Source organism: Ornithinimicrobium flavum, assembly GCF_004526345.1.
Classification (GTDB): Bacteria; Actinomycetota; Actinomycetes; order Actinomycetales; family Dermatophilaceae; genus Ornithinicoccus; species Ornithinicoccus flavus.
The window spans coordinates 55322-168396 of the sequence record NZ_CP038213.1; the positions used below are offsets into that span (position 1 = coordinate 55322).

Annotated in this window: 105 protein-coding genes and 2 pseudogenes (2 of these 107 running past the window's edge); 60 read left to right on the forward strand and 47 right to left on the reverse strand. The window is 72.1% G+C overall.

Features of this window, described 5'->3' with window-relative positions; genetic code table 11:
* Positions 1 to 567 carry the 3' portion of a polyprenyl synthetase family protein gene (locus E3Z34_RS18380; RefSeq protein ID WP_238695270.1) on the forward strand. Its footprint begins 321 nt before the window's first position, so only the last 567 of its 888 coding nucleotides appear in the window; its start codon lies off the left edge, out of view; its stop codon occupies positions 565 to 567.
* A 20-nt stretch (positions 568 to 587) separates the two neighbouring features.
* On the opposite strand, the gene E3Z34_RS00290 is transcribed toward E3Z34_RS18380, so the two are convergent.
* Entirely contained in the window at positions 588 to 1718 is a 1131-nt protein-coding gene (locus tag E3Z34_RS00290) for a lycopene cyclase family protein (RefSeq protein WP_134771988.1), read from the reverse strand.
* Positions 1719 to 1759: 41 nt separating this feature from the next.
* Between E3Z34_RS00290 and E3Z34_RS17530 the strand changes: the two genes are divergently transcribed.
* Both E3Z34_RS17530 and E3Z34_RS17535 read left to right on the forward strand, forming a co-directional pair.
* The gene (locus E3Z34_RS17530; RefSeq protein ID WP_158288546.1) at positions 1760 to 2185 is read left to right on the forward strand and encodes a hypothetical protein; all 426 of its coding nucleotides are present in this window, start codon (positions 1760 to 1762) and stop codon (positions 2183 to 2185) included.
* 32 nt (positions 2186 to 2217) lie between these two features.
* Complete coding sequence (locus E3Z34_RS17535; protein ID WP_158288547.1) at positions 2218 to 2877, forward strand: helix-turn-helix transcriptional regulator; 660 nt, start codon at positions 2218 to 2220, stop codon at positions 2875 to 2877.
* Between the two features lie 42 nt (positions 2878 to 2919).
* On the opposite strand, the gene fdxA is transcribed toward E3Z34_RS17535, so the two are convergent.
* Complete coding sequence (fdxA, locus tag E3Z34_RS00300) at positions 2920 to 3267, reverse strand: ferredoxin (protein WP_134771990.1); 348 nt, start codon at positions 3265 to 3267, stop codon at positions 2920 to 2922.
* A gap of 59 nt (positions 3268 to 3326) precedes the next feature.
* Between fdxA and E3Z34_RS00305 the strand changes: the two genes are divergently transcribed.
* Positions 3327 to 4157 carry a hypothetical protein gene (locus E3Z34_RS00305; RefSeq protein WP_134771991.1) on the forward strand — a complete coding sequence of 277 codons (831 nt, stop codon included), beginning with the start codon at positions 3327 to 3329 and terminating at the stop codon, positions 4155 to 4157.
* Between the two features lie 20 nt (positions 4158 to 4177).
* Here the strand turns inward: E3Z34_RS00305 and E3Z34_RS00310 are convergent, their stop codons facing one another.
* The 8 genes and pseudogenes from E3Z34_RS00310 to E3Z34_RS00345 all read right to left on the reverse strand — a co-directional run bounded on the left by E3Z34_RS00310 (position 4178) and on the right by E3Z34_RS00345 (position 11012).
* Positions 4178 to 5002 (reverse strand): SAM-dependent methyltransferase, encoded by an 825-nt coding sequence (locus tag E3Z34_RS00310; RefSeq protein WP_338043819.1) that lies wholly within the window; start codon positions 5000 to 5002, stop codon positions 4178 to 4180.
* Between the two features lie 84 nt (positions 5003 to 5086).
* A pseudogene (locus E3Z34_RS18385) lies at positions 5087 to 5592 on the reverse strand (PIG-L deacetylase family protein); the annotation flags it as partial.
* Positions 5589 to 6689, reverse strand: coding sequence for a hypothetical protein (locus E3Z34_RS00320; RefSeq protein WP_238695271.1), 1101 nt, complete (start codon positions 6687 to 6689; stop codon positions 5589 to 5591). The gene E3Z34_RS00320 and the pseudogene E3Z34_RS18385, both read right to left, overlap by 4 nt.
* Complete coding sequence (locus tag E3Z34_RS00325; RefSeq protein WP_134771993.1) at positions 6686 to 6871, reverse strand: DUF2867 domain-containing protein; 186 nt, start codon at positions 6869 to 6871, stop codon at positions 6686 to 6688. Before E3Z34_RS00325 ends, E3Z34_RS00320 begins: the two co-directional genes overlap by 4 nt.
* A 49-nt stretch (positions 6872 to 6920) precedes the next feature.
* Positions 6921 to 7187 carry a DUF2867 domain-containing protein gene (locus E3Z34_RS00330; protein WP_134771994.1) on the reverse strand — a complete coding sequence of 89 codons (267 nt, stop codon included), beginning with the start codon at positions 7185 to 7187 and terminating at the stop codon, positions 6921 to 6923.
* Positions 7184 to 8488 carry a cytochrome P450 gene (locus E3Z34_RS00335; protein ID WP_134771995.1) on the reverse strand — a complete coding sequence of 435 codons (1305 nt, stop codon included), beginning with the start codon at positions 8486 to 8488 and terminating at the stop codon, positions 7184 to 7186. The genes E3Z34_RS00330 and E3Z34_RS00335 overlap by 4 nt, the downstream gene beginning before the upstream one ends.
* Positions 8485 to 10233 carry an FAD-dependent oxidoreductase gene (locus tag E3Z34_RS00340; RefSeq protein ID WP_134771996.1) on the reverse strand — a complete coding sequence of 583 codons (1749 nt, stop codon included), beginning with the start codon at positions 10231 to 10233 and terminating at the stop codon, positions 8485 to 8487. Before E3Z34_RS00340 ends, E3Z34_RS00335 begins: the two co-directional genes overlap by 4 nt.
* Complete coding sequence (locus E3Z34_RS00345) at positions 10230 to 11012, reverse strand: methyltransferase domain-containing protein (RefSeq protein WP_134771997.1); 783 nt, start codon at positions 11010 to 11012, stop codon at positions 10230 to 10232. Before E3Z34_RS00345 ends, E3Z34_RS00340 begins: the two co-directional genes overlap by 4 nt.
* Positions 11013 to 11109: 97 nt before the next feature.
* On the opposite strand from E3Z34_RS00345, the gene E3Z34_RS00350 reads away from it, so the two are divergent.
* The 3 genes from E3Z34_RS00350 to E3Z34_RS00360 are packed head-to-tail and all read left to right on the forward strand — an operon-like array spanning position 11110 to position 14373.
* Positions 11110 to 12054: an ABC transporter ATP-binding protein gene (locus E3Z34_RS00350; protein ID WP_134771998.1), complete on the forward strand. Its 945-nt coding sequence runs from the start codon at positions 11110 to 11112 to the stop codon at positions 12052 to 12054.
* A 1-nt stretch (position 12055) separates the two neighbouring features.
* Positions 12056 to 13234, forward strand: a complete 1179-nt coding sequence (locus E3Z34_RS00355; protein WP_134771999.1) for an ABC transporter permease — start codon at positions 12056 to 12058, stop codon at positions 13232 to 13234.
* The gene (locus tag E3Z34_RS00360; RefSeq protein WP_134772000.1) at positions 13231 to 14373 is read left to right on the forward strand and encodes an ABC transporter permease; all 1143 of its coding nucleotides are present in this window, start codon (positions 13231 to 13233) and stop codon (positions 14371 to 14373) included. The genes E3Z34_RS00355 and E3Z34_RS00360 overlap by 4 nt, the downstream gene beginning before the upstream one ends.
* Positions 14374 to 14586: 213 nt before the next feature.
* Here E3Z34_RS00360 and E3Z34_RS00365 read toward each other — a convergent pair whose 3' ends face one another.
* Positions 14587 to 15198 (reverse strand): TetR/AcrR family transcriptional regulator, encoded by a 612-nt coding sequence (locus tag E3Z34_RS00365; RefSeq protein ID WP_134772001.1) that lies wholly within the window; start codon positions 15196 to 15198, stop codon positions 14587 to 14589.
* A gap of 208 nt (positions 15199 to 15406) precedes the next feature.
* Here E3Z34_RS00365 and E3Z34_RS00370 point away from each other — a divergent pair, with 208 nt between their 5' ends.
* Both E3Z34_RS00370 and E3Z34_RS00375 read left to right on the forward strand, forming a co-directional pair.
* Positions 15407 to 15754: a hypothetical protein gene (locus E3Z34_RS00370; protein ID WP_134772002.1), complete on the forward strand. Its 348-nt coding sequence runs from the start codon at positions 15407 to 15409 to the stop codon at positions 15752 to 15754.
* A gap of 79 nt (positions 15755 to 15833) precedes the next feature.
* Positions 15834 to 16763 (forward strand): aminoglycoside phosphotransferase family protein, encoded by a 930-nt coding sequence (locus E3Z34_RS00375; RefSeq protein ID WP_134772003.1) that lies wholly within the window; start codon positions 15834 to 15836, stop codon positions 16761 to 16763.
* Between the two features lie 132 nt (positions 16764 to 16895).
* On the opposite strand, the gene E3Z34_RS00380 is transcribed toward E3Z34_RS00375, so the two are convergent.
* Positions 16896 to 18227 (reverse strand): HNH endonuclease signature motif containing protein, encoded by a 1332-nt coding sequence (locus tag E3Z34_RS00380; protein WP_158288550.1) that lies wholly within the window; start codon positions 18225 to 18227, stop codon positions 16896 to 16898.
* A gap of 118 nt (positions 18228 to 18345) precedes the next feature.
* On the opposite strand from E3Z34_RS00380, the gene E3Z34_RS00385 reads away from it, so the two are divergent.
* A complete protein-coding gene (locus E3Z34_RS00385) occupies positions 18346 to 19149 on the forward strand; it encodes a class I SAM-dependent methyltransferase (RefSeq protein ID WP_158288551.1) in 804 nt (267 codons plus the stop codon).
* A gap of 54 nt (positions 19150 to 19203) precedes the next feature.
* On the opposite strand, the gene E3Z34_RS00390 is transcribed toward E3Z34_RS00385, so the two are convergent.
* Both E3Z34_RS00390 and E3Z34_RS00395 read right to left on the reverse strand, forming a co-directional pair.
* Positions 19204 to 21231: an ABC transporter ATP-binding protein gene (locus tag E3Z34_RS00390; RefSeq protein ID WP_134772006.1), complete on the reverse strand. Its 2028-nt coding sequence runs from the start codon at positions 21229 to 21231 to the stop codon at positions 19204 to 19206.
* Complete coding sequence (locus tag E3Z34_RS00395; RefSeq protein ID WP_134772007.1) at positions 21231 to 22976, reverse strand: ABC transporter ATP-binding protein; 1746 nt, start codon at positions 22974 to 22976, stop codon at positions 21231 to 21233. The genes E3Z34_RS00390 and E3Z34_RS00395 overlap by 1 nt, the downstream gene beginning before the upstream one ends.
* Positions 22977 to 24048: 1072 nt before the next feature.
* On the opposite strand from E3Z34_RS00395, the gene E3Z34_RS00405 reads away from it, so the two are divergent.
* The 3 genes from E3Z34_RS00405 (at position 24049) to E3Z34_RS00415 (ending at position 26894) form a co-directional block, all read left to right on the forward strand.
* On the forward strand, positions 24049 to 25107 hold the full coding sequence (locus E3Z34_RS00405; protein ID WP_134772008.1) for a S8 family serine peptidase: 1059 nt from the start codon (positions 24049 to 24051) through the stop codon (positions 25105 to 25107).
* Between the two features lie 95 nt (positions 25108 to 25202).
* Complete coding sequence (locus E3Z34_RS00410) at positions 25203 to 25526, forward strand: hypothetical protein (RefSeq protein ID WP_158288552.1); 324 nt, start codon at positions 25203 to 25205, stop codon at positions 25524 to 25526.
* A 609-nt stretch (positions 25527 to 26135) separates the two neighbouring features.
* Complete coding sequence (locus tag E3Z34_RS00415) at positions 26136 to 26894, forward strand: cell wall-binding repeat-containing protein (RefSeq protein WP_134772010.1); 759 nt, start codon at positions 26136 to 26138, stop codon at positions 26892 to 26894.
* A 183-nt stretch (positions 26895 to 27077) separates the two neighbouring features.
* Here E3Z34_RS00415 and E3Z34_RS00420 read toward each other — a convergent pair whose 3' ends face one another.
* Positions 27078 to 27833 carry a DUF305 domain-containing protein gene (locus tag E3Z34_RS00420; protein ID WP_134772011.1) on the reverse strand — a complete coding sequence of 252 codons (756 nt, stop codon included), beginning with the start codon at positions 27831 to 27833 and terminating at the stop codon, positions 27078 to 27080.
* Between the two features lie 208 nt (positions 27834 to 28041).
* Between E3Z34_RS00420 and E3Z34_RS00425 the strand changes: the two genes are divergently transcribed.
* Positions 28042 to 29484 carry an LVIVD repeat-containing protein gene (locus tag E3Z34_RS00425; RefSeq protein WP_238695273.1) on the forward strand — a complete coding sequence of 481 codons (1443 nt, stop codon included), beginning with the start codon at positions 28042 to 28044 and terminating at the stop codon, positions 29482 to 29484.
* 102 nt (positions 29485 to 29586) lie between these two features.
* On the opposite strand, the gene E3Z34_RS00430 is transcribed toward E3Z34_RS00425, so the two are convergent.
* The 4 genes from E3Z34_RS00430 to E3Z34_RS00445 all read right to left on the reverse strand — a co-directional run bounded on the left by E3Z34_RS00430 (position 29587) and on the right by E3Z34_RS00445 (position 33521).
* Positions 29587 to 30669, reverse strand: a complete 1083-nt coding sequence (locus E3Z34_RS00430) for an ArsA family ATPase (RefSeq protein WP_202976990.1) — start codon at positions 30667 to 30669, stop codon at positions 29587 to 29589.
* A 46-nt stretch (positions 30670 to 30715) separates the two neighbouring features.
* Positions 30716 to 30991, reverse strand: coding sequence for a cory-CC-star protein (locus tag E3Z34_RS00435; RefSeq protein WP_134772012.1), 276 nt, complete (start codon positions 30989 to 30991; stop codon positions 30716 to 30718).
* Positions 30992 to 31060: 69 nt separating this feature from the next.
* Positions 31061 to 32851, reverse strand: a complete 1791-nt coding sequence (locus tag E3Z34_RS00440) for a carbon starvation CstA family protein (protein ID WP_134772013.1) — start codon at positions 32849 to 32851, stop codon at positions 31061 to 31063.
* Between the two features lie 400 nt (positions 32852 to 33251).
* Positions 33252 to 33521, reverse strand: coding sequence for a hypothetical protein (locus tag E3Z34_RS00445; RefSeq protein ID WP_134772014.1), 270 nt, complete (start codon positions 33519 to 33521; stop codon positions 33252 to 33254).
* Between the two features lie 292 nt (positions 33522 to 33813).
* Here E3Z34_RS00445 and E3Z34_RS00450 point away from each other — a divergent pair, with 292 nt between their 5' ends.
* The 5 genes from E3Z34_RS00450 to E3Z34_RS00470 all read left to right on the forward strand — a co-directional run bounded on the left by E3Z34_RS00450 (position 33814) and on the right by E3Z34_RS00470 (position 40319).
* A complete protein-coding gene (locus E3Z34_RS00450) occupies positions 33814 to 34671 on the forward strand; it encodes a LamB/YcsF family protein (RefSeq protein ID WP_134772015.1) in 858 nt (285 codons plus the stop codon).
* Positions 34668 to 35414 carry a 5-oxoprolinase subunit B family protein gene (locus E3Z34_RS00455; RefSeq protein WP_134772016.1) on the forward strand — a complete coding sequence of 249 codons (747 nt, stop codon included), beginning with the start codon at positions 34668 to 34670 and terminating at the stop codon, positions 35412 to 35414. Before E3Z34_RS00450 ends, E3Z34_RS00455 begins: the two co-directional genes overlap by 4 nt.
* A 28-nt stretch (positions 35415 to 35442) precedes the next feature.
* Complete coding sequence (locus E3Z34_RS00460) at positions 35443 to 36390, forward strand: 5-oxoprolinase subunit C family protein (RefSeq protein WP_134772017.1); 948 nt, start codon at positions 35443 to 35445, stop codon at positions 36388 to 36390.
* A gap of 301 nt (positions 36391 to 36691) precedes the next feature.
* Positions 36692 to 38551, forward strand: coding sequence for a cell wall-binding repeat-containing protein (locus E3Z34_RS00465; RefSeq protein WP_134772018.1), 1860 nt, complete (start codon positions 36692 to 36694; stop codon positions 38549 to 38551).
* A 235-nt stretch (positions 38552 to 38786) separates the two neighbouring features.
* A complete protein-coding gene (locus tag E3Z34_RS00470) occupies positions 38787 to 40319 on the forward strand; it encodes an ATP-dependent DNA ligase (protein WP_134772019.1) in 1533 nt (510 codons plus the stop codon).
* Between the two features lie 33 nt (positions 40320 to 40352).
* Here E3Z34_RS00470 and E3Z34_RS00475 read toward each other — a convergent pair whose 3' ends face one another.
* Genes E3Z34_RS00475 through E3Z34_RS00490 form a run of 4 tightly spaced genes read right to left on the reverse strand, consistent with a single transcriptional unit; the run spans position 40353 to position 43607 of the window.
* Positions 40353 to 41153: a hypothetical protein gene (locus tag E3Z34_RS00475; RefSeq protein ID WP_134772020.1), complete on the reverse strand. Its 801-nt coding sequence runs from the start codon at positions 41151 to 41153 to the stop codon at positions 40353 to 40355.
* Positions 41150 to 41968: a hypothetical protein gene (locus tag E3Z34_RS00480; protein ID WP_134772021.1), complete on the reverse strand. Its 819-nt coding sequence runs from the start codon at positions 41966 to 41968 to the stop codon at positions 41150 to 41152. Before E3Z34_RS00480 ends, E3Z34_RS00475 begins: the two co-directional genes overlap by 4 nt.
* Positions 41965 to 43332 (reverse strand): hypothetical protein, encoded by a 1368-nt coding sequence (locus tag E3Z34_RS00485; RefSeq protein ID WP_134772022.1) that lies wholly within the window; start codon positions 43330 to 43332, stop codon positions 41965 to 41967. Before E3Z34_RS00485 ends, E3Z34_RS00480 begins: the two co-directional genes overlap by 4 nt.
* Complete coding sequence (locus E3Z34_RS00490; protein ID WP_134772023.1) at positions 43329 to 43607, reverse strand: hypothetical protein; 279 nt, start codon at positions 43605 to 43607, stop codon at positions 43329 to 43331. The genes E3Z34_RS00485 and E3Z34_RS00490 overlap by 4 nt, the downstream gene beginning before the upstream one ends.
* 139 nt (positions 43608 to 43746) lie before the next feature.
* Between E3Z34_RS00490 and E3Z34_RS00495 the strand changes: the two genes are divergently transcribed.
* Positions 43747 to 45249: a long-chain-fatty-acid--CoA ligase gene (locus tag E3Z34_RS00495; RefSeq protein ID WP_134772024.1), complete on the forward strand. Its 1503-nt coding sequence runs from the start codon at positions 43747 to 43749 to the stop codon at positions 45247 to 45249.
* Positions 45250 to 45595: 346 nt separating this feature from the next.
* On the opposite strand, the gene E3Z34_RS00500 is transcribed toward E3Z34_RS00495, so the two are convergent.
* The 9 genes from E3Z34_RS00500 to E3Z34_RS00540 all read right to left on the reverse strand — a co-directional run bounded on the left by E3Z34_RS00500 (position 45596) and on the right by E3Z34_RS00540 (position 53707).
* Positions 45596 to 46666 carry a type IV toxin-antitoxin system AbiEi family antitoxin domain-containing protein gene (locus tag E3Z34_RS00500; RefSeq protein ID WP_134772025.1) on the reverse strand — a complete coding sequence of 357 codons (1071 nt, stop codon included), beginning with the start codon at positions 46664 to 46666 and terminating at the stop codon, positions 45596 to 45598.
* 322 nt (positions 46667 to 46988) lie between these two features.
* On the reverse strand, positions 46989 to 47480 hold the full coding sequence (locus tag E3Z34_RS00505; RefSeq protein ID WP_134772026.1) for a hypothetical protein: 492 nt from the start codon (positions 47478 to 47480) through the stop codon (positions 46989 to 46991).
* Positions 47477 to 49402, reverse strand: coding sequence for an alpha/beta hydrolase (locus E3Z34_RS00510; protein ID WP_134772027.1), 1926 nt, complete (start codon positions 49400 to 49402; stop codon positions 47477 to 47479). The genes E3Z34_RS00505 and E3Z34_RS00510 overlap by 4 nt, the downstream gene beginning before the upstream one ends.
* Positions 49399 to 49680, reverse strand: coding sequence for a hypothetical protein (locus E3Z34_RS00515; RefSeq protein WP_134772028.1), 282 nt, complete (start codon positions 49678 to 49680; stop codon positions 49399 to 49401). Before E3Z34_RS00515 ends, E3Z34_RS00510 begins: the two co-directional genes overlap by 4 nt.
* Complete coding sequence (locus tag E3Z34_RS00520; protein ID WP_134772029.1) at positions 49680 to 49943, reverse strand: hypothetical protein; 264 nt, start codon at positions 49941 to 49943, stop codon at positions 49680 to 49682. Before E3Z34_RS00520 ends, E3Z34_RS00515 begins: the two co-directional genes overlap by 1 nt.
* Before the next feature lie 81 nt (positions 49944 to 50024).
* Positions 50025 to 51284: an NAD(P)/FAD-dependent oxidoreductase gene (locus E3Z34_RS00525; RefSeq protein WP_134772030.1), complete on the reverse strand. Its 1260-nt coding sequence runs from the start codon at positions 51282 to 51284 to the stop codon at positions 50025 to 50027.
* 45 nt (positions 51285 to 51329) lie between these two features.
* Positions 51330 to 51896, reverse strand: coding sequence for an arsenate reductase/protein-tyrosine-phosphatase family protein (locus E3Z34_RS00530; protein WP_134772031.1), 567 nt, complete (start codon positions 51894 to 51896; stop codon positions 51330 to 51332).
* 50 nt (positions 51897 to 51946) lie between these two features.
* Positions 51947 to 53116: a hypothetical protein gene (locus E3Z34_RS00535; protein WP_134772032.1), complete on the reverse strand. Its 1170-nt coding sequence runs from the start codon at positions 53114 to 53116 to the stop codon at positions 51947 to 51949.
* A gap of 213 nt (positions 53117 to 53329) precedes the next feature.
* Complete coding sequence (locus tag E3Z34_RS00540; protein ID WP_134772033.1) at positions 53330 to 53707, reverse strand: phosphomannose isomerase type II C-terminal cupin domain; 378 nt, start codon at positions 53705 to 53707, stop codon at positions 53330 to 53332.
* Positions 53708 to 53914: 207 nt separating this feature from the next.
* Here E3Z34_RS00540 and E3Z34_RS00545 point away from each other — a divergent pair, with 207 nt between their 5' ends.
* Positions 53915 to 54772, forward strand: a complete 858-nt coding sequence (locus E3Z34_RS00545) for a nucleotidyltransferase family protein (protein ID WP_134772034.1) — start codon at positions 53915 to 53917, stop codon at positions 54770 to 54772.
* A complete protein-coding gene (locus E3Z34_RS00550; protein WP_134772035.1) occupies positions 54757 to 55041 on the forward strand; it encodes a hypothetical protein in 285 nt (94 codons plus the stop codon). Before E3Z34_RS00545 ends, E3Z34_RS00550 begins: the two co-directional genes overlap by 16 nt.
* Positions 55042 to 55078: 37 nt before the next feature.
* Here the strand turns inward: E3Z34_RS00550 and E3Z34_RS00555 are convergent, their stop codons facing one another.
* A complete protein-coding gene (locus E3Z34_RS00555) occupies positions 55079 to 56704 on the reverse strand; it encodes a tyrosine-protein kinase domain-containing protein (RefSeq protein WP_134772036.1) in 1626 nt (541 codons plus the stop codon).
* A 145-nt stretch (positions 56705 to 56849) separates the two neighbouring features.
* Between E3Z34_RS00555 and E3Z34_RS00560 the strand changes: the two genes are divergently transcribed.
* The 13 genes from E3Z34_RS00560 to E3Z34_RS00620 all read left to right on the forward strand — a co-directional run bounded on the left by E3Z34_RS00560 (position 56850) and on the right by E3Z34_RS00620 (position 72979).
* Entirely contained in the window at positions 56850 to 57998 is a 1149-nt protein-coding gene (locus E3Z34_RS00560) for a glycosyltransferase (RefSeq protein ID WP_134772037.1), read from the forward strand.
* Positions 57999 to 58049: 51 nt separating this feature from the next.
* A complete protein-coding gene (locus E3Z34_RS00565) occupies positions 58050 to 60056 on the forward strand; it encodes a glycosyltransferase (RefSeq protein ID WP_134772038.1) in 2007 nt (668 codons plus the stop codon).
* 38 nt (positions 60057 to 60094) lie between these two features.
* On the forward strand, positions 60095 to 61366 hold the full coding sequence (locus E3Z34_RS00570) for an O-antigen ligase family protein (RefSeq protein WP_158288553.1): 1272 nt from the start codon (positions 60095 to 60097) through the stop codon (positions 61364 to 61366).
* Positions 61363 to 62370 (forward strand): glycosyltransferase family 4 protein, encoded by a 1008-nt coding sequence (locus E3Z34_RS00575; RefSeq protein ID WP_134772040.1) that lies wholly within the window; start codon positions 61363 to 61365, stop codon positions 62368 to 62370. Before E3Z34_RS00570 ends, E3Z34_RS00575 begins: the two co-directional genes overlap by 4 nt.
* On the forward strand, positions 62367 to 63500 hold the full coding sequence (locus E3Z34_RS00580) for a glycosyltransferase (protein WP_134772041.1): 1134 nt from the start codon (positions 62367 to 62369) through the stop codon (positions 63498 to 63500). Before E3Z34_RS00575 ends, E3Z34_RS00580 begins: the two co-directional genes overlap by 4 nt.
* 95 nt (positions 63501 to 63595) lie before the next feature.
* Positions 63596 to 64537 carry a glycosyltransferase gene (locus E3Z34_RS00585; RefSeq protein WP_158288554.1) on the forward strand — a complete coding sequence of 314 codons (942 nt, stop codon included), beginning with the start codon at positions 63596 to 63598 and terminating at the stop codon, positions 64535 to 64537.
* A 1051-nt stretch (positions 64538 to 65588) separates the two neighbouring features.
* Positions 65589 to 66479: a core-2/I-branching beta-1,6-N-acetylglucosaminyltransferase family protein gene (locus tag E3Z34_RS00590; RefSeq protein WP_158288555.1), complete on the forward strand. Its 891-nt coding sequence runs from the start codon at positions 65589 to 65591 to the stop codon at positions 66477 to 66479.
* Between the two features lie 131 nt (positions 66480 to 66610).
* Positions 66611 to 67390, forward strand: a complete 780-nt coding sequence (locus tag E3Z34_RS00595; RefSeq protein WP_238695536.1) for a polysaccharide pyruvyl transferase family protein — start codon at positions 66611 to 66613, stop codon at positions 67388 to 67390.
* On the forward strand, positions 67375 to 68442 hold the full coding sequence (locus tag E3Z34_RS00600; protein WP_134772045.1) for a glycosyltransferase family 2 protein: 1068 nt from the start codon (positions 67375 to 67377) through the stop codon (positions 68440 to 68442). Before E3Z34_RS00595 ends, E3Z34_RS00600 begins: the two co-directional genes overlap by 16 nt.
* Positions 68443 to 68522: 80 nt before the next feature.
* Positions 68523 to 69425 carry a hypothetical protein gene (locus tag E3Z34_RS00605; protein ID WP_134772046.1) on the forward strand — a complete coding sequence of 301 codons (903 nt, stop codon included), beginning with the start codon at positions 68523 to 68525 and terminating at the stop codon, positions 69423 to 69425.
* 116 nt (positions 69426 to 69541) lie between these two features.
* Positions 69542 to 71005, forward strand: coding sequence for a lipopolysaccharide biosynthesis protein (locus tag E3Z34_RS00610; protein ID WP_158288557.1), 1464 nt, complete (start codon positions 69542 to 69544; stop codon positions 71003 to 71005).
* A gap of 50 nt (positions 71006 to 71055) precedes the next feature.
* Complete coding sequence (locus tag E3Z34_RS00615; protein WP_134772048.1) at positions 71056 to 71580, forward strand: hypothetical protein; 525 nt, start codon at positions 71056 to 71058, stop codon at positions 71578 to 71580.
* Between the two features lie 64 nt (positions 71581 to 71644).
* Complete coding sequence (locus E3Z34_RS00620; RefSeq protein ID WP_194092415.1) at positions 71645 to 72979, forward strand: ISL3 family transposase; 1335 nt, start codon at positions 71645 to 71647, stop codon at positions 72977 to 72979.
* Between the two features lie 1572 nt (positions 72980 to 74551).
* Here E3Z34_RS00620 and E3Z34_RS00625 read toward each other — a convergent pair.
* Positions 74552 to 75706: a glycosyltransferase family 4 protein gene (locus E3Z34_RS00625; protein ID WP_158288558.1), complete on the reverse strand. Its 1155-nt coding sequence runs from the start codon at positions 75704 to 75706 to the stop codon at positions 74552 to 74554.
* 346 nt (positions 75707 to 76052) lie between these two features.
* Here E3Z34_RS00625 and E3Z34_RS00630 point away from each other — a divergent pair, with 346 nt between their 5' ends.
* Complete coding sequence (locus E3Z34_RS00630; protein WP_238695274.1) at positions 76053 to 76841, forward strand: glycosyltransferase family 4 protein; 789 nt, start codon at positions 76053 to 76055, stop codon at positions 76839 to 76841.
* A gap of 212 nt (positions 76842 to 77053) precedes the next feature.
* Positions 77054 to 77359, forward strand: coding sequence for a glycosyltransferase family A protein (locus E3Z34_RS20015; protein ID WP_420819000.1), 306 nt, complete (start codon positions 77054 to 77056; stop codon positions 77357 to 77359).
* Here E3Z34_RS20015 and E3Z34_RS17790 read toward each other — a convergent pair.
* The 3 genes and pseudogenes from E3Z34_RS17790 to E3Z34_RS00650 all read right to left on the reverse strand — a co-directional run.
* Positions 77295 to 77669: a hypothetical protein gene (locus E3Z34_RS17790; protein WP_134772051.1), complete on the reverse strand. Its 375-nt coding sequence runs from the start codon at positions 77667 to 77669 to the stop codon at positions 77295 to 77297. The two genes, E3Z34_RS20015 and E3Z34_RS17790, sit on opposite strands and share 65 nt — an antisense overlap.
* Positions 77670 to 78050: 381 nt before the next feature.
* Complete coding sequence (locus E3Z34_RS00645; protein ID WP_158288560.1) at positions 78051 to 78815, reverse strand: glycosyltransferase family 4 protein; 765 nt, start codon at positions 78813 to 78815, stop codon at positions 78051 to 78053.
* 446 nt (positions 78816 to 79261) lie between these two features.
* Positions 79262 to 79426: pseudogene (locus tag E3Z34_RS00650) on the reverse strand (IS3 family transposase); the annotation flags it as partial.
* A gap of 218 nt (positions 79427 to 79644) precedes the next feature.
* On the opposite strand from E3Z34_RS00650, the gene heR reads away from it, so the two are divergent.
* Positions 79645 to 80418: a heliorhodopsin HeR gene (heR, locus tag E3Z34_RS00655; RefSeq protein WP_194092424.1), complete on the forward strand. Its 774-nt coding sequence runs from the start codon at positions 79645 to 79647 to the stop codon at positions 80416 to 80418.
* A gap of 4 nt (positions 80419 to 80422) precedes the next feature.
* On the opposite strand, the gene E3Z34_RS00660 is transcribed toward heR, so the two are convergent.
* Positions 80423 to 80950 (reverse strand): gluconokinase, encoded by a 528-nt coding sequence (locus tag E3Z34_RS00660; RefSeq protein WP_238695275.1) that lies wholly within the window; start codon positions 80948 to 80950, stop codon positions 80423 to 80425.
* Positions 80935 to 82353 (reverse strand): GntP family permease, encoded by a 1419-nt coding sequence (locus E3Z34_RS00665; RefSeq protein ID WP_134772053.1) that lies wholly within the window; start codon positions 82351 to 82353, stop codon positions 80935 to 80937. Before E3Z34_RS00665 ends, E3Z34_RS00660 begins: the two co-directional genes overlap by 16 nt.
* 130 nt (positions 82354 to 82483) lie before the next feature.
* On the opposite strand from E3Z34_RS00665, the gene E3Z34_RS17540 reads away from it, so the two are divergent.
* Together E3Z34_RS17540 and E3Z34_RS18395 are read left to right on the forward strand one after the other, a co-directional pair.
* Complete coding sequence (locus E3Z34_RS17540; RefSeq protein WP_158288561.1) at positions 82484 to 82630, forward strand: hypothetical protein; 147 nt, start codon at positions 82484 to 82486, stop codon at positions 82628 to 82630.
* A complete protein-coding gene (locus E3Z34_RS18395; RefSeq protein WP_134772054.1) occupies positions 82588 to 83511 on the forward strand; it encodes a DUF3253 domain-containing protein in 924 nt (307 codons plus the stop codon). Before E3Z34_RS17540 ends, E3Z34_RS18395 begins: the two co-directional genes overlap by 43 nt.
* On the opposite strand, the gene E3Z34_RS00675 is transcribed toward E3Z34_RS18395, so the two are convergent.
* From E3Z34_RS00675 to E3Z34_RS00690, 5 genes are read right to left on the reverse strand one after another with little or no spacing between them, the layout of a single operon-like run.
* Positions 83500 to 84432 carry an amylo-alpha-1,6-glucosidase gene (locus tag E3Z34_RS00675; RefSeq protein WP_338043820.1) on the reverse strand — a complete coding sequence of 311 codons (933 nt, stop codon included), beginning with the start codon at positions 84430 to 84432 and terminating at the stop codon, positions 83500 to 83502. The genes E3Z34_RS18395 and E3Z34_RS00675 overlap by 12 nt on opposite strands.
* Positions 84419 to 85228: a hypothetical protein gene (locus E3Z34_RS18400; protein ID WP_238695276.1), complete on the reverse strand. Its 810-nt coding sequence runs from the start codon at positions 85226 to 85228 to the stop codon at positions 84419 to 84421. The genes E3Z34_RS00675 and E3Z34_RS18400 overlap by 14 nt, the downstream gene beginning before the upstream one ends.
* Positions 85225 to 85419 carry a glycogen debranching N-terminal domain-containing protein gene (locus E3Z34_RS20020; RefSeq protein WP_420819001.1) on the reverse strand — a complete coding sequence of 65 codons (195 nt, stop codon included), beginning with the start codon at positions 85417 to 85419 and terminating at the stop codon, positions 85225 to 85227. Before E3Z34_RS20020 ends, E3Z34_RS18400 begins: the two co-directional genes overlap by 4 nt.
* Positions 85420 to 85454: 35 nt before the next feature.
* Positions 85455 to 87191, reverse strand: a complete 1737-nt coding sequence (locus E3Z34_RS00685) for a glycosyltransferase (RefSeq protein ID WP_134772057.1) — start codon at positions 87189 to 87191, stop codon at positions 85455 to 85457.
* Entirely contained in the window at positions 87188 to 87736 is a 549-nt protein-coding gene (locus E3Z34_RS00690; RefSeq protein ID WP_134772058.1) for an ElyC/SanA/YdcF family protein, read from the reverse strand. The genes E3Z34_RS00685 and E3Z34_RS00690 overlap by 4 nt, the downstream gene beginning before the upstream one ends.
* Before the next feature lie 135 nt (positions 87737 to 87871).
* Here E3Z34_RS00690 and E3Z34_RS00695 point away from each other — a divergent pair, with 135 nt between their 5' ends.
* Complete coding sequence (locus tag E3Z34_RS00695) at positions 87872 to 89296, forward strand: tyrosine-protein kinase domain-containing protein (RefSeq protein ID WP_134772059.1); 1425 nt, start codon at positions 87872 to 87874, stop codon at positions 89294 to 89296.
* Positions 89297 to 89623: 327 nt separating this feature from the next.
* Positions 89624 to 89890, forward strand: coding sequence for a hypothetical protein (locus E3Z34_RS00700; protein ID WP_134772060.1), 267 nt, complete (start codon positions 89624 to 89626; stop codon positions 89888 to 89890).
* A gap of 48 nt (positions 89891 to 89938) precedes the next feature.
* Here E3Z34_RS00700 and E3Z34_RS00705 read toward each other — a convergent pair whose 3' ends face one another.
* Positions 89939 to 90580, reverse strand: a complete 642-nt coding sequence (locus E3Z34_RS00705) for a response regulator transcription factor (protein ID WP_238695277.1) — start codon at positions 90578 to 90580, stop codon at positions 89939 to 89941.
* 190 nt (positions 90581 to 90770) lie between these two features.
* On the opposite strand from E3Z34_RS00705, the gene E3Z34_RS00710 reads away from it, so the two are divergent.
* The 6 genes from E3Z34_RS00710 to E3Z34_RS18055 are packed head-to-tail and all read left to right on the forward strand — an operon-like array spanning position 90771 to position 98513.
* Positions 90771 to 91955: a glycosyltransferase gene (locus tag E3Z34_RS00710; RefSeq protein WP_134772061.1), complete on the forward strand. Its 1185-nt coding sequence runs from the start codon at positions 90771 to 90773 to the stop codon at positions 91953 to 91955.
* The gene (locus E3Z34_RS00715) at positions 91952 to 92983 is read left to right on the forward strand and encodes a glycosyltransferase (RefSeq protein ID WP_134772062.1); all 1032 of its coding nucleotides are present in this window, start codon (positions 91952 to 91954) and stop codon (positions 92981 to 92983) included. Before E3Z34_RS00710 ends, E3Z34_RS00715 begins: the two co-directional genes overlap by 4 nt.
* Positions 92980 to 93861 (forward strand): glycosyltransferase family 2 protein, encoded by an 882-nt coding sequence (locus tag E3Z34_RS00720; RefSeq protein ID WP_134772063.1) that lies wholly within the window; start codon positions 92980 to 92982, stop codon positions 93859 to 93861. Before E3Z34_RS00715 ends, E3Z34_RS00720 begins: the two co-directional genes overlap by 4 nt.
* Positions 93858 to 95006: a glycosyltransferase family protein gene (locus E3Z34_RS00725; RefSeq protein ID WP_134772064.1), complete on the forward strand. Its 1149-nt coding sequence runs from the start codon at positions 93858 to 93860 to the stop codon at positions 95004 to 95006. The genes E3Z34_RS00720 and E3Z34_RS00725 overlap by 4 nt, the downstream gene beginning before the upstream one ends.
* A gap of 4 nt (positions 95007 to 95010) precedes the next feature.
* On the forward strand, positions 95011 to 95976 hold the full coding sequence (locus tag E3Z34_RS00730; protein WP_134772065.1) for a WcbI family polysaccharide biosynthesis putative acetyltransferase: 966 nt from the start codon (positions 95011 to 95013) through the stop codon (positions 95974 to 95976).
* A complete protein-coding gene (locus E3Z34_RS18055; RefSeq protein WP_238695278.1) occupies positions 95973 to 98513 on the forward strand; it encodes a glycosyltransferase in 2541 nt (846 codons plus the stop codon). Before E3Z34_RS00730 ends, E3Z34_RS18055 begins: the two co-directional genes overlap by 4 nt.
* Positions 98514 to 98586: 73 nt before the next feature.
* On the opposite strand, the gene E3Z34_RS00740 is transcribed toward E3Z34_RS18055, so the two are convergent.
* Positions 98587 to 99945: an amidase gene (locus E3Z34_RS00740; RefSeq protein ID WP_134772066.1), complete on the reverse strand. Its 1359-nt coding sequence runs from the start codon at positions 99943 to 99945 to the stop codon at positions 98587 to 98589.
* A gap of 448 nt (positions 99946 to 100393) precedes the next feature.
* On the opposite strand from E3Z34_RS00740, the gene E3Z34_RS00745 reads away from it, so the two are divergent.
* Positions 100394 to 100930, forward strand: coding sequence for a gamma carbonic anhydrase family protein (locus E3Z34_RS00745; protein WP_134772067.1), 537 nt, complete (start codon positions 100394 to 100396; stop codon positions 100928 to 100930).
* Positions 100931 to 101051: 121 nt separating this feature from the next.
* Here the strand turns inward: E3Z34_RS00745 and E3Z34_RS00750 are convergent, their stop codons facing one another.
* Positions 101052 to 103748: a cell wall-binding repeat-containing protein gene (locus E3Z34_RS00750; protein WP_134772068.1), complete on the reverse strand. Its 2697-nt coding sequence runs from the start codon at positions 103746 to 103748 to the stop codon at positions 101052 to 101054.
* Positions 103749 to 104076: 328 nt separating this feature from the next.
* Between E3Z34_RS00750 and E3Z34_RS00755 the strand changes: the two genes are divergently transcribed.
* The 11 genes from E3Z34_RS00755 to E3Z34_RS17915 all read left to right on the forward strand — a co-directional run.
* Positions 104077 to 105909, forward strand: a complete 1833-nt coding sequence (locus tag E3Z34_RS00755; RefSeq protein ID WP_134772069.1) for a peptidoglycan-binding domain-containing protein — start codon at positions 104077 to 104079, stop codon at positions 105907 to 105909.
* 153 nt (positions 105910 to 106062) lie between these two features.
* The gene (locus E3Z34_RS00760) at positions 106063 to 107610 is read left to right on the forward strand and encodes a cell wall-binding repeat-containing protein (protein WP_158288563.1); all 1548 of its coding nucleotides are present in this window, start codon (positions 106063 to 106065) and stop codon (positions 107608 to 107610) included.
* 11 nt (positions 107611 to 107621) lie between these two features.
* Positions 107622 to 108341, forward strand: coding sequence for a hypothetical protein (locus E3Z34_RS00765; protein ID WP_134772071.1), 720 nt, complete (start codon positions 107622 to 107624; stop codon positions 108339 to 108341).
* Positions 108338 to 108928, forward strand: a complete 591-nt coding sequence (locus E3Z34_RS00770; RefSeq protein ID WP_134772072.1) for a MauE/DoxX family redox-associated membrane protein — start codon at positions 108338 to 108340, stop codon at positions 108926 to 108928. Before E3Z34_RS00765 ends, E3Z34_RS00770 begins: the two co-directional genes overlap by 4 nt.
* Before the next feature lie 40 nt (positions 108929 to 108968).
* Positions 108969 to 109553: a hypothetical protein gene (locus E3Z34_RS00775; protein WP_134772073.1), complete on the forward strand. Its 585-nt coding sequence runs from the start codon at positions 108969 to 108971 to the stop codon at positions 109551 to 109553.
* Complete coding sequence (locus tag E3Z34_RS00780) at positions 109550 to 110059, forward strand: hypothetical protein (protein WP_134772074.1); 510 nt, start codon at positions 109550 to 109552, stop codon at positions 110057 to 110059. The genes E3Z34_RS00775 and E3Z34_RS00780 overlap by 4 nt, the downstream gene beginning before the upstream one ends.
* Positions 110047 to 110295, forward strand: a complete 249-nt coding sequence (locus tag E3Z34_RS00785) for a hypothetical protein (RefSeq protein WP_134772075.1) — start codon at positions 110047 to 110049, stop codon at positions 110293 to 110295. The genes E3Z34_RS00780 and E3Z34_RS00785 overlap by 13 nt, the downstream gene beginning before the upstream one ends.
* A 48-nt stretch (positions 110296 to 110343) precedes the next feature.
* The gene (locus E3Z34_RS00790; RefSeq protein WP_134772076.1) at positions 110344 to 110880 is read left to right on the forward strand and encodes a hypothetical protein; all 537 of its coding nucleotides are present in this window, start codon (positions 110344 to 110346) and stop codon (positions 110878 to 110880) included.
* Between the two features lie 10 nt (positions 110881 to 110890).
* Positions 110891 to 112048, forward strand: a complete 1158-nt coding sequence (locus E3Z34_RS00795; RefSeq protein WP_134772077.1) for an App1 family protein — start codon at positions 110891 to 110893, stop codon at positions 112046 to 112048.
* The gene (locus tag E3Z34_RS00800; protein WP_134772078.1) at positions 112041 to 112901 is read left to right on the forward strand and encodes an Fpg/Nei family DNA glycosylase; all 861 of its coding nucleotides are present in this window, start codon (positions 112041 to 112043) and stop codon (positions 112899 to 112901) included. The genes E3Z34_RS00795 and E3Z34_RS00800 overlap by 8 nt, the downstream gene beginning before the upstream one ends.
* A 62-nt stretch (positions 112902 to 112963) precedes the next feature.
* Positions 112964 to 113075 carry the beginning of a hypothetical protein gene (locus E3Z34_RS17915; RefSeq protein ID WP_194092425.1) on the forward strand. It continues 512 nt past the right edge of the window, so the window shows 112 of its 624 coding nt (coding positions 1-112); the start codon lies at positions 112964 to 112966; the stop codon falls past the right edge of the window.

The window sequence follows — 113075 nt, forward strand, 5'->3', positions numbered from 1 at the left end:
CTCAACCTCGAGCTCATCGTCGGGCAGCGCGCCGACCTCACCGGCGCGGCGGGCCGGCGCACCGACCTCGCCCACGCCGAGTCGGTGGCCGCCCTCAAGTCGGGCTCCTACACGATCGAGCGACCCCTCCAGCTGGGCGCCCTGGCCGCCGCCGCGACCCCCGACCAGCGCGAGACGCTCGCCCGCTTCGGCTGGCACCTCGGGCGCGCCTTCGCGTGGCGGGACGACGTGCTCGGGGTATGGGGTGACCACGAGCTCACCGGCAAGCCCTCCGGGGACGACCTGCGGGAGGGGAAGGCCACGCTCATCTGGGTGCTCGGCGCCGAGCGGCTCACCGGCGCGCCCGCGGCGGCGATGGAGCGCGTGGGCACCCCGGAGGCCCGCGAGGAGGACGTGCCGCTGCTGCAGGCGGCCCTCGAGGAGGCCGGGGTGCGCCAGGAGGTGGAGGACCGGATCGCGGCCGAGATCGAGGCGGCCGAGGCGGCCCTCGACGGGTCGACCCTGACGCCGGAGGGCATCGACGGCCTGTGCCGCACCGCCCGCAAGGTGGCCTGGCGCTCGTCGTGAGCCGCGCGACCGGCCGGTGCTCAGCGGCGCAGCAGGGCAGGTGGCCCGAGCGAGGCGCGCGCCAGCTCGACCCGGGCCCCGGCGGGCATGCTCGCGAACATCCCCCACATCGCGCCGGCCAGGCCCGCCGGCCCGGCGTCGCGGGAGAGGAAGTCGCGCTGCCGCTCCCGGGGCAGGCGCCCGAAGGCCTCGAAGAGCTCGAGCGTGCCCCGGGGGTCCAGCCGCAGCAGCGCCCGCAGCCCGACCTCGCGGATCCGCTCGGCGGTGTCCATCGGGTCAACCTCGGCGGGGGGCTCGCCGGCGGCCAGGGCGCGGGCCACCTCGTCGGCCCGCCGCAGCGAGTGCGCGACGGAGTAACCGGTCACCCGGTGCCCGCCCCGGCCGGCGGTCCCGACCGCCAGCACCCCGTCCGGCGGCGGGCGGTCGCGCCCGCGCATGGGGATCCGCACGATCTCGCGGTCAAGGGGCCGGTCGATCGCACCCGGGTCGACGCCGCGGGCCAGGAGCCGCCGACGCAGGCGCACCCTGAGCTCCTCGACGGGCAGCGCCGGGGCGGCGGCCAGGCAGGTCTCCTCGAGCAGCACCCGACCCTGCCCGACCGGGATCGCGTAGAGGAAGGTCGGGGTCTGCCGCGGCTCGTCCTCCGCCGACCAGTCGGTGCGCCAGTCCATGAGCAGCGCCTCGGCCCCCTGCAGGGCCGGCAGCGCGTCGTGCTCCGTCACGACGATCCCGTAGGCCGTCTGCATCGGGGCCGGGTCGTCCGCGGAGAGCCCCTCCGGCCGGGCCCCGCGGGCGTCGACCACCACCCGGGCCTCCCCCCGCAGGGCCGAGACCTCCGCGTCGTCCAGCCGCCCGGTGCGCACCTCCACCCCTTCGAGCGGCAGCGCCGCCTGGAGCGCGGCGTTGTCGAGCACGGCATACCCCCGCCCCAGCGGGTGCACCCCCCGCGCCCGCAGCTCCGGCTCGGCGGCCTGCGCCCGGACGACCGTCCCGGGCAACGGGCCCAGCTCGTCGACCCAGAGGCCGTACGTCGGGGTCCACACCGCCTCCGGGCGCGGGTCGACGGCGAGCACCGACAGGCCCCGCGCGGCGCAGCGCGAGGCCAGGGCCCGACCGGCCGGGCCCAGCCCGACCACCGCCACGTCCACCATGGGCACCTCCTGGCCCGACCCTACGTCCCGGAAGGAGCAGCATGAACCACGGACTCCGGACGCGGCTCCCCGCCCTGCCGCACCCCCACCTCATCTGGCTGCGCAGCGCCGCCACCGTCCTGCTGAGCTGCCTCATCGCCCAGGCCGGCTGGGCCTCGGCGTTCCTCGGCGGGGAGGGACGCTACCTCGACCACCACCGGGTCGGGGCCTGGGTGACGCTGGTCGTCGCCGTGCTCTCCGCGATCGTGTATGTCGTGCTCCGCCGCTCCGCGGGCCCGGTCAACGTCGGTCTGGCACTCGCCGTCGCCGTGGCGGTGACCGTGCAGGCCACCCTCGGCGAGCTCGGCGGCCACCGGGCGCTGCACATCTTCCTCGGGGTGCTCCTCACCATGCTCGGCACCGCGCTCACGTCGTGGACCTACCGGCACCGGATGCCGGAGGAGGGTGGAGCTCCCGTCTCGGCCTGAACGTCCGGGTTTTCCCGACGTATGCTGGACAAATGTCGGCCAGCGAACCCTCCCGTCCTGCTCGTGGCCGGGCGGGTGAGCGCCGGGCGAGCATCCTGGGGGCGCTGCGGGCGACCCGGCACGGGCTGGGTATCAAGGACCTGGCCGGGCTCACCGGGCTCCACGACAACACGGTCCGCTTCCACCTGGACCAGCTGCTCGCCGACGGGCTGGTCCACAAGCAGCCGGGGGTGCCCGACCGCCCAGGGCGTCCGCCGCTGACCTACGTGGCGCGGCGTGAGCCGGACGAGGCACGGGACAACTACGCACTGATCGCCCGGGTGCTGGGGACCGCACTGGCCGGGTCGACGCAGGACGCGGCCGAGGTGGCGCGGGAGGCGGGTCGTGCGTGGGGACGAGCGGCCGGCTCCGCCAGCGCGGAGGACTGGGAGGGTGCCCTCGACCGTCTGGTTGCGCTGCAGACGTCGGAGGGGTTCTCCCCCGAGCTGCTGGGCGGGGAGGACGCGACGGTCCTGCGGGTCCACCACTGCCCCTTCCTGGCCCTGTCCCGCGAGGACCGGACACTGCCCTGCTCGGTCCACCTGGGGTTGATCGAGGGGGTGCTCGGGAGCGCCGGGGTCGTGCAGCGGCTGGAGCCCTTCGTCACGCCGACGCTGTGCGTCGCGCACCTCGCCCCGGGTCACGACGCCTGAGCGGACGGGTTACGACGCCCGAGCCGCTGGCGACGGCACCGTTCAGCCTCGCTCCTGAGGCGGGGCCCCGGCCACGAGCGGCGTGTCGACGCCGAGAGGCCCCGCCCCGGCGGCCCCGCCCGGTGACCCCAGGGGCTCGTCCCGCCCGGGCAGCGTCTCGAGGAAGAAGTCCGCGTTGTCCTTCAGGTAGGGCGTGAACTCCGCCGGGAGGTCGTCCTCGTAGTAGATCGCCTCCACCGGGCAGACCGGCTCGCAGGCGCCGCAGTCCACGCACTCGTCGGGGTGGATGTAGAGCGCGCGCTCCCCCTCGTAGATGCAGTCGACCGGGCACTCCTCGACGCAGGCGCGGTCGACGACGTCGATGCAGGGCTGGGCGATGACGTAGGTCATGACGGTCTCCTCGGGTCGGGGTCTATCTTTTTTACGAATCCTACTGTAGAAACTAGATCATGACCATGACCCAGACCTGGCTCCCGCACCTGTTCCACCGGCGGCACAACACGATGCCGCGGGTCCCGATGCCGCCGCTGCGGCCACCGGGCGACCCTGGCCTCCCCGGGCTCCTCGGCCCCAATGCCGCAGCGCACGGGCACCTCGGGTCCTTCGACCCGGCCCCGGCCTTCCAGGTCGTCGCCGGCGCGGACGCCTGCGTGATGCTGGCCGACCTCACCTCCCCGTGGGCCTATCTGGCGCACCTGCGTCTCGAGGGCGGCGAGGACGACGAGCAGGACCCGACCGTCGGCCCCGTGTGGTGGGCGGTCGAGGCCGCGACGACCCTGCCCCGGAGCGGACTGCGGACCGGTGGCCCCGACCGCGAGCGGCTGCGCGAGGAGCTGGCGGCGGTGCGCGACCTGGCGCTCGACGGCGAGGACATCCCCGACGACGTCCCCGCCGTGCTGCCGCACCCGCGTCCGGTGGCGGCGGCCTACGCCGAGGCGGTCACCCTCGGCCGCGGCCCCCAGGTGCTGGACCTGCTCCTGCGGGCGTACTGGCAGGACGGCCTGGACGTGGGCGATCCGGAGGTGCTGCGCCGGCTCCTGCCGCGAGTCCTCGTCGACGACCTCGCGCCCTGCACCGGCGACCCCCGCCGCGAGTGGGGGTATGTCGTGTCCCCCGCCCGTGAGCCCCTCTCCGACGCGGCCTACCACCTCCTGGGCCGGTGGCAGCGGCGCTGGGTCGACCTCGGCCGTCCCGGTCCCCTCGTCCTCGTCGACGGTTCCCGCACCCGCACCGGTGCGGACGTCCTGGGCGGGTCGGTGGAGCAGCGCTTCGCCGACTGACCGGCGTCAGCGGCCCGGCGTCAGCGGTCCGGCACTGCCCACACCGTGAGCACGACGTCCTCCTCGACGAGGTGGCTGCGGCGCTCCAGGCCGTGGGCAGCCAGGCGGTCCCCGACGATCGCGTGCACCTGGTCACCCGTGAGCGGCCAGCCGACGATCTCGTGCCGCCAGTGGCAGGCCAGCACGGTGGCCGTCTCCGTCTCGGCGACCAGCGCCCCCACCCGGTCGGCGAGCTCGGCCAGCCGGCGGGGCGACAGGAAGTAGCCCACCTCCGAGAGCACCGCGAGCTCCACCGGCCCGTCCCCGAGCTCCTCCTCGAGCCGCGCCCAGTCCTCCGGCAGCGAGGCGTGCGCCGTGCGCAACCCCTCCGCCCCCGCGACCCGTTCCAGGGCCGCCACGGACCCGTCCACCGCCACGACGGCGTCGCACCGTCCGAGCAGGTCCTCGGCGAGCGCGCCGACCGAGCAGCCGACCTCGAGGCCGACGGCATACCTCTCGTGCGGCAGGACGGCGAGGGTGAGGGCGCGCTTGCGGCGCTCGTACCAGCTCGTCCGCACGTCCCACGGATCCTCCTCGCGGGCGTGCAGCTCGTCGAACGGGTCGCCGTCCCCCGGCTCGGCGACCAGCACCGTCTCCCACGGCCGGGCGAAGTGGGCGAGCATGTCTGGCCGCAGCAGGACCTCGTCCCCGGGCCGGTCGGAGAGCGGCTCGACCTGCGACCGGTGGCCCACGACCGCCCGCGCCTTGCGCTCCCGCGCCTCCGGGGTGAGGTCGATCCGGCGCGCGCGGGCCCACGGCAGGGCGTCCGGGCCGTCCCAATGCCAGAGCCAGACCGGGTACTCCATCAGCCCGGCGTCCGTCCGCCACGCCGCCGCGGCGGCCGCGCGGGCGGCGGCCTCGTGGTCGGGGTGTCCGTCGGCGCGGTAGGGCGCCAGGAGCACGCTCTCCCCCGGCCGCACGAGCCGCACCAGCGCGGCCGTGAGGTCGTCCTGCTCTGCCGCCAGACCTCCGTCGGTCAGCCCGAGCAGGTGCAGCCGGGCGTGCGGGGCGAGACCGGCGACGACCTCACGGGCCTCGGCGCGACGGACGCGGGCCAGGTCGGCGGGCGTGTGCGTCGTCGAGTGGGGTGGGAGGCCTGGCCGTCGGTGGCGACCACCACGTCGAGAGCCACGTCCGCGGGCAGCCCGGCGAGCAGCCCGCCCAGGCCCAGGGTCTCGTCGTCGGGGTGCGCGGCAACCACGACCAGGTGGGTGGTCCCGGACAGGTCGAGGGGTATGACGTCGCGCCACCGCGGGTCCTCGGCCCACCTCGTCTCGTCGGTCGGGGGGTCGCCCGAGGGGGTCAGCCCGGAGGCGCCGGGGGCGTCCCGGACCGGCTCGCCCCCGGCGGTCTCCGACCGGGGGTCGCCGGGGGTCTGCGCGCGCCGTCCGCTCACGCCCAGGCCACCGGCATACCGTCGGCCACCGCCCGGCCCACGAGCGCGGCGTCCCGCTCGGCCTTGTGCTGGCGCAGGTAGAGCTGCAGGTCGGCGACCCGGGCGGCGTGCTCCTCCTCGCCGGCCAGCGGGCCGGGGCCGAGCGCGTGGAGGGCGGCGGTGAGCACCGTCTCGCAGGCGTCGTGGACCACCGATCGGACGCGGACGCAGCGGGGCCAGGCGTGCTCCCCCTGCACCAGACCGGCGTCCACGGCGGCGGCCGCGTCGGTGAGCACGGCGCCGGCGGCCGTCAGGGCGAGGTCCGCCCGCCCCAGCAGCGACAGACCGATCTGGTCCGGCTCCCGCCCGGTGGTCGCCTGCCGCATCCGCCGGGCCAGGCCGACGGCCCCGCCGAGCCAGCAGGCGGCGACGCCCAGGCCGCCCCAGGCGAAGCCGGGACGGGTGAGGTACCAGCCCGGCTCGCCCACCGGCACCCCCGGCACGTCGGTCAGGTCGAGGCTGGTGGAGCGGACCCGGGGCAGACCTCGGGCGACCCAGGGCTCCTCGACCCGCGCGACGCCCGGCGCGGACAGGTCGACCGCGACCAGGACGCGGCGCCCGGCGTCGACCCAGGCGGTCACGAGCGCGGAGTCGACGTGCTCGGCGAGCGAGCACCAGGGCTTGCGGCCGGAGAGCAGGAGGGTGCGGTCGCCGGGTCGCGCCTGGTCCTCGGCTCGCTCGTCGTTCCCGGCTGGTGCCTCGTCGGCGGGGCGCGCGTCCAGCCGGGCCCCCGGACCCTCGGCCGCGTAGACGCCCCAGGTCCCGGTGGGCGGGGGGACGGCATACCCGTCGTCGGCGGCCTGGGCGAGGATCGCGACGGCGTCCAGGTGCGGCTCCAGGGCGCGGGCGACGGTGAGGTCGACCGCGGCCAGCTCGGCCAGCCCCCGCCACAGCTCGGCGGTGCGGCCGGTGCCGGGGAGCGGGAGGACCTCGGCCGCGCGGTCCGCGAGGGCCAGCGCGGCCACGGGATCCCCGGCGGCGGCGCGGGCGGACTCGAGCAGGGCGGGCAGACCGCGGTCGTCGGGAGCCTGCGGGGACCAGGGGTCGAGACCGATCACGGGCCTATCGTGCCGTCCGCACGGGCGCGACGCTCGGCCTCCCGCGCCATGCTCGACAGCATCGCGCTCATCACGGCGGTGTGGCCCGGCAGCTCGACCCACCACATCACGCGCCCGGGCCACCCGCGGGGCCGGAACTCCAGCCGCTGGACCAGCCGTGACCCGGCCGGCAGCGGCAGCACCTCGTGGGTGAGGGGGCCGTGCCGGGCATCCGGTGCTCGGAGACGAGCGTCAGGCTGCGGCCGGGGTCGACGGCCTCGACCCGCCACCCGTCGACCGGGTCACCGGCGCGCAGCGCGCGGTCCGGTCGCCCCGGTTGCCCGGGCCGCCGAGGGCCCGGTCGAGCACGCCACGCAGCCGCCAGGCGGCGTCGACGGCATACCAGCCGGGCTCGCCGCCCAGGTCGGCGACGCAGGTCCACGCGACCTCGGCCGGGGCCTCGACGGTGCGCGCCCGCCGCTCGCGGAAGGCGCCGTCGGGGCCGGGAAGGACCCTCATGGCGACCCGGTCGCCGGCTCCCCGCCCAGCCCGGACTCGCCGGACCGGTCCGGCTCACCGTCCCGGGCCGGCTCCCCAGCCAGCCCCGGCTCGCCACCCAGCTCCAGCTCCAGCCCGCGCAGGGTGTACCCCTCGATGAGGTCGTCCCAGCCCACCTCGGGCTCCCGGACGATCCGGGGCGCGTGCGCCAGGAGCCGGGTGAGCAGCACGTCGGACTCCAGGATCGCCAGCGGCTGACCGGGGCACTTGTGCGCCCCGTCGCCGAAGCTCAGGCCTGCGGCGTTGACCCCGCGCGGCAGCTCGCGGCCGGGGCAGAGGTCGAGGCCGTCCTCACCCGCCACGTGCGGGTCGGCGTTGGCGGGGCGGATGCACAGGTCCACGAGGTCGCCCTCGTCGATCGTCCACGACTGCGGGCCGTCGGTGATCTCGATCGGCTCCACGGCCCGCCGGTAGAGGTGCCCCACGACGGGTTCGAGGCGGATGATCTCGTGCAGGATGGCGAAGCGCTCCTCCTGGCCGGCGACGATGTAGCGCTCGCGCAGCGGCTCGTCCTGCAGCAGGTGCCAGGCCGCCATGGTCACGAACTCGCGGGTCGTCACCATGCCGGCCGTCCCGTAGGTCACACACTCCACGAGGATGTCGACGTCGGTGTAGCCCTCGGCGAGAAGGTGGCTGATGATGTCCTCGCGCGGGGTGCGCCGGCGCTCGCGGATGGCCGGGCGGACGTCGGCGAGGTAGAAGCGTCCCACCGGCAGGAGCCCGTTGACGGCGGCCTGCGCCCACTGCCGGCCGGTGCGCCCCAGGTCGCGCCGGGTGATGTCGAAGGGCGGCTGGCGGAAGAAGCTGACGAGACGCTTGGACATCCTCGGCACCGGGGAGGCGGTGAGCCCGACGACCTCCGCGGTCACCTCCACGGTGTAGAGCAGCGCCAGCTCGTCGAGCGCGAACCGGTCCCGCCCCCGCACCTGCGCGATCAGCCGCTCCGCGCACTCCTCCATCCGGGGGACGTAGCGGGCCACGACGACGGGGGCGAAGAACCGCGCCACCTTGCTGCGCTGCTCGTCGTGCAGCGGCCCGTCGGAGACGAGGATCGGGTGGTGCTTGAGACGTCCCTTGGGGATCGCCTCCGCGGTGAAGCCGGCCTGCGTCGTCGCGTGCCGGGCCCGCAGCACCTGACGGGCGGTCTCCAGCGAGCGGATCCGCCACACCGTGCTCACGCCGCGGCTGCCGTCGGCCCCCTGCCGCTCGACCCGGGGAGCGGTCGGCTCACCCGGGCGCACGGCCCGTCGTCGGGAGGTCATCGCCGCCCGGGGACCGGGAGCCGTCGCACCACCGCGCCGGCTGCACGACCAGCCCGGGTGAGGGCGGCTCCCGCCGCCGCTCCGGCCCCGGAGAGGTCGGGGCGGCGCTTGAGCACACCCTGCAGGGGCACGGTCCAGATGTCCTCGCCGCGCACGCCCCAGCCCTGCAGCAGGTGGTTGGCGGCGAGCACCCCGGTCACACTGGCCCGCTCCATGAGGGCGATCGGCCAGTCGACGCGCAGGCCGTCGCCGGCCAGCACGAGCCCGGGGTATGGGGTGTCCACCGTCAGCCGGTCCCGCCACGGCCCGGTGCCGACCAGTCCGCAGTCGTCCTCGACGAGCAGCTCCTCGTGGACCGCCTCGAGCCCGCGGGTCTCGGGGTAGACCTCGTGGAGGGCGTCCAGGAGCCGGCGGCGCACCCGCGCGAGGTCCAGGCCGCACGCCCCGTCCTCGGCCAGGTCGGGGTCACGCTGCGGGTCGGCGGCGTACGCGTGCAGCTCCACGACCGAGCCACCGTGGGCGGCGGACCAGTCGGCCGCGCCCTGCTCGAAGCGCTCCAGCACGGTGACGTTGTCCAGCAGGTCGTAGCCGCTGGTCCCGAGGAACGCCTCCCGCTCGGGCGCGACCGTGCCGTCGAGCCACAGCCGCAGCACCGCGAAGGGCGGCGCGTTGCGGCCGGCGGCGACCCGCTCGTGCCAGAGACGTCGCTCCGCGTCGTCCATCGCCACCTCGGCGTCCCACCCGCTCTCGGTGTCGACGGCGCTCCCCGCCAGCCCCGCCAGCAGCTCGCGTGTCACCCGCGGGTCGGTCGCGACGACCACGGCGTCGGCGGTGAGCTCCTCATGAGAGGCGCGGACGCGCCATACCCCGTCCTCGTCGCGGGCGAGCGCCTCCACCCGGGTGCCGGTGCGCACGTCGACGCCGAGCCCGGTGAGGTAGCGGCCCAGCGGGGCCCACAGCGCGGTGTCGTAGTCGTCGTCGGGGACGTCGAAGAGCAGCCCCTCGGACGACCCGGCGAAGTAGCTGTGGAACATGCCGACCAGCTCGCCGGCGCCGAAGTCAGTCGGGTGCGCGAAGAAGGAGCGGGCGAAGACCTCCAGCGCGAGGTGGCGGGCACCCTCGGGGAAGCGCAGCCGGTCCAGGAAGGCCTGAGCGGACTCCCCGTCGTAGGCCTCGTGGCTCTCGGGGTAGGACACCGAGATGAGCTCGATCGCGCTGGGCAGGTGGACCGTCGGCAGCTTCGCCAGCGGGAAGGTGGGGCTGCGGACGACGAAGGCCGCGAGGTTGGCCGGCGGGGTCAGCGGCAGCGCGGCGAAGCTGTCGGTCAGGCCGTCGCCGCGGCGCAGGGGGTAGTCGGGCACGGGGACGAGGTGGTCCAGGTCCGGGTCGGCGCGGCGGAGCAGGGCGCGCAGCGTGTAGTACTGCCGGAAGAAGGCGTGGAAGCCGCGGCTCATCGTGCGGGCGGGAGTCCCGTCGACCGTGTCCTGCGCGGCGTCGGAGGCCGCGCCCGGGGCGCCGTCGGTGTCGGCCAGGGGCCACGCGCGGACCCGGCCGCCCAGCTGGTCGCAGGCCTCGAGCAGGGTCACCCGCACGCCCCGCTCGGCGAGGATCGTCGCGGCCGCCAGGCCGGCGATGCCGCCGCCGACGACCACGACGTGCTGCTCGCCCGTGGCACGGTCGGCCCCGGGTGCCGCCGGGTGCAGGACGGCGCCGCGGTCGCGGCCGGGAGGGACGGGTCGGCTCATGTCAGGTCCTTCTCGGGTCGGCGGGCCAGGACGGTGTGAAGGATGCCGCGCTGCCACCCCGTGCCGGTCCGCCAGCTGATGTCGGTGAAGCCCGCGCGCTCCAGCCGCGCCTGCAGCTCGGCGGTGCTGTCGTTGTCGAGGACGCTGCGCCACAGGTAGCGGTAGATCGCCGGGTTGCCGCGCACGACGAACGACAGCGGGGTGACGACCCCCCAGCAGACGGCCGTCCACACGGCCGAGGCGACCCGGTCGTCCTTGACGTGGTAGTCCTGCAGCGCGACCCAGCCGCCGGGGCGCACCTGGTCGTGGATCGCGGCGACCACCTCGTCCCGCTGCTCCGGGGGGACGTTGCGCAGCAGGTATGCCGCGAACGCGCCGTCAGCAGGTCCTCCCACCTGCTCGCGGGCCACGTCGGGCAGGGCCTGGGCGAAGGCCTGCACGAAGCTGACGCCGGCCGGCCAGGTCTTGGCGCGGGCCTGGCGGAGCATCCCGGCCGAGGCGTCCAGCCCGACGATCCGGGCCCCCTCCCCGGCAGCGTCCAGCAGGGCACGGGTGGACAGGCCCGAGCCGCAGCCGAGGTCCCACAGAACCCGGGCCTCCGGCGGGGTCTGCGGCAGCCGCTCCACCAGGGCGCGCGCGGCGGTGCGCAGCGCCCGGTGGTAGCCGGGGTTCAGCCTGGTCAGCAGGTCGTAGCGGTCGGAGGCCCGGTCGAACTCGTCGGCGAGCTGGACGCCGTGCCCGTCGGTGGGGTCGGCGGCGGCGGAGGAGTCACGTGACACGCCCTCACCCTACGTTCTGGGACGGCCCCGACCGACGTGAGATCCGGCACCCTGGCCGGTCCCCACGGCGGCGGGGGGCACCCCATACGGTGGGCGTATGACGAGCACCCCGGTCCTGGAGGCGGTCGACCTGGTGCGGCGCTTCGGGGCCCTGACCGCGGTCGACCACGTCAGCCTGCGGATCGACCCCGGGGAGACCGTGGGGCTCATCGGTCCGAACGGCGCCGGCAAGACCACGGCGATCTCGATGATGGCCGGGCTGCTGACCCCGGACGGCGGCACCGTGCACGTGTCGGGGGTGCCGATGGCGGGCGAGCCGATCCGGGCCAAGCGTCACCTCGGGCTGGTGCCGCAGGACCTCGCGATCTACCCCGAGCTGTCCGCCCGCGACAACCTCACCTTCTTCGGGCGACTGCAGGGGATGGGCGGCGCCGCGCTCAGGGACCGGGTGGCGCAGGTCCTTGAGGTGGTCGGGCTGTCGGACCGGGCCAAGGGTCCGAGCAAGGCGTTCTCCGGCGGCATGAAGCGGCGTCTCAACATCGCCGTCGGCCTGCTGCACCAGCCCGACCTGCTCATCCTCGACGAGCCGACGGTCGGGGTCGACCCCCAGTCACGCAACGCCATCCTGGAGTCGGTGGAGGCGCTGACCGGGGAGGGGATGGCGGTCCTCTACACGACCCACTACATGGAGGAGGCCGAGCGGCTGTGCGACCGCGTCGCCATCATGGACGCGGGCTCGATCCAGGCCGAGGGGACCCAGGAGGAGCTCATCGCCCTCGTCGGCGGGGTCGACACGGTGATCCTCTCGGGGCGCGGCGACCTCGAGGCCGCGGAGCGGGCGCTGAGCGCGATCCCGGCCGTGCAGCGCACCGCCCACGACGACCACGGGCTGCGACTGTCGGTCGTCGGCGCACCCACGGCCGTAACCAGCATCGTCACCGCCGCGGCTGGGGCCGGTATGACGCTCGCGGACGTCCAGATCCAGCGCCCGGACCTCGAGTCGGTCTTCCTCCACCTCACCGGCAAGGCGTTGAGGGACTGAGGTGCGCGCGTTCCTCACCCTGGTGCTGCGCGACCTGCGCCAGCACGCGACGGACAAGTCGGTGGTGCTCTTCGCGGTCGTCATCCCGATGGCGCTGTCCTTCGTCTTCATGATGGCCTTCTCCGGCGTCGGGGACCTGGAGCTGGAGCCCGAGACGGTGGCCCTGTCGGCCCCGGAGGGCGACCGGGCGGGGCAGGCGGTCGGGGACGTGCTCGAGGGGATGGCGCAGGGCGGGGACGTGCCCATCACCGTGCGGCGCGTGCCGGCCGAGGAGGTGGCCGGCCTGGTCGACTCCGGGGAGGTGGGGGTCGGCGTGGTCGTGCCGGAGGGGTTCGAGGACGCGCTGGCCGCCGGCGAGGGGGCGCAGGTCGAGGTGAGCCAGGGGGCCGACGCCGGCATCACCGGCCACGTCGTGGTGGGGATCGTCGGCTCGACGCTGGCGCGGCTCGACACCGACGCGGCGACGATCGCGGGCGGGGCGGACGCGGGTCTGGGCGAGCAGGAGCTCGGCGCCCTGGTCGAGCGCGTGCGGTCCGCCCCGACCGACGTGCCGACGCAGGTGAGCGGGGTCTCCGGCGAGCAGCTGTCCCTGGGGGCGGGCATCGTGGCCGGCCAGGCCGGGATGTTCCTCTTCTTCACCGTGGGCTTCGCCGTGCTCACCCTGCTCACCGAGCGGGAGTGGGGGACGCTGCCGCGCCTGCGGACGATGCCGCTGCCGCGGTGGATGGTGCCGCTGTCCAAGGGGGTCGTGGGGATCGTGCTCGGGGTCATCTCGACGACGGTGCTGCTCGTGTCGGGTCAGCTGCTCTTCGAGGGGGTGGACTTCGGCAACTGGGCGGTCGTTCTGGTCCTCGTCGTCGCCACCGTCACGGCGGCGACCTCCGTCATGGCGCTCATCCTGCGGGTGGCGCGCACCTCGGAGCAGGCGAGCCTGGCGATGTCGGTCATCGCGATCTCGCTCGGCGTGGGGGGTGGCACCTTCTTCCGGGTGCCGACCGAGGGCTGGGTCGGGCAGCTGCTCTCGGTCAACCCGGTCGCCGCGCTCGGCCGCGGTCTCGGCATCACCTCCGGCGGCGGCGGCCTGGTCGACCTGGCGCCCGTCCTGCTCGTGCTGGCCGGCTTCACCGTCGTCGTCCTGCTGCTGGCGCGGATCCTGCCCGGCCGGAAGGACGCGCTGTGAGACCTGTCCTCGCCCTCGTCGAACTGGAGCTCAAGCGCTTCCTGGCCGACCGGTTCAACCTCTTCTTCGTCTTCGTCCTCCCGCTGGTCCTGGTCGGGGTCCTCGGGCTGCAGTCCGGCGGCGGCGGCCAGGGCCGCGTGGCCGTGACCGGTGAGGAGCCGACCCTCGGCCAGCTCGCCGACCGGCTGGAGGCGGCGGGGGTGGAGGTGACGACATACCCGGACCGCGACGCGGTGGACGACGGGGTCGCGGAGGGGTCCTTCGACCTCGGCGTCGTCGCCGGCGGCGCCGAGGGCGAGCCGGTGACCCTGGAGCTCGTGGCCGTCGGCGCCGAGCCCAGCCCGCTGCTCGAGCCGGTCGTGCGGACCGCCGCCGAGCAGGTCGTCCTCGCGCACGAGCACGCCGCCGCGCTGGAGGAGGCAGGGGTCGACCCGGTCGAGGCCGAGCGGGTGGCGTCCGCGGGGCCCGAGGGGTGGACCGACGCGCAGGTCGTCGTCAGCGACGGTGACCCGGTGCGGGCCGAGCTGGCCTCGATGGGGCGCTTCGACCTCGGCGCCGGCGGGCAGCTGCTGCTCTTCGTCTTCCTCAACACCATGACCGCGGCCGCGTCGACCATCAAGGCCCGCCGGTCCGGCGCGATGCGGCGGGTCATGGGGGCGCCGGTGACCAGCGCGCAGACGGTGACCGGGCTGGCGCTGGGGCGTTTCGTCATCGCGCTCTTCCAGGGGGTCTACATCATCGGGGCGAGCAGCCTGCTCTTCGGGGTGGACTGGGGCGACCTTGGCGCGGTGGTCGTCGTGCTCGCGGTCTTCGGCCTCATCTCCGCCGGGCTGGCGCTGCTCATCGGGGTCCTGCTGGACGCCGAGGGCCCGGCCAGCGGCATCGCCGTCGGGGCGGGTCTGATCCTCGCCGCGCTCGGCGGGTGCATGGTCCCGCTGGAGTTCTTCCCCGACACGATGCGCGCCGTCGCCAACGTGACCCCCCACGCCTGGGCCTACCAGGCCCTCGCCGAGATCCAGCGGCGCGACGGCGGCCTGCTCGACGTCCTCCCCCAGCTGGGCGTGCTCGCCGCGATGGCGCTCGTCGTCCTCGCCGTGGGCACCGTCGCGCTGCGCCGCAGCCTGGCGCGCGCCATCTGACCCCCCTGCAACCGGACGCGCGTTCCTGCCAGACCGGACGCGGATTCCTGCCAGACCGGACGTCCGTTCCTGCCACACCGGACGCGGGTTCCTGACGGTTTCCCCAGGTGGCTGTGGATAACTGTCACGAACGCGCGTCCGGTCTGACCAGAATGCGCGTCCGGTCGGGGGTGCGGCGCGGCGTGGCGCCGCCGCGCCGCGGGCCGTCCGCGCTCATGCCTCCCCCCGGAAGGCCAGGTCGCCACTTCCGCCGAGCTCGCTCACCAGCGGTCCGAGCACGACAGCCAGCTGGGCGAGGACGGCCGGGAGGTCCGTGCCGGACTCGAGCAGCCGGGTGGCGGCGTGGACGACACCGTTCACCAGCTCGGACACCTCCCGCGGCGACTCGACGCCCAGGGTCTCCAGTGTGCGGACCAGCGGCTCCTGGACCTCCTGGTGCATGCGCGCCGCCTGCTCCCCCGGGTCGTCGGTCGGGATGACGCTGACGAGCGCCCCGGCCACCGCGTGGGCTCCGCGCGCGACCAGCTCGACGCTGGCGACGGCGTAGGCGAGCACCCGGTCGGCGTCGGTCGGGGCGGCGTCCATCACCTCGGCGACGTGCGCCGTCCACCGGGGGTAGATGTCCCGGACCATGGCCTGGAGGAGCACCGGCGTCGAGGCGAAGTACTGGTACACGCTGGAGCGGGCCAACCCCGCCCGCGCCGCGACCTGCGCCATGGTCGGGGCTCGTCCGGTCTCGAGCAGGATCGTGTGGGCGGCGTCCAGCAGCTGGCGCTCGCGGGCGCTGTGATGTTCAGCCACCGTGGCCTCGGTGATCCGGGGCACGAGTCCCTCCTCCCGGTCCCGTCCGCACCCTGCCTCGTGCCGGGCGATGCCTGCGGGCCGGGGGGCCCGCGCGATCAGCCTACGACGAGCAGCCTCCGCCGGTCCCGGGGCGACGGGGCCGCCGACCGGCGCGGTATGCGGATCCGCGTCGGCTCGGTGCCGCGCACGGATTTTACCGACACAGTGTCGGGAAACTACTGTGGAGCCCATGACCTTCGTGTACTCGTTCCTCGTCTTCCTGCACATCGTCGGCGCCGCAGCCCTCGTCGGCGGGTGGCTCATGACCTTCCGCACGCCCACCGTCGGGTTCTGGCAGCACGTCGGGGCGTGGGTGCAGCTCGTGACGGGTCTGCTCCTGGTGGGCCTGCTGGAGATGGACGACGCGGAGGTGAACCAAGTCAAGATCGGGATCAAGCTCGTGGTCCTCATCGGCGTCCTCGTCGCCGCCTTCCTCGGTCGCCGGGCCGTCAAGCGGGGCGCCTCGGTCCCGGTGGGCATGGCCCACGCGGTCGGCGGGCTCGCGCTGATCAACATCGCCATCGCCGTCTTCTGGTGACGGCCGGCGGTCGACCCGGCTGCTCCGGGCTCACCGGGCTCACCGGGCTCACCCGAGGAGACGCGCGAAGCCGGGTGCCGTGACCTCCGCCCCCGGGGTGCCGCGGGAGACCGGCCCGGACCCTGCGGTCGTCGCCCAGCTCCTCCGCGCGCAGGCACCCCGGTGGGCGCACCTCCCGGTCCGCCCGACCCCGACCTCCGGCAGCAGCACCTGGGTCTACCGCCTGGGCGACGAGCTGGCCGTCCGGCTGCCGCGGTCCGACGGGAACGTCCCGGACCTCCTGAACGAGGTGCGCTGGCTCCCCCACCTCTCTGACCGGCTGCCGGTCGTCATACCCCGGGTCGTCGCCGTCGGAGAACCCACGGAACACTTCCCGCGCCCGTGGACCGTCGTCTCGTGGGTGACCGGGGACCCTCCCCGACAGCTCGATCCGAATCAGCAGGGCCGGCTCGCCCGGACCCTCGGGCGCTTCCTGAGGAGCCTGCACGAGCTCGACACGTATGGAGCCCCCGCCGGGGCTGCGTCGTGGGGCTACCGGTGCGGGGAGCCGGTCACTGACACCATCGACGCGTGGGCGGAGCACGCTGCGGCAGCTCTCACCGACGTCTTCGACGAGGCGGCGGTGCGTGAGGCGTGGCGGCGGCTGCGCGACGTGCCGCCCGCCACCGGACCGCCGTGCCTCGTGCACACCGACGTGTCGGCGGAGAACGTCCTGACCCACGCCGACGGGCGTCTGGCGGGGGTCATCGACTTCGGGGGGACGGGCGTCGGCGACAGGTCGGTCGACCTCCTGTACGCGTGGAGCCTCCTGGAGGCGCCGGCTCGCGAGCAGCTCCGGGTCGAGGCGGGGGCCGACGAGGCGACGTGGACCCGGGCGCGGGCGTGGGCCTTCGTCGGCCCGGGGCTGCGCACGATCGCCGGCTACCGCGACGTCATGCCGGCGCGGACCGCGCGTCTCACCCGGATGGTGGAGGCCGTGGCGGCAGAGGTCGGCGTCCGGCTGTGCTGAGCGGCCGTGGAGGCTCGACGGTGAGGTTGCCCCGCAGGTGAGGGTGCCCAGGGGCGAGCCCGCCCCCGGGCGGCGGACACCCTTCACGGCAGGCCTCTGTCCCGGCCCGTGAGGGCCGGGTGCGGGGCGCGGTCATCGGAGGTGCCAGGTGACGCCGAAGGCGGTCACGGTCGCGGTGAGGTCGTTGTCATGGACCCACGTGTGGTGCCGGGGACAGAGGAGCGCGTAGTTGGACACGTCGGACTTCCCGCCCCGGGACCACCACACGACGTGATGGGCGTCGCACCAGGTCGCGGGTACGGAGCATCCAGGGATGGTGCAGCACTGGTCGCGCCTCGCCAGCTGGATCCGCTGCCCGGGGGTCACCAGGCGCTTGGCCCGGCCCTGGTCGAGGACCTCGCCCTCGCTCCCCAGCACCACCGGGATGAGGTCGGCCTCGCAGGCCAGCCGACGGATCGTCTCCGCGGTCACGGTGGCGCCGTCGAGGGTGCTGCCGCACCCGGCCTGCGTCGTGGTCTCCGACAGCATGCGCCGGAGCACCTCGAAGTCCAGCGAGACGACGAGCGCGGCCTTGGACGTGGTCGGCTCGCCCTTGGTGCCGGCCACGCCCCGCCGCAGCACGGTGAGGAAGGCGTCGTAGCGGCGCTGCCCCGGGGTCCGGGTGTCGACCACGCCGGTGGCCTCCTGCTCCTCCTGGGAGGCGGGAGCGGCCAGCGGGGAGGTCAGGATGGCCCGGACGGCCTCGTAGTCACCGTCGTCGCCGAAGGTCATGATGATCCGCTTCACCGACCCGTCGGCGAGGCTGGACTCGTGCAGGTCACGCAGCGAGCGGCGGGCCTTGTTGGCCTCGTCGTGGTCCTTCTCCCGCAGGCAGCGCCGCACCATCTCCGTCAGCGTGCGCCCCAGCGCCGCGTCGTCGACCCCGTCGTCGCACGCGGCGTCGACCAGCGTCGTCACCAGATCGGCATACAGCTCGGTCGTGATCGCTCCCCGCACGCGCTGCAGCGACCGGAGCAGCCGAGCCGCCCGCGCCAGGCCCAGGCCCCGCTCGAGGACCGCCCCGACCACGGCCGCGTGGACCGGCTCACTGCCGGCCGAGGCCACCTTCGCCAGGTCCCGCACCGCCGGGCCGTCCAGGTCCGGGCAGCGCATCGCGAGCCAGTCGACCAGCCCGAAGCCGCTGCCCAGGTGCAACCCGCGCTGGGCCGCCTCGCACGCCAGCCGCACCCGGGTGCGCATCAGCGTCGCGCCGACGTGCCCGACCTGGTCGAAGCCGTCCGCGACCTGGGTGTCCTGCAGCAGCGCCACCCCGCGCACCGCGGTCTCGGCGATCATCGCGTCACGCCCGGCGCCGCGCAGGCGCGAGGTCACCACCTCACCGGGGGTCCGTGCCGCGGGCAGCCCTCCCTCGGCGAGCTCCGCTGCCCCGAGCCTCAGGATGTCACCGCCCCACGTCCCCTTCATGCGAACAAGTGTACGAAACATGACCGACAGACCCTCCGTGACACGCCGTCGTGGGCACCGCTCGACACCGGAGGGGTCGGCCACGAGGGCAGGTGGGTCGGCGGGCCACACTGTGGGGGTGACCTCCGGCTTCGACGAGCACCGCGACGACTGGCGCTCCTACGCCGCCACCCCCTGGAGCCGCATCCGGTATGCCTTGGTCCGGCAGGTCCTCGCCGACCACCTCGGCGACGCCACCGCGGGCGCGCCCCGGCTCCGGGTGCTGGACTTGGGTGGCGCAGACGGCCTGGACGCGCTGCCCCTGGCCCGCCTCGGGCACGACGTGACGGTGCTCGACCCCGCACCCGAGCTGCTGGCGGACGCGCGAGCACGCGGGCTCCGGACCCGTCTCGGTGGCCTCGACGACCTGCACGACCTCACCACTGCCCGGGAACCCGCTGACCTCCCCGACCCCGCCGACCTCCCCGACCTCGGACCGGTGGACGCCGTGCTCTGCCACTACGTGCTGCAGTACCGCCCCGACGAGGACGCCGACCTGGCCCGCCTCGTCGCCACGGTCCGGCCCGGCGGCCTGATCTCCGTCGTCCTGCCCAACCCCGACCACCGCGTACTCACCGCGTTCCTGCGCGACGGCCCCGAGGAGGCGCTCGCGGAGATCGACCGGTCCGAGGCGCCCACCCTCACGTTCGGCACGCAGGTCCGCAAGATCCCCCTCCCGCGCGTCGAGCAGGTGCTCACCGACCTGGGTGCGCAGGTGGTCGAGGTCGTCGGCGGCCGGATCGTCGGCGACCTGCTCCTGGACAACGACCCCAAGCACGACCCGGACTTCTACGCGAGCTGGGAACGCCTCGAGCTGGCACTCTCCCGCCGCGACCCGTTCCGCCGGCTCGGCCAGTTCTACGGCGTCCTCGCCCGGGTATGACGCACCGCTCACCGGTGCAGGGCCGCCTCCCGGCGGGCCACGCCATACCGGTCGTCAGCCGACCGGCTGCCCGTCCGGCTCCTCTAGGCTGACCGCCGCCCCGCTGAACTGCGAGGCGTGCAGCCGGGCGTAGGCCCCGTCCTGCGCGAGCAACTCCTCGTGGGTGCCCTGCTCGACGATCCGCCCCGACTCCATGACGAGGATGAGGTCGGCGTCGCGGATCGTGGAGAGCCGGTGGGCGATGACGAAGGAGGTCCGGTCGGCCCGCAGCCGCGCCATCGCCTCCTGCACCAGCAGCTCGGTGCGGGTGTCGACCGAGGAGGTCGCCTCGTCGAGGATGAGCAGGGAGGGCTGGGAGACGAAGGCGCGGGCGATGGTGATGAGCTGACGCTCACCGACCGACACGGTCGACCCCTCGTCGTCGAGCACGGTGTCGTAGCCCTCGGGCAGGTGCTGGACGAAGCGGTCGACGTAGGCCGCCTCGGCCGCCGCCTGCACCTCTTCCGCGGTCGCACCCGGCCGGCCGTAGGCGATGTTCTCCGCGATCGTGCCCTCGAAGAGCCAGGTGTCCTGCAGCACCATCCCGACCCGGGAGCGCAGGTCCTCGCGGGTCATCGTCGTGATGTCCCGCCCGTCCAGCGTGATCCGCCCGCCGTCCAGCTCGTAGAAGCGCAGGATGAGGTTGACCAGCGTCGTCTTCCCCGCCCCCGTGGGCCCCACGATGGCGACCGTCTGCCCCGGCTCGGCGACCAGCGACAGGTCCTCGATGAGCGGCTCCTCGCCGTAGGAGAAGCTGACGTCCTCGAAGGCGATCCGCCCCGGGCCGCCGTCCCGGCCGGCGGTCTCGACCCCCTCCGGGTCCGGCCGCTGCTGCTCGGCGTCGAGCAGCTCGAAGACCCGCTCGGCCGAGGCCACGCCCGACTGCAGCAGGTTGGCCATCGAGGCGACCTGGGTGACGGGCTGGGTGAACTGGCGGGAGTACTGGATGAAGGCCTGCACGTCGCCCAGCGACAGCGTGCCGGTCGCCACCCGCAGCCCCCCGACGACCGCCACGAGCACGTAGCCGAGGTTCCCGATGAGGAACATCGCCGGCATGATCACGCCGCTCATGAACTGCGCGCGCCAGGTCACGTCGAAGAGCTGCTCGTTGGTCTCCCGCATGCGCGCCCCGACCTCCTCGCGCCGGCCGAAGACGGTGACCAGCTCGTGGCCGGTGAAGGCCTCCTCGATCTGCCCGTTGAGGGTGCCGGTGTGCGCCCACTGCGCCTTGAAGAGCTTCTGGCTCCGCGAGGCGATGAGCAGCGTCACCACCACCGAGACGGGGATGGTGAGCACCGCGATGATCGTCAGCACCGGGCTGATCCACAGCATCATGCCCAGGATCGCGATGACGGTGACCAGCGCGTTGAGCAGCTGACCGAAGGTCTGCTGCAGGGTCTGCTGCAGGTTGTCCAGGTCGTTGGTGACGCGGGAGAGGGTCTCGCCGCGCGGCTGCCGGTCGAAGTAGGACAGCGGCAGCCGGTGCAGCTGGTCCTCGGCGTCCGAGCGCAGGTCGCGCACCGTCCACATCGAGATCCGGTTGACCAGGCGGGTGGAGATCCACATGAGCAGGGCGCCGACGGCATACAGGGCGATGACCAGCGCGATCGTGCGCCCGACCGCGCCGGTGTCCACCCCCTGGCCGATGACGAGGTGGGGTGTCCCCTCGATCATGTCGGCGAAGGTGTCCTGCCCCTGCGAGCGCAGGATGGCCGCCACGTCCTCGGGGGGCGTCCCGGCCGGGAAGGTGTCGCCGAGCCGGTTGCCGAGCAGGCCGGCGAAGACGTAGTCGGTGGCCCGGCCGAGCACCCGCGGGCCGAGGGTCGACAGCAGGACGGCGCCGATCGTCAGCAGGACGGACAGGCCGACGAGCATCCGGTATGGCGCGAGCCGGCCGAAGAGGCGCCGCGCCGACGCCTTGAAGTCGCTGGGCTTCTCCACGGGGACGCCGAAGCTGCCGTGACCGCCGGGGCGGGGGCCGCGCACGGGCACGGGGCGGGGGGCCTCGTGCTCCCGCTCGTCCGCGGTGTCGCGCTCGCTCATCAGGCCACCTCCCCCGCGGCCGCGAACTCCTGGGACCGGGCGATCTCGGCGTAGGTCTCGTTGCCCGCCATCAGCTCGTCGTGGGTGCCGAGGCCGACCACCCGCCCCTCGTCGAGCACGACGATCTGGTCGGCGTCGACGACGGTGCTGACCCGCTGGGCGACGACGATGACCGTGGCCGCGCGGGTCACCGGCCGCAGCGCCGCCCGCAGCCGCGCGTCGGTCGAGACGTCGAGCGCGGAGAAGGAGTCGTCGAAGAGGTAGATGTCGGGCCGGGCGACGAGGGCCCGGGCGATGCACAGCCGCTGCCGCTGCCCGCCGGAGACATTGGTGCCGCCCTGGGCGATCGGGTGCTCGAGGCCGTCGGCATACCGGCTGACGAAGTCCTCCGCCTGGGCGACCCGCAGCGCCTCCCACAGCTCGTCGTCGGTGGCATCGGGGTTGCCGAAGCGCAGGTTGGAGGCGACGGTGCCGGAGAAGAGGTAGGGCCGCTGGGGCACGATGGCCACCCGGGACCACAGGTCGCGCGGGGCGAGGTCGCGCACGTCGATCCCGTCGACGCGCACCGTCCCCCCGGTGACGTCGGCGAGCCGGGGTATGAGGCGCAGCAGCGTGGTCTTGCCCGAGCCGGTGCCGCCGACGATCGCCGTGGTCGTGCCCGGCCGGGCGCGCAGCGAGATGTCGTGCAGGACGGGCGCCTCGGCCCCGGGGTAGGTGAAGTCGACGGCCTCCAGGTCGACGGTCCCCACGACGTGGTCGGCGTCGGGCCGGACGGGGTGCTCGGGCGTGACCACGGTGGAGTCGGTCTCCAGGACGGCGCCGATCCGCTCGGCCGAGACGGACGCCCGCGGGATCATCGTCGCCACCATCGTCGCCATCATGATCGACATGAGGATCTGGATGAGGTAGCTGATGTAGGCGGTGAGCGCACCGACCTCCATCTGCCCGGCCTCGACCCGCTGGGCGCCGAACCAGATGACGCCGACGCTGGAGAGGTTCATCACCAGCATGACGATCGGGAACATCAGCGCCATGAGGTCACCGACCTTGAGGCCGATGCCGGTGAGCTCGGTGTTGGTCCGCCGGAAGCGCTCGGTCTCCTCGCGCTCGCGGGTGAAGGCGCGCACGACCCGCACGCCGCTGATCTGCTCGCGCAGGATGCGGTTGACCGCGTCGAGCTGCTTCTGCTGCGCGCGGAAGAGCGGCACCATCCGCCAGATGACCAGGCCGATGGCGAGGAGCAGCACGCCGACCGCCACGGCGATGAGCGGCCAGAGCCCGACGTCCTGGCGCATCGCCATGTAGACGCCGCCCACCCCGGTGATCGGTGCGGCCACGAGCATGACGAGCGCCATGAAGGTCATCTGCTGGATCTGCTGCACGTCGTTGGTGTTGCGGGTGATGAGGGTCGCCGCGCCGAACTGCCCCAGCTCGCGCGAGGAGAAGCTGAGGACCCGGTCGAAGACCCGGACCCGCAGGTCGCGACCCACCGACATGGCGGTCCGGGCCGCCGCCCACGTCGCGCCCACCTGGGCGACCGCCTGGACGGCGCTGACGGCGAGCATGACCCCGCCCAGCCGCCAGATCGTCGCGGTGTCGCCGCGGGCGATGCCGTCGTCGATGATGTCGGCGTTGAGGGTGGGCAGCCACAGGGAGGCGATCGTCGCGACGAGCTGGAGCACCAGCACCCCCACGATGAGCCCGGTGTAGGGCCGCAGCTGGCGGCGCAGCAGTCGGGTCAGCACCCGCCCATTGTGCTCCGCCGACCAGGGAGACGGGAACGGTGTTGGCCCACGGTGGTATGGGGTGGGTGTGACGGACGGGAGATGTGGGGCGTCCGTTCACCCTTGAGGGTGGGATACGTGATAGGAGCGTGATCAGATCGTGATCGGATCGTGATGTAGGCCCGGTGCTTCCAGGGGCCGTCCAGCCTAGGGTCGGGGTGGTGCGCCGTCCCGGGTGCGCCCTTCATCAAAGGAGATGGATTCGATGGGTTCACGTACGCCTGGGGGACCCTCCCCACGACGTGCTCTCTCCGGTGTCGCCGTCGTGGCGCTGACCGGGGCCATGCTGGCCCCGCTCGCCGCCACCGCCGACGACGACGCCTACGTCGCGCCGGGATCACCGGCCCCCGAGAGCAAGATTCATGACGGCACCCTGACCGGTGCCGACTTCGTCCCGAACAGCTACTTCGTCCAGCTGGCCGCGCCCGCCACCACCGACGGTGGCTCCGCGGAGCGGATCGAGACCCAGCGCGACCAGTTCCTGGCCGACGCGCGGACCGCCGGGGTGGACGTCGAGGTCACGAGCGAGTACTCCACCCTGTGGAACGGTCTCGCCGTCACCACCGACGAGGGGTCGCTGACGACCCTGGCCGGCTCCGACGTCGTGGAGGCCATCTTCCCGATGGGTGTCATCGACGCACCCGTCCGGCCCGAGGGCGAGGACTACGCCCCGCAGATGGGCACCGCCAAGGGCATGACCGGTGCGGACATCGTGCACAGCGAGCTCGGCATCACCGGCGCGGGCATCAGGATCGGCATCATCGACACCGGTGTCGACTACGACCACCCCGACTTCGGTGGCGGGGGCGTTCCCGACGGCGACACCTTCCCGACCGAGCGCGTCGCCTTCGGCTACGACTTCGTCGGCGACAGCTTCAACGCCAGCTCCGCGGACGGGGACGCCTACCAGCCGATCCCCATGCCGGACGAGGACCGGACGACTGCCAGGGCCACGGCACCCACGTGGCCGGCATCTCCTCCGCCGACGGCGAGGTGACCGGCGTCGCCCCCGACTCGATCATCGGTGCCTACCGTGTCTTCGCGCTGCGAGGGCTCGACGACCGCGGAGATCATGCTGCACGCCATGGAGAAGTCCCTCGAGGACGGTATGGACGTCGTGAACCTGTCCATCGGCTCGGCCTTCTCCTCGTGGTCGGAGTACCCGACCGCACGTGCCACCGACGCGCTCGCCCGCGAGGGCGTCGTCGTCGCCGCCTCCATCGGCAACTCCGGCGCCAACGGGCTCTACTCCGGCGGCGCCCCCGGCGTCGGGCGGGACACGATCGGCGTCGGCTCGGTCGACAACACCTTCTTCATGGCCAACTACTTCGTGGACCACGAGGGCAACGAGGTCACCTACGTCACGGGCACCTCTGTCCCGGCCCCGCCCACCGAGGGCACCTCGACGGTGGTGGCCGTCGCCGAGCCGGGCTCCGACGCAGCGCGGACCTGCAACGCTGACGGCACGATCCCCGTCCCCTTCACGCCGGAGCAGGCAGCCGCGATCGAGGGCAACTGGGTCCTCATCGAGCGCGGTGGCTGCTCCTTCTACGACAAGGCCGCTCGCGGCCAGGCCGCCGGTGCCGCGGGCGTCATCATCTACAACAACACCGCGGGCCTGCTCACCCCCAGCGTGGCCGGCGACCCTCCGGTCACGATCCCGGTGATCATGGTTCCGCAGGCCGACGGCCAGCGGATGGTGAACGACGCGCTCTGGCCCGACCAGGACCCGATCGAGATCACCTGGACCGACGAGATGCTGTCCTCGCCGAGCCCGACGGGCGGCCTGATGAGCTCCTTCAGCTCCTTCGGGACCACGGCCGACCTCTGGTACAAGCCGGACCTGTCCGCTCCCGGTGGGCAGATCTACGCTCCCTACCCGCTGGAGAACGGTGCCTACGCGACCCTCTCCGGCACCTCGATGGCGTCCCCGCACGTCGCCGGCGCCGCGGCGCTCATGCTCGAGGCCGAGCCCGGTCTGTCCGTCGAGGACGTCAAGCTGCGCCTGCAGAACAGCTCGGAGCAGGTCCCGCTGAACATCGCCCCGTCCGTCGGCCTGGAGGTCGTGCACCGGCAGGGCAGCGGCGTCTGATCCAGATCGACGACTCGATCCTGGCCGACGTCCTGATCGAGCCCGGTCTGGTCCAGCTCGGCCAGCAGCTGGCCGGCGAGACCAGCACCAGCACGGTGACGGTCTCCAACCGCACCGACGCCGCGCAGGTCTTCACGCTCAGCCACACGCCCGCCGTGTCCACCTCGGGCACCGCGAACGACTGGTTCTACACCCTCTGGCCGGCTGAGGTCACCCACCCCGAGACGGTCACGGTGCCGGCCGGTGGCTCGGTCGACGTCCCGCTCGTCATCACCTCTCCGGAGGCGGACGAGGAGGAGATGAGCCCGAACTTCGGCGGCTACGTGCAAGCCCCGCCGAGGAGGACGGTGCGGTCTACAGCGTGGCCTACGGGGGCTCGGCCTTCGACCTGCAGGACATCGAGGTGCTGGCCGACATGACCACCGGTCTGGAGCTGCCCGCCCTGGCCCACGTCACCGCGTGCGAGGTCTGGGACGGCATCGACTGCGTCGCCGGCGGCAGCTACGCCCTCGCCGACGAGGACGCCGAGTACACGATGGGTCGGGGTGACCACCCGGTCTTCCTGATCCACTTCGAGCACCAGGCCCGGCACATGCGCTGGGAGGTCTTCGCCGCGAACGAGGACGGCACCGCGGGCGAGTCCCTCGGCACCGTCGCGGCCGTGGACTATCTGGCCCGCACCGCCACCCGCAACGGCTTCTCGGCCTGGAGCTGGGACGGCATGGTGGTCGACGAGGCCACCGGTGCTCGTCACCGCGTGCCCGCCGGCGACTACGTGATGGAGATCGACGTCACCAAGGCCAGCGCCTGGAACGACGACCGTGAGCCCGGGGTGGAGTCCTACTCCAGCCAGAGCTTCTCGATCATGTGGCCGGGTCAGGGCCCCGACGTCAACCGCGTCGCCGGTCACGACCGCTACGCCACCGCCGCCGAGCTCGCGGTCATGCGCTTCGAGCCCGGTGTGGGGACGGTCTTCGTCGCCAACGGCCTGGACTTCCCGGACGCCGTCGCGCGGCGGCGCGCTCGCGGTGGAGGACGAGGGTCCGGTCCTGCTGACCCGCGAGGGCAGCCTGCCGGGTGCGACCCGGTTGGCGCTGCAGGACCTGCAGCCCGAGCGGATCGTCGTCCTGGGCGGGAACGGTGTCGTCAGCGAGGCCGTGATGGCCGAGCTGGGCGGGTATGCCGACGAGGTCGAGCGGGTCGCCGGCAGCGACCGCTACCGCACGGCGGCGGCGATCGCCCAGGAGTGGGCCGCCAGCGACGTGGTCTTCCTCGCCAGCGGGCAGGACTTCCCGGACGCGCTGTCCGCGGCGGCCGCCGCCGGCGTCGAGGGCGCCCCGGTCCTGCTGACCCGTCAGCACGGTCTGCCGGGTGCGACCATGGCCGAGCTGGAGCGGCTGGCGCCGTCGACGGTCTACGTCATCGGTGGCGACGCGGCGGTGTCCGACGAGGCCGCCCAGGAGGCCGGCTGGTACGCCGACGAGGTCGTCCGCCTGGGTGGTGCGGACCGTTACCGCACCGCCTCCCACGTGGCGCAGGAGTTCTTCCCGACGCCGACCAACGAGGCCTTCCTGGCCACCGGCATGGACTTCCCCGACGCGCTCGCCGCGGCTCCGGCCGCCGCGATGAACGGCGGACCGGTCCTGCTGACCCGCCCGGCCTCGCTGCCCTCGGCCACGGTGACCGCCCTGGACGCGATCCGCGCCCAGACGATCACCCTGGTCGGTGGGTTCGGCGCCATCTCGCTGGAGGTCCAGGAGACCCTCGAGCGGCACGTCTACCCGTGAGGTCGAACCTCCACGGGTGACCCGCCCCTCGGGTGATCCACCAGGAAGCCCCCCGGACCCTTCGGTCCGGGGGGCTTCCCGCTGCACCCGGTCTGCGGCGCCGCCCGGGTCCGCCGGTCTGCGGCGCCGCCGGGTCAGCCGGTGCGACGCCGCCGGCGTCAGCCCGTGAGGCGCCGCCCGCCGTCAGCCCGTGAGCCGCTCGCGGATCTGGGCCATCCGGTCGATCTCCACGCTCTGCTCGACGTGCACGTCGCTCGACATCTCCACGGCCCGCACGTCGATCCCCTCGACGCCGTGCGTCTCGGCCATCGCCAGGGCGCCCTCGTGGTGCCGGGTCATGAGGTCCAGGAAGAGCAGGTCCGCCTCCCGGCCGCTGGCGGCGGCGAGGGCCTCGAGCTCCTCGGGGGACGCCATACCGGGCATGTCGGCGTGGTCGGACCCGTGTCCGGCGTGCCCGGACCCCGCGGTGCCGGCGCCACCGTCGACCGCCCGCGCCACCTGGCCGCCCATCCTCGCGACGTCCACCCCCGCGTCGACCGCCTCCTGCGGCACCGGGCGGTCGTGCTGGACGAGCCAGGTGGCCATCGCCTGCAGCTCGGGACCCTGGGCGGCCTCGATGCGGGCGGCCAGTGACCGGACCTGCTCGTCCTGCAACCCCTCCCTCGAGCGCTCCACCATCTCGATCGCCTGGCTGTGGTGGATGATCATCTCCGCCATGAAGCGGGCGTCCGCGTCGTTGTGCTGCGGTGCGGGCACCTCGACCGGGCCGGTGTGGGTCGTGTTGGCCTCCCCCGGTCGACCCGGCTGGAGGACCGGTCCGTCGGGGGTGACGGTCGCCATCGCGCTCGCCGCCGGGTCCTCGGCGGTGCAGCCCGACATGGCCAGACCGAGCACGAGCAGGACGGGGGCGAGGGCGACCCGGGGGGCGGCGAACGGCATACCTCCCACCTCAGCACAGAGGACGGTCAAGATTCAGCAAGGGAAGTCTCTGCATTCGGTCAAGAATGCGTGCGCCTTTGGTCAAGACCTCAAGAGTTTGGCAAAGAATGCGCCGAACCCCTGCCGCGGGGCTGGACCCGGGGTTAGTTTCGCCGTTGACCAGTCCCTCCGAACGGAAGGTCCACCATGACCTCTACACCACGACGACGTGGTCCCGGGCGTGTCCTCACCGGCGTGCTCGGTGCGCTCACCCTCACCGTGGGCGCCGGCCTGGCGGCGGGCTCCCGCCGCCGTCGCCGAGGCGCCCGACGACACCCTGGAGAGCCTCCGGGCCACCTCGGCACAGCTCGCGACCGCCTCCGAGGACGTCTCCACGAGCGACAACATGACCCACCTGGCCAACCTGCCGATCCCCGCCGCGTTCGACAACGCGATCGGCTCCGACCTGGCCTTCCAGGACGACCTGGCCTTCATCGGCAGCTACGCCGGCTTCTGGGTCGCCGACATCTCCGACCCGGCCAACCCCAGCGTCGTGGCCCAGGTCCTGTGCCCGGGCGGTCAGGGCGACATCACTGTCGAGGGTGACCTGCTCTTCCTGTCCGTCGACGCCGCGCGCAGCGACGACACCTGCGCGAGCACCTCCTCGAGCGCCGCCAACCCGGACGCGTGGGAGGGGATGCGCATCTTCGACATCAGCGACGTGAGCGACCCGCAGTACGTCGCGGCGGTCCGCACCGACTGCGGCTCGCACACCCACACGCTGGTGCCGAGCAAGAACAAGAAGAACATCTACGTCTACGTCAGCAGCTACGGGCCGCGCAGCAACTACCCGAACTGCCAGCCGCCGCACGACAAGATCTCGATCATCGACGTGCCGGTGGCCGACCCGGCCGCCGCCGCGATCGTGGCCACCCCGAACCTCTTCGCCGAGGACGAGGGCGGCAACCCGGGCGGCAACGGCTCGTCGACCACCGCCGGCTGCCACGACATCACGGCCTACCCCAACATCAACAAGGCCGCCGGCGCGTGCATGGGTGACGGGATCATCCTCGACATCACGCACCCGACGAAGCCCAAGGTCATCGAGCGGGTGCGGGACACCGAGAACTTCGCGTTCTGGCACTCGGCCACGTTCAACCAGAAGGCCGACAAGGTCGTCTTCACCGACGAGCTCGGTGGCGGGGGTGCCGCGACGTGCGTCGAGGCCGTGCCGGACACCAAGGGCGCCAACGCGATCTACTCGATGAACTCGCGCGGCCAGCTCGACCACCAGAGCTACTACAAGATCCCGCGGACCCAGACCGACACCGAGAACTGCGTGGCCCACAACGGCTCGCTCGTCCCGGTCAAGGGCAAGGACCTGATGGTGCAGGCGTGGTACCAGGGCGGGGTCTCCGTGTGGGACTTCACCGACAGCCAGGCCCCTGAGGAGTTCGCCCACTTCGAGCGCGGCCCGATCGACGAGGACGAGCTGGTGCTCGGCGGGTCGTGGTCGGCGTACTACTACAACGGCCACATCTACTCCTCGGACATCACCCGGGGGCTGGACGTGATCGCGATCGACGACGAGCGCACCGACCCTGCGGCCAAGGTGCGGATGGACACCCTCAACCCGCAGACCCAGCCGCGCTACGTGGGCAACGGCAACTAGCCGATCGCCCACAGGCCGACCGACGCACCGGTCGGCAGGAGCTCCCCCCGGGCCGTGGCCCGGGACCCGGGCCCCTGCCGGCCGGTGCGTCGTCGTGGGAGATCAGCCGAGGTATGCCGCCAGCCTGGCCAGGCCCTCCTCGCCCAGCACCTCGCCGGGCAGGAGGGGGACCTCGACCCGGGGGATGCCGGGCAGGGCCTGGTCGAGCTGCCCGAGGTAGCCGTCCTCGACCTCGCGGCGGGCGGCCAGCAGGTCCCCGGCGTCGCCGGGCGAGCGCTTGTTGACCACGAGCGCCCCGACGCTCATCCGCGAGCGGCCCAGCTGCTCGTGCAGCTCGATCGTCTCGAGGACGGGAAGCCGCTCGGCCGCCAGCACGATGACGAAGGCCGAGCGCACGGGGTCCTGCAGCACCTCGCGCAGCGCGCGGAAGCGCTCCTGCCGCCGGTCCAGGATCGCCCGGATCTCCGCGTCCCGCCGGGCGCGGCGGTCGGGGCCGCCCACCGGTCCACCGGAGGAGGGGTCCCCCGTCCCACCGGCACCGGACCCCGGCCCACCGGCCGAGCCCGGCTCCGCGCCATACCTCGGCGTGATCCCGATGATGCCCGCCGCCCGTCCGTCGCCGCGGTCGCCCTCCAGCCCGCGCAGCGCGGCGCCGAAGCGTGCCGACCGGTCCTGCCGGCGCAGCAGGCCCTCCGTCCACGCCTGCATCAGCTCGGGCAGGGCGACGAGCCGGGAGGTGTGCCCGCTGGGGGCGGTGTCGAAGATGACCAGCTCGTCGCGCTCCCGCCCCTCCACGACCTCGGCGACCCGCTCCAGCACCGCGGCCTCGTGGGTGCCGGGGGCGTCGCGGGCGAGGTCGAGGTGCTTGCCGATCTCCTTGTGCAGGTGCTCGGGCATGAGCTTGCGCATCGTCGTGCGCACGGCGGCCAGGTGCTCGTCGGTCGTGCGGGCCGGGTCGATCTCCACGCCGCGCAGCAGCGGCGCCAGCTCGACCGGTCGGTCGCCGATGCGGCGCTGCCACAGGTGGCCGAGGTTGTGCGCCGGGTCGGTCGAGACGAGGAGCACCCGCCGCCCGCCGCGAGCCTGGGCGAGCGCCAGGGCGGAGGCGACGGCGGTCTTGCCGACGCCCCCCTTGCCCCCGACGAAGAGCACCTCGCGGGTGGCGGCCAGCTCGGACAGGGTCACGGGGGTCCTTTCGGTGCGGCGGTGGGCGTCCGGGGAGCGCCCGGGCTCAGCAGCAGGAGAAGTGGTCGAGCGGGCTGCGGTCCATCCCCATGCGCCGGTGCCAGTCGTGGAACTGCTCGTAGACGACCGGCAGCAGCTCGACCGTGTAGTAGCTCGCCGGGTTGGGCACCCCGAGCGCCTCGGCCATGACGATGACGAGGAAGAGGTCGTCCTCGTCCTGGCGGGCGCGCGCGAAGGTGCGGCGGTAGGGACCGCTGTAGAACTCCTGCAGCCCCGCCGCCACCTTCGACAGGCGGCTGCGGGGCTGCGGGGAGTCGGTCATACGACCAGGGTATGCCGTGCCCCTCCCGGCCGGTGCCTGCCTCGGCGACCGGTCGGGAGGGCGGGTCGGTCAGTCGCGCGTCGGCGGCTGGTCGTCCCGGTGGCGCTGGTGGTGGTGGCCGGCGTCGGTGTCCTCGTGCGGCGCCGGGCTGTCCAGCCCGATGGCGATCTCGGCGACGCTGAGCTCACGCAGCTCGGCGTCGTCGTCCCCGGGGTAGTCCCGGGCGGTGCGCATGGAGTTGATCGCCTCCACGATGACCCAGACGGCCGCCACGATGATGATGACGTCCAGGACGAGGAGCAGCCAGTTCCTGGCCTCCCAGAAGGTCCCGAGCTGGATGAACGCCGCGTAGATCGTCATGAAGGCGACGAACGCCAGCGGGATGAGCGCGGGCAGCGGCGAGCGGCGGCGACGCAGGAGCATGATCGCCAGGATCGACAGCGTGAGGGCGGCCATCAGCTGGTTGGTCGTGCCGAAGAGCGGCCAGATGAGCAGACCGCCCGAGCCGTCTGCGCCGGCGCCGAAGGTCAGGGCCAGCGCGATGCCGACGGCGACGACCGTCGCGACGATCTTGTTGAGGGAGACCCCGGCGATCTCGCCGATCTCCTGGACGACGAAGCGCTGCAGGCGCACGCCGGTGTCCATCGTCGTGGCCGCGAAGAGGATCGCGGTCGTCGCCATGATGGTGGCCGACAGCGACTGCGGCAGGCCGATGCCGGCCTCGACGATGGCGCCGCCACCGTTGACGAACGCGACCACGCCGCCGTCGTTGAACTTCTGGTAGACGCCCTCCCACTCCGCCAGCGAGGCGAAGCCGGCGGTGGTGGCGATGATCGAGCCGAGCGCCAGCAGGCCCTCGCCGACCGCGCCGAAGTAGCCGACGAAGCGGGCGTCGCTCTCCTTGTCCAGCTGCTTGGAGCTGGTCCCCGAGCTGACCATGCCGTGGAAGCCGGAGATGGCGCCGCAGGCGATCGTGACGAAGAGCAGCGGCACCAGAGACGGGGTGCCCTCCGGCGGGGAGGAGTTGTACATCGGGGCGACGACCTCGGGCCGGGCGATGAGGACCGCGCCGTAGAGGATGCCCAGGGCGATGAACAGCTGCAGGCCGTTGATGTAGTCACGCGGCTGGAGCAGCATCCAGACCGGCAGCATCGAGGCGATGCCGGCGTAGATGAACAGGATGACGATCCAGAAGGAACGCTCCGGCAGGCCCAGGACGGTGTCCGGGAGCTCGATGGGGTTGTTGTCGCCGATCCAGATGAGGGTGTAGAGCGCGACCACGCCCACGACCGAGACGAGCGGCAGGTTCCAGTTGAAGCGGTAGATCGCCTGGCCTACGAGGAGCGCCACCAGGAGCGCGCCCCAGGTCGGGATGACGGCGGTCGGGGTGGAGACCAGCAGGTTGGCGATGACGACCGAGAAGGCCGCGTTGACCATCAGCAGCAGCAGGAAGATGACGACCAGGAAGAGGTTGCGGCCGCGGGCGCCGATGTAGCGGCCCGACAGGGCGCCGATCGACTGGCCCTTGTTGCGGATGGAGGCCCACAGGGCACCCATGTCGTGCATGCCGGCGAAGAAGACGGTGCCGATCGTGACCCAGAGGAAGGCGGGCAGCCAGCCCCAGATGACGGCGATGGCCGGGCCCACGATGGGCGCGGCGCCCGCGACGGAGGTGAAGTGGTGACCCCAGAGGACGTACTTGTTCGTGGGGACGTAGTCGACGCCGTCCTGCAGCTGGTGGGCCGGGGTCGGGATGGAGTCGTCGAGGGCGTAGATCTTCTCCGCGAGGAACTTGCTGTAGAGCGCGTACCCCGCGATGATCATCGCCACGCCGACGAGGGCGAGGACGAGCGAGTTCATGGTGGCTCCCGGTGACGGATGAGACGGGTGTGAATTGTCACGCTAGCCCCGCACTTCCCTGCCGCCTCACAGGAAGTTCCCGTTCGGCGAGAAAGTTACCCGTTCGTGATGTATGCGGCCCCCGCGTGCCCTGTATCGCCGCGCCCGCCCCGCGACCGCCCGCCGTCGCGCCCCGCCGCGCCCCGTGAGCGCGCGCCGCACCGCGCCCCGTGAGCGCGCGCCGCGCGCGCCCCGTGAGCGCGCGCCGCGCCGCGCCCCGTGAGCGCGCGCCGCGCCGCCGCGCGCCGCGCCGCCGCCCGTCGCGCCCCGCCCCGCCCGCGTTCCCCTATGGACAAGGAAGATCGTCATAGGCAAGGTCGAGAGCCTTGTCCATGTCGATCCTCCTTGCCTATCCAGGGCCCTACCGGGTGCGGCGCACCACGACCGCGGCGACTCCGGCCGCGACGAGGGTCAGGCACCCGATGGGGAGCGGGAGGCAGCAGCCGCCCACCGTGACCCGGGTGTTGCCCCGGCTCCAGGTGCGGCTGGGCAGGGGCCCCATACCGCCGCTCTGGGAGGTCCACCCCTCAGGATGCTGAGCCTGCCGCTGCGCCTCGTCCTCGGCCCACGGGTCCAGCGGCTCTCGCCCGGGGTCCTGGTCGGGGGGCGGGGGGAAGGCCGGTGTGGTCATCGGCCGATCGTGGCACCGATCCGCCCATCCGGCAGTCCGGGCCGTCGCAGCCCCACCCATCGGGCAGTCCGGCCCCGGCCGGCCGTTCCGCCTGTCCGGTCAGGCTGAGCCGCCAGTCCGGCCCGAGGCCCGGCCCTTCTGGAAGGCCGGTCAGGCTGAGTCGCCCGCACCGGCAGTCCGGCCCCGGCCGGCCGTTCCGCCCGCCCGGTCAGGACACCGACCCATAAGCGCCTCGGCCCCCTGGTGGGTCGAGCCGTCCCGCGGGCCGGGGAGGCTCTCTACGCTGGGAGGTATGCGGATCGACCTCAACGCCGATCTCGGCGAGTCCTTCGGCACCTGGGTGCTCGGCGACGACGCCGCGATGCTCGACGTGGTGACGAGCGCGAACGTCGCGACCGGCTTCCACGCCGGGGACCCCGGCACGCTGCTGCGCACCGTGGGGCACGCCGCGCGGCGGGGGGTGGCCGTGGGTGCCCAGGTCGGGTACCGCGACCTCGGGGGGTTCGGGCGCCGGTTCGTCGACGTCGACCCCGAGGAGCTGGAGGCGGAGGTGCTCTACCAGCTCGGCGCGCTGGACGGGCTGGCCCGGGTGATGGGAACGCGGGTGACCTACGTGAAGCCGCACGGCGCGCTCTACCACGCGGTCGCGCACCACGAGCGCCAGGCGCGGGCCCTCGTGCGCGCGATGCACGACTGGGGCCGGACCCACGGCGACCGGTCCATGCCGCTGCTGCACCAGGCCGGCTCCCTGGCCCATCGGGTGGCCCAGGGGGAGGGCATCCCGGTGGTGACCGAGGCGTTCGCCGACCGCGGTTACCGGCCCGACGGCCGGCTCGTCCCGCGTGGCGAGCCGGGCGCCCTCCTGGAGGACCCGCACGAGGTGGCCGAGCGGCTGGTGCGCCTGGCGGTGGAGGGGGTCGTCACCGCGGTGGACGGGACCGAGGTCGAGGTGCGGGCGGAGTCGATCTGTGTCCACGGCGACACCCCGGGCGCGGTCGGTATGGCGCGGCAGGTGCGGGCCGCGCTGGAGCGGGAGGGGATCGAGCTCGCCTCCTTCGCCCCTCCGCCCGTCGCGGGGGAGCCGGGTGGGTCCTCACCGGCCGCGGCGCCCCGCGAGTCGTCGCCGCCGGTCGCAGGCGGCCCCGGATGACCCTCCGGCTGCTGCGTCTCGGTGAGCACGCGGTGCTCGTCGAGGTGGCCGGCGCCCGGGAGGTGCTCCGCGTGACGGAGCGGCTGCACCGCCTGCCCGGCGTGGCGGAGGGGAGGCTGGAGGTCGTGCCCGCCGCGCGCACGGTCATGGTGCGCGCCGAGGACCCGGCCGACCTGGCGCCGGTCGCCTCCGTGCTGGAGGTCGCTGATGTGGTGGAGCCCGATGCGGCGCGACACGGTGGGTCAGGCCCCGACGCACGGTCCGGGCCGACGGGCTCGGAGCGCCCCGACCCCGCCATCGGGCCGTCGGGCCCCGGCGACCCCGATGAACCGCCCGGGCCCTCGGTCTCCGCGGGCGCAGACCTCGACGTCATCGTCGTCCCGGTCCGCTACGACGGCCCGGACCTCGAGGAGGTCGCCCGGCTGACCGGCCTCGGGGAGGACGAGGTCGTGCTCGCGCACACGGGCGTGGTGTGGACGGTGGCCTTCATCGGCTTCGCACCCGGGTTCGCCTACCTCGCCGGGGGCGACCCCCGGCTGCACGTCCCACGGCGTCCCAGCCCGCGGACCTCCGTCCCCGCCGGGGCGGTGGGCCTGGCCGGCGAGTGGTCGGGGATCTACCCGCGCCCCTCGCCCGGGGGCTGGCAGCTCCTCGGCCGCACCGAGCTCGTGCTGTGGGACGTCGAGCGCGACCCGCCCGCGCTGCTCACCCCGGGGGCACGCGTGCGCTTCGAGGCGACATGACGGACCGCGCCTCCGCGCCGGGTGCGCCATGACCGACCGCGGCCGGTCCCTCCTGCGGGTGCTGGCCACCGGCACCCAGGCCCTCGTCCAGGACCTGGGCCGTCCGGGCCTCGCGTCGCTCGGCGTGGGCCGGGCCGGCGCCGCCGACCGGGCCGCCCACGCGCTCGCCGCCCGGCTCCTCGCCCAGGACCCCTCGGTCGCGGGGCTGGAAGTGCTGCTCGGCGGGCTCGTCGTGCGGGTGGAGACGTCCGGGTCACGGACCACCCCCTTGACGATCTGCCTCGCCGGCGCCCCGGCGCCCGCCACGGTCGACGACCGGCCCGTGGCGCTCGGGGCACCCCTCCTCCTCCACCCGGGCCAGGTCCTGTCCATCGGGGTGCCGACCGCGGGGCTGCGGACCTATCTCGCCGTCCGCGGCGGGGTCGCGGTGCCCTCGGTGCTGGGCTCCCGCTCTCACGACACGCTGGCCGGTCTCGGCCCGCCGCCGCTCGCGCCGGGCGACCTGCTGCCGGTCGGCGACCCACCCCCGTCCCACCCGCACGTCGACGTCGCCCCGACCCCGCCCGTCCCCGACCTGGACTCCGTCCTGACCCTGCGGGTCAGCGCCGGTCCGCGGGCCGACTGGGTCGAGGCGGGCGCGCGGGGCGACCGGGCCGACGGTCGCCACGGCACACCCGCCGCCCTGCTGGACACGACCTGGACCGTCTCCGAGCACACCGACCGGGTCGGCACCCGCCTCGAGGGGACGGGACTCACCCGGGCGGCGGCATACCGGGACCGCGAGCTCGCGAGCGAGCCGATGGTGCGCGGTGCGGTGCAGGTGCCCCCGGACGGACGGCCGGTGGTCTTCGGGGCCGATCATCCGGTGACGGGTGGGTACCCGGTGGTGGCCGTCGTCCTCGACGCCGACGTCGACCGCCTGGCGCAGGCGAGGCCAGGGCAGCGGGTGCGGTTCCGACCCGGTCCGGGGGCCTGAGGGCATGAGGAAGGGCGCGCCGGACCCGTGACAGCCGGCGCGCCCTTCGGCGCCGCACGTCGACAACCGAGGCCGGTCGCGCTACGCCGGGAGCTGCAGGGGGGCTCCCGGGGCGCGAGGCCAGCCGGCGTGCAACGGGACCATCTTCGGGAGTGAAGGGGTAGAACACCCCGTCCGACGATCTCTGGTCCGAGCCTAGACCGCGGTCGGTCAAGGGTGGGTATGCGTCGGGTATGGAGTTGGTCAAGAAATCATCCCTCCGCGTGACGCGTCGCGGGTCGCGCAGGCCTAGCGTCGAGGTATGGGAGCAGGGCGCATCTGGGCCACCGGGGCCGCGCTCGCCGCGCTGACGTTGACCGCGCAGGGAGCACCGGCCGTGACACCGGGGGCGGGGGTCGACGCGTCGCCGGTCGTGGCAGCGTCGGTGGGCGCAGCGTCCGCAGGGGTGGAGCTCGGCGCCGTCGCCCCGGTCGTCGCCGCCGAGGAGGGCACGACCGCGGTGGTGGGGCCGCCGACCAGCCGGCTGAGCGGTGCCGACCGCTACGCCTCCGCGGTGGCCATCTCGCAGTGGACGTATGCCGATCCCTCCGCCGCCGAGGTCGTCTACCTCGCGCGGGGTGACGTCTTCGCCGACGCGCTCACCGCGGGCACGCTGTCGGACGGTCCGGTGCTGCTGACCAGGGGCGGCTGCCAGCCGGTGCCGAGCGTCGTGCTGGCCGAGGTCGACCGGGTCGACCCCGACGCCGTGATCGCGATCGGTGGCACCGCCGCCGTGTGCGACGAGGCCCTCGCGGACGCCGCCCAGGGCCGACCGACCGGCCGCCTCGCGGGCGCCGACCGGCAGGAGACCGCCGCGCTGATCGCGCAGCGGGCGTTCCCCGACGGCGCCGCCCGGGTCTACCTCACGCGCGGTGCCATCGGTCCGGACGCCGTGGCCGCCGGGTCGCTGCGCGACGGCCCGACCCTGCTGCTGTCGTCGACCGCCACCTCCGTCCCCGCGGTCACGGCCTCCGCCATCGACGCGCTCGACCCGTCCGCCGTCGTCGCTCTGGGCGGCACGGCCGCGGTGCCGGAGGCCACGCTGCAGGCCGCCGCGGAGGGACGCCCGACCGCGCGCCTGGCCGGCAGCGACCGCTACGGCACCGCCGTCGCCATCGCCCGCCACGCCTACCCCTCCCGCACCACGCGGGTCTACCTCGCCCGCGGTGACGGCTCCAACTTCGTCGACGCGGTCGCCTCCGGGATGCTCACCGACGGCCCGGTGCTGCTCACGCCCGGCACCTGCGAGCGGGTGCGGGGCACGACCGACGCCTTCCTGGAGCAGCGGCACCCCGGCCGCGTGGTCGCCCTCGGTGGCCCGGCGGCGCTGTGCGGCTCGACGCTGGTGGGTGTCTCGATCGCGTCGCGGCCCGCGGTGAACTGCGCCCAGACCGCGTGCATCGCGCTGACCTTCGACGACGGCCCGGCGTGGCCGACGCCGATCCTGCTCGACACGCTCGCGGGGGCCCGGGTGCCCGTCACCTTCTTCGTCGTGGGGCAGCAGGTCGACGCCAACGGTGCCTACAGCCGACGCGCGCACGTCGAGGGCCACGCGGTCGAGAACCACACGTGGAGCCACCCCGAGCTGCCGACCCTCACGTGGTCCCAGCAGAAGGAGCAGACCGAGCGCGTCGAGACCGAGCTCGGCACGTGGCGCCTCCAGCGCACCGACCTGCTGCGCCCGCCCTACGGGTCCTACAACACCAACACCCGCACCCTGGGCTACCCGCTCATCCTGTGGGACGTGGACCCCGAGGACTGGAAGGGCTACAGCTCCGCCTACATCCGCAACCACGTCGCCACCTACGCTCGGTCGGGCTCGATCGTGCTCCAGCACGACCTGCACATCAACTCGGTCAACGCGGTGCCGGGCATCATCAGCGACCTGCACTCGATGGGCTACACCCTCGTCACCGTCGAGGAGCTCGTCCCGGACATGCAGCCCGGCGACCTCGTCTACCGCCGCGACCACGTCGTGCCCCGCTCCCAGCCCGCCGACGCCTCCGACCCCGTCGTCCTGCCCGACGGCACCGACCTCGGCCGGGTCCTCGACGGCGCCGGCGTCGACGGCATCGCCCCGGAGCGCACCGAGGACCAGCTCCTCGAGACCCTCACCGACTGACCGGACGCGGGTTCCTGACAGAGCGGACGCGGGTTCCTGACAGACCGGACGCGGGTTCGTGACACTTGTCCACAGGTGTCGGTCCCCTCGGCGACCGGACGCGGGTTCCTGACAGACCGGACGCGGGTTCGTGACACTTATCCACAGGTGTCGGTCCCCTCGGCGACCGGACGCGCGTTCCTCCACCCGTCCCGCCGCCGCGCTCCTGTCGGTGCCCGCTGCCAGACTCCTCGGTATGCAGCTCGCCCGCGTCATCGAGACCTCCGCCGCGGTCGCCGCGACCCGCTCCCGGACGGCGAAGACCGCCCTGCTCGCCGACACGCTGCGCGAGGCGGCCCAGGGCGGCGACCCCCGGCTGACGGAGGTGGTGGCCGACTACCTCGCCGGGGTCCTCCCTCAGCGCACGGTCGGCGTCGGCTACCGCGGCCTGAGCGCCCTCCCCGACCCGGCGGAGGAGTCCACCCTGGAGGTGCTGGAGGTCGACGCCGCCCTGGAGTCCCTGCGCGGCCTGGCCGGCTCCGGCTCGGCCGCCGCCCGGAGCGCCGCGGTCGGGGCGCTCTTCGTCCGGGCGACGGGGGACGAGCAACGCTGGCTCGTCGGCCTCATCACCGGTGAGCTCCGTCAGGGCGCCGGCGACGGGGTGCTGATGCCGGCGATCGCGCAGGCCGCGGACGTGCCGGAGGTGCTCGTGCGCCGGGCGGTCATGCTCGCCGGGTATGCCGGGCCCGTCGCCCGGGCCGCCCTCGACGGCGGGGCCGAGGCCCTGGAGGAGATCCGGCTGGAGGTGGGGCGGCCGCTGCGCCCGATGCTGGCCGGATCCGAGCCCGACGTCGGGGCCGCGCTCGCCGCGGCCTCCGGCGCCGAGGTCGCGCTCGACGCCAAGCTCGACGGCATCCGCCTCCAGGCCCACCTCGACCGCGCCGCCGACGTCCCCGTGCGACTGTTCACCCGCAGCCTGGACGAGATCACCGACCGGCTGCCCGAGGTGGTCGAGGCGATCGCGGGCCTGGACGCGTCGACGGCCGTCCTCGACGGGGAGGTCATCGCCCTCCAGGACGACGGGCGCCCCCACCCCTTCCAGGTCACCGGTGCACGCACCGCCTCCAGTGCCGACCCCGCGACGCTGGCGACGAGGACCCCGGTGACGACATACCTCTTCGACCTGCTGCACCTGGACGGCCGCGACCTCGTGGACGAGCCGGCCTCCGAGCGCTGGGCAGTGCTGCAGGCACTCGCGCCGGGGCTGAGCGTGGAGCGCATCACCACGACCGACGCTGCGCGCGCCCAGGCGTTCTTCGACGACGTCCTGGCCCAGGGGCACGAGGGGGTCGTCGTCAAGGACCCGCAGGCGGTGTATGCCGCAGGCCGCCGCGGGGCAGGGTGGGTCAAGGTCAAGCCGCGGCGCACCGCCGACCTCGTCGTCCTCGGCGTGGAGTGGGGCAGCGGCCGACGGCAGGGGTGGCTGTCCAACATCCATCTCGCCGCGCGCGACCCGGAGTCCGGGGAGCTGGTCATGGTGGGCAAGACGTTCAAGGGCATGACCGACGCGATCCTCACCTGGCAGACCGAGCGGTTCCTCGCGCTGGAGACCTCACGGGAGGGGCACGTCGTCCACGTGCGCCCGGAGCAGGTGGTGGAGATCGCCTACGACGGGGTGCAGACCTCCCGGCGCTACCCCGGCGGGATCGCGCTGCGCTTCGCCAGGGTGCTGCGCTACCGGGACGACAAGGGGCCGGAGGAGGTGGACACCCTGGACAGACTCAAGTGAGACCGCGCGGCGCCGATGAGCCTGGGTGCTCGCTCAGCCCTCGATGCGCGGCAGGAGCGGCCCCCGAGCGCCGAGCACGGGGTCGGTGGCGGCCCGGGGCGGGAGGGGGTCGAGCGACTGGTCGGGGTTCCAGCGCAGCTGCACGCTGTTGGCGACCGCACGCTCGGCCAGCCCGGCCGCGTCATACCCGTCCGCGATCATCGCCTCCTCGATGGCCCGGGCGATCCGCTCCGGCTGCGGGGAGCCCATCAGCCACCAGACGAAGGGGGTGGCGCGGGTGCCGTGCACGTCGGCGACGTCCGTGCTGCTGTAGAGGTGGGGCAGGTGCAGCGCGCCGAAGGGCGCGGTGTCCAGGCCGTTGACCGCCAGCGACCGGGTGGTGAGGAAGCCCTGGCGGAAGTGCGGCCCGGTCGCGGGGACCCGGTCGTAGCGGCCCAGGAGGGAGGAGCGCTCGACGATGCGCACCCGTCCCGGGTCGAGGGTCGACCACGGCACCACCAGGGTGCTGCGCCGGCGGAGGCCGAGCACCAGCCCGTGCTCGCACACGCGGTGCCGGTCCACGACCCCCGCCAGCAGGAAGATCAGCAGGGTGCCCCACTGGCAGACGAGCAGGGTGGCGCTGAGCGCCCAGCTGTTCTCGCCGGGCAGGAGCCACGGGAGGAGGAAGAGCGCCGACAGCGCCAGCTGGACGAGCCAGACCCGGGGGGAGGGCCAGGGTCGGAAGGAGGCGAGCACCGGGCCCATGTCGTCGGAGTCGAGCCCGGCGAGGTCGGCGAGCGGCTCGAGCTGGTCGTCGTCCTCGACGTCCCGGATCTCGAGGAAGGGCTTGGTCATGCCGGCGCACCCAGAGTGGTCGCCCAATGGTCGAGCACGGCGGCGTGGTCGGCCCCGACGTAGCGCAGCGCGTCCTCGCGCGTGCCCAGCGAGAGGTAGTGGCCATCGGCACCGCTGTAGACGCCCGACCACGTGGCGACGGGAGGGTCGGACAGGTCGATGCGGGTGATCGTCACCGCGGCCGTCGCCGCCGCCACCGGCTCCAGCTCCGCGGGCCGGTCGGCCAGCTGCTCGCGGGTGAGCGTCACGTCGAGGTCCGGCACAGGACGGTCGGGCTGGGCCCCGCACCACAGGGTCATCGCCTCCGCCGCCACCTCGGCGGTGGCGAGGACGAACTCGTGCAGCCCACGGTGGTCGACATACTCGATCAGCCACATCCCGGCCCGCTGCTCGTGCAGGACCGCGAAGTCGTCCGTGCCGTCCACGTGCCGCTCACCCACCACGACGCTCGTGACGTGACGGCGCATGGTCAGCAGGGCGAAGAGCTCCGGGGCCGCGTGCACGACCACCCCGTCCCCGTCCGTCTGCTGCTCGACGTGCACCATCCCCCGGGCGATGAGGCCGCGCAGCGCGGTGCTCAGCGCCGTGTCGGTATGCCCCTGCTCCAGGCGGGAGGTCCATGGCGTCGGCACCGTGGCCGGCTCGGGCGCGCCGTCGAGGACCAGCAGTTCCTCGTCGGTGAAGATGCCGAGCCGCTGCGGCCCGTCGACCGCGTCCCCGAGCCAGCTCAACCGGGTGTCGAGGACCTCCTCGTCGTCCAGCGCGACGAGGTCGGACAGGGCGACCAGGGTGGCGCCGCCAGGTGCAGCGGTCATCCGAAGAGCCCCTTGACGAAGCCCCCGACCTTGGAGCCGACGTCCTTGGCGCCCTCCCACAGCTTGCTGCCGGTCTCGGTGACCGTGTCCCAGTTGCGGTAGGCCCAGGTGCCGACGGCGACCGCCCCGGTGCCGGCCAGGACGGCCCAGCCGACCGGGTTGGAGACCAGCCCGGCGACCATCAGCACCGTGGTGGCACCACCGGCCACCGTGGCCAGGCCTCCGGCCCCCTGGGCCCAGCGGTGGCCGGTGGACTGGCTGTCGTCGGTGAAGGCGGCGTAGACGTCCAGCCCGCCGGTGATGATCGCGACCGGCCCCATGACCTTGTTGAAGATCGGCAGGGCCTTGCCCATCAGCCCCTTGACCCCCGCGAAGCGCGTCGGTGCCGGGCCGGTGATCTGGCGCGGGGGCAGGTGGGGGTAGTACTTCCGCTGCAGGATCTCCAGGGCCCGGGCATCGCCACGCATGCCCCGCAACCACCGGTAGTGCTGCTGGGCCCGCCGGACATCCGCCGGGTTGCGGCCGGCGTAGGCCTTGAGCATCTGCCGCTCGGCCTTCATGTACTGCCGGTAGACGCTGCGGTTGCTGAGGCCCGGCGCCCCGCCCTTGATGGCCTGGTAGGCCTGCCGGGCCTGGAGAAACTTGTCCTCCGAGCGCCGGGCCAGCCCCGCCGCGCGGGCGAAGCTGAGGACCTCGTAGATCTGCTTGCCCTTGAGCGAGGAGGTCACGGTCTTCATCAGCAGCTGGCCGCCGGCGACCAGCGCCGGGTCGATGTCGGCGTAGAAGTCCTTGAGCTCCTGCGGGTCGATGGAGATGTCCTGCGGCAGGAGGTTGGCGCTGGCCTGGGCCCAGGCGCTGGCCGGGTCCGCGGAGGACAGGTCGGGGACCCAGACGTCGACCTCGCCCGACAGGGTGCCGGCCGCGCGCCGCTCCGCCTCGGCCAGGTCGCTGCGCGCGTCCTCGGCGCTGCCCCGCTCGCGGGTCATCGCCTGCTGGTAGTCCTGCGCGAGCTCCTCCTCGCCCATCGAGCGGGCCATCCGCCACCGGTCCTGCGCCGTGCCGTAGGCGGCGGACGCCTGCGTCACGCGCTGCTGGGCCGTCCGCAGCCCCTCCGCGTAGTCGCCGAGCGCCCGCGCGATGGTGCTGAACGACATACCGACCGCCTGGGTGGCGTCCTTGACCGTGCCGCTGGCGCCCGAGTAGTCCGGGACGCGGGCGGTGGGCAGGCCGCTGACGACGCTCCGTGAGATCGCGGCGAGCCGGTCCGAGCGGGTCCCGCCGACGGTCTCGGCGAGCGTGGAGATGCTGGCGGCGACCTCCTGCAGGCGGTCCGGGCTGCCCGGCGGGCGGGCGAAGACGCTCATCGCGGTCCCCCGGTGACGATGGTGAGCTGCTCGCCCGCCGTGTCCGTCGCGTCGGAGAGCGCGCGGACGATCGTCGACGACGCGACGAGCGCGCCGGAGACCGCGGCCATGGCGAGCTCGGCGGCCTCGCTCACCATGCCCCCGCCGGCCGCCGCCGCGGCGGCCTTGCCCTGGGCGAGCGCGGTCGCGGCGTCCCCCGCGAGGTCCGAGCTCAGGGTGGACAGGTTGCGCGATCCGGTCGCGAGCGTGCTGGGTGATCCCCCGGCGAAGGCCATCGACTTTCCTCCCCAGTCTGACGTGGTCGCGGGACAGTCTGCCACGCCCCGGCCGGCTCGCCCACCTGCTCTTGTGGGGCGTCGGGGATGGGGTGAGGATGGGACGGCATACCCGCCTGTCCGTGTCGAAGGAGACCCGATGACCAACCTGGCCGCCAACCTCGCCCGCACCGCCGGGCAGCACCCCGACCGCCCCGCGGTCATCCTGGACGACTTCGTGCTCACGTATGCCGAGCTCGAGCAGTCGGTGCGGCAGCTGGCCGGGTGGTTGCGGGGGCAGGGGGTCGGCGTGGGCGACCGGGTCGCGCTGATGCTGCCGAACGTCCCGAGCTTCCCCGTGATCTACTACGCGGCCCTGCGGCTGGGCGCCGTGGTGGTGCCGATGAACCCGCTGTTCAGGAAGCGCGAGATCTCCTTCTACCTGGAGGACTCCGGGGCCAGGCTCCTCGTGGCGCTCCCCGGGGAGGACGCGCGGGCCGCGGCCGAGCAGGTCGGCACCCAGCTGATGGAGATCGGGCCGGAGGGGCTGTCCGCCTGGGTGCACGGCGAGCTCGCGACCGAGCCGGTCGAGGAGATCGTCGACCGGGCCGGCGACGACACCGCCGTCCTGCTCTACACGTCCGGCACGACGGGCCGGCCCAAGGGGGCGGAGCTGACCTGCGACAACCTGCAGACCAACCTGGAGACGGTCAACGAGACCCTGCTCCACCTCGGCCCGGACGACGTCATCATGGGGTGCCTGCCGCTCTTCCACGTCTTCGGCATGACCTGCGGGATGAACACGGCCTTCGCCGCCGGCTCCGCGCTCACCCTCATCCCACGGTTCGAGCCGGGCAAGGTGCTGGAGATCCTGCAGCGCGACCGGTGCACGGTCTTCGAGGGGGTCCCGACGATGTATGGCGCGCTCCTCGCCGCCGCGGGCACGTCCCCGCCCGACCTGTCCTCCCTGCGCACCTGCGTCTCCGGCGGGGCGAGCCTGCCGGTGGAGCTGATGCGGCGCTTCGAGCAGACCTTCGGCTGCGAGATCCTCGAGGGCTACGGGCTGTCCGAGACCAGCCCCGTCGCCTCCTTCAACCGGCCCGACGTCGGCCGCAAGCCCGGCTCGATCGGCGTGCCTGTCCGCGGGGTGGAGATGAAGCTGACGGCCCCCGACGGCTCCGACGTCGACCCGGCCGACCCGGACGGCGTCGGCGAGATCTGCATCCGCGGCGAGAACATCATGAAGGGCTACTGGCAGCGCCCCGAGGCCACCGCCGAGGCCATCGACGCCGACGGCTGGTTCCACTCCGGCGACCTGGCCCGGCGGGACGAGGACGGGTTCTACTTCATCGTCGACCGCAAGAAGGACATGATCATCCGCGGCGGCCTCAACGTCTACCCGCGCGAGGTGGAGGAGCTGCTCTACGAGCACGAGGCCGTGGCCGAGGCGGCCGTCATCGGGGTGCCGCACGAGGAGCTCGGCGAGGAGATCGCCGCCTACGTCGTCCTCAAGCCAGGAGCCACCGCCACCGAGGCCGACCTCGTCGAGCACGTGAAGTCCCAGGTCGCCCCCTACAAGTACCCCCGCACCGTCCACCTCATCGATGAGCTCCCCAAGGGCGCCACCGGCAAGATCCTCAAGCGGGAGCTGCGCGAGCGCTGACGGGTCGGGAGGGGTAAGTGGCGGGCCGGCTGGCGGGCGGCGGGACGGCCCGACGGGTGCTGGGCCCGGCGGGTGCTGACGGGTGCTGGGGCCGGCGGGTGCTGACGGGTGCTGGGGCCGGCGGGTGCTGAGGCCGGTCACCGATCGCCACCGTAGGGACCAGGAACATCGACATGGACAAGGTTCTCGACCTCGTCCATGTGCGCCTTCCTTGTCTATGCGCGTCGGCGAGGAGGAGGGTCGCGAGGTCACGTGCCCCTTCGCGTCGCCGGTCCACGTGTGCCTCCGGCCCGCCGACCACGTGTGCCTCCGGCCCGCCGACGACGTGCCCCTTCGCGCCGCAGGTTCACGCGCCGAGACGGGAGCGTGCCTCCGCACGAGCGATGGCCGCGAGGATCATCTGACGGACGCGCGCCGGGTGGGCCAGGTCGGCCCAGGTGAGGCGCACGACCTCGTAGCCCATCTCGCGGATCCGGTCCTCACGACGCTTCTCGGCGAACAAGGCCGCCGGGTCGGAGTACTTGAGCTGGCCGTCGAACTCGGCGAGCACCATGACGTCCTTCAGCTTGAGGTCGGCCACCCCGAGCAGCACCCCACGCTCGCGCACCTGGAACTGCGTGATGAAGGGGCCGAACCCGAGGCCGTGGAGGAGCCAGCGGGTGCGGCTCTCACCGGCCGACTGGCTGCCGCCGTCGGCGAGCTGCACCACCTGCCGCACGACCCTGTCCGCCCTGGGGAAGCCCTGGGCCACGGCCCGGTCGATCTGCTCCTGCACGTCGGCACGGGCGGGCCCGTCGCGGCGTCCGACCTGGCGGAGGTCCTGCTCCTCGGCGCGGTTGAGGACACCGTCGAGGCACACCAGGCCGGCCTCCACCCCGCTGTGCGCTGCCACCTGCAGGGCCGCCATGGCGGGAGCGACGACGCGCAACCCGTCGACCACCGTGACCCACTCCTCGACGACGGGGGTGTGCACGAAGACGGTGCGGTCCCGCCGCCCCCTTCCGCCGTCCGTCCGGCAGAGGTGGACCAGCTCATCCTCGCCGCCGAGGTGCGGGAGCCCGTGGATGACCAGCGCGCTCTGATGGCTCAGGGCGTGGACCACGTCCTCCGGGCCAGCCGTCCCCTCCTGCCCAGCAGGTCCTGCAGGGCGGCCGGACGCCGGGGCGAGGCTCAGGCCCACCGCCCGCGTGATGACCGCGCGCCGCTCCCACGGGGTCCTGTCCTGCAACGCCGAGGCCAGGACGAGGGTGTCGCGGCGCACCCGCACCAGCTCACCCCGCCGGACCATCCTGCACAGCTCCGCGCGGCTCGCGCCCGCCGCGATCAGCTGCGCGGCGTCCGCCACACCCTCCTGGCCGACCAGGACGGACATCACGTGCGCCAAGGCCGTCGAACCCTGACCCCCCTGCGTTCCCATGCCGAGCATGGTGCCCGGTCCGGCGCGCGTCGCGCAGAAGTTGTCCACAGGGGCGTACGGACAAGGAAGACGGGCATGGACCACGCTCTCGACGTGGTTCATGCGCGTCTTCCTTGTCTATCGGCTCGGGCGCCGCGGTGGGCTGCGCGGTGCCGCCCGCGCTGCCGCCCGCACCGGGCTGCCGCCCGCACCGGGCTGCCGCCCGCACCGCGCTGCCGCCCGCACCGGGCCGCCGCCCGCACCGCGCTGCCGCCGCACCGTTCCTCGCCCGACCTCCGCGCCCGGCCGCCCTGGTGCCGAGCGACCCGACAGGTATGACGCCTCAGGCCTCGGCGCCCTCGGCACCGGTGTCGCAGGGCGACTCGACCGAGATGCCCACGCGCCCGTCGGACCAGGTGGACACCATCACGGTGAACCCGTCGCGCTGGTGGCCGGTCGCCGTCGCGGTGCTGGGGAGGTCGAGGCGCTCGTAGCCCTCGGCGTCGAGCCAGGACCGGATGCGCTCCGCCTGCGCCGCCTCGTCGTCGACCCGCAGCCGCACCTCTTCGCTCCACGCCAGGACTGGGTCAGGCCCGCCGAGCGTGCAGGCGATCTCGCCCCCCGGCCATTTCTGGTCCTCCAGGGCGGGCCGGTCCGCGACCTCGATCCGCTCGTAGGCCGCGGCCAGGATCTCCAGGGTGCGCCCCTGGTGGGAGGCCGCGTCACCCGTCTGCGCTGGTGTCGTCATCTGCGTGTCTCCTTCCGGAGCGGTCTGGAGGGTGCAGCCCGGCAGCAGCAGCGCGAGCGCGGCGGCGGCGGGAAGGGCCGACCTCATGGTGCCTCCGGGGAGAGGGCGTCGATCGGCACCGGGTCGGTGCCCTGGTAGTCCGGGTCGTCGTAGACGTTGTGCCACGATCCCCACCACCGGCGCTCCTCGCGGTAGGGGATGACCTGACCGCCGGAGACCACGCCGACGATGTTGTTCCACGCGTCGTTGCCGGGGGTGACGACCCAGCTGTGCGACTCCATCCCCTCCAGCCGGTCCCCTCCGGTCCAGCGACCGGTCTCGAGCCGGACGAACTGCTCGTGGTCGTTCGGGTCCAGCCCGTGGCCCCAGTCGTCCGGCACCCCGCCGACCCAGAAGCGGACGTCCTCCGAGGCCTGGGCCACGAGGATCGCGTCGCCCGGGGCCGTCATCGTGAAGCGGGTGGTCGAGCGCACGGTCTCCCCGTCCCACGCCACGGCGGGGTAGCGGCTCGGCGTGTCAGGCTCGGCCCCCCACTCGCCGAACGGGAAGGGCAGGGGGGTGTTGATGCCCAGGCCCGACCCGGACGGGGCGACGAGGAAGGTGCGGTCGACGACCATGCCCAGGACGTCGGCATACCCGACGATGCCGCCGCCGGCGGAGTGCCCGACGGCGGTGACCGTGCGGTCGCGCAGGTCGAGGCCCTCGACGAAGCGGAGCAGGGCGGCGCCGCCGTCGCTGGAGTAGCGCGTCTGCGTCGCGTCGGCGACGACGGCGTTGGGCAGGTCGATGCCCATCCACGTCACCATGGCGGTCGTCTCAACGGCGGCGGGGATGCCTGCCATGCGTCGCGCGTAGACCTCGATGCCGGCCATGTCGGTGGTCGTGCCGGGCACGAAGATGCCGACGTTCGCGGCCTCCAGGTCGCCGTGCCACTCGGCGTAGAGGCCGTCGCCGCGGGGGTCGAAGAGCAGGATGGCGCGCTGGTCGGAGGGCAGCAGCATCCCGGAGGCGTCGGTCACGTCCTGGGCGCGCAGGCCGGGCCGAGCGGCGAGCAGGTCGGTGTAGAAGGCGATGCGCGACCGCGAGCGGGCGAGCTCCCCGTCCCGCAGACGGAAGTCGTGCAGGAGCCCTTGCGAGGGCGGTGAGGCCAGTCCGTCCATCACCTTGCCGGCGACCCATCGGCTGAAGGGGTCGCCGGGCAGCGTCGCGCGCAGCTGCTCCAGCTGGGTGGCGTTGTCGGGCAGGGTCTCCAGCCACGCCAGGTGGATGCGCTCCTGCTCCAGCGCGCTCGCGACGAGCAGCCGGTTGGCGGCCGCCCGGTGCGCGACGGGTATGCCGTCCAGCCGGCCGACGAGCCCGGGGTAGAGCAGGCGCATCCGCAGCTGCTCGTCGGCGTCCAGGCCCTGCCAGAAGGCGCGGATGTCGGCGATGACCGCCGGGTCGCCGACCTGGCCGCTGTCGCTGACCGGCCCGACGATCTCCCACAGCCGGGTCAGGGTCGCGTCGCTCCCGTCGCGCGGGAGGTAGCTGTCGGCCAGGATCCCCATCGCGAGGGGGTGCCGGGCGAGGAAGCTCTCCAGCCGGTCGACCGGGATCCCGGCCAGCAGGTGGCGGAGCTGGGTGGCGGTTAGGTGCTCGGTGATCCGGGCGGCCAGTGCGGCCTCGGCGCTGGTGTCGACGACGCCGCTCTCCTGGAAGGCGCCCCACGCTCCGCCCGGGACCAGGCTGCGCAGGAACTGCGGGCTCGTGCCGGGCGGCACCAGCGCCTCGAGGTCGTCGTCGACGCGGGCGAGCGCGTCGCGGCAGGCGCGGTCCCGGGCGGCGAGCTCGTCCCGGTGCTCGCTCGCCGGGCGCTCCAGCGCCTCCCGCTGACGGTGGTATGCCGCGAAGTCGGTGACCACCTGGGTGCCGACGCCGCTGTCGGTGGGGATCTCCATGGTCGGCTTGTCCGCCTCGAGCGCGTCGATCTGCGCGAGCAGGTCCTTCAGGCGCGGGCCGCGCCAGGTCATCGCGGCGGCGAGGCTGACGAGCGCCTGGCCGGCGGCTCGCAGGACGCCTCGAGCCGGGAGAGCAGGACGGTGCCGGCGTCGGCGGCCTCGTCGGCCCGGTCGGTGATCCGGCCCTCCCAACCCAGGGCGGTGGCGGCGTCCCCGAGGGTGCCGCGCAGGGTGGTGGTGAGCGTGGAGACGGTCTCGGCGACCCCGGAGAGGTTGCGGCCGGCCGTGCGGACCGTGTCACCGTCCTGGGTCATCCAGGCGGAGACGCCGAGGTCGGAGGCCGCCGACATCAGCCGGACCCTGTGGCGGTGGAGGTGTGGTCGGCGAGCGACCGCATACCCCTGGCCATGGCCTCCAGCTCGGTCGCCACCTGCCCGAGCCGCAGCGCGAGGGCGCCGGTCAGGGGGTAGACGACGGGCAGGGTCGCCGACCCGGCCAGCTCGTCCGCGCAGCTGGTCGCCCGGCCGTCCGCGATCGCCTCCCGCGCGGTGTCCCCGGCCTGCTCGAGTTGCCGCGCGGACCGTCGGGTCGCGGCGATGTCGACGTGCGGCATGTCCCCTCCGATCGCTCGGGCACGACCCTACGACACGGCGGCGACACAGGCCAGAGGTCCGCGCCCGCGTCGGGCCCGCCGTCAGTCCGCCAGCACGCCCTCGCGCTGACGGTGCAGCCAGCCCTCGGCGGCCCGGCGCCCGCTCTCCATCGCGCCCTCGATCGACGCGGTGTCGACGTGGTCGCCGGCCAGGATGAGGCCGGGCTCGACCTCAAGGTCCCAGCGCTCGACGAAGGGCACGGGCTGCACGGGCAGGGCGTAGGGGATGTCGTCGCGGCGCAGCAGCTCCCAGCCGGCCGCGTCGGTGGCGTAGATCTGACCCACGTGCTGGCGCACGTCGGCGTCGGACACCGGCTCTGCGCCCGCCCGCAGCAGCGACGACGCCTGCACCAGGTGGCGCCCGGGAGGGGCGTAGCTCGGCGCAACGTTGGTGATGACCGCGGTCGAGACGACCGGCTTCACCGGGCGCTCGCACTGGTCGATGATGACCTTCGCCCGCGGGGTGGGGGCTTCGTCGACCGCGAACCAGTGCGTCGTCACACCCTTGCCCTCGGGCACCGGGCGCCCGGTGAGCCGCTGCGCGGACTGCGGGTCGGTGGCGACGACGACGAGCCCGGCCTCGATGGTCTCGCCCCCGGCGGTGACGACACGCCCGCCGCTGACGGACTCGACAGGGGTGTTGAGCTCGACCGGGGTTCGCAGACCGGCGGCGAGCTGCTCGGGGAGGCGCTGCATACCCCCGCTCGGCAGAGAGGCCGTGCCGCGTAGGAAGTGGCGCACGAGCGCCATGGTGAAGGCGTTGGAGGTCGACCCGTCGTCCTCGAGCAGCACACCGGCGAGGAAGCCGTCGACGACCTTGCGCAGCGGCCCGGTGAGGCCGGCGCGGTCCATCGCCTCGGCGCGGGTGACGTCACCCTCGGCCCGAGGGGCGAAGCCCTCGAGCAGGGAGGGGCCGTACCACCGCGCCAGGGCCGCGATCGTCGCCGGGTGCAGCTTGCCGGAGGCGAAGGTCTGGGGGATGAGCGCCGGCTCGCGGCGCACGTCGGCCAGCACGACGAAGTCGGAGTGTCGGGGGCTGCGGACGGCCACCGCGTTCTTGAAGGGCTGCAGGTCGAGGGCGTCGAGGTCGACCAGGTCGGACTGCAGCATCGGGTATGCGGGGTTGAGCACCTGGAAGCCGCGGTCCAGCAGGAAGCCGTCGACCTCGTCCGTGCGCACGCGTCCACCGACGGCGTCCGACGCCTCGAGCACGCGCACCGGCACGCCCTCGGCCTCGAGGGTGAGGGCACAGGTCAGTCCGGCGAGGCCGGCTCCCACGATCACGACTTCGGGTCCCGACATGGCACCCACCCTAGGCGTGGCCGGGGCGTGCGTCTCGTTGTGGTGTCACCGGGGGACGAGCACGCCCAGGATGCTCTCCAGGGTGGGCTCGAGCTGGCTGCGCATGAGGGCGTAGGTCTCGTCCGAGCGCCGGTAGGGGTCGGCCACGTCGAGGTCCGCCGGGTCGAGCAGCGCGTTGGTGCCGCGGAGCGCCACGCCCTGCGCCGCGACGGCCCGCAGGCGCTCGCCGGGCTCGGTCGGCAGGGCGGCCGGGTCCATCTGGTCGGCCAGGTGCCCCAGCTCGCGCACGGTGAAGGCGGTGCGCAGCGCCTTGGGGTGCATCCGCACGACCGCGGCCCGGTGCTCCCGGGTGGCGGTGACGACGAGCTCGGTGTCACGCAGCAGCGCCTCGGTCAGCCGGCGCGCGGCGAAGCCGGCCGGGTCGCCACCCATCTCGGTGAGGATCGCGGCGGACCGCTCGTCCATCGGGCTGTCGACCATCCCCATCGTCCCTGCCGAGCTGACCTCGACCGCCCCCGGCCCGTAGGCCTGGTCCAGCGCCCCCTGCAGCACCCGCTCGATGAGCGGGGAGCGGCAGATGTTGCCGGTGCAGACGACGAGGATGCGGGACATGGGGTCAGGGTATGCGGCGGGCCGCGGCCGCAGGGACCCTGCAGCGTCGCTCAGGGACCTGTCGTCCGGCCGGGGTCGGTCAGGCCTGGTGAGCTGTCATCGGTGTGCTGTTCGACAACCTCCTGGGTCTCTGCGTCGGCGGGCGTTCCCCTGGGCTCGACCGCATGTCCGCCGCCTTCAGGCGCGTCGGTAGTTGTGCCCCCGCCACCACCCCCGGGGGTCGGGTCCTCGGCCATGATCGGTGCCAGACCGTCCGCCGCTTTGCCCGCTACGGAGTCCAGCAACCGCTCTGTGAAGCCAAACAAGAAGGCTGCCGCCAACGTCGCCATGCTTGCGCTCTCAGCGCCAAAGTGCACGTCCTTGAAGACGTCTCCCAGAACCTCCCACGTCCGCATGGCGTCGACCAGCAGGACCCCTGCGAAGCCCGACAGTCCTCCGACCACCGGCGTGAGCATGAGGACGGCCCAGTGGTACTTCTGACCCTCGTCAGTCGACGACGCAAAGAAAGAGATCATTCGGCTCACGACCGCCCCGAGCACACCGAAGGCGACCAGTGCGGGGTTGCCGAAAAGGACGACGAGGAGAATAAGAAGCAGGGCACCTGCCGTGCTGAGGGCCTGGCTCTTCCGGAGGCGGCGCAGCAACAACCTGGTCTCGATCGCCGTGTTGGAGGCCTGCTCCCTGCTGATCTCGAGGAGAACCTCGCGGAGGGCCCGGCTCTTTGGGTCGGTGAGCTCGGTCGCCTCGAGATACGTGTCGACCGGAGGGGTGAGCTTGTCCCTGACGGCGGCCGCCGCCCAGATGAGAGCGGGCCCAGAGAGGTTGTCCAGCTCATTCTTTCGGAACGACACGGTGCTGTCGCGCAGCAGGAGCAGCGCTCGGTAGAAGCGCTGCTCCTTCTCCTGCGCGGAACCTCCGTCAACGTCAAGATCGTCGATGGTGCCCTCGTCGAGTCCTGCAATGGCGAGACCGGAGCGGTGCAGGCTCTTGAGTTCCTCGATCAGCACCCGCCGCATCGGGGCGAGCAGCATCTTCTCCATCACCTGTCTGATCAGCCACAGGAAGGCGAGGACGCTCAGCACGACCAGGAGAGTGTTACGGAGCCGCTCGACGTCGAAAAAATCTAAGAAGCCTTGATGGGACGCCCTCCACCACCCCGGCTCCGGCGACGCCCCCCGCAGCGAGAGTGGACCGAACCCGAGAATGAATGCCGCAGCCATGCGCCTTCCCCCGTTCGATGGAGATAGCTGGAAGCCGTCTCCACGATGATCCCGCTGTATCGGTTCGGGGGCAATACGCAATGTCAGTTTTCGTCAGGCGGTTCGCCGACCGGGTAGGTCACACTGGCTTTGGGCTCGCGCTGGGTCGTGGACGGGCTAGCTCACCAAGCAGGCGCAGCATGCTCTCGTCGAGTGATCTCCGGTGGCACCTGCTCAGCGACGGGAGTAGTCGTCCTCTAACCGCTCGATGTCGTCCTCGTCGAAGCGGCCGAAGCCCAGTTCGAGCACCACGGCCTCCTGCTCGCCCGGGTTGCCCATCCGGTGAACGGCACCGCGGGGCACCCACACGAGATCCCCCACCTGTGCCACCCAGGAGCGACCGTCGACCGTGACGTCCAGCGGGCCGGCCAGGACGTGCCACAGCTCGGCACGGTGCTCGTGCCGCTGCAGGGAGAGGCGCTGACCCGGGTCGACGGTGATGGTCTTGACCGTCGTCGGCTCGTGGCGCGTGAACTGCCGGAACCGGCCCCACGGGCGCTCGACGACGAAGACGTCCTCTCGCCGGTCACGCTCCGGCGCACGCTCGTTCATGGGGCCACCCTCCTGGCTCACGGGGAAAGACGTCGAACACCACGGACTCCCTGCTGCCGGGCGACGCGGGTCCATGATGCCACCAGGGGCAGCTCCGTTCACCACGGACCGTTCGGGCCCCTCCTGACATCGGCACCATTCGCATGTCCCGGGACACCGGCCTGCCACAGTCCATTCGGTCGTACCGTGGATGCATAGGATCGGGACGTGCCCCCCGCTGACCCGACCGTCGAGGTCCCCGTGTGGGTGCGGGCCGCCTTCGGGCACGCGGTGGTCCAGCACCTCGCCGACGAGATCGGCGTCGACGTGCTCCACCTGAAAGGAGCCGCGACCGACCTGGACCTGCGTACCCGTCCCGAGGGCGGTAGCGACGCGGACGTCCTGGTCCGCCCCGCCCACATGCCCGGGCTGCTGGCGGCGATGAGCGCCCATGGGTGGAGCCGGTACAGCGTCTTCGAGACCGGCAGCGCCTTTGAGCACGCCACGACCGTGCAGCACCCCGACTTCGTCTACGCCGACCTCCACCGGATCGTGCCCGGTTTCGACGCGGACCCGGAGGCAGCCTTCGAGACGCTGTGGAATCGCCGGGAGCAACGGGAGATCGCCGGTCACCCTTGCTGGGTGCCCGACAGGGCCGGGCAGGTGCTGGTGCGCGTCTTCAACGAGACCCGCAGCGGCAGACGCCGCCGCTGGACGGGCGAGGAGATCGACGCACTCCTCCCCGACGGTCACGACCTGCCGGGCCTGGTCGACGCGCTGGACGCGCACGTCGCCATGGGTGCGGCGATGGGGGAGCTGGAACGCTACCGGGGGCGACGTACCTATTGGCTGTGGAAGATCCAGGTGGAGGACTCCACACGGGTGCAGGAGTGGCTGGCCCGGATGCGCGCGGCCGGGACGGTGCGGGGTGCTCTGCGGGTGGCGCTGCGTGCGCCGCTGGTCAACGTGGATCGGCTGAGCCACCAGCTGGGGCATCCGCCGAGCCGGGCCGAGGTCGCCCGCGAGTTCGTCGCGCGGCCGGCTCGGGGCGTCCGGGAGGAGTGGGCGCGGTGGAGGTCGAGGTGAACCGTGGGTATGCGCGGCCGGCGACCGTCGCGCGCGTCGACGGCGGGCAGGCACCGACGTCCGACCTCTACCTCGCGCGGCTGCCCGAGGGGCCGATCGTCGTGCTGGGCGGGCCTGCTGCCGCGCTCTACCGCGCGGCCGAGACGGGGGAGGACCCGGTGCCGGCGCTCGCGGTGGCGTTGGAGGTCGAGGACGAGGAGATCGACAGGGAGGGCGTGGAGGATCTGCTGGCCGAGTGGGTGGGCCAAGGACTGCTCAGCGGGGGCTGAGTAGCTGCAGGCCCGCGCTCCTTGGCGCAGCCTGCCGTCAGCTGCCTCGGCGGCTTGCGGTCGTCGCCTGCTCGTCGGAGCCCGGGTCGACCTGCTCGTCAGCCGCAGGAGCCACGACCGCCGGTTGCCACGCGGCACGGGTCTCGTTGCGGGTCTTCCGCTCCTCCGCCGCGCGGGTGGCGTTGGGGAACTGCTTCTCCACGCGCTTGGTGCGCCGGGCGCGGGTCACGGTGTTGCCGCGGCTGCGCCCTCGGCGCCGCCGGCCCCCGCCGTCCCCTCCACTGTCGCGGCCGGTCCCGTTACGGGAGGCGCGCGTCTCGCCATACTCCGAGGTCTGGGTGCCGCCGCCGTAGTAGTAGTAGGCGGTGGGTGCGGCCGGCGCCTTGGTGAGGACGAAGCCGCCGAGCTCGACGTCGGCGGTGCCCAGGACGCGCATCGCCTCGGCGAGGTGGCGCTTGCGGGTGGTGCCGGAGGCGACGACCATGATCGAGCCGCTGGTGAGCCGGCTGACGACGAGGGCGTCGGTGACGGGGAGCACGGGCGGGGTGTCGACGAGGATGAAGTCGAACTGCTCGGTGAGCTGGTGGAAGAGCGTGCGCATCGCGCCGGAGCCGAGCAGCTCGCTGGGGTTGGGCGGCACCTCACCGGCGGCGAGGATGTGCAGGTTGGTCCCGGCCCACTGCTGGATGACGTCGTCAGGCTCGGCCGCGCCGACCAGCACGGTCGTGAGTCCGACGGCGCTCTCCAGGCCAAGGGTCTTGGCCACGGTGGGGTGGCGCAGGTCGGCGTCGATGACGAGCACCTTCAGGCCGGAGTCGGCCAGCGAGAGGCCCAGGTTGACCGTCGTCGTGGTCTTGCCCTCACCCGGCAGGGAGGAGGTGAGCAGGAAGGAGTGGCCGCCGGTCGTGACGTCCACGAAGAGCATGTTGGTGCGCAGCTGGCGAACGGCCTCGGCCTGCGCGCCGAAGGGGTCGCTCTCGACGTAGAGCTCGTGGCCGGCCTCGCTCTTGTCCGTGACGGGGATGGAGGCCAGTAGCGGGCGGTCGGAGAGCGAGGCGATGTCGCGCTGCGTGCGCACCCGGTTGTCGACGTTGTGGCGCAGCACCGCGAAGGCGATGCCGAGCAGCAGTCCGGCCAGGGCGCCGAGCAGCAGGTTGGTGACGATGTCGGGCTCGACGGGCGAGCCGGGGGTGCCTGCCGGGGCGATGACCTGGGCCTCGACGGTCTGACCGCTGATGGCCAGGGACGGGGCGAAGTTGCGGGCCACGGCCGCCAGCTCCTGCGGGACGGCGGTCGCGATCTGCTGGGCACCCTGCGGGGTGTCGGAGCGGGCGGTGACGTCCATGAGGTTGGTGTCGCCCGAGGTGCTGGCGCTGACGTCGATTGGGGTGCCGGCCGGCAGGCCCAGCTGCTCGCGGACCGCGTCGAGGACGACCGGTGAGCTGGCGACCTGGACGAGGGTCTCCTTCTCCGAGCCGGGCATGTTGTAGGCGTTGCCGGAGCCGCCCTCGCCGCTGGCGAGCAGGTAGACCCGGGTGCTCGACTGGTAGACCAGCGGGGTCTGCATGGTGACGATCGCCGTGGTCGACACCACGATGAGCAGGGTCGCCACGATGATCCGCCACCGCTGCTGCAGTGCCGAGAGGAAGTCTGAGATGGTCACGGTCGCTCTCCCCTGCCAGAGATCTGTCCCTGGCCACTCTACTGGGTGGTAGCGCACGGCATACCGGACAAGACCGCGGCACCGGAACGGTGCGACACTGCTGGGATAGCGTGCTGGCGTCCGTGAGGCGTCGAGAGAGGCAGGTATGGGGTCGGAGGATCGGGTGCCGGTGGCGATCGCCCACGACTACCTGACGCAGCGGGGGGGCGCGGAGCGGGTGGTCCTCGCGCTGAGCCGGGCCTACCCGGAGGCGCCGATCTACACCACCCTCTACAACCCGGACGCGACCTACCCGGACTTCCGGGAGCGCACGGTCATCACCAGCGGGATCAACAAGTGGCCCGGCCTGAGGTCGGACCACCGCCGGGCCCTGCCCGTGCTCGCCCCCGCCTCGAGCGGCATCCGGATCGACGCGGACGTGACGATCGCGTCCAGCAGCGGCTGGGCGCACGGCTTCTACACGACGGGCAAGCTGCTGGTCTACTGCCACAACCCGGCGCGCTGGCTCTACCAGACCGAGGACTACCTGGGCGACGCCGGCAGGCTGTCGCTCAAGCGGCTGGCGGTGACGGCGCTCGGCCCCGCGCTGCGCGGATGGGACCGGGAGGCGGCCCGGCAGGCCGACCGCTACCTCGCCAACTCGTCGGTCGTGCGGCAACGGATCATGAGCGCCTACGGCATCACCGCGCCGGTGCTCTTCCCGCCGCCCGGCCTGTCGACGGCCGGGGACGAGCACCCGCATCCCGAGCTGGAGGAGTGGGCCGGGGACAGTTTCTGGCTGGTGGTGTCGCGGCTGCTGCCCTACAAGAACGTCGACGTGGCGATCGAGGCCTTCCGCGGCACCGACCAGCGGCTCGTCATCGTCGGCAACGGCCCGGAGCGGGAGCGGCTCGTGGCCGAGGCGCCGGAGAACGTCCGGATCGTCTCCGACGTCCCCGACGGCGAGCTGCGCTGGATCTACGCCCACGCCACGGGTCTGCTGGCCCCCAGCCACGAGGACTTCGGCCTGACGCCGCTGGAGGCCAACGCCCGTGGCCTCCCCGTCGTGGCGCTGCGGGCGGGCGGCTACCTCGACACGGTCGACGACGGTCTGAGCGGCATCTTCTTCGGCGAGGTGACCCCCGAGGCCATCCGCGCGGCGGTGCAGGAGGCATCCGCCCGGGACTGGGACGCCGAGGCGATCCAGGCGCACGCCGCGACCTTCGACGAACCGAGCTTCATCGAGAAGATTCGGTCCGAGGTGGACAGCCTGCTCGACAGCGGCAAGCCGTTGGGGTCCGGCCGTTCCCGCTGAGGCCGGGCTCGCGCAGGATCGCTCGCCCTCACGGCAAGTAGGCTGGAGCGCATGCGCGTCCTGCGGGTCTTCCACAGCGGCGTCGTGACAGCGTGGCGGGCCCGTGAGGGGGAGCTCCGCCGGCAGGGGCACGACGTCACGCTGCTCTCCGCCGCGCGCTGGAACGAGGGCGGCTCGGTGGTCACCCTCACGCCCGACCCGTCCGAGCCCGACCGCTCGGTCGAGCCGGTGGCCACCGTCGGCAAACACCCGGCCCTCTTCGCCTACGACGCACGGCCGCTGTGGCGGGCGCTGGGCCGGCGCTGGGACGTCATCGACCTGCACGAGGAGCCTTTCGCGGTCGCCACCCTGGAGGCGCTGGTCCTGCGAGCCTTGCGTCGCAATCCCGCTCCCTACGCCCTCTACTCGGCGCAGAACCTCCACAAGCGCTACCCGATCCCCTTCCGCTGGTGGGAGCGCTGGGCGCTGCGGCACGCGCGCGCCCTCATCGTCTGCAACACCGAGGCCGGTGAGATCTGCCGGCGCAAGGGCTTCCCCGGGGTGCCCGACGTCATCCCGCTGGGGGTCGACGTCGAGCGGTTCTCCCCGGCCGACCGGCAGCCCCCGGCCGCCGACGCTCCGGTGCAGGTCGGGTATGTCGGGCGTCTCGCCCCGCACAAGGGGGTCGACGTGCTGCTCGACGCCGCGGCAACCCAGCATGAACTGGAGCTGACCGTCGTCGGTGCCGGGCCCCAGGAGGACGAGCTGAGGGGGCGGGCCGACGTGCCTGGTCTTAGCGAACGGGTGCGCTTTGCGGGCTCCGCCACCCCGGAGCAGCTGCCAGGTCTGCTGCGGGAGATGGACGTGCTCGCCGTGCCGTCGCGGACCACGCCAGGGTGGGTCGAGCAGTTCGGCCGGGTGGTCGTCGAGGCGATGGCTGCCGGGGTCCCGGTCGTGGCGAGCGACAGCGGTGCGCTGCCCGAGGTCGTCGGGGAGGCGGGCCTGCTGGTGCCCGAGGGTGACCCGGTGGCACTGGGGGAGGCGCTGCAGCGCGTATGCCGTGAGCCCGGCCTCTGGGAGCGCCTGCGTCAGGCGGGGCTGGAGCGGGCCCAGGAGTGCTCGTGGGAGGAGGTGGCCCGACGCTACGACGAGGTCTACCGCCGGATGACGCACTCGACCCGCAGCGAGGTCGCGGACACGACCGACCCGGAGGTGGTGGTCGTGGCCTACGGCTCGCCCGAGCTGCTCCGCTCGGCGCTGGAGCCGGTCCGGGAGCTCCCGGTCACGGTCGTGGACAACTCTTCCATGACCGAGATCCGCGACCTGTGCGCCGAGCTGGGGGTCCGCTACCTCGACCCGGGGTGGAACGGCGGCTTCGCCGCCGGCGTGAACCACGCCCTGGCCCACCGGCAGACCCCCGGCACCGACGTGCTCCTGCTCAACCCCGACGCGATCGTCGACGTCGACGGTGTGCGCCAGCTCTACCGAGCCCTGCGTGCGGACCCCGACCTGGCCAGCGTCGCACCGGCTCAGGTCGACGCTGACGCCCAGCCGTCGAGGGTCGCCTGGCCCTTCCCCACCCCGGTGCGGTCCTGGATCGAGGCCAAAGGCCTGGGCCGGCTCAACGACCGGCATGAGGACTACGTCATCGGGTCAGTGCTGCTGCTGCGGACCGAGGCGCTTGAGCAGGTCGGCGGTTTCGACGAGGACTTCTTCCTCTACGCAGAGGAGACAGACTGGGCCAAGCGGGCCTCGCTCATGGGCTGGCATCACCGGCTGGTGCCCGAGGTGACTGCTGTGCACGTCGGAGCTGCCACCTCGACTGACCCGCAGCGTCGGGAGGTTCACTTCCACGCCGGGCAGGAGCGGTACTTCCGCAAGCATTTCGGCGCGGTCGGTTGGCAGTACGCGCGGATCGGCCAGTTGATCGGCGCGGTGGCCCGGGCGGCGGTGCTGCGAGGAGTCCGTGGTCAGCGCGCCCGATCGCGGGCAGAGTTGCTGATCCGAGGCCCGCGCACTGTCGAGACTGCCCGCTTCCCTCGACCCCGAGACACCAATCTGATGGGAGCCGCGGGATGACCCCGGAACGTTGGGATCGGCTCCGGGGCCCAGCACTGGTGCTGCTCGCCGGTGCAGCGACCGCGCTCGCGGTCCTGGTGGGGTACGCCATTCCGGACATGCCCCTCCTCGTCGTCGGCGGAGTGGTGTTCCTGCTCCTCGCAGTCGTGGCGCTCACCCAGCCTGTCCTGCTGCCCCTCCTGGCCATGCCCCTCATCGTGGTCGTCCTCCGCTTCGGTGCGGGTCCCGTCGACATGACCATCGCCGACTGGATCTTGGCCCTCGCGTTCTGGCCTGCTGTCTTCTTCGCGCCTCGTCCCTTCAGTCCCGAGTTGCGCAAGCTCCTCTGGCTCAACGCGATCTACCAGGCCGCCACTCTCTTCACAGTGATCGCCAACCCCTTCGTCGCCAATGGCGTGGAGTGGTTCCACGCGTGGCTGCTCGTCTCCGGCGCGCTGGTCGTCGGGTGGGCTGTGGGAGCGACGGGGCACGCTCGTCTGGGAGTTTCGCTCTTCCTTCTGGCTTGTGTGGCCCTCGCCCTTCCGACCATCGCCGAAGGGCTGCTGGGCTACGCACGGGGTAACTTCAGCGCCGTCTACCCGAGTTGGCCCTGGGGGATGCATAAGAACTTCATGGGCAACCTGATGGGGATCGCGGCGCTGATCCTCTATGCCCGCCCGACCTGGCTGGGGTGGACGAAGCGGTGGGCCGTGCCTGCTCTGGTCGTCGTGGTCACCGCGTTGGCCGTCACGCAGTCCCGGCAGGCACTCGTCGGATTGGCTGTTGGGCTCCTTGTGGTGTCATTTCGCAGGCACGCCGAACGGCGACGTGGCGTCGTGGCCCTCATCGTGGTGGCACCGATCATCTATCTCGTGCTCACCATGGCACGAGACCAGATCGCCTCGGGCAACGTACACAACTCCTGGTTCCAGCGACTTGAGTGGTACACCGAGTCCTTCCGCATCTGGCTAGATGCACCATTCTTCGGACATGGGCTTCGATATTGGACTCAGGCCGACGCACCAGGGTTTTTCCAGCCACCGAACGCCTTCCTTGAGGTGATGGCCTCGGCCGGTCTTATCGGTCTGTTTGGATTCCTGGTGCTGTGGGTCGGTGCGATTGCTGTCCTGTATAGAGCCGACCCCGCGTTCGGGACCTTGGCCCTGGCGCTGGGACTCTCCCGGCTGGCACAGGCGCAGCTGGACCTCTTCTGGGTGTCCATCTCCGTCTCTGCGCCATTCTTGCTCATCGGCGTGCTGCTGGGACTCGCCGCTCATACCGCCAGGGAGTCTGTGCCCGAGCGCCGTAGAGAGCCAATGGTCACACGGTGAAGGTGCGTCATCTTGTGCTGACGTCAGCCTTCGCCGGCGTCGAGCGTCACGTCGCCGTCCTCGCAAATGAGCAAGCGCGGATGGGTCACACTGTCGAGGTGTTGGGCGGGGACCCAGCGGCCATGCGGTTACGCCTGCATCGAGGTGTCAAGCGAAGCGCGGCCTCCGGCTTGCCGGCGACCGCGCTTCGCTTCGTGCTGGCCTCCCCCGTGGACCTCGTCCACGCGCACATGACTGCGGCCGAGGCCGCGGCGCTGCCGACCCGCGCCCTCCGCGGGACGCCCGTGGTTGCCACGAGACATTTCGCCGCGCCGCGGGGCTCTGGCATGAAGGGTCGGCTGGTCCGCTCGCTGCTGGGTCCGCGGGTGGACGCCCAGATCTCTATCAGCTGCTATGTCGCAGGAGCGATCGACGGTGCCTCCACTGTGGTCTACCCCGGGGTCGAGGCTGTGGCCACACAAGACGTAGCTCGTCGCCCCGTGGTTCTCGTCGTGCAGCGGCTACAGCCGGAGAAGCGGACGGACATTGCCTTGCGGGCTTTTGCAGCCGGTGCTCCGGAGGGTTGGTGCCTCGAGGTGGTGGGGCAGGGACCCGAGTTGGCCGGACTGCAACGAGCGGCAGCCGACCTGGGGATTGCGGAGCGCACCACCTTCCTCGGCTTTCGTGATGACGTCGCCCAGCTCATGCGCTCGTCGGCTGTGCTCATCGCGCCCTGCGACATCGAGGGCCTGGGCCTCAGCGTGCTCGAAGCCATGGCCCAGGGTCTGCCCGTCCTGGCCAGTGACGCGGGCGCCCACCCCGAGACCGTCGGACGAGCAACTGAGGCTCAACTCTTCCGGCCGGGTGCGGTCGCCGAGGCGGGGGCGATGTTGGCTCGGCTGTGCGAGGACGCTGACCTGCGGGCACGGTATGGGGAGCAGCTCCAGACGGTCCAGCGGACGACCTTCACCCCCCGCGCCCAGGCGGAGGGCACGGAGGCGGTCTATCAGGAGGTACTGGGATGACCGACCTGGTCGTGATCTCCCTGGAGCCCTGGGACGAGGTGTGGCGCAGGAACCAGCACCTTGTGGCCGGGCTGCTCCGGTCGGGAGAGGTCCGGCGTGCCCTCTTCGTCGAGCCCCCGGTCGACGTCCTGCATGATCTGCGGAGCCGGAGACGACCCACGTCCACGGGGATGCGCAGCGTCGATCTCGAGGGCGCCGAGGGCAGGCTGTGGGCACTCCGACCTCAGAAGACGCTCCCTCGCCGGGTCGATCCTGCGGGGGACCGCCGGCGTGCCCGCACCGTGGTCCGGACCGCGCAGCGCCTCGACCTGAGGGACCCCGTGCTCTGGGTGAACGACCCCGGTGGCTGGGAGGTGCTGGCGGCGTCCGGTTGGCCCGCCCTCTACGACATCACCGACGACTGGCTGGTCGCGGACCGCCCCGAGCCCGAGTTGGCCCGTCTCCGGCGGCAGGAGACCTCACTCTTCGCCGACTGCCGAGAAGTCGTGGTCTGCTCCGAGGGTCTGGTGCGGACGAAGTCCCAGCATCGGGACGTGGCGCTGATCCCCAACGCCGTTGACGTCGGCCCTTACCGGTCACGACAGCCTCGACCGGCAGACCTGGGTGAGGGGCCGGTCGCCCTCTATCTCGGCACGGCACACCGTGACCGCGTCGATGTGGACCTGCTCGTCAGGACAGCGCTCCACCTGGGTCGTGCCGTCGGTGGCACCGTGGTGCTCGCCGGCCCTGCCCCTCTGCCGCGTGACGACCTCGTGCGCCTGCAGGCCGCCGGTGTGCGCGTCCTCGGCCCCCGCCCCAGCAACATGGTCCCGGCATACCTGCAGCACGCCGACGTCCTCATCGTGCCGCACGTCCTGACCGAGTTCACCGCGTCCCTCGACCCCATCAAGGCGTACGAGTACCGGGCGGCGCGTCGCCCGGTGGTGTCCACCCCGGTGCCCGGTTTCGAAAGCGGAACGGACCCCCTCGTCACCGCGGTCGGAGCGGAGGAGTTCCCGGAGGCCGTCGCGGTGGCGGCTGGGCGGTCGACCCCATGGTCGCCCGACATTCCCCACGACATACCGACCTGGTCGCAGAGGGTCCAGCAGATGGCCGGCGTCCTCGAGCGAGTGCAGGCGGCCCACCCATGACCGAGGCTCAGCGGGTCACCTTCGTCTCGCACACGAACAAGCCGGGCGGCGGCGAGCTCGCCCTGCGACGCTACCTCGGGGCGACGACTCTCCCGGTGCGGCTGGTGGCGTTGGAGGGTGAAGGCGTGTGGGCTGGTCTCACGGCGGACGTGGTGGCGGTCAAGGGTGTTCGTGGTCTGGCGCGAGCCCTCCGGGGCGAGAAGTTGGTCGTCGCCAACTCCATGCGCTCCGCCTTCCTCACCGCACTGGTGCTGCCTCGCCAGGCACGTCTCGTCTACTGGGTGCGCGACGGCCTGACGGACAGCGCGATGTCGAGACTGGGCCTGACCCTCACTGGGGTGGTCACGGCCAGACGGGTGAGCCACTATCTCGCCAACTCCCGCTGGACCGCGAGGACCGTGGAGCAGGTGCTCCGGGTGGAACCTGACCAGATCGCCGTGGTGCCCAGCATGAGCGGGGTCAGGGCCGCGGCACTCGGACCTCCTCGGATCCAACCTCATACCCCGCTACGGCTGCTGTACCTCGGTCGGATCGCGGCCTGGAAAGCCCCGGACGTGGCCGTCCGAGCGCTGCCCGAGCTGCAGAGACTTGGTATCGAGGCGAGGTTGACGATCGCTGGTGGTGCGCACTTTGGGGAGGACACCTACTGGCGGGAACTGCAACTTCTGGTGGATGCGGAGCCGGGCGCCACATTGGTAGGGCACGTGGATGACGTGCCTTCCTTGCTGCGAGATCACGACGTCCTCGTCCACTGCTCGACCACGCCAGAACCGTTCGGCCAGGTCATCGTCCAGGGACTGGCATCGGGGATGCCCGTGGTGGCCACCAACCACGGGGGGCCGGTCGAGATCCTGCGGGATGCACCAGCATGCCTGCTCTATCCGCCGGGTGACCACTCTGGCTTAGCCCGCGTCGTGGAGGGTGCGGTCGCCAGCTACGCGGAGGTGAGTGCGTGGGGTCATGAGCGGGCCGCCTCATTCGACGACGACCTGCTCAGGGAGCAGCTGGACCGGACCCTCATCGCTCTAACCATGTGAGATGCCCTGTTACCGTTGAGCACATGGGGCGCCCTGGTCTGCCGTTGTCGGTCGTAGTGTGACCTACGAACGCCCGGCGTTTCTCGAGCGGTGCCTCGCATCCCTGGCGAGTGAAGGATCATCGATCGATCAGGTCGTGGTCGTCGACGCTTCCGCACGGCGCCCCAGGAGGATGCGCTCAGGACTCTGCCAACAGCGATCTACATCCATGCCCCCGAGCTCGCCGGCCACATGACGAAGTCGCGAAACCGCGCACTGCACCACGTGGTAGGAGACGTGGTGTCCTTCATCGACGACGATGTGGTGGTACGCAGCGGCTGGGCTGACGCAGTCCGTCAAAGCCTTCGAGGACGAGAATATTGACGCGCTTGCGGGACGGACCCTCAACGGATCCCGGTGAGGATTGCCTGATGAACCGATCGGGACCCTGACGGCGGACGGCCGTCTCACCGCTGGGTTCGGCGCGGCAACTGAGGGGCGGGTTCCCGTTACCCACGGGATCGGGGCCAACATGTCGTTCACTCGCCAGGTGCTGCAGCGCCTGGGCGGTTTCCGGGACGACTACCCCGGCACAGCCCTTCGTGAGGACACCGACATCTTCCTCCGGATCGCTCGACTCGGCGGAAGCTGTGCTCTACGACCCGGCTGCTTGCGGTGGACCACCTCCCGGCACCCCATGTTCATGGCAGACGGTTCGACACCCGGTACAAGTTGTACGGGCGACGGAATCACATGGTGCTGCTCGCCCGACACTCAGGTGCAGCATCGCCACTCCTGAGGCGGTGGATCGCTGGCCAGTATCGGGACGTCGGCGGGGTCTCCGGCCTGCGGCGACGGGCAGAACGCTTTGGTGTCACGACACTAGGCGTAGCGTGGGGCGCATTGGCAGTACTACGGGACGTCGCAGCCAGACCGGCCCAACCGGAGCGGCACGACGAGAGTGGCGAGGCAGTCCGGGCCTCGCTTGAGCAGGGGAGGTCCTGAAACGGCATGCAGCCGCGGGCTGGATATCATCTCAGCCATCAGGACTCCCCCCAGGGTAGAACGGCTCGTGAGGACGATCCTGGACCGAAGCCCCGAGTCGCGGGTTCTCGTCGCGCACGACGATCGGCAGGCCCCCGCTCCACACTTGGCCGACCACCGCGCTCGGGTGTGGATCCATGGGCAGAAGACGGACTGGGGGTCGTGGGCGTTGGTGGCTGTGACGCTGGAGGGCATCCGCCGCTTAAGGGAGTGGATCGACCCGGACGTGACCATCCTCGCCTCCGGCCAGGACTACGTGTGCGGTGACTTGAACGCATGGCATCGTCGGTTCGTCGCGGGGGGTGGGGGATGGGTCGGGTCCGCCTATCCGCTCGATTACGCGCCGAGGTGGGGGCGGACACGCGGCGTCGGAGATGACAACTGGACCCGATACCAGTACCGCTGGTTCGACGTTCCGTCGCTTTCCAGCCGGCTGCCCCCAGCAGCGCGTCCTCTGGCCCGACGCGTGAGAGACGCCATTTTTCTCCGAGCCGAACCTCTGATCGCCCACAGGGTGATGGCGCGCGCTGGTCGCCGTCTCATCGGAGTCCGACGAGTACATCCGCTCGACGGACGCACCATCTACAAGGGGCAGCAGATGCTTGCGCTGGACCGTCCGCTGTCGGATGTTGTGCTGTCCGAGACAGAAGGGCAGACTGGGCTGGTGCGGCACTACAAGCGCAGCGTGATCCCAGATGAATCACTGATCCAGACACTGCTCTCGTGGCAGACGCCACCGAGATCTGACATGGAGCTGACATTCATCGGCTGGGATGAAGCAAGTGATGGCTGTCGCTACCTTGACAGCGCGGATCTACCGGCACTGCTCGCATCTCCAGCCATCTTGTGTCGCAAAGTGTCCTCATCAACCGGCCAAGAGTTGTGTGACGCCCTGGACCGTGAATTCGATGCCGGATGAACGGGTCACGAGTTCGGGATGTCATCAGGGACGGTCTGTACTACGGGAACCGACCACGTAGGGCGCTCCGTCGAGCCGGTAGGTATGCGACCGCTGCGCTGAGACCCTCGAACTACCCGGCGGGCTTGGCGGTGCGCGCCTTCTGGTTCGATCAGTTCCCCAACTTCGGCGACGCGCTCACCCCATGGTTGCTCGCCAGGGCGGGCTTCATGCCTCGGTTGTCGACGGCTCGTGACGCACAGCTCATCGGCGTGGGCAGCCTGCTGGAGATGGTGCCACGAGACTACGCGGGGGCCGTGTGGGGGTCCGGCCTCCTGCAAGGTCGATCCGTGCCGCTACCTTACGCCAAGTACCTAGCGGTCAGGGGCGTGCTCACCATGGAGACGCAGGGGTTGGAGCGAGATATCGCGCTGGGAGACCCAGGGCTTCTGGTCTCAAAATTTCTGCCGAAACGTCGTCCCAGTGTCGAGCTCGGCATCATTCCCCACCACGCACAAAAGACCGCTAACATTTGGGAAGAGTTGCAGCAAGCTAGCCCAGGCTCACTACTCATCGACCCTGTCGGGTCGCCGACTAAAGTCATCGGAGAAATCTCGAGATGCAAGCGGATATTGACTTCTTCGCTGCACGGTCTCATCACCGCAGATGCCTACGGGATACCGGCCTCATGGGTCGAGTTGCCGACGCAGACGCTGGCCGGTGGCGCGTTCAAGTTTCGTGACTACGAGAGCGTGGTCCTGCCATCTCGCAACAGGCGGCTCGTCGCTGAGAGCGCCACTCAGGTGCTCGGTCAGATAGACGAGAAGGCCTCGACCGTGGACGCTGAGATTGTCAGGGATACCCAAGACCAACTGCTGAGGGCTCTCACTAATGCGCCGCACACCGTTTCACGGCCGTGGACGAGTTGGTAGTGATGTATCAACGCGGATCCGCGGAACTCTTGGACTACAGCGTTATCATCCCCAGTAGAGCTCGTCGCGACATGCTACTGGCGGCGTTGGAGAGTGTCTTCGCCCAGACCCTTCCCCCCAGCGAAGTCATCGTGGTCCTCGACGGCGATGTGGATGGGTCGGCTGACGCAGTCGCGGCCACCTATCCCGACGTGCGGATCATCGTTCACGCTGAACCTTTAGGGCCGGCCCAGTCCCGGACTGAGGGCCTCGCAGCCGCGAGGTCCGACTGGGTATGTCTGCTGGATGACGACGACATCTGGCACAGCGAAAAGCAGGAAGCGGCCCACCGCTATCTGGCGGAGAACCCCTCCTGTCAGGCCCTCCGTTCAGCCTTCTGGCAGTTCTCAGAGAAAGAAGCGGAGAGGGAGCTCAACGGTTTCGTCACCGAGATCTTTGCTCCGGGCGCTAGAGAGACCTTGGAGCAGCGAGCCATCTCCGCGACACCAGCAAATGACTTTGAGTACCTCGATATCGAAGGTGCAAGTCTCGAAGCCATGCTTCGAAAAAACTGCGGCGTTACGTCGTCCACGATGTTTCGAAGGGAGCTTCTCGAGCAGATTCCGGCTATCGCGCCGGAACTGCGAACCGCGGAGGACTGGCTGCTGTTCGTCTACATCTCTGCGTTGACCGAGTGGCACCTCGTCCCCGGACGTTGGTTCTTCTATCGGGTTCACAGTTCACAACTGACCACGACGAGGGACCCCGCGAAGTGGCGCCACAGAGTGAGTGCGTGGAGTCACGCGTGGGAGAACGCTGGGTCCCCTCGGGGATTCAGACTCACGGACTACTCGGATGAGTATGCGGCGGAGTCTCACCGCTGGCTTTGGGAGGCCATCAAGGATCATGAGTGGAAAGAGGCGTTGGAGATCTACCGCCGAACCGCAAGGTTCATCCCATCTAGAGGATTGCGGCGCTCCGCTCTTCTGCCGCCCCCTGTTCGCTGGCGGGCACGCAAATTTCTTCGCACCTCTGGGCGGATATGGGTCACGGGAATGTTCAAGAGTCGATGACGGGGCACAGGGCCCGAGACGGGCATGAGGGTGAGGGGGAAAGTATGGACCTCTCAGAGGCCCCAGTCTTCACCTACATCGTGACCAGTTACAAGAACAATCTGCAAACGTATCGCCTGGTGGAGCGGATCCGTTCGCTGAGTCCCGATGGGCATATTCTTGTGAGTCATGACCGCAAAGCGGACCCCTTGGATTCAAGCGTCCTCGCAGCGGCGGGTGCTCAGTGGGTACGGACCCCCCGCGCGGTCATATGGGGGGACGGTAGTTACCTTGACTCTCTATTGGCTGCTCTGGCATTGGCCAACACGGGGCGGCCCAATGATTGGTACACCTTGCTGACGGCTCAGGACTACCCGCTGCATCCCCTCACCGACTACGAGTTGCACCTGGCAAAGGTGGGAGCAGACGCACTGATGGAGGCCCCTGGTCAGGGCGCCGACTATGAGTTCGTCCTGCAGAGGTACTTAAGCCGGAGTTTCGCAGCCCCCGATTTTGTCAAGAGGCCGGCCGTGCTTCGAATGACCACAAAGGTCATCCACCGGATTCCCGGCATCACCATCCACCCGCAGCCTCACGGGTTATCGCCGCGTATAGATGTTCGCCGTCGGAAGACACCCTTCGGCAAGAGTCTCCAGTTGCACAAGGGGAACGATTTGTTCGCCCTGAATGGTAGGGCTTTGGCGCACCTGCTGTCTGCTCCCGCGTCCTTGCTGGAATATTTTCGTCGGACGCGAATACCCAGTGAGGCCTTTCCCCATACTGTGCTTCGCAACGGTCCGTTGGTGGTGCGATCAGAACTCTTACACTACTCCGTCTGGGAGGGGAACCATCCGCTCGATCTCGAGGAGAGTGCTCTACCCGATGCTCTGGCCTCGGGGCGCTGGTTCGCGCGCAAGTTTGCGCCTGACTCCGCAAGCCTCGCCGTCTTAGACGCGCGGTTTGGTCCGCACGAAGGCGGAGCCCGTAGGGATCCCGCACAGTGAGCGCGGGGGATCCAACGCCGGAACGGCTGGACCGCGCCCAGCTACAGACCCGCGCCGTCAGTGGGGCTATGTGGACGTTGCTCCATGTTGCTGTTTCACTGCCTCTAGCGTTCGTCGTGAACATCGTGCTTGCCCGTGTCCTGGGGGTTGCTGACTACGGGCGTCTCGCCTACCTGACGATGGTGATGGAGATCGTCGGCGTCATCGTCATGGTCGGGGTCGGGAACGGGCTCATCCAGTTCGGGGCCAAGGCCCACTCGCGGGGTGATCACGACACCGTCAAGTCACTCCTGCGTCGGACCCAGGGCTTCCGTGTCCTTGTCGGCGCCCCGATTCTCACGGGTGTGGTGCTTCTCTTGGCCGACGTGCCAGTGGCGCTGCTGGTCCTGGCGATCCTGTTCGGCATCTGGGTACCGGCTGGCTTTGGTGGAGCCCCCGCAGCCCTCACGATCCAGAACGACACTGCGCGAGCCGCGCGTCTGGCCATGGTGATGAACCTCGTCACCCAGGCCGTGGTGGTCACCGCGGTCCTGTCCATCCCCCAGCCGGATGTCGTATGGAGCGCCCGCATGGTGGTGGGCGGTGTGAGTGTGATCGTCGCGATCTTCCTAGTGCAGCGCCGCTACCGTCGTGCTGTTCTCACACCCAGGTGGCCCTCGGGCATGCCCGCGGGGTTCTGGCGGTATGCCGTGCCCATGGGGCTGTCGGGCATCCTCTCTACCATCGCTCTGAGCCGCTCGGAGGTGGTGCTTCTGGAGCACCTGTCCACCGCGGAGCAGGTCGGTCTCTACGCCATGGCTTTCGGTCTAGCAGGGCACCTCTTCGCACCCGCTCAAGCCCTCCTCAACCCTCTGACACCGGCAATCTCAGCACTTCGCGAGGTCGACGTCACCGCGATCAAGGAAGCCTTCCGGCGGACGGTGCGGATGAGCAGTGCCATCGCGGGGCTCATCATCGCGGTGGGTGGACCGGTGCTGGCGCTCTTGGTCCCGGTTCTATATGGAGAGGCCTTTGCCTCAGCCAGCCGCCTTGTTCTTGCACTGGTCGTTGTCTCGGGATTCCTGATCGTCACCTATCCGATGCAGACCTTCGTCAGCGCTCGGCTCCGGGCTGGCAGTGCGCTTACAGTCAACGCGCTATCGCTGGTCGCCACCGTGGTCGTGGCCCTCCTCCTCATACCCGCCGTCGGCGCATGGGGGGCGGTCATGGGCAAGTTCGCTGTCGTCCTGACACGGGTGGCCTGGCTCGGTTGGAGGGAGCCGGAGAGCTTTATGGTGGGGCGGTGGGAGTTCGTGACCTCTTTCCGATCGGTGGCCGCCGCGTCCGTCGCGGGGCTGGCGGCCTTCGCTGGCGGAACCGCAGCGGCCGCGGAGTTGAACTCGCCCTTCTGGGGGGCAGGAACGGCGTTCCTTCTGGGAGGCACGCTCTTCGTGCTGCTGGTGATGTTGGTACGGGGTGGGCTTGAACCGAAGGACATCACGGCAATCGGCCGCGCGCTTCCGAGCCAGATCCGCCCCTGGGCAACGTTCGTTCTCAGGCTCACCCTGGGGAGCTCGGCTTCCAGGGCGGGGCGGTCATAATGGGCCGATAAGCCTAGTCCGTTCGCCCACATCCGACATCCAGCACGGGCATGTCAGGCACCAAGTTCGACGTCGACGGGATTCCCGAGCCCACGTTGTACTTCGACGTGCCGCAGGAGTTCGCCCACATGGTCTCGTCTACCGTGGACCACTTCGCTCTGGCTCTCGTCCTTCCCGCCATGCGCAGCGGCCAGGACCTGCACCTCGAGGGCCCGCTCACGGACGAGCTACTCTTCAATCTGAACGGCCCCGTCCAGGCCTGGATCCGATCGATCCTCCCCATCTACAAGCAGGTCCGAGTCAGCGCAGCTTGGGTCCAAACTCCTGGCTCCCCACCTACGGGCGTCGCCACAGGTTTCTCTGCTGGCGTCGACTCGTTCAGCGCCCTTGGCGACTATTTCTTCGGCGCGGACGTTCCCAAGACTCTCCGAGTGACCCACCTACTCTTCAACAACGTGGGCTCCCAGGATGCGCCGCATATGAGGCGCGCCGCCCTTGAGCTCGCTAATGCGGCTCTTCCCAGTTGCGGTGGGGGTAGGGGTGTGACGCGCCGGGCGAGGCAGGTGCCGGGCTGAGAAGGGTCGAGGCCCTCAAGATCGGAGGCGACCAAGCACTCCGAAGACCTCGAGGACCTCGACGATGGACAACCCTACGTCGTGCTGCGCTGCGCTCGGCGCACACAGCGCGTACTGCGACAACTGCGACCTGCTGGTGGGCCTGGACGGCTATCACGTCCTGGACGTGGCGCGCGGCCCGGACGGGCTGGTGGTGAGGGTGGAGTCACCGCCGGGTCCGGTCGGGTGCCCGGACTGCGGAGTGCGCGCGGCCTCGCGAGGTCGGCGCGAGCACCGGTTGGTCGACATCCCGGCGTTCGGGACGCCGGTGCGGCTGGTCTGGGCGAAGCGGACCTGGGCCTGCCGGGAGGCGTCGTGCCCGAGGCGCTCGTTCACCGAGACCGACGAGACCTTGGCTCCACCACGCTCGACGTGGACGACCAGGGCGAGGTCCTGGGCGGTCGGGCAGCTGCGCCGTGAGCACGCCACCGTGCACGGCCTGGCCCGCCAGCTGGGCCTGGGGTGGGACACCGTCTGGTCCGGGATCGAGCCGATCCTGACGGCCGCAGCAGCCGACGAGACCCGCTTCGCGGGCGTGCAGACCTTAGGCGTGGATGAGCACGTGTGGCACCACGTCTCGACGAAGGCGCCCGAGGACGGTGGACGCGGACCGAAGGAGCTGACCGGGATGGTGGACCTGACGACCGATGAGAACGGGCAGGTCAGGGCACGTCTGCTGGACCTGGTACCGGGCCGCTCGAAGAAGGCGTACGCCGACTGGCTCACCGCACGGGGCCACGCCTTCACCGCCAGCGTCAAGGTCGCCACGCTCGACCCGTTCCACGGGTACAAGGCCGCCATCGACGACGAGTTGGCCGAGGCGACCGCTGTGCTCGACGTCTTCCATGTCGTCGCCCTGGGGACGAAGTGCGTGGACGAGGTCAGACGGCGGGTGCAGCAGGCGACCACCGGTCACCGCGGCCGCAAGGGCGACCCGCTGTACGGCATCCAGAACATCCTGCGCGCCGGCGAGGAGAATCTCACCGACAAGCAGCGCGCCCGGATCGAGCGGGCGTTCGCCGCCAACGAGGCCCACGAGGTGGTCGACCTGACCTGGCAGTGCGCCCAGCAGTTGCGCGCCGCGTACAAGCAGACCGAGAAGGCCGAGGGCCGCAAGCTCGCCGAGCGCATCATCGCCTCGTTCCCCTCCTGCCCGATTCCCGAGGTCGCCCGGCTCGGCCGCACCCTGCGCAAGTGGAGAGAGGCGTTCCTGGCCTACTTCACCACCGGGGCCACGAATGGCGGGACGGAGGCCATCAATGGACTGGTCGAGCTGCACCGTCGCCTGGCTCGAGGCTTCAAGAACCGATCCAACTACAGGCTCCGCATGCTCCTCATCGGCGGAGGGCTCAACCTATGACCCCCACCGCAACTGGGAAGAGCCGCTAATGCCCGAAACGTTTCGTCGAGCTGGGGAATTCCTGTTGTCGATGTGACGTCCAATCTGGATGACCATCTCGTTCCCTTGGGTACGCATACCGCGTTCCACAATACGCATACGGTTCGGAATGCGAGTGTCGCTCATTTCCTCGGTGCCGGAGTTGGGACGTGGCTGTATGCCTCTGCTGTTCATTTCAAGGATGTTCATGGGCGGGAGAGCGAGCACATGGGGACCAGTGATCCACTCAGCCTTCCGCTGTTGTCGACGGCGAGTCTGCGACTGAAAGCCGTCGGGCATGAGCGAACTCGTGTGCAGAAGACTTTTCAGGTGGCGCAACTCGAAAGCGCGCGTGCCGGTCTAACCGTGTGCATCGACACCGATTGGAACTCTTTACAGAATTGCTCCAAGTGCTCCAAGTGCATGCGTACGTTGCTGACTCTGGACATTGGGGGTGAGCTCTCCGCTTTTTGCCCACAACGTTTTGATCTGCAGGTCTACAGGGCTCATCGCGATGCGTTCATGGTGGAGGTCCTGGCTTCGGCACGACCGAGTTCGCGGCCGACCGAGGGTTTGTATGGCCGGACGGAGTCCGCCAGAGGGCGCGGCTGTACCGAGCGACTGAGCAGGGCAAACGCATGGCCGGACTAGCGAGACGGCGGGTTCGCGAGGTTACTCGTCGAGCGCCTTCCTGAAGCGTGTCGACAGGTGCCGGAGGGCAGACCGAGATGGCAACACAGCCTTGATAAGACGCCGCGGTGAGCCTCCCGTCGGAGGTACGCCGAACTCCGAACCCAGGGCTTTTGATATCGGTCTTGTCCAGCCGCCCAGGCTATTGCCCGAATGAGCCTCGGTGGTTCCAACCTGGTACAGGGCTCCATGGAAAGGCAGGTCAGCCAAGGCTAGGTCATCGTGGATATGCATGTGGGACCCGATCCAACGCTCCAATTTGTCTCCATAACCGACATATAGATCGTCCTGTGAAGGGTTTGTAGTTAGTTCGGGGGACGGAAATAGGTCAGCCCGCACGATGTGCGAACTGCCGCAATTGAGGTGAAAGTCGCCCGCATGCTCTCGGACCGCCCGACGTTCGGCGTTGTAGCGCCAGCCATGCGTAACGGTCCAACCGGGCGCATCTCCATCCCCGCTCACGAACGACGCAATTCGCTTGCTGACAAAGTCATCGGCGTCGACAAACATGACGTGTGACGCGCCGCTTTGCTGTGCAACGTTCAACCCCACCGCGAGTTTGGTGCCCTTGTCCCGTAGTACCGCGGGAATCCCAGTCCGGGGTCCTTGCAACGGTGACGGGGGCTCAAAATCGACCTCGACGAACACCACCTGAGGGGGTAGATCGAAGCTGGGTTTCCTATTTCCCACGACCACACCGAGCCAGGTCGCCGTGTCTTGACGGGACCATGATGTCAGCGTCCCTCGCAGGAGTGCCTCGACACGGGCGTAGTCGGTGCTGTTGAGTGGATGGCGAAGCGAAGTGACGAACCCGAGCACAAAGCAGATTGTGGCATGGCCCTGGACCTTCCGCCTCTGACGAGTTCAAGCCATGCGTGCGTACAGCTTCTCGTACGCATCGACAACGCGGCTCCAGGTGAACCGTCGGACGGATAGCCTGCCTGCCGCTGCGAGACTCCCGGCGAGGCTGTCGTCCTCAAGGACTCGATCAATACGCGATACGACGCTGTCGAGGTCTGTGGGATCGATCAACAGGCCGTCGCGGCCGTCCGCGACGAACCCCGCCGGGCCGCCTTGGCGTGTGGCAAGCACGGGCGTGCCGGCGGCCCAGGCCTCCAGCACGACGATCCCGAAAGGCTCCACCCGACTGGGGACGACGACCGCGTCGGCCTCCGCCATGAGCGCCTGAACTTCCGAGGCCGTACGGCGTCCCAAGAAGTGGACTCGGTGCGAGATCGAGAGCGATCCGGCCAGTTCTTCCAGCCTTGCCCGCTCTGCTCCGTCCCCGACGATCCACACCCGGGGCTCGCAATGGGATTGGGCGGCCGCCTGAAGAAGAACGTCGAAGCCCTTCTGCCGGACGAGCCTGCCTGCCCCCAGGAGCACGGGCTGGCCTTCGTCCTTGTCAGCCAATGGGGCGTATGGCTCGGCTGTCGCGTCCGCGGTGCGGCCCAAACGAACGCCGTTCGGGATGACCCAGACATCGCCAGCCCCAAATCGAGACCGGAGGTCGTCCGCCACGTATGCGGAGCATGCCGTGACGGTGCCGGAACGAATGGCGCGACGAAGCGCCGTGCGCAGCAGTGCGGACCTGTCGTAGATGCCGTGCTCGTCCATGAAGGTTTCTCCGTGCGACGACACCACCAGGAAAGTGCCGGTGAGCTTGGCGAGTGCCAGGCCGTAGACGCCGTTGGGTCCGAAGCACTGCACATTGATCACGTCGGGGCGGAAAGCCGCATAGGCCCTGACCCATCGCGTCAGTGCCCGGGGAGCCCGCGAAGCTAGCGAAGCCACTGCTCGCGCCGATCGAGCTGGCAGTGGGGTGGGGAGGTAACGCACTCGGCACCCGTCGACGACCTCGTCCCGCAGGCCGTCACCCCGGTCCACCGTCCAGACCTCAACCACGTGACCACGCTCTTGCAGTGCCTTGGCCACGTGGCGCACGTGCTCCTCGACGCCGCCGAAGTGCGGGTGGTAGGAACTGGAGACGAGCGCGATCCTCATCCGGCTCGGGTCCATCGGCCCTCCTTTGCTTCGGGTGTCAGGCACGCCCATCGAGCACGTTAGCCTCTCAGGGAGTTGCTCGAGGAGGAGAGTCTTGCCCGAACTGGCCATCGCGACCACCGCGACCTCCACCCCCATGGGTGCCCAGGCGTACCAGGCGGCCATCACTGACCGCGCTCAGCAGGCCCTCGCAACGGCGAGCCCCGAGCCATGGACGGTCCGCTCGCTCGTGGCCCGTTCACTGCGCTCGGACCTTCCTGGGAACCGGCGACTGCCGATGGGACGCCTCTTCACGGCTTCTGAGCGGGAGCGGCGGCTACTGGGGCGGGTGCTGTGGCCCTGGTCCGCCGTCGTGCACCGGATGGACCTCATCCTGCCACCGCCTGCGGGGCCGGACGTCGTGACGCTGCACGACGTGGTGGCGTGGGAGTTCAAGGACGAGTCTGCCCCCGTAGCGGCTGCGGCATCGGAGTTGCGCGCTGCTGACGCGGTCATATGCGTCTCTCAGTTCACCGCAGGGGAGGCCGAGCGGCTGCTCGGGCTCAAGGACGCCGTCGTGATCCCGAACGGCGTCGGCGAGGAGTACTTCTCGGCCGTCCCGCTCAGTCCGGAACAACTCACCGATGTGGGGCTGCGACAGCCCTATCTGCTGTATGCCGGTGGGTCGGCCGCCCGGAAGAACCTGCCTGGTCTGGCGGAGGCGTGGCGCTTGGTTCACGATCGTCTACCGGAGCATTCACTGGCCCTCGCCGGTCCCCGAAACCGGGCACGTGACGCTCTCTTCGCCGGCCTGCCCAGGATCGTCCACCTCGGTCGTCTGCCGGACCCGCTCATGCCGGGGCTGGTCGCTGCTGCCGCGGTCGTGGTGGTGCCTTCTCTCTACGAAGGCTTTGGTCTACCAGCCCTCGAAGCGATGGCGGCGGGCGTCCCCCTTGTGGCGAGCAACCGCGCCTCTCTGCCAGAAGTCGTCGGGGGCGCAGGAACCCTCGTGGACCCGTTCGGGCCCAGTCTCGCCGAGGGACTGGAGTATGCAGCAGGTGGGGGCATGGCGATCACAGCTATGGTGAAGAAGGCGCGCGGGCGTGCTACGACGTTCACCTGGGAGCGGAGCGCTCGTCAGCATGCTGAAGTGTGGGGTAGTCTCGTCTGAATTAGGCGTGGGCAGCCGGGGCAATGGCCATTTCACACAGAAGTGGACGGGCATGCTAGGCCACGAGCATTCAGGCACGCAAAGGCTTGACTGGTCGACTGAAGCCCGATCGAACGAGGACCAAGAGGTGCGGCAGGGTGGACCCAGAACAAGACGCGCTGGTTTCTGTAATCATTCCGTTATATAACGGTGGTCGCTTCATTGTGGATACCATGAATTCTCTACTCCAGCAAGATCACACCCACCTTGAGGTCTTGGTCATCGACGATGGCTCGAATGACGAAAGTCCGCTGCTAGTACGCCGTATTGGTGAGGGGGACGCGCGGATTATACTGGTGAAAAAGCCGCACGTGGGTATCGCTGGGACGCGAAATGCGGGCCTATCCTGGGTGAGTGAAACCAGTCGCTACGTCCTTTTTCTGGACCAGGACGACATACTTCAACCCACCGTGCTCAGCCCGTCTCGTCAGCATATTGAATCGCCGGTACGACGCCGTTGGCGCGTATGTCATAGCTGACTACATTGATGAGCATGGAAAGCCGTTTCTCCCGGGTCAGTTCGCGGGTCACATGCTGAATCGACAAGGGTACCGTGGGGGAAAAATGGTTGGCGTCTCGGAGACAGAAGACGTTCGCTGGTATGATCTCTTCATATCCAACCATCTGTATCCCCCAAGTGCCGTTTTGCTCCGTAGTGACGTGGTGCTCAGCGTAGGCGGATTCGATACGACGTATACGGTGGCGGACGACTGGGATCTCATGGTCAGAGTCGCCAGGCGGGGCGCCATTGTTCCCTGTAATCAGATTCTGGTTGGTTATCGTCGGCACGAGGTGAACGCGTCTTCAAACACCGATCTCAATATACGCGAGATAAGGTCGCTCTGGGCCAACGTCTACTATTCCGCTGAGAACCAGCCAGGCGAGAGGCGATTGCTGCGTCGTATTTGGCGCGCGCATCAACGAATGACTGCCAAGAGGAAGGCCACGGCGGGCTTGGGTGCCATATCTCGCAAACGTCCGTGTGCGGGGTTAAAATCGCTCTTGGACGCTGGGGGGCATGCCATTATTCCACGTCCGCTTCAAGCGTGGCGCACCTCGGTGGATGCTAGCAGGCCGTTGGTGACGGGCAGGGTCGGAACGATTGACGCGGGACAGAATCCGAGCTAAACCATCCGGCCTGCTGTACTGCTACATCGCGGTCATTGCGCGTCAGTTCGTCAGTTCGGCGACGGCGGCTTCTAGGGTTCTTGCGGATACGCTCCAGTCATGCAGTTCCGCGAAGTTTCGCGCACGCTCGCCGATTAACTTGAGGGTGTCCTCATCCTCGGCGAGCGCCTCCAGCGCCTCGGCGAGGGAGGAAGGGTCGTCAGGCTCGACTAGCACGCCGTGGCCACCGAGCGCCTCCGGTATACCCCCAATATTGGATGCGATCACGGCCAGGCCTGCCGCTTGTCCCTCGCGGACGGTAAGCGCGAAGGGCTCGGCCCAGCGAGAGGGGACGACTAAGACATCGGAGCGTGACAGAATGCTGGCCACTTCACTACGGGCCAAGAAGGGCCGAATGGACACGCGATTGCCCAGGCTGGCTGCCATCTGGCGAATTTCTACTTCATATTTCGTCAGCGGGTCTGAGGCGGTGAATCCGCGCGATCCCACAAGGGTGAGGTGGATGTCTCGCCGGTTGAGGGATGCTATCGCTTTGAGTAAGATGTCAGCGCCTTTGTCGCGAATCATTCGGCCTACGAAGACTACGCGAAGGAAGTCGGAGCGACGAAGAGGGCTATCGCGGCGGAAAAACTGTACGTCTACGCCGTTGGGCACCACGCGGATTCGGTCGGACATGCGTGTTGGGATGTTCTCGGCAATTTGACTCGCGAGAAACTTGCTCACGCAGATGATGCCCACGGCCGGGGAGAGATCAAGGCCCGCCTGCCGCGCTTGGTAGGTCTTAAGGACGTCATTGTGGGCGTACACGAAGGGGTGGTGCCGACTTGAGTCGACGAGTCGGACCAATTGGGGTGCATTGTGGCCAAAAAGGACGGACTCGGGCCAGTCGGCTTGGTGGCTCACTGCCGCAGCCAGTCTTCTTCGGGCCATGATGCGAGGCAGCCGGAGTCTGGCTAGCCCCGCATCAACCATTCCGGGAGAGACATGGGCCGGCAAGCGTATCGCTCGTGCTTCCTCGTACTCGACGATGTCAGCACTTGGGTAGCGATCAGAATACGTACCCTTGGCCACTGCTACGATCGGGCGCGGCTCGCTGACGCGGTGACTGCACAGCCCGTGCACAACAGTGGCGATCGCGCTCCCAGTGCGCGGTGAGTAATGGTCGCCCGGGGTCAGCACGTGGATGTGGTGCACAGGTCAACACTCGCATAGTTGGTCAGTCGGGACTGCTGCACGGGTAGGTGACAGGGCGGTCAGGCTGCCTGAGCTGCCGGTGCGGTCATGATGCTCGCGCACTCGATGGGGGTCAAACGGCCCGGGGCGTCTTGGCGTGGGTGCCGGTGGTAGGTGCGCTCGATCCAGGTGACGATGACGATGCGGAGTTCCTTGCCTGAGGTCGTGGCCAAACGCCGGCGCTCTCGTCGGCGCGACGGCGAGGGCGTGGAGCGCGTCGCCCCGAGGGGTCCTGCTGTCACAGAGATCGTAGACGTCGGCCGTCAGCAGGCAGCAGGCTTAACCTGGGATACGAGTGCCGCACGTCACGCTGCGGTGTGGGCCTCCCGCGCCTGACGCTCCATACCCCGGCCGGTTTCCGCCTAGGCTGGTCTCTCAGTCCCAATCGACCGACGGAGCGCCCGTGAGCACCACCCAGACCGATCAGTCGCGCTACACGCGGCTGCGCACGTTCAACTGGATCGCCGCGGCGGTGCACGCCGCCCAGGCAGTGGCCGTCGTCCTCCTGGCGACCGACTTCACCCTGCCGGTCACCGCGACCTACCTCTCCGGCCCGCCCGGCACCCCTCCCGGTGACCAGGTCACCCTCTGGGACGTCTCGACCCCTCTGGCGATCGCGGCCTTCCTGGCGCTGTCGGCTATCTTCCACATCATCGTCGCCTCTCCCGGGATCTTCGACCGCTACCGCGCCGGGCTGGCGCAGGGGCACAACTACTTCCGGTGGGTGGAGTACTCCCTGTCCAGTTCGCTGATGATCGTCATCATCGCCCAACTGGTCGGCATCTCCGACGTGGTCGCGCTGCTCGCGCTCTTCGGCGTCAACGCCTCGATGATCCTCTTCGGCTGGCTGCAGGAGAAGTACCACCAGCCCGGTGCCGGCGGGTGGCTGCCCTTCATCTTCGGCTGCGTCGCCGGGGCCGTGCCGTGGATCGGGGTCGTGCTCTACACGATCGCGCCCGGGTCGACGTCCGGGGCCGAGCCGCCCGGCTTCGTCTACGGGATCATCGTCTCGCTGTTCCTCTTCTTCAACGTCTTCGCGCTGGTCCAGTGGCTGCAGTACAAGCCGGTCGGGCGGTTCCGCAACTACCTCACCGGTGAGACGGCCTACATCGTGCTCAGCCTCACCGCGAAGTCGGCCCTCGCCTGGCAGATCTTCGCGGGCACGCTTGTCGGCTGACGGCTCAGCCCGCCGTCTCCCGCAGCGCGGTCATCGACGCCTCGGTGACCTCCTCGATCCCGACGCGCACGTCGACCAGTGCACCGGCCTCGTCCGGCTCGAGCATCTCGAGGGTGTCGAACTGCGACTGCAGGAGCGAGGGCGGCATGAAGTGCTCGCGCTTGCTCATCCGGTCCAGCAGGATGTCGTAGTCGGTGTGCAGGTGCAGGAAGAACGGGTCGGTCCCGCTCTGGCGCAGCCAGTCGCGGTAGATCCGCCGGAGAGCCGAGCAGCCGGTGACGGAGGCCTGGCCCTGCTCGTCCAGCTCGCGGATCCGCGCGGCGAGGGCCTGCAGCCAGGGGCGCCGGTCGTCGTCGTTGAGCGGGACACCGGAGGACATCTTGTCGACGTTGGCCGGGGGGTGGAACTGGTCGCCCTCGACGAAGACGGCGCCCAGCTGCTCCGCCAGGGCCTTCCCGATCGTGGTCTTGCCAGTCCCGGAGACCCCCATGACGACGACGTGCTGCGGCGCGCCCACTAGAGGATCAGCCACAGCGCGGAGGCGATCGCGAAGACGGCCAGGCCCAGGGTCGTCTCCATGACCGTCCAGGTCTTGAGGGTGGTCTTCTCGTCCATCCCGAAGAAGCGGCTCACCAGCCAGAAGCCGGAGTCGTTGACGTGCGAGAGCACCGTGGCCCCCGCGGCGACCGCGAAGACCAGGAGAGCGACCTTGACGTCGCTCAGGCCCTCCGCCGCGACCTGGGCCGAGATCAGGCCGGCGGTGGTCGTCAGCGCCACCGTCGCCGAGCCCTGTGCGACGCGCAGCGCCGTCGCGATGAGGAAGGCCTGCAGCAGCAGCGGCAGCCCGACGTCCGAGAGCGACTCGGTCAGCGCCTGGCCGATGCCGCTGGCGCGCAGCACCCCGCCGAACATGCCGCCGGCGCCGGTGATGAGGATGATCGCGGCGATCGGGCCCAGCGCCTCGTCCATGAGCTTGGTCGCGGCGGGGATGCTGAAGCGGCCGGGGGCGAGCACGATCACCGCGACGACGACGGTGATGAGCAGCGCGACCGGGGTCTGGCCGATGAGCTGAAGACCGCTGGCCCAGGCCGCGTCGTCGGCGATCCGGCCGTCGGTCCTGAGGGTGCCGACGACGGTGTTGAGCGCGATGAGCAGGAAGGGGAGCATCAGCAGCACCAGGACGACGCCGAAGGCCGGCGCCCTGGTCCGCACGGCCGTGCCCCCACCGGTGCCGTCGCCGGCCTCGGGGTCGACGCCGGCGTTCTCCTCACCGAAGAGCAGGTCGGGGATCGACACGTCGAAGCGCTTGCCCAGCCACATACCAACGAGGTAGGCGCCGAGGTACCACCCGACGATGGCCACCGGGATACCCAGCAGCAGGGTGACGCCGATGTCGCCACCCATGAGGTCGGCCGCGGCCACCGGGCCGGGGTGCGGGGGCACGATGGCGTGCATCGCCGCGAACGCACCGGCGGTGGGCAGGCCGTACTTGAGGATGGACCCGCCGAAGCGCCGGGCCACGGTGAAGATGATCGGCAGGAAGACGACCAGGCCGGCGTCGAAGAAGATCGGGAAGCCGAAGATGAGGGCGGCGATGCCCAGGGCCAGCGGCGCCCGCTTCTCCCCGAAGCGGTTGATGAGGGTGTCGGCCAGCACCTGGGCGCCGCCGGTGTGCTCGAGCAGGCGCCCGAGCATCACGCCGAAGGCCACCAGCAGGGCGACCGACCCCAGCGTGCTGCTGAAGCCGCTCATCAGGGCCATCGGCACGTCGGCCAGCGGGATCCCGGCCGCCACTGCCGTGAGCAGGCTGACCAGGACCAGCGAGACGAAGGCGTGCAGCTTCACCTTCATGATGAGGAAGAGCAGCAGCGCGACCGCCGCCGCGGCGATGAGCAGCAGGACCCCGGCTCCGTATGCCGGCTCGATGGCTTCCATGATCTGTCCCCTCGTCGAGTGGTCGGGTCTGCGGTGACCCACGGGTCACCCTAGTCCCAGGTGTCGCGGTCCTGCCCGGGTCAGCGAGGACGCGCTCGCGGGCGCGGGCGACGCGTGTGAGGATGCGCTCGTGCGCCCCCGCGAGCAGACCGACGACCGGCCGGCCCTGGCCGGGCTGCTCGTCGTCGTGCCCGCCCGCGACGAGGAGGACGAGGTCGCCGGGGTCTGGCAGCCGTGGCTGCCGCAGTGGGGGAGGTCGACCTGCCGGTCGTGGTGAGCGTCATCCTGCACCAATGCACCGACAGCACCGCGGACCGGGTCGACGACGTGGTCCGCGGGCACCCGGATGTCCGTTGGCTCGTCGTCGACAGCGGGGCGGGGACGCTCGGCGGTGCCCGGGCGGAGGGGGTGCTGGCCGCGCGGCACCACGACGCACTCGCCCACCTCGACCCGCGGGTCGTGTGGCTGGCGAGCACCGACGCGGACTCGCGTGTGCCGCATACCTGGCTGGCCGTCCAGACCGAGCTGGCCGACCGCGGGCTGGACCTGGTCCTGGGCTCGGTGGAGCCGCGCGACGACGGGTCCGAGTCCGCCCGGCTGTGGCACGCGCAGCACCACCTGGTCGAGGGTCACCTCGGCATTCACGCGGCCAACCTGGGGGTGCGGCTGTCCGCCTACGACGTAGCCGGTGGCTTCCCCGACGTCGACGACGGGGAGGACATGCGGCTCGTGCACGCGGTCCGGGACGTCGACGGTCTGCCGTGGACCAGCACCGACCGGGCGCGTGTCCTCACCTCGTCCCGGCGGGAGGGGCGGGCCGGGAAGGGGTTCGCCCGGTTCCTGCGGCGGCTGGACGACGCCGTCGAGACCTTCGGTGCGACGCAGGAGCTCGAGCAGCGGCTGCGGGTCGAGATCCTGCGGCTGGCCGACGAGCGGGGGCCGGAGAAGACGCTGTGCCCGTCGGAGGCCGCCGGTGCGGTGGACCCGACGCGGCGCCAGGCCTTGACCCACGTCGCCCGGGCGGTGGCGTGCACACTGGCCGACGAGGGCCTCGTCGTGGTCACGCAGAAGGGCGTGCCGGTCGACGGGCGGACCACGCCGGGCCCGGTGCGGGTCGGTCTGCCGTCGGAGGAGCTGCAGGGGCGGTCAGGCCCGTAGCGTCAAAGGGTCGCCCGCCGGCCCGACGCGCACCCCGTGCAGCTCCCACCCGCTCCGGAGCAGGGGTGACGGGTCGGTGCTGACCCGGCCGGCGGGCACGTCCACGCTCAGCCCGACCAGGGCCGTCACCATCGCGGCCGCGCTCGCGGCCGACCACGCCTGGGGCCGGCAGGACGCCGGGTAGGGCACCGGGCGACCACCCACGGGGTCGCCGGCGACGAGCTCGGGGAAGCGGTGGTGCACGGCGCTGGAGAGGCGGGCCATCGCCTGCAGCAGGAGGTCGGCCTCGGCGCGGTAGCCCCGCAGCCGCAGACCGTGCAGGGCGATCGCGGTGTCGTGCGTCCACACCGACCCGGTGTGGTAGCCCGCGGGGTTGTAGGCCGGGTTGTCGGCCGACAGGGTGGCGATCCCGAACTCGCGCACTATGTCCGGCCGGGTCAGGCGCCCCACCACGAGGTCGCACTCCTCCTCGGTGAGCATCCTGCTCGCCAGCACGTGGCCTATGTTGGAGCCGACCCCGTCGACCTGACGGCCGTCGGCGTCGAGGGCCATGGCCAGGTAGCGGTCCGCGCCCTCACCCACCCAGAAGCGGTCCCGCACGCAGGCGGATAGGTCGTCGGCCCACGAGCGCCACTCCTCGCCGCCGTCCTCACCCAGGGCCTCGAGCAGGTCCGCGGCCCCGCGGGCCGCCTCCACGGCATACCCCTGGGCCTCCAGCAGGGCGATCGGCGCGGGCGCGATCGTGCCGTCCGCCCGCCGCATCGAGTCGCCCGAGTCCTTCCACCCCTGGTTGGACAGGCCGGTGCCCGCCTCGTCGAGATAGCGCAGGAAGCCGTCGGGCGACTCCTCGCACATCCGTCGCATCCACCCCAGCGCGGCGTGCATCGTCGGCAGCAGCGCGCGGACCTCATCCTCGGGCATGCCCCAGCGCCACGCGTCGTGCAGCAGGACGACCCACAACGGGGTCGCGTCGACGGTGCCGTAGTAGAGCGGCGGCAGCTCGAGGCTCCCCCCGGAGTAGGTGGCGCGCCGCACCTCGTGGAGGATCTTGCCCCGCTCGGCGGCCAGCGCCGGGTCGTCGACCTGCGCCTGACGTCGGGCGAGCGCGCAGCGTCCCGCGGGCCAGGGCCTGGCTGAAGGGCAGCATGAGCCGGGCCGTCCACAGCGCGTCCCGGCCGAAGAGCGTGAGGTACCACGGGCTGCCGACCGCCGCAAAGACGTCCTGCGGGTCCTCGGGGTCGGTCAGCAGCAGGTGCTGCAGGTCGGTGAGGTTGGTGCGCAGGAGCCGCTCCCACACGGGGTCGCCGACGAAGCGGGGCCCCGGGCGAAGTCGCACCGGTCCGACCCCGCCCCGCCGTCGAACGCGCTGGGTGCGAGCCGCCGGGCGGAGAAGGTCAGCGTCACGGTCCGCTCCGTGCCGGGCGGCAGATCCAGGTCCCAGTCGAGCTCGGTGCCCTGCGGGGTATGCCGCGTGCGCGCGACAGCCTGCCGAGGCGCTCACCGTGGTGGCGTGGCGGTCGTCGGCCCAGGCTACGAGCACGCTGCCCTCGCCCACCCCCGGGTGCGCAGGGGTCGTCGCAGGGGGCAACAGGACCGGGTCGTCGGCCAGCCCGGTCTTCACCGACGCCAGCTCGGCCCCGTCGCCGCCCACCTGCACGGTGAGGGTGGTCCGCACGTCCGTCATGGCCCGGGAGACGACCCGCACGGCCTCGGTCATGACGTGCTCGCCCCCCTGTCCACCCGACAGTGTGCGCGTGCGATGCACCTCGACGGTCGGGTCGTCGCCGGCTCCTCGTCGCAGCGGACCCGCAGGACCGACACGACCCGCCGGTCGTCGACGAACCACCCGGTGCCCGGCCGGGCGATCTGACCGTCGTGGGCACTCAGCACGGTCGACGGTCCGTCCACCGCGATCTCCAGCTCGTGCAATCAGGGCTGCTGCTTCATCGTGGGTACATCCTGTGGACGTCGGCCAGGCGTGCCTCGATCGCCGGCCGCCAGGCGGCGAACCGCGGCTCGGTGAGCAGCACACGCTTGACGAAGGGAAATCCGGCGTCCAGCAGCACCTCCCACGCCAGCAGGGCGTTGGCATCCGGGGGCATCCCCAGCTCGTCCTGGCTCCACCCCGTGGCCGTGGAGAGTCCAAGCTCACGCACCAGCGCACTCAGCCCGATCTCGTAAGCCAGGATGACGTCCTCCTTGGACTGCTGCGGTGCAACATCTGCGAAGAACCGCTGCAGATCCGGCAGACCCAGGACGCCTCCGGAGAAGACCATCAGACTGCTCTGAAGATGCGGTCGAGGTCTTCGGTTCCAGGTCGCTCCCCAGACCTGCGCGTCGCTGGTGGTGATCCGCCGCGTCAGCTCCTCCAGGGAGCCAGCCGGGCCCTCCAGCGAGTCGTTCGTGAGGATGACCCGCGCCTTGCCGGCGATCTGGGGGTAGGCGCTCAGCGCGTCGCGCCAGGAGCCGAAGTCGTAGGCCGAGTTGGGCCGAGACACGACCGCGACGCCGCTAGGCACGGACGGGGCGCGCAGCCGGGTCCACGGGTCCCGGGCGGCGACGACGAGCGTCGGCCAGCCGGCGGCGGCATACGCCTGCGCCGCCCGCAGCGCGCTGGAGCGGACGTCACGACCCGGCGACCACTCGGCCATGACCACCACGCGGTCGCCGGCCAGGACCTGCTCCACGTCCCCGGCCACCACGCGCAGCCAGCCACGTCCGAGGCTGTTGACCTTCTCCTTGAGCGCGAACCGGCCGTCCCGCAGCCGCCGTCGCTGGGCCTTGGTGGCGAGATCCAGCCGCTCGGCGAAGGGCACGCCCGCGTCCTGGCCCCACGTCCGGGTGCCCCGGGCGGTGACCGCGGTGGCCTCCGCCCACTTGGCGAGCTCGCCCGGGTGCCGTGCCCAGAGGTTGACCAGGCGTGCAGCATGTCCGACCTGCGCCCGCCACAGCCGTCCACCGCCCAGGGTGGCGTCATACGTGAGATCGAGGTCGAAGCGCTCGCGCACGACCGTCGGGGCGGTCTGCCTCCCGTTGACGATGTTGGAGACGTTGGTGCCGTGCACCACCTGCGCCCACATGACCGGCGCGTGCACCTGACGCACAGGCGCGTGCCCGCGGGCTCTCGCGTGCTTGGCCACGAAGACCGTCTCCGGCGGCCGGCCCTCCTCCCGCCGCTCGATGAGGGACAGGAAGGGGCTGGAGACGATGTTGCTCCGGTAGACCGCGCCGGTGCGGTCGATCTGCACCCCGCGGGGGAAGTTGACGAACATCCGCTCCTGCCCGGCGAACTCCGTCTGCACCCGCGCCATGAAGTCCACCGCCATGGCGTCGTCGCTGTCGATCCGGGTGGTGATGAGGTATGCCGCGTCCGCTCGGTCGGCCACGGGGCCGGCGAAGGAGTCGCGTCGGAAGGGCTCGCTCGACCAGATCGGGGTGAACGCCCCCTCGGCCAGCTCCCCCACCTGCGCCCGGAAGTCGTCGCTGCACCGGTCGTCGAAGAGGACCAGCCAGTCGAACGGCTGCGCCCCGCGCTGCCGCGTCACCGACGGCAGGCAGGCGTCGTAGAAGAACCCCAGCCGGTAGTGCAGCCACTCCTCGGTCGCCGGCGGGGCGCCCGGCACCATCACGGCGCTGAAGCGGGTCAGCAGGACGTGGTCGAAGGGGCGTGGGGCGGTCACTGGTTCATTCTGCCCGCGTAGCAGTCCTTCACCACCTGCGTCTTGACCCAGGCGCCCGACTCGTAGACGAACGAGCCCAGCCACGCCGACCAGCTGCGTCGCTCGTCGCGTTCCACCGGCCACATCAGGATGTCCGCGTCCACGCACCGCTCCATGAGCATCCGGGCACGGGCCGTGTGGGGAGTGCTCGTGATCACGGCGACCCGCTCCCAGCCGTTCTCCTCGACCGCCGCCGCGAGGACCGCGGCCTCACCCCGCGTGTTGTACGGCTCGGGCACCACGCACTCCACCCGGTAGCGGTCGGTGACCAGCCCGCAGTGGTCGGTGGCGTAGGCGTCGCCGGTCTCCTGGTTGATCGAGGTGGTGGCCAGCAGGACCGGGGCGACGCCGCTGTCCATGACGGCCAGCGTCTGCTCGATGCGGGTCTCCACCGGGCCGAGCACGTAGACGGCGTCCACCTCCTGCCGCGGGTCGACCTCGGGGTGGGCGACGTGGTCGACCACCACCCAGAGCCAGACGGCCAGCAGCCCGGTGGGGATCGACATACCGGTCAGCGCCCGGCGCCAACCCCGACCAGTCTCGGGGTCCCTGCTGCGGCTCCGCACCGTTCGACCCTAAGCCCGTGCGCCATCGGCGTTACAGTGGTCCGTCCGATCAATGTCTTTGGGGGTCTGTCCCACGTGACCGTCCGCGATCTCTTCCTCATGCTCGCGCGCCACTGGCGCGGTGCTCTGGCGATCCTGCTTCTCGTCGTCCTCGGCGCCGCCCTCGCCACGATGCGGCAGACGCCGGTCTACGAGTCGCGCACGACGATCTACTTCGCCGCGACCGACGCGGACGGGCAGAGCACCGGCAACCTCTACCAGATGCCCGGCGGCGAGCGGTCGACGCTGACCCGCATCGCGCGGTCACCCCTGATCCTCGACCCGGTCCGCGAGACGCTCGGCTGGGACGGGAGCGTCCCCATCTCGGTGGAGGCCAGCTCCGGCGGGGAGGACACCGCACTCTTCGACTTCGTGGTGCGCAGCGACAGCCCCGAGCACGCCAGCCAGGCCGCCGCCGCAGTCCCGGTGGAGCTTGCGCTCAACGCCCGGAGCTACGCCCCCACCCTCGCGCAGAGCGGGGCGCGGGTAGCGGCCCAGTTCGTCGACCAGCCCACCAGGTCCAGCACCCCGGTGGCACCCGACCCGATCCGCAACCTGATGATCGCGGCGCTGGCCGGGCTCATGCTCGGCGTCGCGTATGCCGTGGGCCGGGGCAGCCTCGACACCCGCCTGCGCACCCCGGCCGACCTCGAGCGGGTTTCCGACCGACCGGTGCTGAGCACCATCCCGATGCTGGGCGGCAAGCGCGGCGAGCGCAGCCTGTATGTCGTGGACGACCCGCACGGGCCGCAGGCCGAGGCGGTGCGCAAGCTGCGGACCAACCTGGTCTTCGTCGACGTGGCGGGCAAGAACGCGCACTCATTCGTCGTCACCTCCGCCATGCCGGGGGAGGGCAAGACCACCACCGTGGTCAACCTCGCCCTGGCCGTCGCTGAGGCGGAGCGGCGCGTGCTCGTCATCGACGCCGACCTGCGTCGCCCCACCGTCGCGGAGAAGCTCGGGCTCGAGGGCTCGGTCGGTCTGACCACCGTGCTCGCCGGCGACGCGGAGCCGCGGGACGTCATCCAGCGCTGGGGCGACACCCAGCTCTACGTGCTCTCCGGCGGCCAGGTCCCGCCGAACCCCAGCGAGCTGCTCGGCTCCAAGGCGATGGAGAACCTCTTCTACCGGCTGGCCGACGAGTTCGACTTCGTCCTGGTCGACTCCCCGCCCGTGCTTCCGGTCACCGACTCGCTTGTGCTCAGCAAGCTGACCGGTGGCCTGGTCATGGTCGTCTCCACCCTCACCCGCCGCCGCCACCTGCAGGAGGCGCTGCGCACCCTGGACACCGGCGATGCGCACGTGGACGGGTTTGTCCTCACCAAGACGGCGGCCGAGAAGGATGGGTCCTACTACTACCGCTACCAGTCGCCCGAGTCCGCGACGCCGGCCAGCCGACGCTCCACGGTCGTAGAGGGGCGCCCGCGGCGCCCGGTAGGGGCCCGATCGGCCCGTCGCTGACTCACCCCTAGGGGTGACCTGCGGCTTCGCCGTTGACAGCCTCCCCCTCAGTCCTGTCTGATGTGGGTGGCCGCGCGTCCCCGCGGCCACCTCGTCTTTGGCCCAACCGTGGGGGAGTCCTTCATGTCCGGTGTTTCGCAGCCCACCCGTAGGACGCTCGTTAAGGGTGCCGCGTGGTCCGTGCCGGTGGTGGCGATGGGGGCTCCCGTGCACGCGGTGACCTCGAGCCCTTCTGCCTGCTCGGTCCTCGTGACGGCCCAATGTAACGGTGATGGCTCACTGTCTTTCATCTGGGGTGGAGCGACTGGATCGAGTGTCCCGGACACTTTGGATTTCACGTTCTCCTATACCCAGGGCATCAACATCAACAGGCTCACCGCGACAAACGGGGCGGGATTCAGCAACGGAACTAAGACGGGGGTGACGTTGACTCGCAACGAAGCCTCGGTCGGCAGTGCGTTTCTCAACGTCGCGGCAGCCAACTCGGCCAACCTTCAGACGTTCTCGCTCTCGCTCACAACTGCTGGATGCGGAACCGTCGCCGTTTGTGGTCAGTTCCTGAAGCAGGTCTGTTCGGTGCCCTGCACTGGCTGATCATCTGATCGGCTCAGTACCGCTCGTCCGTAAATAGGGTCGCCGCCCTCAGCGCAGCTCGCGCTCGTGGTCCGGCAGCATGCCGTTCTGCATACCCCACCGCACCGCCTGGCTGCGCCGGGTGACGCCGATCTTGCGGTAGGCCGTGCGGATGTAGGACTTCACGGTGTTGATCGACAGGTAGACCCGCTCGGCGATGTCCTCGTTGGTCCAGCCCTGCGTGATGAGCGCCATGATCTCGGCCTCGCGGGCCGACAGCCCGTGCTCCTGGCCCGGCCAGGCGCCGCGCGGCTCATCCGTGCCCTGCTCGGCACCCGGCGGCGGCACGACGGTCTCGCCCGCGGCGATCCGCTCGATCGCGGAGACGATGTCCTCGGCGCTCATCGACTTGTCGAGGTAGCCGCTGCACCCCCGGGACAGGGCCTGCTCCACCAGCTCCTTCTGCACGTTCCAGCTGTAGATGACGACCCGGCCGTTGCGCGGGTTGGAGACGAGCTCGTCGATGGCCTCCCCGCCGTCCTGCATGCGGGAGAACGTGTCGTAGAGCGTCACGTCCACGTGCGAGATCGTCTCGGTGTCCACGTTGAGCTCCACCACCCGCACCCGGTCGCTGAAGGGGGCGAGCATCGCCTCCAGCCCGTGCACGACGACGTCGTAGTCGTTCGAGAGGGCGACGGTCACGGGGGTCACGCCCCTGATCGTAGCGGTGACCGACCTCGAGCCCGGTCCGACCGGCCTGAGGGCAGGGGGAGGCGTTCAGATGGACCCTTGGGGAGGTAGCGGCGCACACTGGGAGTCCATAGCGTGGAACGGTGCTCCTGCTCTGCCGCCTGCAGGGGCACCATTGTCGTCCGGCGGCGGGCAGGGAGGTGGACCGATCATGCACGTCCTCGTCATCGCCCACACGCGTCACCCCATCAGTCAGCCCTTCGCCGGGGGTCTGGAGTCGCTGACCTGGCACCTCATCCACGGTCTGGTCGACCGCGGGCACCAGGTGAGCGTCTTCTCCGCCCGCGGCACCGAGCCGATCCCCGGTGTCGAGCACCTCTGGCCCGAGCGGCTCTCGCTCTCCGAGGCGGCCCTCGCCGACGTGTCCATGCCGGACGCGGGCTGGATGCAGCGCCACCACGCCTACCTGCGCCTCATGCTCTCCCTCACCTCCCGCCGCGACATCGACCTCGTCAACACCCACTCGCTGCACTACCTCCCGACCGCGATGGCCCCGGCGCTGCGCGCCCCGACCCTGCTGACGCTGCATACCCCTCCCACCCCGTGGCTGGAGTCCGCGCTCACCGTCGCGCAGTCCACGCCCGGGCAGGCGGTCCGCGCGAGCGCGGTCAGCTCCTACACCGCGCAGGCGTGGTCGCACCTCGTGCCCGCCACGGTGATCCCCAACGGCATCGACACCGACCTGTGGCGCCCCGGCCCCGGCGGCGACCGGCTGATCTGGTCGGGGCGGATCGTGCCGGAGAAGGCTCCGCACCTGGCCGTGCAGATCGCCCGCGCCGCCGGTATGCCGCTCACCATCGCCGGCCCCGTCTCGGACGAGGCCTACGCCCGCGACGTGGTGATGCCGCTGTGCACCGGCGACGTCGAGTACGCCGGCCACCTGCGCGCCTCCGAGCTGGCCGAGCTCGTTGGCCGCAGCGCCGCCGCCCTGGTGACGCCCGCCTGGGACGAGCCCTACGGCCTGGTCGCCGCCGAGGCCCTCGCCTGCGGCACGCCCGTGCTCGCCCTCGAGCGCGGCGGCCTGCCCGAGGTCGTCGGCCCGGGCACCGGCCGGCTCGTCCCGGTGCGGGAGGACGGCGTGGCCGTCCCGGAGGAGGAGGTCGTTGCGCGCGGCGCCGCCGCCCTCCCCGAGGTCGTCGCCCTCTCCCGCGAGGACTGCCGGGCGTATGCCGTGCAGCACCACTCCCTCGACCGCATGGTCGACGGGTACGTCCGTCTCTACGAGGAGACGATCGGCGTCCGGTCGCCCGACCCCGGCGACCGCCCACCCGGGGAGGCCCTGCGCCGCCCCCTCCCGTCGCGGCGCGTGCCGCGGCAGATCGAAGGGGTCGCATGATCGGTTACTACGTCCACCACCAGGGCCAGGGGCACCGGAGGCGGGCGACCGCCGTCGCGCGCGAGCTGCGCGTCCCCGTGACCGGCCTGGGCACCGGCGACGCGCCGCAGGGGTGGCCCGGGGAGTGGCTCTCGCTCGCGCCGGACGACGACCCCGAGGTCAAGGACCCTGCCTTCGCCGACGTCACCGCCGGCGACATCCTGCACTGGGCGCCCCGCCACCACCCCGGTCTGCTCGAGCGCAACCGGCAGATCGTCGGGTGGCTCTCCCAGGAGCGGCCCTCCCTGGTCGTCGTCGACGTCTCCGTCGAGGTGACCCTGCTCGCGCGGATCTGCGGGATCCCCGTCGTCGTCGGCGCCATGCCCGGCGACCGCACCGACCCCGTGCACTGCCTCGCCTACGACGTCGCCGAGGCCCTGCTCGCGCCCTGGCCCTACGCCGCGCACTCCGACGCCGGCTGGCGCGCCGACTGGTGGGAGAAGACCTGGCACGTGGGCGGCATCAGCGCGCTCGCCGGGACCGGGGCGGAGCCGCCCCCGCCTGCCGAGCCCGACGAGGACCCCGGGGCCACCCGTCGGGTCCTCGTGCTCTGGGGCAACGGTGGCGACCCGCTGTCGCAGGACGACCTCGACCAGGCCCGCGAGCACACCCCAGGCTGGGAGTGGACCGTTCGCGGCGGTGGCTTCCCGCCCGCCGAGGACCTCGCCGCCGAGCTCGCCGCCGCCGACGTCGTCGTCTGCCACGCCGGGCAGGGCAGCGTCGCCGACGTCGCCTGGGCCCGCCGCCCCGCCGTGGTCCTGGCCCAGCCCCGGCCCTTCGACGAGCAGGACGCCACCGTCCGGGCCCTCGAGCGTCTCGGCCTGGCCGCCACCGCGCTGGGCTGGCCCCAGGCGCGTCGCTGGCCCGCCCTGCTCGAGCGGGCGCTGGAGACCGGCGGTCACGGCTGGTCCGCGTGGGGCGGGGACGGCGCCGGCCGCGCGGCCCTGCTCATCCGTCAGCTCGCCGCCCGCGTGGGACGGACCTCGTGACAGGAGTCGCCGTCGTCACCCTGGCCTCCGGCCGCCACGACCACCTGCGGGGCCAGATCGTCGGCCTGGCGCACGGCGAGCGCCTCCCGGACCTGCACGTGGTCGCTGCCATGGACGACCCCGAGATCGTGCACGTCGCCGCCCGCGCCTGGGCCGAGGCCGGGCCCTCGACGACGCCCCGCCTCGTCGTCGTCGACGTCGCCGCCGACCCCCTGGGCCTGCCGCTGGCCGGCGCCCGCAACCTGGCCGCGGGCGAGGCCACCGCCCAGGGGGCCCACTCCCTGGTCTTCCTCGACGTCGACTGCATCCCCGGCCCGGGGACGGTGGCGACGTACGCGCGCGAGCTGGCGGAGCCGCATACCTCGCGGGTGTCCCCGGCCGTGCTCGGCGGCGACGTCGCCTATCTCCCGCCCCTGCCCGAGGGGCAGCGCGACTGGACCGCCCCCGCCGACCTGGCCCGGCTGCCGGAGGTGGGCCAGCACCGGCCCGACCGGGTGCGCCTGGCGCCGGGCGAGAGCCGGCCCGAGCCCGACCTCAACCGCTTCTGGTCGCTGTCCTTCGCCATGACCGTCGCCGACTTCTGGACCACGGGCGGCTTCTGCACGGACTACGTCGGCTACGGCGGGGAGGACACCGACTTCGCCCAGGTCGTCGGCGAGCGGGGCGGGAGCCTGACCTGGGTCGGCGGGGCCACCGCCTACCACCAGCACCACGCCTCGACGTCGCCGCCGGTGGATCACCTCGAGGACATCGTCCGCAACGCCGGCGTCTTCGCCGATCGCTGGGGTTGGTGGCCGATGGGGGGTTGGCTCGAGGCGTTCCGGGAGCGCGGGCTCGCGGCGCCGGACGGGACCGGGCGCTGGCGGGTGACCCGGTGAGCAGCGTGCCGGAGGGCGCCGGCCCGATCCGGGTCCGTCAGGTCCCGTCGGCCCACGCGTACGTCGAGAACCTCCTGCCCGTCGACGGCTCCGCCACGGTCGTCCACCTGCCCGACCCGCCCGTGCCCGGCGCCCCGCCCGGCCAGTGGTGGCCGCACCCCGCGCTCGCGGCCGACTGGGTGCACGAGCACGTCGAGGAGCAGGACGTCCTGCACGTGCACTTCGGCACCGAGGGCCGGACGCTGGCCCAGCTCACCGAGTGGCTCGGGGCGCTGCGCTCGCTCGGGCTGCCGCTGGTCCACACGGTGCACGACATCGACCACCCGCACCTGGTCGACCAGGCCCCCCACCGCGAGCAGCTCGCGCTGCTCGTCGCCGAGGCCGACGGGCTGCTCACGCTCACCGAGGGGGCCGCCGCGGTCGTCGAGCGCGAGCACGGGCGGCGCCCGCTCGTCGTGCCGCACCCGCACATCGCGCCGCTGGAGCGCATCGGCCGGCGTCTTGAGCGGGAGGCGTCGGTGCCGCTGCGGGTCGGGCTGCACCTCAAGAGCCTGCGCACCAACCTCGCGCCGATGAGGGTGCTGCCGGCGCTGGTCGAGGCCGTCGCGGAGCTGCGCGCCGCCGGGATCGAGGTCGAGCTCGAGGTGCGCGCCCACCCCGACCTGCTCGGCAAGGACACCGAGGGGCACGCCGAGATCTGGTGGCGGTCCGTGGAGCAGGACGCGCCCGCCGGCGTGCACCTGCTGGTCGCGCCGCGATTGGGCGACGACGCGCTGTGGGACTACCTGGAGGGGCTGGACGTCTCGGTCCTGCCCTACGCCTGGGGCACCCACTCCGGCTGGGTCGAGGCCTGCCGCGACCTCGGGACCTGGGTGCTCGCCCCCGAGGTGGGGCACCTGCTGGAGCAGGGCGCCGGGTCGGTGCTCACCTGGGGCGACCCGGACGCGTCCCCGGCCGCGGCCACGCTGGTCCACCTGCTCGGCCGGGCCGCGGGGAGCCCGCCGCCGCCGGTGACCGCGGCGTGGCGGCGGGCGCAGCGTGAGCAGATCGCCGCGACCCACGCTCAGGTCTACGCTGCGGTCACGGCGGGGCACCGCCTGGACGCCTCCCTCGGGGGGGACGCCTCGCTCGAGGAGAGGGTGTAGCACCGTGGACGAGGGTCGGCGTCGGCACTACGGGGTCTTCTACGGGCTGGAGCCGCTCCCGGGTGAGGAGCACGGGTATGGCGCCGCCGGGCCGGGCGGGGACGGCATACCCGCGTCCGGGGAGGGACCGCGCCTCGCGGTCTACGGCAACTGCCAGGCGGAGGCGCTGCGGGTCTGCCTCGGGACCGCCGGCACCGTCCGGTCGGTCCGGATGCCCCCGGTCCACGAGCTGACCGAGGAGGACCTGCCGCACCTGGAGCGACTGCTGGGGTGGGCCGAGGTCGTGGCCGCCCAGGCCGTCGCTGACGGCTACCGCGGTCTGCCGTTGGGGACGGGCGAGATCGGCGCGCGGATGCGGGCGGACGCCCGGGTGGTCCGGCTGCCCAACTACTTCTCGACCGTCCTCTACCCCGAGCAGGTCCTCGTGCGGCACGAGGACGAGGGGGTGAGCGACCCGCCCGTGGTGCCGTACCACGACGTCCGCCGCCTCGGCGCCGCCGCCGGTTGGACCGGACCGGCGCAGGTGCCGGCGCAGGCGGTGCGGGAGGGGGCCGAGGCGTCGCTGGCCGAGCTGGGGCGGCGCGAGCGCGAGCAGGGGTCGCTGGTCATCAGCGACGTGGTGCGGGAGGTCGGCCCGGAGGCCGGCTGGACCGTCGACCACCCCGGCAACCCCGTCCTGCTCGCCCTCGCCCAGCGGGTGCTCGACGAGATCGGCGCCGGAGGGCGGGTCGCCGAGCCGGGGCGGGTGCTGCTGCCCGAGGTGAGGACGCCGCTGCGGGCCGGGGTGCTCGACGCCCTCGGGCTCGACGTCACCGGCGCCCGCGAGCACTGGGTCGTCGGCGGGCAGGAGGTCTCCGACGAGGAGGTCGGGGCGGCGCACGAGGAGTTCTACGCCACCCACCCCCGGGTCGTCGAGGTCGGGGTGGAGAAGAAGGGCGAGGTGCTGCGGCGGCTGGGATGGACGCCGTGAGCACACTCCTGCACGTCGTCCCCGGGCCGGAGCGGCACGGGGTCGTGCGTCACGGGACGGCGCTGCAGGAGCATCTGGCCCGGGACGGTGTCGAGGTGCTGCGCTGCGAGCGGCTCGACGAGCTCGATGACGGTGCGCTCGCCGGCCGTGTCGTCGCGGTGCAGGTCACCGACCGGGTGCTCGCCGGCGACGCGGATGCCGCGCTGGCGGCCTGGCGGCGCGTGACCGGGGGCGTCGCCCGGCTGACCGTGGTGCTCCACGACCTGCCCCAGCGCTCCGACGGCCGCTCCCGACGCGCCCGCTCCTCCCTCTACGCCGCGCTCGCCGCCTCCGCCGACGAGGTGGTCGTCGCCAGCCGGCACGAGCGGCTCCTCCTCGCGGCGGTCCTGCGGTGGGCGCGCCCCGAGGTGGCCGGCGTGGTGCTGAGCCGGACGCACGTCATACCCCTGCCCATCGAGGACGCCCCCCAGCCCGACCGGACGCGCGTTCCTGACGGTTTTCCACAGGCCCAGGCCGCCACCGACGCCCCCCACCCCGACCGGACGCGCGTTCCTGACGGTTTTCCACAGGCCCAGGCGGCCGCGGAGCCGCTCACCGTGGTCACCCTCGGCTTCGTCTACCCGGGCAAGGGCCTGGAGGAGGTCATCGACGCGACCGCCCTCGCGGCGCGGGACCCCCGGCTGGCAGGACGGCGCCTGGAGGTGCGCAACCTCGGTCGCGCCTCGGACGGGCACGAGGACCTCATCGACGCGCTCGCCGCGCGGGCCGAGGCCGCAGGGATCCGCTGGTCGACCAGCGGGTGGGTCGACGACGCCGAGCTGCCCGGGCTGCTGGCCGCGGCGAGCGTGCCCGTCGCCGCCCACCGCCACCTGTCCGCCTCCGGCTCGATCGCCACCTGGCTCACCGCCCGCCGCCGCCCCCTCGTCCTGTCCTCCCGCTACGCCGACGAGCTGGCCGAGCGCCTCCCCGGCGCGCTCAACCTCATACCCGTCGGTCCGTCCGACGACGTCGTCCCCGCCCTCGCCGCCGCGATCACCGACGCCCTCACCCGGTCGGGCCCTGTGGAAAACCGTCAGGAACGCGCGTCCGGTCGAGTTGAGGGGGGCGGGGATGAGGGGGACCCGACGTGGCTCGACCCGGGGGTGAGGCTCGGCCCGAGCTGGGCGGAGTCGGCGCAGGCGCTGCGGGAGGTCGCGGACCGGCCGGCGGTGTCGGTCGTCGTCCCGTACTACCGCGGCCAGGCGCTGCTCGACCTCATCCTCGACCGTCTGGCAGCGCAGACCGGGGTCGCCGGGGGCCTCGAGGTCGTCGTGGCCGACGACGGGTCGCCCGAGCCCCCGGACGTGGGCGCCGGCCCCGGCGTCGACCGCCCGGACGCGCGGGGCGCGGTGGCGTCGGTGCGCGTCGTCCGCCAGGAGCGGGCCGGCTTCCGCGCCGCCGCCGCCCGCAACCTCGGCGCCCGCGCGGCGCACGGCCGGGTGCTGTGCTTCCTCGACGGGGACACGGTGCCGGAGGACGGGTATGTCGCCGCCCTCCAGCAGGTCTGCCTCGCCTCGCCGGCCCTCGCTCTCGGTCGCCGTCGCCATGCCGTGCTCACCGGCGAGGGTGGCCGCGCCGGCCAGGTCCGCGCCTGGCCGCCGGCCGAGCCGCTGGAGGAGCCGGCGTGGCTGGCCGACGGCTACCGCGCCAGCGACGACCTGCGCGCCGCGGACGACACGTCCTACCGCTTCATTATCTCGGCCGTGATGGCGCTGAGCCGTGCGGTGTGGGACGTGCTCGGGGGGTTCGAGGAGGCGCTGACCGGGTACGGCGGCGAGGACTGGGAGCTGGGCTGGCGCTGCTGGCTCTCCGGCGCCGACCTGCGTCACGTCCCCGAGGCCGTCGCCTGGCACGACGGGTTCGACCTCGCCGGCCGCGCGGGGGCGGACCCGGCCCGGGTGGCCGAGGTGAAGAACGGCGAGACCACCCGGCTCGCCCCGCTCCTCCCGCACCCGCTCGTGCGCGGCGAGGGCTGGACGCACACGCAGCCGGACGTCGTCGTGGTCGTGCACGCGGCCGGGTGGACGGAGGGCCAGCTCACCGTCGTCGTGGAGTCGCTGCTGCGGCAGGGGGACGTCGGCGTGTGGGTGACGGCGGGGTCCCCGGCGCTGCCCGCCGATACGCGGGTGCACGCCGGTCAACCGCCCGCACTCGTCCTGGCCCGGGCCCGCGCGCTCGTCGAGGTCACCGCGCCGACGGCGGTGGTCAGGCTCCCGTGGACGCCCTACCCGGGCGACCTCACCGGCACTCTGGAGCCGGGCGCCTCACCGCTGGTCGCCGATCGTGCCTCGGGGGTGCGCGTAACGGGGACCCGCTCGGCCGGTCGCAGCCGGCTGATGGCGGCGGGCGGCGGTCCGGCGGGCAAGGCCGCCGCGGGGGAGGTTGAGGGCGCGGGCGAGGCCGCCGGCGCAGCAGGCGAGTGGCTGCCCGCCGACTGGACCGAGCCCGTCCCGCGGGAGGTCATGGTCGAGCGCTGGCGTCAGCGCTGGTCGCGCTGAGGGGCCCATGTGCCCCTGTGCGGGCCATGCGTCGTTCTCGACGGCACATGACCCGCATACCGGCACATGAGCGTCAGCCCTGCTCCAGCCACGCGAGCGCCCGCAGCACCCCCATGTCGTCGAACGGGCGGCCCACCACCTGCACCCCCACCGGGCGACCGTCCGGCATCCGCCCGGCGTCGACGGTGCCGGCGGGCTGACCGGTCATGTTCCACGGGACGGTGAAGTTGATGTGGCCCATGCCCTGCTCGGGGTAGGGCATCATCAGCTCGGCCGGGGGCGCCGCGCAGGGGGCAACGGGCGAGAGCAGCAGGTCCGGGTCACCGGCCGCGGCCCAGGCGGCGACCGTCGCGGCCTGCAGCTGCCCGAAGCAGTGGTAGGCGTCGACGACGTCCGTGCCGGTCGCGTCGGACGCGCGTCGTGCCCAGTCCGCGACGTAGGGCAGCACCCGTGCCTGCACGTCCGCGTCGAGACGCGACAGGTCGGCCCAGCTGCGCGCCTGCCAGAAGAGGTCGATCCCGTCCAGCACGTCCTGGGTCAGCCACGGCCCGATCTCGACGACCTCGGCCCCGGCGTCGGCGAACCGGTCCGCCACCGACCGCGCCACCCCCACCACCTCGTCCTCGGGCGGCACGCCACAGCCAGGCTCGCTCCAGACCGCGACCCGGAGCCCGGAGACGTCCAGCCGCGTGGTGTCCGGGTCGAGGTCCTGGGCCGGCAGGCTCGTCCAGTCCACCGGGTCCGGGCCGGCCAGCGCCCGCAGGAGCAGGGCGCAGTCGGCGGCCGAGCGCGCCATCGGCCCGGCGACGCGGCCGAGGTACGGAGCGTGCAACGGGATCCGGCCCGCACTGGGCTTCAGGGTCGTCAGCCCCAGCCAGGTGCCGGGCAGCCGGATCGACCCGCCGATGTCGGTGCCGACGTGCAACGGCCCGTAGCCGGCCGCCGCCGCCACCCCCGCCCCCGAGCTAGATCCACCCGTCCCCCATGCCGGGTCCAGCGGCGAGATCGTCCGGCCGTGCCGGCTGGAGTGGCCCGAGGAGAGCATGCCCCAGTCCGGCATCGTCGTGGAACCCACGACGACCAGGCCCGCCTCGCGCGCCCGCCGCGTGACCGGCGCGTCGGTCGTCGGCACGACGGGCTCCACCCCGGCCGTGCCGGCGGGCATGGGGACCCCGGCCCGCGCGACGTTCTCCTTCAGGGTGAGGGGTATGCCGTCCAGCGGCCCGAGCTGCTCGCCGTCCCGCCAGCGGTCGGTCGCCGCCCGGGCCTGCGCGAGCACCTGCGCGGGGTCGTCCCGGACCCAGAGCGCGTTGAGCTCGGGCTCCCGCTCGTCGATGACCTCCTCGACCGCGGTGAGGACCTCGAGCGGGGTGGTCCCGCCCGCGGCATACAGGGCGGAGAGCTCGGTGGCGGGAAGGCGGGCGAGGTCCATGGCTGCACCGTAGCCGCGCCGCCGCGCGGGGGTGCCGGGTGGCCGCGGGAACGGCCGAGGCGGCCGACACCGCCCTGCGAACGAGCCCCCGGGCCATGAGGCGCCGGGGGCTCGTTGACGTGCTGGGATCCCGTTGTCCCAACCAGGATCGTGCAGGGCAGGACGTCTCGTGTCCCGCGAGTGCTCCCACCCCTGCAGGTCACCGGACCAGCCGAGCCGATGACTGTCTGAATCCTAGGTCATCGCTGGACGTTTCCTGGCATGGTTCCGGGCGGGGCGGGCGACGTGTCGCCAAGGTCACACCGGGTCCGACGCGCGCGCCCGCCTTCGCCGACCTGTGCACCCGAGACCGACGTGTGCACGGGATAGAGCCCGCGCATATGTCAGGTTGGGGTGCACAGGTCGTCGGCCGCGACCGCCGCCCCGCACAACCCACTGGAGGAACCACGTGTCCACCCACCACGGCCTGGTGCTCGCCCTCGGCGACCGACGCCCGCAGATCGACCCCGACGCCTGGATCGCCCCGCACGCCGTGGTGAGCGGCAGCGTGACGATCGGGGCGGGGAGCAGCGTCTGGTACGGCGCGTCCCTGCGCGGCGACCGCGAGCAGATCACCGTCGGCGAGCGCGCGAACTTCCAGGACAACGTCGTCGTGCACGCCGACCCGGGCTTCCCGGCCGTGATCCGCGACGACGTCTCGGTCGGTCACGGCGCCGTGCTGCACGGGTGCACCGTCGGCAGCGGCACCATCGTCGGGATGGGCGCGGTCGTGATGAACGGCGCGTCGGTCGGCGCCTCCTGCCTGGTCGCCGGCGGGGCCGTCGTGCTGGAGGGTATGCAGATCCCCGACGGCTCCCTCGTCGCCGGGGTCCCGGCCAAGGTCCGCCGTGAGCTCACGCAGGAGGAGCGGGCCGGGCTGCGGGAGGGGATCGGCCACTACCCCGGCCTGGCCACGATGCACCGCGAGGCGCTCCAGGAGGCCTGAGCTCCGCGGCCGGCCGCGGACCCACCCGCAGGACCCTCGCCCAGAACGAAGGGGCCGCTGCCCGTAGGCAGCGGCCCCTCGTCAGGTCGTCAGGCCCTGTCGGGCCCGGTGACCGATCGGCTCAGAGACCGGCGACGCGGTCCCCAGGAGCGGTGAGACCCGGATTGGCCTCGAGGTAGGCCACCAGCGCGGCGAGGTCCTCCGGACCCCTGAGCAGGTTGGTGCCTGCGGTGAAGCCGGTGAACATGTCGCCGCCCTCCTGGAGGAAGTTGAGCGTCGAGACGCGGTAGGTGGTGTCCATCGCCAGCGGGACACCGTCGAGCCGCATGTTGCTCACCTTCTCGTTCTGGGGCTGGCTGTTGTCCCAGGTGTAGGTGAAGCCCTCGCTGACGCCCAGGGCGAGGTACTGACGACCCCGCTCCGGGATGTACTGCTGCTCCAGCGCGGTCTTGATCTGGGCGCCGGTCATGTCGATCGACACCAGGATGTTGCCGAAGGGCATGACGTTGTAGGCCTCCTGGTAGGTGACCTCGCCCTCCTCCTCGTCGTTGCTGATCTCGTCGACGAGCAGGCTGTCGCGCACACCGCCCACGTTCATGAAGGAGATCTGCGCACCACCGGCGTCAGGAGCCTCCGTGGCGGCGAGGATGGCGTCCGCGACGAGGTTCGCCATCGGCGTCTCGATGCCGCGGTCACCACCGGCGTCACCGGTGATGTCCTCGGCGACCGTGCCGACGACGCGGCCCGCGAGCACCTCGGCCATCGCGGCCCACTTCTCCACGACCTGCACCATCTGCGGGTGGTCGGGGACGGACTGGAGGACGAGGTTGTTGTCGGCCCACGCCCGGTCGCGCAGGACGTCACCGGTGGTGCGGCTGACGGACAGCGCGGTCTCGGTGACGACGCGGCCGTACTGGTTGGCGCTGGTCACCAGGCGGGACGCACCCTCCGGGTCCGGGATGTCGCAGACGTAGGGCTGGTGGGTGTGCCCGGTGACCACGGCGTCGATGGCCGGGTCGAGGCTCTCCGCGATCTCGACGATCGGGCCGGAGATGCCCTCGCAGCCGTAGTAGGTGCCGGTCTGGTAACCGCCCTCGTGCACGAGCACGACGATGGACTCGACACCCTCCTCGAGCAGGGCGGCCGCCTGGGCGTTGGCGGTCTCGACCTCGTCGAGGAAGTCGACGCTGGCCACCCCAGCGGGGGAGACCAGCGTCGGGGTCTCCTCGAGGGTCATGCCGATGAAGCCGACCTTGACCCCCTCGATCTCGCGGACCTCGGTCGCGGGCAGGATCGGCTCACCGGTCTCCTTGTCCACGACGTTCGCGGCGAGCCACTGGAAGTCGGCGCCGTCGTAGGGCTCCTCGCCGAACTGGCCGAGCTCGGGGTGGTTGCCGCCGTGCTGCATACGCAGCAGCTCCTCGACGCCCTCGTCGAACTCGTGGTTGCCGACGCTGGAGATGTCCAGGCCCGCGACCTCGAGGGTCTCCACGGACGGCTCGTCCTGGAAGAGGCCGGAGATGAAGGTGGAGCCACCGATGAGGTCACCCGCGGCGACGGTCAGCGTCTTGTCGTCGTAGGAGCGGGTGCGCAGCATCTCCAGGGTGGTGGCCAGGTTGACCGCGCCGCCCACGAGGTTCTGCTCCGGGTCCTGGGTCGCCGTGAGCTTGCCGTCCTCCTCCTCGATGTGACCGTGGTAGTCGTTGAAGGAGAGCATCTGGACGATCATCTCGTCCTGCCACAGCGGCATCTGGCCGTCGAGGCTCTGCTCGACACCCGCGCTGAGGGCGCCGGTGCCACCGAGGAGGGTGACCGCCTCGGGGGACAGGATGTCCAGCACGCCGTGCGACACGGAGGGCAGGGACTCCTTGCGGGAGAGCACGACCGGGGCGTCGAAGTGGGCCGCGAGCGCCCCACCGGTGAGCGCGTCGGGGTAGTCCAGGCCGGTCGCCACGAAGGCGTCCGTGTCGTACTCGTAGGACGCGGCCACCATGGCGGCGGTCTCGTAACGGTTGACGCCGGCGACGCGGCTGGTCTCCGGGACCAGCTCGGCGATGGCGTCGACGACCGCGTCGGAGACGGCACCGGAGCCACCGAGCACGACGACCGACTGCGGGGCGAGCGCCTCGATGGCCTCGGCGGTGACGCCGCTGAGCCGGTCGGGGCGGGTCAGCAGGACCGGGGCCCCGTCCCGGCCGGCACGCGCCCCGGCGGCCAGTGCGTCGGGGAAGTCCGCACCCGTGGCGACGTAGAGCACCGGCAGCCCGACGGGGTAGCCCATGGCGATCATGGCGGAGGTCTCGTAACGGTTGGCGCCACCGATGCGGACGACCTCGTCGGCGTAGCCCGCGAGCTCGGCCTCGACGGCTGCGGAGACGGCACCGGTGCCACCGACGACGACGATCGTCGTCGGCGCGAGGTCGGCCAGGGCGTCGGCGGTCACCGAGGGCAGGCTGTCGGTGCGGGTCAGCAGCTTGGGGACGGGCAGACCCGCGGAGGGCGTCGACGCCGGCTCCAGCGCGCTGGCGGCGCCGAGCGCGGCCGGGCCGGCCTGGGAGGTCAGGGCGTCGGCGAAGTCCTGGCCGGTAGCGACGACCACGGTGTCGGTGCTGCCGGGGAAGGCTCGGGCCACGGCCGCCGCGGTGGCGTAGCGGTCGGAGCCGAAGATGCGGTCGGCCGTGAGGGCCTGCGTCTCGGGGGGTGCGGTCGGTGCCGGGGCCGCCGTCGCGCTGAGCGTCACGGCACTGCTGCCGATCATCGCCAGGGCCACGGACGCCGTCACCATCGCGCGGCGTCGCGCGACTGGGGGTGTCTTCATTGACAGGTCTCCTCTGGAGGACACGGGTTGGGGGTCGGGGGTCGTGCGCGATCGAACCTAGCCCATGCCCCCGACAGGACGGAACAGTCCTTGGGGGTCTGGTCGGTGAACGGTCCGGTGTCCGTGGACACTTCACCCTTGGGGGTGTTGCTGGTGGCACGCATGTGGCTCGTGTGGCGACAGATCACTGACACTTCGCCCATAGTTGGTGAAGATTTCGTCTCGGGTATGGCGGATCGCGGGACCGGGGCATAGTGTCGGTCCGTACCGGGTGCGACGTGAGCGCCCGTCAGTCGTCCACGATGGTCGTGAGAGGTTCAGGATGGGTATGCCAGGGGGCGCGGACCGCTGGGGCTTCGGTCCGCGACGAGGCTCGGCGATGGCGCTGGCCGCCGTCCTGCTCGCGGTGGGGACCCCTGCCCAGGCGAGCACCACCCCGGGGGGCCTGGGCGCGCCGGCCGACACCTCCCAGGGCGTGCCCGCGGACCAGGCCACGGTCCCGGCTCCCCCGGCTCCCGCGCCGCCCGTGGGCACCCCCGCACCGGCTCCCGGGCCCGTGGACGGCGGGGCGGCCCAGCCGGCGGCACCCCCGCCGAACAACGGTCTCTACGTCGTCGACGGCTTCATCGCCGGCGGGCACGGCACCGGACCGGCCACCTTCCTCCCCCTGCTGGGCGACGAGACCTACCCCGTGCCCGCGCCGCCGGAGAACGAGAACCTTCCCGAGGAGGTCGACGACCTCGGCCCCTTCGTGCGTCAGGTCTCCTGCGACCCAGCCGACCAGCCGGGCATCACCGCCTTCGCGATGCTCGTGTTCACCCACTACGAGCGCCCCGGTTACTTCGGCTCCCGGCCCTGCGTCGACTACATGAGCTTCCATCACGACGGCCGCGCCCTGGACTGGCCGGTCTCGGCCTACGACCCGATGGACCGGCGCATCGCCGACTCGGCCATCCTCTGGCTCACCGAGAACGACGGTGAGATGGCCGCCCGCTTCGGCATCGAGAACATCATCTGGAACTTCCAGGTCTGGGACCGGTGGAACGGCTGGCAGCACTACGCCGGCCACCCGCACGACGACCACGTGCACTTCGCCTTCACCTTCGACGGTGCGCAGGCGCGCACCTCGTGGTGGACCGGCGTCGCCCTCGACGACGCCGACGTTGACCTGGGTCCGTGCCCGACACCCGAGGGGTATGCCGCCCCCCGCGCCTACCTGCGCATGGACACCTGCGACCCGGCCACCGGCGCCCCCCGTGCGCTGGGCAACCCCGAGGGCGGCCTGGCCGCCGTCCAGCAGATGCTCGGGGTCGAGGTCACCGGCGAGCTCGACGAGGACACCCGCGCCGGGCTGGTCGCCTGGCAGATGGCCAACGAGCTGCCCGTCACCGGCCTCGCCGACACCTGGACCACCGCCGCCCTGCAGGGCTGGGAGACCGACCCGGTCCCCGAGGACCTGCGGGCCGCCCTGCCCCAGCCGTGGGAGCTGACCCCCTTCACCCCCTACCTGCGCACCACGCTCACCGAGGGTGACGAAGGCCCGGCCGTCGTCGTGCTGCAGGAGGCCCTCGGCGCCGAGCCCGACGGCGCCTTCGGCCCCCTGACCGCGGAGGCCCTGCGCGAGTGGGAGGAGACGGTGCCGGTGCTGGCCGCCCAGGCGGAGCGGCGCGGCGAGGACGCCCCCGCGGCCGTCACCCCGCTGACCTGGCTCATGCTCGAGCGGGCCACGCACCCCACGATCGCCGTGCGGCACGTGGAGGTGGCCGAGGGAGACCTCGACCTGGCCGCCGACCCCGACCAGGTCCGGCTCGCCCCCGCCGAGGACGGCACCCTGCCCTACGCCGGCGGGGCGGTGACCGTGCTGCAGCGGCTGCTGGACGTGGAGGTCGACGGCGACTTCGGGCCGAAGACCGCCGCCGCGGTCCGCGAGGTCCAGGAAGCGGCCGGGCTGGAGCCGACCGGTGTCGTCGACGGCCCGACCTGGGTCGCGGTCGAGGCGGCCGCGATCGAGGCCGGGATCCTTCCCGGCGCGCCGGGCCTGGCCGCGCAGCGCGAGCGCGAGCGGGCCGAGAAGGAGGCCGCCGAGAAGGAGGCTGCAGCGGACAAGGCTGCCGCCGACGCCGCCGCCTTCGAGGCCTCGCTCGCCAACGCCGACCGCTGACGCCCGACCACCCGCCGACGCCGACCCAGGACCATCGACCTCCCACCAGATCGGCAGGACACACCGCGCAGGTCTAGGCAACGTCGGAGGTGTCCCGTAACGTTCCCTCTGCAGGCGCGGTCGAGGGGCTGCGCCGGGATGCGAGGGGACGAGATGACCAGGACCAGGGCAGTGCCGCCCGGTGCCCGCCTCCGGTGGGCCCTCGGCTCGGCGCTTGCGCTCACCCTCGGAGCCGCGACGCTCCTGCCGGGGGCCGGCGCGGGTGCGGACGACGCAGCGGGCCGCAGCATGGCCGCCTCCCACGCCCCGGCGGCCACCGCCACCGCCGTGACGTGGACGGGTGACCTCAACGGCCAGGCTCCCTGCCCCGAGGGCATGACCCGGCTGCGTCGGGTCGCCTCGAACTCCCTCGACGAGGGTCTGCCCATGCCGCAGTTCAACAACGGGTGGGTGTCCGCGCCCGGCCTCGACGGCGGGAGCGCGGCCCGGGCCGCCGTCAGCTCCGGCGACGTCGCCGACCACCTCTTCCTGCCCTACGTCCAGGGCCGGGTGGGCGACCGCACGATGTTCGCCCTGGCCACCCGCAGCACCCAGGGCGACTCGGCCTACACCCGGCTGCAGGTCAACTCGGTGGACCTGCGGGTCGGCACGTCCGGCTCGTGGCGCGGGCGCGTGCACGACATCACCGCCGCCACCGACGACGAGAACGGCTGGCTCGGCGCCTGGTTCGAGCACCGCTCCAAGGCCGGGGCCGCCACCACCTGGGACATCGACAACCTGCAGATCTACACCTGCCGCACCGCCCCGGTCTCGCGCATCTCCGGCTCCGACCGTTACGCCTCCGCGGCGCGCATCGCGGCGACCTACCCCGCCGGCGTCGGCACCGCATACCTCGCCACGGGCGCCAACTTCCCCGACGCGATCAGCGCCGCCGCCCTGGCGGGCCGGCTCGACGCCCCCGTCCTGCTGACCCGACCCGACTCGCTGCCCACCGCGACCCGCACCCAGCTGCAGCGGCTGCAGCCCGCCCGGCTCGTGGTCCTCGGGGGCACCGGGGCCGTCTCGCAGGCGGTCCAGGACGACGCGTCGGCCTACGCCGGCGCCACGACCCGCATCGGGGGTGCCACGCGCTACGACGTCTCGGCCGGCGTGGCCCGGGCCTACGAGCCCGGCGTGCCGGTGCTCTACGTCGCCAGCGGGGAGGCCTTCCCCGACGCGCTGGCCGTGGGTGCTCTCGCCGGCTCCCAGAACGCCCCCGTGCTCATCACGCCCCAGGACCGGCTCTCCGGCGTGGTCGCGGCCGAGGTCGACCGGCTCCGGCCCGGGCGGATCGTCGTCGTCGGCGGCCCGGGCGCCGTCTCCGAGGCCGTCGTGACCGACCTGCGCGGGCGCACCGCCGGCGGGGTCACCCGGATCCAGGGGACCGACCGGTATGCCGTGGCCGCGGCGGTCGCGCAGCAGTTCGCCCCGGGGCGCCCCCGGGCCTACGTCGCCACCGGCGCCAGCTTCCCCGACGCCCTCGTCGGTGCCGCCCGGGCCGGCTCGCAGGGCGTGCCCGTCCTGCTCAGCCGGCCGCACGGCCTGCCGGGCGCCGCCGCCACCGCGCTGACGCGACTCGAGGCCGGGGCGGGCGTGCTGCTCGGCGGCGACGGGGCACTCAACGCGCTCGTCATGGACCAGGTCGGCGCGCGCGTCGGCTGAGGAGGAGACAGATGCAGACCACGCACCGACTGCTCGCCGGTGAGGCCGTCCGGATCGACGTGCCCGGCGCCAGCGGGCTGCCCGGCGGCACCTCGATCGGGGTCCTGTCCCTCGAGGGCGCCGGGGCGATGGAGGTGACCGGCGGCCGGGAGGCCGACCTCGCCTTCTTCCTCGAGGTCACCGGCACCGGCCTGGCCCGCGAGGTGGGGCTGCGCGGCGGCCGCACCCTGCGCTACGGCCGCTTCCACGACGACCCGGCCCAGGGGCTGGGGTGGGCGGTCGCGCTGGAGGGCGGGCACGTGCTCTTCGGGCACACCGTGCCGGTCCTCGACGTCGAGGAGCTCACCGGTTTCCTGGCCGACGTCGACGTCCAGGTCGACACCCTCGGGCCGGTCCTCACCCCGACGGGTCGCACGTCCTGGGCCTCGCACCGCACCCAGACCGTCGCCCAGGTCGTCGAGCTCACCGGCCCGCTCGGCCCCGACGGCTCGCAGGCGATGGGTTACCTGCTGGACGTGCGCCGCACCAGGAGCGGGCACGCCCCGCAGCGGGAGAGCACCGGCCTGCAGGTGCGCGGCGGGCTGCTGACCCGGAGCGGGGACGCGGAGATGCACCGCTACGGGATCCTCGAGAGCGCCGACTTCGTCAGCTACGGCCTGCCCGGGTCCGACGAGGCGGTCGACGCCGTCCTCACCTCGCTCTCCGAGGTCGTCGTGGAGCTCGTCCCGTGAGCCTGCTCGGCGGCGCCGGGGCGCTCGCGGTGGCTCTGGTCCTGCTGGTCTCGGGGGGTGCCCACCTCCGTGACCGGGCGGCGCTGCGCGCGGCCCTGGCCGCCCACGGCGTGCTCCCGGCCGGTGCGCGGCGCGCCGTCACCGCCCTCCTCGGCCCGGTCGAGGTGGTGCTCGCGCTGGCCCTGCTGGCCGCGCTGGTCGCCGGCCCGGTCCTGGTGCCCGCGCTCGCGGCCGCCGTGCTGGCCGCCGGCTTCACCGCATACCTGCTCGTCGTGGTGCGCCGCACCCGCGGCGAGGAGGAGATCCCCTGCGGGTGCGGCCTCGGCACCACCCCGGTCGGGCCGTGGGCCGTCGTGCGGGCCGCCCTGCTCACCGGGCTCGCCGGCCTCGCCGTGGTCGGCGGGACGCCCGGGTGGTCGGCGGCCGACGTCCGGCTCGGCGGGGGCAGCGACCTGTCGGCCCCCGTCTGGGCGACGGCCCTGCTCGTGGGTGCCGCCGGGCTGACCCTCGCCGTCGCCACCGCCGCCCTGCCCGCCGCCCGAGCCGTGCCGGCCAGCCTCACCACGCTCCCCGGAGGTGCGCGATGAGCCCGCTCGCCAGCGTCCTCCCCCTCCCCGGGGGTGCGTGATGACCTTCACCGCCTCCGCCCTCGTGCTGGCCTGGGTCGCCATCGTCCTGCTGGCGCTCGGCCTCGCCGGGCTGCTGCGCCAGGTCTCGCTGCTGACCCGTCAGCTCGAGCATGGTGGGGACCGCGCGGCGGCGGCGGGCGGGTCGGGCCGCCGCAGCGCCCGCACCACCCGCGAGCTGGTCGGCTTCCGCGCCCCCGAGACCGTGGTCGACCGGGTGCTGCACGACGGCGCGCACCGCACGGTCGTGGCCTTCGTCTCCCCGGGGTGCTCCTCGTGCTCGCTCACCCTGCGCGCGCTGGCCGCCGAGGAGTCGGTCGCCGCCGGCTCGGTCGGCCTCACCCTGGTCTCCACCGGCTCCTGCGAGCCCGGCCTGGACGACGCGCAGGGCGCCGGCCGGGTGGCCTGCGTGCCGCAGGGGCGCGACCTCATGGACCTGCTCGCCGTCCCCGCCACCCCCTACCTCGTCGCGCTCGACCCGCGGGGCACCCTGGTGTCCGCGCTGCTGCCCGACGAGGACACCGACCTGGCCGGCTGGGTGCGCAGCACCCGCGGCTCGCTGACGATCACCGAGGAGAGGTCATGACGATCCGCTTCGAGGACCTGCCGGAGGCCGACACCGGCCGGCTCCGCGACCGGCTGCGGGGCCGCCCCACGCGCCGGGGCTTCCTCACCCGGGTGCTCGGCGCCGGCACCGTCGTCGGCCTGGGGTCGCTCGCCCTGGTCAACCGGGGGACTGACCAGGCGCAGGCCGCGTTCTTCCAGGACTGGACCGACACCGTCAACGGCCCGTGCGCCACCTACGCCCGCGACCACACCGAGCGCGGCATCCAGTGCGGCGAGTCCGTCATGTGCCTGTCCGACCAGGGCTGCTGCTGGAAGTACCGCTCCGGCGCCGGCAACGTCGTCGCCTGGCACAAGCACGCCCCCGGCATCGGGCGCTACTACACCCACCGGCCCGACGAGTGCTGGCAGGGGATCTACGACTCCTGGCACTGGAAGTTCAGCGACGGCCGCACCTGGCGCTGCTCCGACGGCTGGACCTGCAGCGGCGGCACCTGCATCAAGACGATCTGCCCGTGGGCGGTCTGACCCCCGGGCAGCACGAGGTCGACGGGCCCGCACCCCGCCCCGGGGACGCGGGGGCCGTGCCCGTGGCCCGCCGCTGGGCGGCCGACCCCCTGCCGCTGCTGCTCCTGCTCGGCGGGGTCGGTCTCGGGGTCGCGGTCCTCGCGGCGACCGGCGGCCTGACCGGCACCGTCGCCTGGGTCGTCCCCGCCCTCTTCGCCGTCGTCGTCGCCGGCCTGGCGCTGTCCGGCTCCACCTGAGGCGTCAACAGCGCCTGGGCGCTGGTGGCCTCGGTCCGGGGCCGACACGTGCAGCTGCCGCTCTGGGCAGCCTTCGCCGCCGGCACGACGCTCGGCGGCCTCTCGACCGGGCTCGCGCTCGGCGTCCTCTCCGGTCTGCTCAGCCCGGTGCCGGAGCCGGTCCGCCTCGGGGGCTTCGTCGCGGTCGTCGTCGGGCTCGTGGTCCTCGACCTGGCCACCGCCAGGCTGCCGCTGCCGCAGCGCTCCGAGCTCATCCCGCAGGAGGTCTTCCAGCAGGGGATGGCGCGCGGCGGCTTCCGCTTCGGCCTGGAGTACGGCTGCGGGTGGCGGACCCTCGTGCCCAGCGCCGCGTCATACCTCGCCGCCGCCTTCGTGCTGCTGCTCGTGCCGCCGCTGGGCTGGGCGGTGCTGCTCGGCGCCGTCTTCGGCGCGGCCCGCTCGATCGCGGTGCTGCAGTACGTCCTGCTCGGCGCCCCCGGGTGGCAGGCCTTCCTCGCCCGGCACACCCGGCTCCTGGAACGGGCGGGGTCGGTGCTCGCGGGGGTGCTGCTGCTGACCGCCGCGTGGGGCCTGGCCGGGCGTTAGGGTGAGCGTCATGGCGCGCCCGCACATCGCTGCCCGGCTCGAGGACGGGGTCCGTCGTCGGATCGACTCCCAGCTGCGCCGCCGCGGCTGGCATGAGCGCCTGCTCGGCTACACCGGCTACGGCACCTCCGAGAAGGTGCGCGTCTTTGCCCGCGTCACGCTGTCCCGGCTGGAGCCGGAGGAGACGCGCACGGCCCTGACCCACGCCCAGGACTCCCTGCTGGACATCGCCCAGCGCGGCTTCCGCCACTTCCTGTCCGCCCCCGCCGTCGGGGTCCCCGTCCGGGTGTGCGCGGGGCAGGCCGAGCACGTCGCGACGACCGACCGCGGCGGCTACGTCGACGTGGAGGTCACCGGCCACGGGCTGGAGCCGGGGTGGCAGGAGGTGCAGGTCGGGCTGGCCAACGGCGACACCCTGACGGTCTCGGTCTTCGTCGTCGCCGACGACACCCCCCTCGGGCTCGTCAGCGACATCGACGACACCGTCATGGTCACCCACCTGCCCCGCATCCTCATCGCGGGGTGGAACACCTTCGTCCGCTCCGAGCAGGTCCGCGAGCCGGTCGCGGGGATGGGCGCGATGTACCGCGCGCTCGTCGCCGAGCACCCGGGCATGCCCGTGCTCTTCCTCTCGACCGGGGCGTGGAACACCGCACCGGCCCTCACCCGCTTCCTGCGCCGGCACGACTACCCCGTCGGCCCGCTGCTGCTCACCGACTGGGGCCCGACCAACACCGGCTGGTTCCGCTCCGGGCAGGAGCACAAGGAGCGGGAGCTGCGCCGGCTTCGTGAGACCTTCCCCGACGTCCGGTGGATCCTCGTCGGCGACGACGGGCAGCACGACCCGGTCATCTACGGCCAGTTCGCCGAGGAGTTCCCGGAGGCCGTGGAGGCGATCTGCATCCGCGAGCTGACCCCGGCGGAGCAGCTGCTGTCCAGCGGTCTGCCGGTGGCGACCGACGAGCTGCTCGGCAAGCGGGTCGAGGTGCCGATGCTCAAGGCGCCCAACGGTTTCGGGCTGCACCAGCTGCTCGTCGGGGCGCAGGCCCGGCGGGCGGAGGCCGAGGGCCCGGTGCCGCCTGACCCGGCCCACGCCCGGGTGCCCCGGCAGGAGGGGCTGGGCGACCTCATACCCGGTGGGGACGAGGAGGGGGAGCAGGATGCCTGAGCTGCCCGAGGTGCAGGCCCTCGTCGACTTCCTCGGCGGGCGGATGGTCGGGCGGGTCGTCACCGACGTCGAGCTGGGCTCGATCGCGGTGCTCAAGACCTTCGACCCCCCGCCGGACGCCCTCGTCGGCGCCCCGGTCGACGCGGTGGTGCGGCACGGCAAGTTCGTCGACGTCGACGCCGACGGCACCCACCTGATCTTCCACCTCGCCCGCGCGGGGTGGCTGCGGTGGATGGAGGAGGTGCCCGCGACGCGGGTGCGCCCGGGCCGGAGCCCGATCGCGCTGCGGGTGCGGCTGGACGACGGCTCCGGCTTCGACCTCACCGAGGCGGGCACCAAGAAGGGCCTGGCGGCGTATGTCGTCCGCTCGCCCTCCGACGTCCGCGGCATCGCCTCCCTCGGCCCGGACCCGCTCGCCGAGGACTTCACCCAGGAGGTCCTCGCTGGGATCCTGGAGGGTCGGCGCACCCAGATCAAGGGGGTGCTGCGCGACCAGTCGGTGCTGGCCGGGGTGGGCAACGCCTACAGCGACGAGGTGCTCCACGCCGCCCGGCTCTCGCCCTACACGCTCGCCGCCTCCCTGACCCCCGAGCAGGTCGGCGAGCTCTACGAGGCGCTGCGGACGACCCTCGAGGCCGCGATCATGGCGGCCGAGGGCAAGCCCGCCGCGGAGCTCAAGGACGCCAAGCGGGCCGGGATGAACGTCCACGGCCGCACCGGCGAGGCGTGCCCGGTCTGCGGCGACGTCGTGCGGGAGGTCTCCTTCGCCGACACCTCGCTGCAGTACTGCCCCACCTGCCAGACCGGCGGCAAGCTGCTCGCCGACCGGCGTATGTCGCGCCTGCTCAAGTGAGCCGGCCCCCGGACGGGCCGTCGGAGGGTCCGGTGTCGGAGGACGAGGTGTCGGATGGCTCGGTGCCGCAGGACGAGGTGCTGGGCGGCGTGGCGCTGGGCACCAGGGTCGTCGTGCGCTCTCTCATCGAGGGTGGGGAGCGCGCCACCGACGTCGTCGGGGAGCTCACCGCGA

Excerpts from the sequence above, each read along its gene's own strand:
- E3Z34_RS00450 (WP_134772015.1), top strand. The coding sequence starts at position 33,814 with ATGCGGATCGACCTCAACGCCGATCTCGGCGAGTCCTTCGGCACCTGG.
- E3Z34_RS00390 (WP_134772006.1), bottom strand. The coding sequence starts at position 21,231 with ATGAGCGAGCGCGACACCGCGGACGAGCGGGAGCACGAGGCCCCCCGC.
- E3Z34_RS00715 (WP_134772062.1), top strand. The coding sequence starts at position 91,952 with ATGATCGGTTACTACGTCCACCACCAGGGCCAGGGGCACCGGAGGCGG.
- E3Z34_RS00370 (WP_134772002.1), top strand. The coding sequence starts at position 15,407 with ATGACCTTCGTGTACTCGTTCCTCGTCTTCCTGCACATCGTCGGCGCC.
- E3Z34_RS00710 (WP_134772061.1), top strand. The coding sequence starts at position 90,771 with ATGCACGTCCTCGTCATCGCCCACACGCGTCACCCCATCAGTCAGCCC.
- fdxA (WP_134771990.1), bottom strand. The coding sequence starts at position 3,267 with ATGACCTACGTCATCGCCCAGCCCTGCATCGACGTCGTCGACCGCGCC.
- E3Z34_RS00435 (WP_134772012.1), bottom strand. The coding sequence starts at position 30,991 with ATGACCGACTCCCCGCAGCCCCGCAGCCGCCTGTCGAAGGTGGCGGCG.
- E3Z34_RS00740 (WP_134772066.1), bottom strand. The coding sequence starts at position 99,945 with ATGGACCTCGCCCGCCTTCCCGCCACCGAGCTCTCCGCCCTGTATGCC.
- E3Z34_RS00475 (WP_134772020.1), bottom strand. The coding sequence starts at position 41,153 with ATGACCAAGCCCTTCCTCGAGATCCGGGACGTCGAGGACGACGACCAG.
- E3Z34_RS00580 (WP_134772041.1), top strand. The coding sequence starts at position 62,367 with ATGACCGACCTGGTCGTGATCTCCCTGGAGCCCTGGGACGAGGTGTGG.
- E3Z34_RS00525 (WP_134772030.1), bottom strand. The coding sequence starts at position 51,284 with ATGTCGGGACCCGAAGTCGTGATCGTGGGAGCCGGCCTCGCCGGACTG.
- E3Z34_RS00500 (WP_134772025.1), bottom strand. The coding sequence starts at position 46,666 with ATGGGAACGCAGGGGGGTCAGGGTTCGACGGCCTTGGCGCACGTGATG.
- E3Z34_RS00775 (WP_134772073.1), top strand. The coding sequence starts at position 108,969 with ATGACCTTCACCGCCTCCGCCCTCGTGCTGGCCTGGGTCGCCATCGTC.
- E3Z34_RS00765 (WP_134772071.1), top strand. The coding sequence starts at position 107,622 with ATGCAGACCACGCACCGACTGCTCGCCGGTGAGGCCGTCCGGATCGAC.
- E3Z34_RS00560 (WP_134772037.1), top strand. The coding sequence starts at position 56,850 with ATGGGGTCGGAGGATCGGGTGCCGGTGGCGATCGCCCACGACTACCTG.
- E3Z34_RS00750 (WP_134772068.1), bottom strand. The coding sequence starts at position 103,748 with ATGAAGACACCCCCAGTCGCGCGACGCCGCGCGATGGTGACGGCGTCC.
- E3Z34_RS00290 (WP_134771988.1), bottom strand. The coding sequence starts at position 1,718 with ATGGTGGACGTGGCGGTGGTCGGGCTGGGCCCGGCCGGTCGGGCCCTG.
- E3Z34_RS20015 (WP_420819000.1), top strand. The coding sequence starts at position 77,054 with ATGAATTCTCTACTCCAGCAAGATCACACCCACCTTGAGGTCTTGGTC.
- E3Z34_RS00535 (WP_134772032.1), bottom strand. The coding sequence starts at position 53,116 with ATGGCTGCGGCATTCATTCTCGGGTTCGGTCCACTCTCGCTGCGGGGG.
- E3Z34_RS00795 (WP_134772077.1), top strand. The coding sequence starts at position 110,891 with ATGGCGCGCCCGCACATCGCTGCCCGGCTCGAGGACGGGGTCCGTCGT.
- E3Z34_RS00495 (WP_134772024.1), top strand. The coding sequence starts at position 43,747 with ATGACCAACCTGGCCGCCAACCTCGCCCGCACCGCCGGGCAGCACCCC.
- E3Z34_RS00480 (WP_134772021.1), bottom strand. The coding sequence starts at position 41,968 with ATGACCGCTGCACCTGGCGGCGCCACCCTGGTCGCCCTGTCCGACCTC.
- E3Z34_RS00330 (WP_134771994.1), bottom strand. The coding sequence starts at position 7,187 with ATGAGGGTCCTTCCCGGCCCCGACGGCGCCTTCCGCGAGCGGCGGGCG.
- E3Z34_RS00520 (WP_134772029.1), bottom strand. The coding sequence starts at position 49,943 with ATGCCGCACGTCGACATCGCCGCGACCCGACGGTCCGCGCGGCAACTC.
- E3Z34_RS00510 (WP_134772027.1), bottom strand. The coding sequence starts at position 49,402 with ATGACCTGGCGCGGCCCGCGCCTGAAGGACCTGCTCGCGCAGATCGAC.
- E3Z34_RS00465 (WP_134772018.1), top strand. The coding sequence starts at position 36,692 with ATGGGAGCAGGGCGCATCTGGGCCACCGGGGCCGCGCTCGCCGCGCTG.
- E3Z34_RS00755 (WP_134772069.1), top strand. The coding sequence starts at position 104,077 with ATGCCAGGGGGCGCGGACCGCTGGGGCTTCGGTCCGCGACGAGGCTCG.
- E3Z34_RS00780 (WP_134772074.1), top strand. The coding sequence starts at position 109,550 with ATGACGATCCGCTTCGAGGACCTGCCGGAGGCCGACACCGGCCGGCTC.
- E3Z34_RS00455 (WP_134772016.1), top strand. The coding sequence starts at position 34,668 with ATGACCCTCCGGCTGCTGCGTCTCGGTGAGCACGCGGTGCTCGTCGAG.
- E3Z34_RS17530 (WP_158288546.1), top strand. The coding sequence starts at position 1,760 with ATGAACCACGGACTCCGGACGCGGCTCCCCGCCCTGCCGCACCCCCAC.
- E3Z34_RS00630 (WP_238695274.1), top strand. The coding sequence starts at position 76,053 with ATGGACCTCATCCTGCCACCGCCTGCGGGGCCGGACGTCGTGACGCTG.
- E3Z34_RS00505 (WP_134772026.1), bottom strand. The coding sequence starts at position 47,480 with ATGAGGTCGGCCCTTCCCGCCGCCGCCGCGCTCGCGCTGCTGCTGCCG.
- E3Z34_RS00615 (WP_134772048.1), top strand. The coding sequence starts at position 71,056 with ATGTCAGGCACCAAGTTCGACGTCGACGGGATTCCCGAGCCCACGTTG.
- E3Z34_RS00690 (WP_134772058.1), bottom strand. The coding sequence starts at position 87,736 with ATGTCGATCCCCACCGGGCTGCTGGCCGTCTGGCTCTGGGTGGTGGTC.
- E3Z34_RS00540 (WP_134772033.1), bottom strand. The coding sequence starts at position 53,707 with ATGAACGAGCGTGCGCCGGAGCGTGACCGGCGAGAGGACGTCTTCGTC.
- E3Z34_RS00665 (WP_134772053.1), bottom strand. The coding sequence starts at position 82,353 with ATGGAAGCCATCGAGCCGGCATACGGAGCCGGGGTCCTGCTGCTCATC.
- E3Z34_RS00340 (WP_134771996.1), bottom strand. The coding sequence starts at position 10,233 with ATGAGCCGACCCGTCCCTCCCGGCCGCGACCGCGGCGCCGTCCTGCAC.
- E3Z34_RS00675 (WP_338043820.1), bottom strand. The coding sequence starts at position 84,432 with ATGCCCGAGGATGAGGTCCGCGCGCTGCTGCCGACGATGCACGCCGCG.
- E3Z34_RS00470 (WP_134772019.1), top strand. The coding sequence starts at position 38,787 with ATGCAGCTCGCCCGCGTCATCGAGACCTCCGCCGCGGTCGCCGCGACC.
- E3Z34_RS00760 (WP_158288563.1), top strand. The coding sequence starts at position 106,063 with ATGACCAGGACCAGGGCAGTGCCGCCCGGTGCCCGCCTCCGGTGGGCC.
- E3Z34_RS00445 (WP_134772014.1), bottom strand. The coding sequence starts at position 33,521 with ATGACCACACCGGCCTTCCCCCCGCCCCCCGACCAGGACCCCGGGCGA.
- E3Z34_RS00565 (WP_134772038.1), top strand. The coding sequence starts at position 58,050 with ATGCGCGTCCTGCGGGTCTTCCACAGCGGCGTCGTGACAGCGTGGCGG.
- E3Z34_RS00305 (WP_134771991.1), top strand. The coding sequence starts at position 3,327 with ATGACCATGACCCAGACCTGGCTCCCGCACCTGTTCCACCGGCGGCAC.
- E3Z34_RS00485 (WP_134772022.1), bottom strand. The coding sequence starts at position 43,332 with ATGAGCGTCTTCGCCCGCCCGCCGGGCAGCCCGGACCGCCTGCAGGAG.
- E3Z34_RS00310 (WP_338043819.1), bottom strand. The coding sequence starts at position 5,002 with ATGGAGTACCCGGTCTGGCTCTGGCATTGGGACGGCCCGGACGCCCTG.
- E3Z34_RS00625 (WP_158288558.1), bottom strand. The coding sequence starts at position 75,706 with ATGGACCCGAGCCGGATGAGGATCGCGCTCGTCTCCAGTTCCTACCAC.
- E3Z34_RS00515 (WP_134772028.1), bottom strand. The coding sequence starts at position 49,680 with ATGTCGGCGGCCTCCGACCTCGGCGTCTCCGCCTGGATGACCCAGGAC.
- E3Z34_RS00380 (WP_158288550.1), bottom strand. The coding sequence starts at position 18,227 with ATGAAGGGGACGTGGGGCGGTGACATCCTGAGGCTCGGGGCAGCGGAG.
- E3Z34_RS00620 (WP_194092415.1), top strand. The coding sequence starts at position 71,645 with ATGGACAACCCTACGTCGTGCTGCGCTGCGCTCGGCGCACACAGCGCG.
- E3Z34_RS00460 (WP_134772017.1), top strand. The coding sequence starts at position 35,443 with ATGACCGACCGCGGCCGGTCCCTCCTGCGGGTGCTGGCCACCGGCACC.
- E3Z34_RS00440 (WP_134772013.1), bottom strand. The coding sequence starts at position 32,851 with ATGAACTCGCTCGTCCTCGCCCTCGTCGGCGTGGCGATGATCATCGCG.
- E3Z34_RS00800 (WP_134772078.1), top strand. The coding sequence starts at position 112,041 with ATGCCTGAGCTGCCCGAGGTGCAGGCCCTCGTCGACTTCCTCGGCGGG.
- E3Z34_RS18400 (WP_238695276.1), bottom strand. The coding sequence starts at position 85,228 with ATGACCGAGGCCGTGCGGGTCGTCTCCCGGGCCATGACGGACGTGCGG.
- E3Z34_RS00530 (WP_134772031.1), bottom strand. The coding sequence starts at position 51,896 with ATGTCCCGCATCCTCGTCGTCTGCACCGGCAACATCTGCCGCTCCCCG.
- E3Z34_RS00350 (WP_134771998.1), top strand. The coding sequence starts at position 11,110 with ATGACGAGCACCCCGGTCCTGGAGGCGGTCGACCTGGTGCGGCGCTTC.
- E3Z34_RS17535 (WP_158288547.1), top strand. The coding sequence starts at position 2,218 with ATGTCGGCCAGCGAACCCTCCCGTCCTGCTCGTGGCCGGGCGGGTGAG.
- E3Z34_RS00420 (WP_134772011.1), bottom strand. The coding sequence starts at position 27,833 with ATGCCGTTCGCCGCCCCCCGGGTCGCCCTCGCCCCCGTCCTGCTCGTG.
- E3Z34_RS00335 (WP_134771995.1), bottom strand. The coding sequence starts at position 8,488 with ATGACCTCCCGACGACGGGCCGTGCGCCCGGGTGAGCCGACCGCTCCC.
- E3Z34_RS00490 (WP_134772023.1), bottom strand. The coding sequence starts at position 43,607 with ATGGCCTTCGCCGGGGGATCACCCAGCACGCTCGCGACCGGATCGCGC.